A 113,247-nucleotide genomic window follows, 5' to 3' on the forward strand; every position below is an offset into this window, starting at 1 on the left:
TGTCTGGTAGTGCCGGTCGGGTCATTCGATCTCGAAAATGCCTTCGATTTCGACGGCCACGCCCAGCGGCAATGCGCCTGCCGACACGGCAGAGCGCGCGTGACGCCCCGCATCCCCCAGAGCCTCTACGAGGAAATCCGAGCACCCGTTCACAACCTTCGGCTGGTCGGCAAAATCCTTGGTCGAGTTCACGAAGCCGGTCAGCTTCACCACGCGCTTGAGCTTGTCGATGTCGCCGTCACAGGCCGCTTTCACCTGCGCAAGCAGTTGCAGGGCGCAGGTCTTGGCAGCCGCCGCACCTTCCTCGACGCTCATGTTGTCGCCCAGCACGCCGAGGATCAGACCATCATCGGTGCGCGAAATCTGTCCCGACACATAAAGCGTATTGCCCACCCGCACGAACGGCACATAGTTGGCTGCCGGGGCGGAGGCGTCGGGCAGCGTGATGCCCATATCGGAGAGACGTTTTGCGATGCTCATGGCAGCGTTCCTTCTGTTTCATTGATCGTTTGGCAGAGGCTACCCTTCCGCAGGCGAACGCGAAAGGGCCACGATCAACTTTCGCGCCAAGACCGTTTGAAATAATCCGCCATCGGTTTCACAAGATAGGCGAGCGGTGTCCGGTCGCCGGTCTTGATGAAGGCGTCCACAGGCATACCGGGCACAAGAACTGTCCCGTCCGGCAGCCGCTCCATCTGGCCCGCCTGAAGGATGATTTCGGCGCGGAAATAGCTCACGCCGGTCGCCTCGTCGTCAATGGCGTCCGCCGAAATCAGCGTCACGACACCGGTCAGTTCCGGCGTGGTGCGCTGGTCCAGCGAGGACAGCATAAGCTTCACTTCCTGACCGACAGAGATTTCATCGATGTTCGTCGGCATCACCCGCGCCGCGATCACCAGCGGCCTGTCCTGCGGCACCAGATACATGACCGGCTGCGCAGGCTGGATCACCGAGCGGGGCGTGGTGATCTGCATCGAATAAACGATGCCGGACACCGGCGCCCGAATATCAAGCCTTTCGATCTGGGCCTTCAGCGCGCGGCGCTGCTCAACGAGCGAGAGCTCGCGGTAGCGGATCTCGCGCAACTCCGAGATCGCCTCCTCGCGGGCGCGGGTGCCAAGCTTTAGCACTTCGATCTCGATCGTGGTGACCTGCCCTTCGGCCTGCGCACGGGTGGCGGCAAGCTCTCCGATCTCGCCGATCAGGCGCGCCTGTTCACGCTTGAGCCCCAGAACAGTCGCCGCCTGGCTGAGGCCCTGATCCAGCAGGGTCTGCTGGCTGGCCAACTGTTCCTGTATCAGGCTCAGCTGCGTGGCGAGGGATTCCTCCTGCGCGCCGATGCCGACGATCTGGTCCTCGATCTGGTTGCGCCGTTTGCCAAGCTGTTCGATCTCGCGCGCGATGCTTTCGCTGCGCGCCTCGAAGAGGTTTCGCTGCCCCTTCATCAACTCGGCTGCATCCGCGTTGACAGCGGCCATGGCGACAAGCTCCGGATCGAAATCGACCGTATCGCGTTCGTCGCGCTGTGCTTCCAGACGCCCGCGACGGGCCATCAATTCGAAAAGCTGCCCTTCGATCAGCGCCAGTTCGGATTCGTACTGCGTGGGGTCAAGACGGATCAGCTGCTCGCCCGCCGTGACAAGATCGCCTTCGCTGACAAATATTTCTGCCACCGTGCCGCCGGTATCGTGCTGGACGACCTGGCGGTTGCTCTCCACCTCGATGCGGCCAGAGGCGACGACAGCCCCCGCGATGTTCGACAGCACCGCCCATGATCCGAAACCGCCGAAAAGTACGAGAATGCCCAGAAACCCGATGACAAGGGGCTGCCATGCGGACCATTTGTTCTTCTCGGTCATACCACGCCCCCAGACCCGGCTGGTGCCTTCGACAGCTGCTTGTGGTTGGCCACCATCCCCTTGAGCACTTCATCCTTGGGGCCGAAGGCCATGCGCATCCCGCTGTCGAGAACCAGAAGCGTGTCGCATTCCTGAATGGCCGCCGGACGGTGCGCCATGATCAGAACCGAACGGCCCGAGTCCTTCAGTTCGCGGATCGCGCGGTTCAATGCCTGACTGCCCACATTGTCGAGGTTCGAATTCGGCTCGTCCAGAACAAGGATCACCGGCTCCCCGTACAAAGCGCGTGCAAGACCGATCCGCTGCATCTGCCCGCCGGACAGGCGGACCTGCCCCGCCTGCACCAGCGTGTCATATCCCTGCGGCAGCTCCAGGATCATCTCGTGCGCGGCAGCAAGCTTTGCCGCCTCGACCACCTTCGCGTCGTCCGGCACATCCGCAAGCCGCGCGATGTTCTGCGCGATCGTTCCGTCGAAAAGCGTCACGCGCTGCGGCAGATAGCCGATGTGCAGGCCCAGCGTTTCGGTGCCGTAGTGTTCAAGCGCCGCACCGTCGAGCCTCACAGAGCCACCCGCGGGACGCCAGACACCTGTCAGGGTCCGCGCCAATGTCGTCTTGCCAGCGCCCGACGGGCCGATCACGCCAACCGCCTGCCCCGGCTCCACGCTGAAGTTGATTGACTTGAGCGAGGCCTGCTTTTCGCCCGGCGGCACCACGGTCAGGTTCTTTGCGACCAGCTTGGCCTTGGGGCGCGGCAGCGCGGTGCGCGCACCTTCGGGCGGAACGGTGCCCAGCAGCACCGCGAGGTTGTTCCAGCCGGCAATGCCCCGCTGCACGACAGGCCACTGGTTCAGCCCCATCTCGACCGGCGCAAGCGCGCGGCCCAACAGGATGGAACCGGCGATCATCGCACCGGGGGTCAGCTCATTGCGCAGCACCAGATAGGCACCAAGACCCAGCATCGCGGATTGCAGGAACAGGCGCAGCGTTTTGGTCATCGAGGTGAATGTGCCACCGACATCCGTGGCGCGCACATGATCGCTCAACGCCTGGCTGCGGGCCTTTTGCCAGCGGGTGAAAGCGGCGTCACGCATGCCCATGGCCTGCACCATTTCCGCTTCGGTGCGGATCTGGTCGGCCATCGCGGTGGCCTGCTGGCCCGCAACGCCCGCGCGCGCCTGCGCACCGCGCGAGAGCAACTGGTTGGCGATGGTGATGGCGATCAGAATAGCCGCCCCCACCAAGGCAAGATAACCGAGGAAGGGATGGAACAGGAAAATCCCCGCAAAGAAGATCGGCGTCCACGGCAGATCGAACGCGGCGGTCAGCACCGGTGAGGTAATCAGCCGCTGCACCGCTTCGAGATCCCCGAGGCTGGCGCTGGTTTTCACATCGGGTGCGATAGCGGACTTGCGCACCACCGCATCGAACACCCTGCGGTCCAGATCGTCCTGAAACCGCGCCCCGACACGGGCCATGATCCGGCCCCGCGTATAGTCCAGAATCCCCATCACCGCATAGAGAAAGACCACCAGCAGCGACAGCGCGACAAGGGTTTCCTGACTGCCGGAGCCGAGCACCCTGTCGTAGACCTGAAGCATGTACATCGGGCCGGTCAGCATCAACAGGTTGGCAAAGGCCGAAAACAGCCCGACAGACCAGTATAGCCCCCGGCTGCGCTTGCGCACCTGGCGCAGTTCCTCGCGCCCGCGTTTGATCGTATCGCTCTGCATGCGTCCCTTCCAGAAACTACGGCGTATGCCGTCCCGATCAATTTCCGGGTGCGATCCGCCGTATCGGCCCAATACGGCCCGTAGGCCCACAGGTTAGACAGGCCACAGTATGTTTAACAAGAGCTTTCCGAAACCGTCAAAAACGCCGTGTCCGATTTGACTCAGGCCGCGCGGCGCTAGCGGTCGCCAGCCGAGGGGCTGGCGGCGCCGGAGCCGCCACCGCCACCGGAGCTGCCGAAAATATCCTGCAGGACCTGATCGATGACATTTGCAGGGCTCGGCGCGCGCTGGGTGTCGGCCGGGATCGGCGATGTCGCGTTTACCTCTCCTTCAAAGATCACCTGCGGCGGGCGGGGCTGCGCCATGGGCAGCGGGTTGACCGGCAGGCCCTCGTGCACGCGGCTCATGGTTTCGCGCCAGATTTCGGCCGGCAGACCGCCGCCGGTGACACCCTTCAGCGGTGTGTTGTCGTCATACCCCATCCAGACACCCGCAACATAGTCGGCGGAAAAACCGATGAACCACGCATCCTTGGCCGCCGAGGTCGTTCCGGTCTTGCCGGCAAGCTCGCGCCCCCCGAACTGCGCCCGTTGCCCGGTCCCTTCGGAAACGACTTTCTCCATCATATAGATCAGCTGGCGCGCGGCATCTTCCTGAATGACGCGCTCTCCGATGCCGCCACCGGTGCCCATCAAGGGCTCGCTGTCGCCACGCAGGCGCAGGTCGATCAGCCCGTAGGGTTCCACCGACGAGCCGCCATTGAGGATACCCGCGAACGCGCCGGTCATCTCGATCAGCGTGCTTTCGGACGCGCCCAGCGCCAGCGCCGGCCCCGCGGCGAGATCGCTGTCGATGCCGAACTGCTCGGCCACGGCGGTGACCGTCTCGCGGCCCACGGATTCCGAAATCTTGACCGCCGGAATGTTCAGCGACTGCGCCAGCGCATTCGTCATCGTCGTCTGGCCGACAAAGCGGTTGGTGTAGTTCTTGGGGCACCACTCACCCGATCCGGGGATGTTCAGGCAATAGGGACTATCGTCCACCAGATCGTTGGGCGAATAGCCCAGATCCAGCGCCGCCGCGTAGACGAAGGGCTTGAACGCCGATCCGGTCTGGCGCAGCGCCTGCGTGGCGCGGTTGAACGCACCCGAAACCTTGGTTTTGCGACCACCGACCATGGCGCGCACCGCGCCATCCGCGCTCATCACGACGATGGCCGCCTGCGCTTCGGATCCTTCGCTTACCTTGTTCTCGAACACCCAGTTCAGCCCGTCCACCGCCGCGCGCTGCATCCGCTGGTCAAGCGTGGTGCGGATGATCACGTCTTCGGTCGTCTTGCGGGTGAAGAATTCGGGGCCCGTGGACATCACCCAATCGGCGAAATAGCCCCCCGCCCGCGCCTCGGCGGCCTCGGACAGCTGTGCGGGGCTGGCCTGCGCGACGGCTGCCTGTTCGTCGCTCAGGTAGCCCTGTTCGTTCATCAGCCGGATCACGGTTGCCGCGCGGTTGCGGGACCTTTCGAGGTTCGATGTCGGCGACAAGGTGGACGGCGCGGTCAGAAGTCCGGCCAGCATCGCGGCCTCTGCGGGATCGACGGTCGCGGCACTCTTGCCGAAGAACCGCTGCGCCGCGGCCTCTGCCCCGTAGGCACCGCCGCCCATATAGGCGCGGTTGAGGTAGATCGACAGGATTTCATCCTTGGAATATTTCGCCTCCATGGCCAGCGCATAGACCGCTTCCTTGGCCTTGCGCTTGAGCGAGCCGCGACGGCAATCCGCCTCGTACTCGGCCTCTGTCATGCCCGACGCCGGATCATAGGGTTCGCCCAGGCAGAGCAGCTTGGCCGTCTGCTGGGTGATGGTGGAGCCCCCGTGCCCTTCGAGCGGCCCGCGCCCTTCGGACATGTTGATGCGGATGGCAGACGCGATCCCGCGCGGACTGAGACCGAAATGCTGGTAGAAGCGCTTGTCTTCGGTCGCGATCACCGCGTTCTTGAGGTGCGGTGAGACCGTGCTGGCCGTGACGACCCCGCCGAACTGGTCCCCCCGCCAGGCAAAGACCTCTCCCTCGTGGTCGAGCATTGTCACCGACCCGCGCGCACGGCCGTCCAGCAGGTCTTCGACCGGGGGGAGGGTGGTGTAGAAGTAGCCGACGATCAGCGCCAGTATCGTGATGCCGACAAGCGCCGTGCGCGAGAAGACGATCCAGATCAGCCGCATGATCCAGCGCGCGAGCCGCGAAAAGAAACCCAGAACGCCACCGCGTGACGGCTTTTGCGGCCTGCCCCTGCGACGTGCAGCGGCCTTCGGCTTTGCCTTGGCGCCGCTCGCCTCCTTGGAGGTCGCGGGCGCCTTGCGCTTGGACTTCGCGCCGTAGCGATTGTCCGCGATCAGCGGGCGCCCGCGCTTGGGTGAATCACTCATGAATATGGCCTGCTCGGCTGCTGTTTTGCGTCACACTACCTCCAAGAACGCGGATTGTTTAGCGAATGATCCCATTTGATCCCTCAAAAGATCGCCTAATTTTTAATCTCATTTACCAATATGCCTATTATTTGGGCAAATCTCCCGTGTTCGTTACCTTGAATACGTGCCCCTGTCTTCCCATCACGGCCCCCGGCCCTTTTGCTGCAACGGCATCGTGCAGGCACCGCCTGCGTATTCAAAGGGGACAATCAGGTGAAACTCATCATTGCCACGATCAAACCGTTCAAACTCGAAGAGGTCCGCGAAGCGCTGACCGAAGCGGGTGTGCGCGGATTGATGGTTACGGAAATCAAGGGGTTCGGCGCGCAGTCGGGTCATACGGAAATCTACCGCGGCGCGGAATACGTCGTGAACTTCGTACCGAAGGTGAAGCTGGAGCTTGTCGTCGCCGACGGCGTGGCAGACCAGATGGTCGAGGTGATCAGCAAAACCGCCCAAACCGGCAAGATCGGTGACGGCAAGATATTCGTGCTCGATGTCGAGCAGGCGGTGCGCGTGCGTACCGGTGAAACCGGCGAAGACGCTATCTAACTCAAGGACGAAATGATGAATAAGAAGCTTCTCATTCCACTTACAGCCGGTGCGGCACTGCTGCCGTCGCTCGCGCTGGCGCAGGATGCAGCCGCGGTCACCGCCGAAATGGTCTGGATCATGAACACACTGCTGTTCCTTATCGGCGGTTTCCTCGTGTTCTTCATGGCCGCTGGTTTTGCCATGCTCGAAGGCGGTCTGGTGCGTTCCAAGAACGTGACCATGCAGATGACCAAGAACGTCGCACTTTTCTCTCTGGCCACCATCGCCTACTGGGCGTTCGGCTATAACCTGATGTACCCGCTGGGCACATGGTCCATCGAGGGGGTCGTATCGGGCGTCTTCGGGCCCGGTGTACTCGAAGCGGTCGGCATCGACCTTGCAGGTGCCGATGACGGCGAATATGCCTCCACCGGTTCCGACTTCTTCTTCCAGCTGATGTTCTGTGCGGCGACGGCGTCGATCGTATCCGGCGCATTGGCCGAGCGGATCAAGCTGTGGCCCTTCCTGATCTTCGTGATCATCCTGACCGGCATCATCTATCCGCTTCAGGCCTCCTGGAAATGGGGCGGCGGCTTCCTTGACGAAATGGGCTTCCTCGACTTTGCGGGTTCGACCGTTGTGCACTCCGTGGGTGGCTGGGCCGCTCTGGCAGGTGCGCTGATCCTCGGGCCACGTATCGGCAAGTACAAGGACGGCAAGGTGAACCCGATGCCCGGCTCCAACCTCGCTCTTGCGACACTGGGTATGTTCATCCTGTGGCTCGGCTGGTTCGGCTTCAACGGCGGTTCGCAGCTTGCGATGGGTTCCGTGGGTGATATCGCCGACGTCAGCCGTATCTTCGCCAACACCAACGCAGCCGCCGCCGGTGGCGCCGTTGCCGCCCTCGTGCTGACACAGGTTCTGTTCAAGAAGGCCGACCTGACGATGATCCTGAACGGCGCACTTGCCGGTCTTGTCTCCATCACAGCCGAGCCGCTGACCCCGACACTGGGCGCAGCAACTCTGATCGGTGCCGTGGGTGGTGTGATCGTGGTCTTCGCCGTGCCGTTCCTCGACAAGCTGAAGATCGACGATGTTGTCGGTGCGATCCCTGTCCACCTGTTCGCAGGCATCTGGGGCACGATCGCCGTGGTCTTCACCAACGGTGACGCGTCTCTGGGCACGCAGCTCTACTCGATCCTCGTTGTGGGTATCTTCACCTTCGTCGTCTCCGGCGTGGTGTGGCTGATCCTCAAGGCCGTCGTCGGCATCCGCGTCAGCGAAGAAGCCGAGATCAACGGTCTCGATACAACCGAGCTGGGGATGGAAGCCTACCCCGAATTCTCCCGCGGATAACCCTTCGGACCTCCGACCTCCTCCCCGGGGGTCCGAAATCCACGGTAGAAACCGAAAGCCCCGCCCAAAAGGCGGGGCTTTTTCGTTGCCGGATCCCGCAGCTGGGCGACAAGTCCACGCGATCCGGAGCCCGCATAGAAGGCGCGCGCGCACGAAAAAGGCCGCCACGCGCAAAGCATGGCGGCCTGTACATGAAAAGCTGGCGTTCAGATGCCGGCGTCGACGATCGCCTTGGCGAGGATCGGCACGGTCTGGGCGTTCAATCCCGCGATGTTCATGCGGCTGTCCCCGACCATATAGATCCCGTGATCGGCCCGCAGTTTTTCAACCATCTCGGGCGTCGTTCCCAGGCGCGAGAACATGCCGCGGTGCTGGGCAAGAAACCCGAAGCGGTCAGAGCCCGACAGCTTCTGAAGCTCGGCGGCCAGTTGCTCGCGCAGACCGAGCATCGACAGGCGCACATCCTCAAGCTCGGCCTGCCAATCGGCGCGCAGCGCCTCGTCCGTCAGGATCATCGTCACCAGCCGCGCGCCGTGGTCGGGCGGAAAGCTGAAGTTCTGGCGGTTGAGAAAGGCCAGCGTATCCTGATGGAGCTTTCGCGTCTGCGGATCCTGCGCGACCATCATCAGAATGCCCGTCCGTTCGCGGTAGATGCCGAAGTTCTTCGAACAGCTGGCCGCGATCAGGCATTCGGGCAGCGCCCCTGCCACCTTGCGGGTCGCAGCGGCATCGGCGTCCAGCCCGTCGCCAAAGCCCTGATAGGCGATGTCGATCATCGGCACCGCACCCGTCTTTTGCAGGACCGCGATCACCGCGTCCCATTCCGCCGCGTTCAGGTTCGCGCCGGTCGGGTTGTGGCAACAACCGTGCAGGAGGACCACGTCGCCCTTCCGCGCAGTTTCGAGATCGGCAATCATCGCGTCGAAGGCCACGCCGCGTGTTTCGTCATCGAAGTAGCGGTAGGGTACAATCTCCATCCCGAGGTAATTCAGGATCGAGATGTGGTTCGGCCATGTCGGATCGGACACGAAAATCCGCGCATCCGGGCGGGCCATGCGGATCAGTTCGAACGCCTGACGCACCGCACCGGTGCCGCCGGGAGTGGCGGCGGCGGCCACGTGATCGCGAGGCACCGCATCGCCCAGCACGAGATCGACCATCGCATCCGCAAAGGCGGGATCGCCTGCCAGTCCGGTGTAGACCTTGCTGTCCTGCTGCTCCCACAGGGTGTGTTCGGCGGCTTTGACCGCACGCATCACCGGTGTCAGCCCCGATGCGTCCTTGTAGACACCGACACCGAGGTCGATCTTGGTATCGCGCGGGTCTTCGCGGTAGGCCTGCACCAGCGCAAGGATTTTATCGGCGGGTTGTGCCTTGAGCGTCTCGAACATCATGCGTCTCCGGTTGCGACGGGCACTGTGGGGAACATTCCCCATTCGGCCCATGATCCATCGTAAAGCGACCAGTCGGTATGGCCCTGACGCTCAAGCGCCAGCGCAAGCACCGCAGCGGTCACGCCCGACCCGCAGGAGGTAATCACCGGCTGGCTAAGATCGACGCCGGCGGCCTTAAATATCTCTGCGGTTTCCTGCGGCGATTTCATCGTCTTGTCGTCGTTCAGCAAGGTGGCATAGGGCACGTTGCGCGACTTCGGAATGTGACCGGCGCGCAGACCCTCGCGCGGCTCGGGCGCCTCGCCGCGGAACCGGTCGGCGGCGCGGGCATCGACGATCTGCGGGCTTCCCAGCTTTGACGCATGGCTGACCTGTGTCACGTCGCGCACAAGGCTGTTCTGGAACCGGACCGTCATGTGGCGGTCACGGGGGATGGGGGGCATGTCCTCGGTCGGGCGGCCCTCGGCGATCCATTTGGGAAAGCCACCGTCCAGCACCGCGACATTTTCCTGCCCCATCAGGCGGAACAGCCACCACACGCGCGGGGCCGACATGATCCCTGCCCCGTCGTAGACCACGACCTGATGGCCGTCACCGACGCCCATCGCGCGCATCCGCGACATGAACTTCTCGACCGGCGGTGCCATATGCGGAAGTTCGGACCGAGCGTCCGAAATCTCGTCTATGTCGAAGAAACGCGCGCCCGGAATATGGGCGGCATCGTATTCCGCCTTGGGGTCACGGCCTTCGGCAGGAAGGTACCACGAGGCATCGAGAATCCGCAGATCGGGATCTTTCAGGTGCTTCGCCAGCCAGTCGGTCGATACAAGGGTGTTGGGGTCGTCTGTCATGCCATTCCCTTTGAGATGTTTACGCAATCTTGCGTACCCGTGCGCGGGCGTGCTGGCAAGTGTGCAGGCCTTCAGCCCTTCCCGAACGGATCGGTTGCAACGAGTGACGGGCGAGCACACCTCCGCTGCCAGTATCGTGCCAGTGCGGGATAGTTCTGCACTGCCGCGTACCCTTCGGGCGCGGCGGTGAAACAGGCGAGCATCGGCAGTAGGTACATATCGGCAAGGGTCATCCGCCCCGTCAGCACCAGACCCTCTGCGGTGATGGCCTCCAAAACCTCCAGCACGGGGGCAGCCGCCGCGCATCCTTCGGCGATGCGCTGGGGATCGGATGCACGCCCCTCGAAGGCGGCAAAAACGGCGGCATCGAACACCTCGCGCACCATGGGCAGGTAGCCGGATGTATCCAGCAGGCCAATCACCTGATCCATCCGTGCCTGCGCGCGCGCACCGTCCGGGACCACCGGCGCACCGCTGATCCGCTGCAAATGGCGCAGGATCGCAGCGGTCTGCGTGAGTACAAACTCTCCGTCACGCAGAACCGGCACCTGCGCCATGGGATTAAGCGCAAGCAACCGCGGATCTGGCGGATCGGTGAAAGGGTCGACCTCGGCATAGGTGGCAGACAGCCCCATCTCGATCAGGGCGATGCGGACAATGCGGGTGTAGACCGAGTAGCGATAGCCCGTGAGCGTGAGCCGCTCAGCCATGATCCTTCAGCAGGCGCTGCTTTTGGCGGTTCCAGTCCCGCTTGGCAGCGGTTTCGCGTTTGTCGTGGTTCTTCTTGCCCTTGGCGACGCCGATCTTGATCTTCGCAATGCCACGGTGGTTGAAGTACATCACGAGCGGCACGAGCGTCATGCCCTTGCGCTGTGTGGCGTTCCACAAATCCGCCATTTGCTTGCGTGAGATCAGCAGCTTGCGGCGGCGGCGCTCTTCGTGGCCGAATGTCTTGGCCTGTTTGTAGGGCGCGATGTAGGAGTTCACGAGCCACAGCTCGCCATCCTCGACCGCGGCATAGCTTTCCGCGATGTTGCTGCCGCCCATGCGCAGGCTCTTTACCTCGGATCCTTCAAGGATGATTCCGCATTCGATATCTTCCTCGATCGCGTAATCGAACCGCGCGCGACGGTTTTCGGCGATCACCTTGTAATTCGGATCGGATTTGGAGGATGTCTTTACCTGAGCCATAGGGGTGGATGTAGAGCCTGCATCGCCGCCCCGCAAGGGGACGGCCCCATGTCATGGCTCAGGCCGCGCGAAAACCAGGCGTGTCCCCGTTGCTCAGCGCAGCCCGTTCTCAGCGATGTATTTCGTCACATCAAGCACCAGCTGGCCCCGCGCGCGGGCAATCGCAGCCGGTCCGCCCTTGGGGTCGTAGGGCACGCTGAGGTCGAACAGGCCCGAGCGTTCGCGCGCCTGGTACACCCCGACGAAATACTGCCCCGTTGCGCGGTAGATCCCGTCCGTTCCGGCCACCAGATCCGCAAACCGGATATCGAGCGATGCGGCGGCTTCTTCCTCGAAGGGCCAAGGCTCGGACGCGACGCGACGGCCGGTCAGGCGTGCCAGATTGCGGCTGATCTCGAGCCCGATTGCACGTTCCGGTGCATCCGCCCAAAGCACGTCCGAGGTGATCACGGTGCCATCCGGCGCCTGCTGGGCGATTTCGTCGGCAGCCGCGTAGCTGGGCAGCGAGACATCCCGCACCTCGACCGATGCAAACCCGATGCGGATCGTCTCTGCGATCGCGGGGCTCTGGACGGCGACACGGTCCGGTGTGCCGCAGGCCGCAAGGCCCGCCAGCGCCGTCACGAGAGCGAAGGTCTTGAAAAAGGTCATATCATCTTCCCAGCAGCAGAGAGTTCGGATTGCGTTCGATGGTGCGCGCCAGTTTGGTCAGCGCATCCGCCGCCTCCTGGATGTCGCGCAGGGTGGATTGTGCCTCGCGGCTCAGTTCGTCGCCGCGGTTGTAGCCTTCGATGGTACGGCCCGCGCGTGCGAAGAGGGCGTTCAGCCGCTCGATCACCTGCGGCAGATCCGCGGCAGAGGTCGAGATACTGTCGGCGGCATTGCGTGCCGAGGCCAGCGTCTGGTTGACGTTCTCGACCGCGCCACCGCGCCGCAGTTCAGCAAGGGTCGCATTGATTTCATCCAGCGCGCCCGCCAGCGCCGCCGGCAGTTCGGCAGTATCGGGGCTGCTGACCAGCGCATCGGCAGATCGCGTCAGGGTCGTCAGCTCGTCCAGCAGGGCGTTCAGCTCAAGAGAGTCCGCCTTGGCCGCCACGGCGCTGATCTGGTCCACCAGTTCCGGCACCCCGTCCACCGAAGAAATCACGCTGTTCGCCGCCTCGGAGGCGGAATCGAGCGTTGCTGACAGCTGCTGCACGATCTGTTGCTCTTCCAGTTCCGCAGCCAGCCCTTCGAAACGGCGCAGCGCCGCGTTGACCGCTGCCGGAATATCCTGCACCTCCTGCGAGGAGACGAGGCCCGACACGTCGTTCAGCAATGTCCGCAAATCCGCCAGCGCGGTCGTCAGCTCGGCGGGCAATTGCGCGGCTTCGGGTGTGCCAATCAGCGCCTCGGCAGATCGTGTGAGGGCTCTCACCTCGGCCAGCAGCCCGTCCAGATCAAGGGAATCCGCCTTCGCCGCGACGGCCTGGATATCGTCGATCAGCGCCGGAACATCCTCGACCGAGGTGGAAACCGCATTGGCGGCTTCCGAAGCGGCATTGAGCGTATCGGTCAGCGTCTGGGCGATCTGTTGTTCTTCCAGATCGCTGACCAGCGTCTCGATCCGTTGCAGTGTCGCGTTGAGCGAACGCGGAATGCCCTGAACATCTTCGGACGTGACCAGCCCAGAAAGATCGGTCAGCAATGTGCGTATGTCTTGCGGCGTTTCCTGCAAATCACGGTTTGAAATCAGCGCATCGGCAGAATTCATCACGTTGATCGCCGCGTTCAGCAGCTCTTCGATCGGCAGCTGGTTGATGCGGTTGAACACGCCCTCGACCGTGGCGGCCGTATCCGACACGCTGCTGTTCGTGGTGGGCATCACGGGCATGCCGAAGCCTGTTGTCACCAGCTGCGCCGGTTCTGGATCTTCCAGATCTACCAACTCGACCTTCATCCCGCCGGTCAGCAGGCTCGCAGAGGCCAGCCGCGCCCGAAGGCCGGTGCTGACCCGTTCGCTAAGGAAGGCAAGCGCCGCATCCGCAGTCACCTCGCCCGGCAGACCGAGGCGGGCAGGCTGTATCGAAAGGACCACGTTCAGCCGCACGCGGCTGTCGCCGAACTGGTTATAGTCGACAAGGCCGGACAGGCTGTCGACGACACCGATCTTCAGGCCGCTCAGCTCGACCGGCGCACCGACGGCAAGGCCGGATACGTTTTCCTCGAACAGGACGCTGATCTGGAGCGGATCGACCTCGGACGCGGAAAACAGGCTGTTACGCGCGGTTTCCCTGTCTGCATAGACCTCGAAAACCTCGCCATCCTGAACCGGCTCTCCACCGGACACGAAGGTGTCAAAGGTGATCCCGCCGCCCACCAGCGTGGCGAGCGAGGAAAAGTCGATCTCGGCCCCCGCCGCACCGATGGATACGCTGAAACCGGAGGTATCCCAGAAACGGGTCGAAGAATTGATCAGGCTGCGGTGCTCTTCGTAGATCAGCCCCTCGACGATGGCGAAGGCTCCGCCACGGGCGATCTGGGCACGACCCAGTTGACCGACCTCGATTCCGCGGAACATGATCGGGGCGTTATCCGTCAGATTCCCGTTCGATGTGGTGCGGAAGGCGATCTGCAACCCACGCTCGCCGGGCTTGATGAGCGGTGACTTGGTCGCGCCAGTGAATTCGGACTGCGGCTGCCCGATCTCGTCGTCCCACGATCCTTCGATGTAGACACCGCTCAGAACCGTCGACAGCCCGCTGACGCCCTGCGCGCTGACCTCGGGCTCGACGATCCAGAAGACCGAACTGGCATCGACGTAGGGCGCGATGTCCTTGTCCAGCCGGATCTCGGCAGCAACACTGGCGAGCCCGGCGCTGAAGCCGATGGACTCCACCCTGCCGACGGTAATTTGGCGGTACTTGAGCTCTGTCTCACCGGCAGAGATCCCTGCCCCGTCCTCGAACAGCACGGTGATCAGCGGCCCGCGCGAATTATAGGACTGCCATGCGACGCCCAGCGCGACGATCAGGGCGAGGATCGGAATGATCCACACGAAGGACGCGCCGGAAAACCTGCGCCGGCTGGCTGGCTTGATGGACATGCTAGGGGGGGTATCAGACATTTTCGGGAGCCTCGTCGTCGCTCGCCTGGGCATCCCAGATCATCCGGGGATCGAAAGCTTGCGCCGACAACATCGTGAAAATTACGGAAAGCGCAAAGAAAAATGCGGCCGGTCCAGGTGTGATCGTTGCCAGCCCCTTGAGTTGCACAAGGGCCGACAGGATAGCAACAACAAAGATGTCGACCATCGACCAGCGGCCAATGAACTCGACCACTTCGTAAATCCACATCTTGCGGTGTTTGGACGCACCCATGTGCCTGCGCCCGACGTGCACGGCCAGATAGGCGACGGCCCAGAACTTGCCCAACGGGATCAGGACCGAGGCGATCAGGATGATCGCCGCAATTCCCCACGACCCGTAGTGGGCCAACTCGACCGCGCCGCCGATGATCGTGCTTTCCTGCGTCTCGAACAGCTGCCGGGTGCGCAGCATGGGGTCGGTGTTTGCCGGAATGTAGCACATGAACCCGACGATCCAGAACGCCCAGACGCGTTGCAGGCTCTTTCTATCACGCGACACCAGCCGCTTGCCGCAGCGCCCGCAGGTCTGCGTGCCCAGCGGCCACGCACGCGAACACCGCGTACAGGCCACCAGCCCGACACTGCGAGCGGTCAGGACTTTTGGGGATGTTCCAGAGAGTTCCATACAGACCATTTACACATGATGCCGTCCTGCGCGATGACGAGGACGACAAGAATACCAAACATCCAGAACGCAGGACCGAAGGTCACCGTCGCCAGATCGGCGACCTTTACCAGCGCGACCGCGCATCCCAAAACAAAGATTTCCGCCATCGACCACGGGCGCATCGCCTCGGAAATGCGGAACGCGCCCATGGCGTGGCGCGCGGGCGGACGGTCGAGCACAACGGGCACGAGGACATAGAGGTTGAGCAGCATCCGCAGCAGCGGCACGAAAAAGATGAAGCCCGCTGTCAGCAGTGCGATCACCAAAAGCGGCCCTTCGGTGAACGACAGCGCCGCATCGAGAACGGAAACAGCGTTGCTCCGCCCCGCGACCGAGATCGACAGGAACGGAAAGACACTGGCCGCGACGATCAGGATAACGACGGCGATAGACACCGCGATGATATGCTTTCCTGCCTTGTGGCGCGGCGCGATCAGCACCTTGTGGCAGCGCCCGCAGACCGCCTTCTGATCGTTTTCCGGATGCTCAAGCACATAGGCGGCATCGCAGACCGGACAGACGATGATCTGGTCCAGCGGCACGCTGTCAAAAGGGGCGGAAACGGTGCTCATCGGGGGACCATAGTACGAAAAGACGCAAAGGTGTACACCCTTCGCACCGCCGATGACCGATGGTCGCAGGGGCCGACCCAAGGGAACAATTTCGGGCAGGAACGTGTTTTTCCGGTGAAGCGTCTAACGCACAAAGGAGAACACAATGACCAAGATTACCGAGAGCAAGATCCTTATCATCGCCGCCAACGGCTTCGAGCAATCCGAACTTGAGCATCCACGCGACGCATTGCGCGAGCGCGGCGCCACGGTGCATATCGCCTCGCCCGACGGCAAGGCCGTGAAAGGCTGGGACGAAGACGACTGGGGCCGCGAGGCGCAGGTCGATCTGAAGATCGCAGATGCCGACATCTCGGACTACGATGCGCTGGTCCTGCCAGGCGGCCAGATCAATCCGGATCTTTTGCGCGTCAACGACGACGCGGTGAACCTGATCCGGCATTTCGGCGAGCAGGCCAAGCCGATTGCCGCCATTTGCCACGCACCATGGTTGCTGATCGAAGCGGGTCTCGTGCGGGGGCGCAAGGCAACATCCTTCCACTCCATCCGCACGGATATGGAAAACGCCGGTGCCTTCTGGGAAGACAGCGCAGTCGTGGTGGACAAGGGCATCGTGACCAGCCGGTCGCCCGAAGATCTGGAAGTGTTCGTCAACGCACTTGTCGAAGAGATCGAGAACGGATCCTTCGGCCGCGCCGCTGCCTGATAGCTGCCAGACACTGTGAAATCGGCCCGCCCCGCTGGCGGGCCTTTTTCATGCGATGCTGCCGTTTTTGCGCAAATCGGCGATCCGCGCGTGGCCATAGCCCAGTTCGGCCAGCACAGCGTCGGTATCCGCCCCCGGCGCAGAGGGCGCGCGCGGCGTGTCCGCAGAAGTGCGGCTGAACCGTGGCGCCGGTGCTGCCTGCGCGACGCCGCCCGGCGCGATGAACGTGCCCCGCTGGGCCAGATGCGGGTGATCGGCGGCTTCGGAAAACCGCAAGACCGGCGCGACACAGGCGTCCGAGCCCGCGAAGATGTCCGACCACTCGTCGCGTGTGCGCTGCGCGAAGGCGGCCGCGTAGGCCGCGCGCCGTTCGGCCCACTGCGCAGTGTCGTTCTGATCGTCCTGATGATCGAGCGGCAGGCCCGCTTTTTCCAGCAACAGCGCGTGAAACTGCGGCTCGAGCGCACCTACGGAGACGAATCCGCCGCATTTGCACATGTAGCAGCGGTAGAACGGCGCACCGCCGTCCAGCCAGTTGGCCTGCCTGTCCTCGCTCCAGCTACCGCGGGCGAGCATGCTGTGGATCAAGCCCATCATCGCGCTGACACCGTCGACCATGGCGGCGTCCACAACCTGCCCTTTGCCCGACACACCACGTTCGATCAGTGCCGACAGGATGCCGAACAGCAGGAACATCGTCCCGCCGCCGTAATCCGCGACAAGGTTCAGGGGCGGCGCGGGCGGGCGGTCTGCGTCACCCATGGCAAAAAGCGCACCGGTCAGCCCCAGATAGTTGATGTCATGCCCCGCGACCTGCGCCCCGGGGCCGTCCTGCCCCCATCCCGTCATCCGCGCGTAAACAAGTGTGTCGGGGCAGTCCTCAGGCCCGAGGCCAAGCCGTTCCATCACGCCCGGACGGAACCCTTCGATCAGCACATCGGCGGAGGCGACCAGATCATGGGCCGCCGCAACGCCCTCCCCGGATTTGAGGTTCAGAACCACCGAGCGTTTTCCGCGGCGGTTGATATCGGTGGGATCGGCCTTGGCGGTTGCGCGATCCACGGCGATCACGGTCGCCCCCAGATCGGCCAGCAGCTGCCCCGCCAGCGGCGCGGGGCCGAGACCGGAAAATTCGATGATGCGCAGCGACGACAGCGGCCCCGCCATCATGCCGCCCCCGGCAACAGGACTTCGCGCGCGCCTTCGGCGAAATCCTTCAACGACAGGGGCCAGACAACGCCGGGCCAGCGCAGCTCCATCTCCTGTTTGCGGGGCCTGTAGACAGCGGTGTAAAGCGTGCCGAAGCCCTGATTGAATGCTGTGGAGTAAAGCGGCGGCTTCAGAAATGCCCCTATGAACTTTTCTTCCGGGTCACGGTGCAGTCGCAGCCGCTGGAGCAGGAAGCGCTCACGCTCGACCGTTGAGGTGAACCGCGCGTGGCTGATCCATTCGACGTTCTCCTGATGGTTTGTCGCCACAGCCGCGCGGGTCACGACCGCAGGGCGGTCCGGCGCCATCATCACCGTCAGGTAACTGCGATTCTTGTCCAGCACCGTGACGTTATAGCTCATATGCGTGGGCACGCGGGCCAGCACCTCGGCCGCCTCTTCGGAAGTTGTGCAGGTCTGCAATGCGTAGCGCAGGATCAGCGGCACGCCAAAACCTTCGCCCACGACCCGCCGCCCACCGAAGGTCAGCGAGATCGAAAGCCCCTTGTCATTCACCCCGTCGACAAGGCCCCAGAGCCCGTCTGACACGCCCATCACGCGCCGCCCCTGCCAGCGCGTGCGCAGCACGAGGCTGTCGAATGCCTTGGGGTTATAGTCGTAATTGCGGACCATGACGGGCTGCTTTCCGGCCCAGATCGCCTGGCTACAGGCCGCGAGATAGGCCGGTGGCGTGTAGAAACTGAGGAACCGCGCGGCGTGGTCCCCGCCCCCCGCAAGCTCGCACAGCTCTTCGTAGAGCGGCACGAGTTCGGGCATATGGGTCTGCATCTGCCGGAGGCCTTCGGCATAGGTCGGGCGCGACGTCTCGCCCTCCCGCAGCCACCAGGCGCGGTAGTCGGACCAGTATTCACGGAAAAGCCCGGCCCACTTTGGACCGGGCAGATCTTCGGATATCGCGCGCCAGTACATGGGCGGCCTTTCCCAGAACAGGGGTTACATGATCTTGAACGCCGGATCGGCGAGGTCGGGTGCCGCTTGTGCCACCGGCAGCGGCTTGCCGTCAACGGCGCGTTTGATCCCGTGGATCCATTTCTTCGCACGCTCGTTCAACTGGAAGCTTTTGGTCATCGACCGCCCCCGTGTCACGAGGATACCGATGTCGGCGCCTTCGTAGCGATAGTCGCCCGGTTGCAGGATCCGCAGGAAGAAGGCTTCGTTCTCGCTCTCTACCGCGCGGCGGTGATAATCGAAGCGGTCGAACACGACCGAACCGTCCTCTTTCATCTTGTAGATGCCGGTTTCGGGGGCCTGCGTGCAGATATCGACACTGTCCTGCGTGTGCTTGATGACCATCTGGCTCCAGCCGTCGATGTTGGCCGGATCGGCCCAGCGCGCATTCAGCTCGTCCACGTCGAGGTTGAATTTCTTTTTCGAGAATTCAAGCAGGTGGAAAAGGAATAGGGGCGCGTCCGCATGGGCAAACGCGGCGTGGTTGGTCATCGAAGACGCACCGGTGATGCGCGGGTTCAGCTCGCCCAGCCACAGATCGCCCGTCTTCTTGTCGATCAGGAAATCGAGCTCGAAATACCCGCGGTATCCTTCCTTGCGCAGCTGTTCACCGAACTTGAAAGTCATGTCGCGGGCCTGCTGGCGGACCTTCGGCGGGAAGGCGGTGGCAAGCATCTCGTTGCCGCACCAGCCGCCCCGGTAGGGCGTCAGCTCCTTGAAACCGACGAGCTCGGTCATCAGCGGACCGACGATCGTGCCTTCCTTGGTGGCGCAGGCCTCGATCGCCGCGCCGCGGCAGTTGATCCGCTTCATGATCTTGATCTCGCCCTCTCCGATGATCTCGGACTCGTGGCGACGGAAGTCTGCCTCGTTCTTGATGAAGAAGGTCGTGTGGCCACTGTCGCCAAAAGCAGATTGCAGCACCAGATCGTGACCGAGGTTCTCTTTCTCGCAGACCTCGCGCAACTGTTCGTAGGACGTGACCTCGGCCAGAGCGTTCGGCACGGAGGGCACGCCGGCCTTGTTGCCGATGCGGACGGTTTCGATCTTGTTGTCCATCGACTGGCGCAGCTTGGCCTTCGGGAACCAGACATCGGCGCCCAGTTCCTTGGACAGGCGTTCTGTTTCCTCGTCGAACATCAGGAAGACGAACTTGGGCTTGCCGCCACGCTTCTTGATGTAGTCGATGACTTCCTTGTGCTGGAGCAGGTAGTTGTTGATGTCCTCGATGGACTGGAACTCTGCGTGCGGCTGCTCGGACGGGACGAAGGTGTTCGGGTGCTTGCCGCTATAGCAATCGATATAGCAGATGTATTTGAAATTCTTACACCATTCGTCGAGGCCCAGCAGGTTGAAGTTTGTGGCCGAGATAAAATAGACGGGGTCTTCGTTGCGGTGAAAGAACCGGCGGATTTCCGAGATATTCTTTAGTACGGTCGCCATGGTGATACTCCTTGTCGGTATTCGTGGGCATTTGCCCTATTTATTCTGCGGCCTTGAGCTTGGGGCTGACCCCGTCCAATGCCTCTTTGGTGAAGACCCTGAGCCCTAGATCGGGCCGGTATCCGTGAATTTCGCTCACATCCAGCGCCCGCATAAAGCTGAGAATTTCCTTGCTGATGACCTGGCCGGGCACGAGGATTGGAAATCCGGGCGGATAGGGGATGATGAATGACGCCGATACGATCTCTTCGCCCCGCTCCATCGCCTCTTTCAGCGATCCGTCGAGTTCCAGATAGTCACAGTTGCGGTCGTCATAGGCGAGGAAGAACGCCGTGCGGATATCCCCTTCCCGGCTGTTGCCGTGGGACAGGAACGCGCGGTGGAAGCGGCTGAAATCGGGCAGCGGCGGGCAGTTTTCCAGCAGGTTGTGGACCCTGCGGTCGAAGGCCATCTTTTCCATCCCGCTCGCGTCGTCGTTCAGATCGTCCAGCGATTTGGCGATCTCGACCAGCACCTCGATCAGGTAGGCAACGGACGACCGTGTGGTGCCGATATTGGTCATGAACAACACGGTATTGCGCGACGTCTTGTTGATCTGGATGCCGTATTTATCCATCAACACCTTGTTCTTGAACGTATCCCCGTCCCAGCCGGTCCCACCGACCAGCAGCGTGACCCGAGAGGCATCGAGGACGAATTCGTCCCGCTCCCAGCACTCCCACAGATCGGTCCAGCCCTGTTCGGTATCGTAGTAGCTGGTCACGCCGCTCTCGCGGTGCTCTTCCGGGATCATATCGCCGGCGGTGAGAACCTTGAAATACTTGCGCAACAGCGGGTGGTCGCTGATCGCGCGGCGCATCGACATCGCCGCCTCGATCTGGCGCTGGACGAACTCGAACCCTTCCAGTTCGACCTGCCGGCGGCCCACATCAAGCGACGCGATGATCTGGTAGTTTGGCGAGGTCGACGTGTGGGTCATGTAGGCTTCGTGGAAGGATTGCTCCACCTCGCCTTTGAAGTCCTGATCGTTGACGTGGATCATCGACCCCTGCCGCAGGGACGTCAGCGTCTTGTGCGTGGATTGCGTCGAATAGGCCCTTACCCGTGCAGTCGGCGGCGGGATCAGACGGGTTTTGATAAGGGTCTCGTGGTCCGCATCCTTCAGCTTTTTCTGCTGCTTCTCGTAGGCCTTGGCATGTGCTTCCGACCGGAACCGGGTGCGCAGAGTGTTGGCCGCGTCCATCGCCGTGCGCTGGCGGTAGGTCGGGCTGAACCGGGCAAAGGCGAACCATGCCTCGTCCCACAGGAAGATCAGGTCCGGCTTGATCGCCAGACACTCCTCCATCACGCGCTGAACGTTATAGACCAGACCGTCAAAGGTGCAGTTTGTCAGCAGCAGCATCCGGACACGGTCCAGCTTGCCTTGGTCTTTCAGCTCCAGCAGGCGCTCTTTGATCTCGCTGAGCGGCACCGCGCCATACATCGAATATTTGCTGAGCGGATAGCTGTCGAGATAGCTGACCTGCGCGCCCGCCAGCACCATGCCGTAGTGGTGCGACTTGTGGCAGTCGCGATCGACCAGCACGATGTCGCCGGGTTTCAGCAGGGCCTGCACGACGATCTTGTTACAGGTCGACGTGCCATTGGTGGCAAAGAAGGTCTGCTTTGACCCGAAGGCACGCGCCGCAAGCTCCTGCGCCTCTTTGATGGGGCCGTGCGGCTCAAGCAAACTGTCCAGCCCGCCGGAGGTGGCCGATGTTTCGGCAAGGAAGATATTCGGCCCGTAAAACGCGCCCATATCCTGAATCCAGTGCGAGCGCGTGATGGATTTGCCGCGGCTGATCGGCATGGCGTGGAACACGCCCGTGGGCTGCTTGGAATACTCGACCAAGGCGGTGAAGAAGGGCGATTTGTTGCGCGCCTGCACACCGCGCAGGATGTTGAGGTGAAGCTCCATGAAGTCTTCGGAATTGTAGAAAACCCGCCGGCAAATCCCCAGATCGAGGCCCGCGATCTCTTCGACCGAACGCTCGGTCACAAGATAGGCGTCGAGTTCGGGACGCACTTTCGCGATCATTCGGCACAGCTCGGGGCCGTAGTTTTCCGGTTGCAGCGCGTCGATCTCGTCCTGCCCCCCTGCGCGAGCCAGATAGCGGGTCAGGATCTCTTCGACCTTTTCGGAATGCAGGGTCAGGCCCGGGCGGACGACAATCGCCTGGATGTTATGGTTGAACATCACCGCGATCAGCGCGTCCTCGATCGACGGCACCACGACCGCCTCGTAGACAAACGGATCTTCGGGGCGGCGCATCGAGGTCACGTTGGATTTCAGCCAACGCTCCTGATGCTCGTTCACACTGTCGACCACCAGCACTTCGAAATAGGGCTTCGACAGGGCGCGCATTTCGGGCGAGTGATGTGCCTCGTCGTCCTGCTCTTCCTGATCGACACTGTCGCGTTCCAGCGGAATGGACCGGCGGCGATAGGCACCCGTGGTCAGCGCGCGGGTGACGCGGTTAACGGCAAAGCTGACATCGTCGAGCTTGCCCTGATCGAAATGCCGCCGCATCTGGTTGAAGGACGAAACACCGGGAAACGCCCAGTAGTGCTCCATCATCGAAAGCGATTCGAAAAGATCGGTCACCGTGGAGCGCAGGTGCGCGCTTTCTGCGGCGCTGGGGTTGCGGGTCAGGGCGGCGGTCGCCTCGCGCAGCGCGCTCCACCGGTCGGAGCGCAGCTGGATCGCTGACGAATATTCTCTCATAGACTGCATCGGTCGTTCTCCGCGTGTTTTGCGGCTGGCCTGATGCACCTTGCGATTCGGGGGCAGCGAAACCGCGGCCCCCGATAGGTACGGCCTAGCCGCTTGATGTTGGCTCGTTATGCGCGGAGCCTGTCAGGACACCGGGCTTCACGGGTGGGTTTGGCGTTCCCGGGGTGGGAACAGCAGCTGTTTCTTGTGTGGCCGGTGCGGCGGTTCCTGCCGTCGGGTTCGGCAAGGGTTCGGGCGCGAAGGCAGGCGGCACCTTGTGGGCAAAGCCCGGCAGGCTGTCCTGTCCGGCAAAGGACGGTGCCTGCGGGACACGCATCGCCGGTTCGGAGGCGTCCAGCCCCGCCAATGTGCCCTGATGCGGCACTTCGAGCGGGCCAAGGGTGCGCAGATATTCATCTGTACCGCTGGTCCGGTCGTAGACCGAGAAATCGGTGGCGCGGTCGCGGAAGGATTTCAGAACCTGCCCGAGGCCCTTCATGCCGGTTTCACGCTGGCGGCGCACCAGATCGAGATCGACTTCGATCGGGAACATATCTTCCTGACCGGCGGACTGGTGCAGCACCATGGATGTCGGATCCACGACGCAGGATTTGCCCACGCCACCGGCACCGAGCCCGTTCACATCAATGACATAGCACTGGAACTGCGCCGCGGTTGCGCGGGCAATGGCCAGTTCGGCATCGCGGTCCGTGGTACCGGTCAGAACCGGGTGCAACAGCACCTCGACCCCCTGGCTGGTCAACTGGCGCGTGGTTTCGGGGAACCACATGTCATAGCAGATCGACAGTCCGAAACGGCCCACTTCGGGCACGTCGAAGACGCAGAAATCTGTCCCGGCGGCGATCCCGCTCTCGTAGGGGCGGAAGGGAAACATTTTCGCGTAGCGGCGAATGATCTCGCCCTCGGGGTTGATCACGAAAGACGTGTTGTAGATGCGGCCGTCTTCGGGATCGGTGATGAACATCGACCCGGGGATCAACCAGACACGGTGCTTGGCGGCCGCGGCCTGGAACTTCTCAAGCTCTTCGTTTTCGGGCGGCAGCGAATAGCGGTCCAGCGGGCCCAGCGGCGCCAGTTCCGAGAACAGCACCATCTGCGTCCACGGGAATCGTGCCATAAGGATATCCAGCCGCTGGATCATACCATCGACGTTCGATTGCAGCGCATTTACGTACATCTGTACGCCCGCGATTGCGAAAGGTGTCATAACTCTTCACTCCGTGAATCCGGGACAATCCCGTTTGGACCTGTCCATACGCCTTTTGGAGGGGCGATGAAACAGGCCAAGCGGGGAAGTGCCGTAACGAAGTTGCAGGTCAGGTATGTCATTTTGGCGCCGGTGATCCCTACGCCGTGGCCCGACGCCCGGCGGCGCGGCTGTTGCGGCCGCGCTGCAGCATCACAACAGCGGCCAGCAACAGAAGGGCCGGAATGAACATCAGGTACTTGCTGGGCTGCGATTGGGGCTGCAACACGCGCAGCACTTCCTGATCCCAGTCAAGCCCCGCGTTCTGTGCAGGCGAATTGAAGGCAACATCGTCAATGATCATGCTGTCCCCATCCTGACGGAAGACCAGCCCGGCCTCTTCCAGACGCTCTTCGCCGCTGCCTGCGGCCCCCATTTCCACAAGCGCCACGAATTCGATGGGATCACCGAAACTGTCGCGCCCCGCCACACGGATGCGCAACGGCTCACCCACGGGGGTCGCCTCGGCGGCGGCAGCGATCTCGGTCGGCTCCGCCTCGATATAGGGAGGCGATACCATATCCATCCAGAACCCGGGACGGAACAGCGTGAACGCGATCAGCAGCAGCGCGATCGTCTCGTAGAAACGGTTCTTGGCAAGGAACCAGCCCTGGGTGGCGGCGGCGAACAGCAGCATCGCCACCGTCGCGATGATGAAGACGAATATACCCTGCGCCCAGGTCACATCGATCAGAAGCAGTTCGGTATTGAAGATGAACAGGAACGGCAGCGCGGCTGTCCGCAGGCTGTAGAAGAAGGCGACAAAGCCCGTCTTGATCGGGTCGCCGCCGGACACGGCAGCGGCGGCAAAGCTTGCCAGTCCGACAGGCGGCGTCACATCGGCCATGATGCCGAAGTAGAACACGAAGAGGTGCACCGCGATCAGCGGCACGATAAGCCCGTTCTGCTGTCCCAGCGTCACGATCACGGGCGCAAGCAGCGCCGAAACGACGATATAGTTCGCCGTTGTCGGCAGCCCCATCCCGAGGATCAGCGACAGCACGGCGGTCAGCGCAAGGATCGCGAGGATATAGCCCCCCGACAGAACCTCGACCACATCGGCCAGTGCGGCACCCACGCCAGTCTGGCTGACCACACCCACGATGATGCCCGCGGTCGCTGTGGCAATGCCGATGCCGATCATGTTGCGCGCGCCCGTCACCAGACCGTCGATCAGGTCAAGAAAGCCGTTCTTGACATCGGTGGCGAACTGGCTTTCGCCGCGGAACATCGCCATCAGCGGACGCTGCGTCAGCAGGATGAAGACCATGTAAGCCGTCGCCCAGAAGGCCGACAGGCCGGGCGACAGACGGTCCACCATCAGCGCCCAGACCAGCACCACCACCGGCAGGATATAGTAGAGGCCCGAACGGATCGTGGGGCCGGGCAGCGGCAGTTTCGTGACCGGCGCATTGGGATCGTCCAGCTTCAGCGGCGGCTCTTTCGATGCGACGCGCAGAAGCAGCACATAGACGAGGGTCAGGAAGGCAAAGATGATATAGCCAGCGGTTTCGGGGAAGGCAGGGCGGATCCAGCCCATGCCATAGTAGACCGCAAAGCTCAGCGCGCAGATGACCGCGATGGTGAAGGCAAGCGACATCAGCCACGCGACCCACGGCTTGGGCTCAACCGGACGCGGCAGCCCTTCCATCCCCGCCTTCAGCGCTTCGAGGTGCACGATGTAGACCAGCGCGATGTACGAGATAACGGCGGGCAGGAAGGCGTGTTTGACCACGTCGAAATAGGCGATGCCGACGTATTCGACCATCAGGAAGGCGGCTGCACCCATCACCGGTGGCATGATCTGCCCGTTGACCGAGGACGCGACCTCGACCGCGCCGGCCTTTTCCGAGGAAAAGCCGACTTTTTTCATCAGCGGAATGGTGAACGTCCCCGTGGTGACCACGTTAGCGATGGAGGAGCCCGAGATCAGACCGGTCATCGCCGAGGAAACCACCGCGGCCTTCGCAGGGCCGCCCTTCATGTGGCCCATCAGGCTGAATGCGACCTGGATGAAGTAGTTACCCGCGCCAGCACGGTCCAGAAGCGATCCGAACAGGACGAAAAGAAAGACGAAGCTTGTCGAGACACCCAGCGCGATGCCGAAAACACCCTCGGTGGTGATCCACTGGTGGTTTACGATCTCGCTCAGGCTGTTGCCCTTGTGGGCGATGATGCTGGGCATCTGCGGGCCAAGGACGGTGTACATCAGAAAGACGCTCGCCACGATCATCAGCGCGGGACCAAGCGCGCGGCGGGTTGCTTCGAGCAGGATGATGATACCGACGACGGCAACCACGTAATCCTGTGTGATCGGCGCACCGACACGGCCCGCAATGTCGCGGTAGAACATGAACAGATAGAGCGCGGCACCGGCACCGGCGAGGGCAAGCACCCACTCCCAGATCGGCACGCGATCCTTCGGAGAGCCGAGGACCACTGTTGCCGCAACGGCCAGCGCGGGGATCGGAATCCACCATGTCGCGGTGCCGTCCTTGGCGCTGATCATGAACAGGGCCGCCAGCGCCAGCGGGACAATCACCCCAAGCGCAAGCTGGAATTTGGTACGCGCCGCCGGAAACACCATGATGCCAAGGAACACGGCAAACCCGAGGTGGATGGAGCGTGCGAGCGTGTCGTTGAAAAGCCCGAAGGGCGACGCGATGTAGAGCTGGAACAGCGACCAGGCGAGCGCGACGAGAAGCAGAAGGATGCCGACCGGTCCGGAAACGGAACGCCCACCGGTATCGGAAGAGGCAACCAGTTCGTCCAGTTCATCCTGGCTTAGGCCACCACGGCTGCCCGTCGCTTCGGTTTCGACCCTTGCAGCCTGCTGCTGGTACTTCTGGTTGTCGTTTTCCTGATCGGTCATCGCTTTTTCCCCTGCGTGAGCCAGGGACGCCTGATGCGCCCGGGCCCCTAGATGTGCCGCTTTGTGCGGTCACAGCCTGCGGCCGGCCCCCTGAGGGCCGCCCGCAGAATTCGCTTTGACAGGTAGCGGCTTATTCGATCCAGCCACGTTCTTTGTAGTACTGCGCGGCACCGTCATGCAGTGGTGCGGACAAACCGGCCGAGATCATGTCTTCTTCGGTCAGGTTCTCGAACGCAGGGTGCAGGCGCTTGAAGCGGTCGAAGTTGTCAAAAACCGCTTTCACGACTTCATAAACCACTTCATCCGCGACATCGGCGGAGGTGACGAAGGTCGCCTTCACACCGAAGGTGTTCACGTCGCTGTCGGTGCCTTTATACATGCCACCCGGAATTGTCGCGGCAGCATAGTAGGGGTTGTTGTCGATCAGGCCCTGAATCGCGTCACCCTCTACCGGGATCAGCTTGGCATCGATGGTCGATACGGCTTCCTGAATGGAACCGTTGGGGTGACCCACGGTGTAGATGATCGCGTCGACCTTGTTATCACCCAGTGCCGCAGCCTGCTCGGCCGGCTTCAGCTCGGATGCGAGGGCGAAATCGTCCAGCGTCCAGCCCTTGGCATCCATGACGACTTCCATCGTGGCGCGCTGGCCGGAACCGGGGTTGCCGATGTTGACACGCTTGCCCTTGAGGTCGTCAAAGCTTTCGATGCCGCTGTCGGCGCGGGCGATGACGTTGAACGGTTCACCATGGACGGAGAACACGGCGCGCAGCTTGTCGAACTTGTCACCCTCGAACTGCGAGGTGCCATTGTAGGCATGGTACTGCCAGTCGGACTGGGCCACGCCCATGTCCATGTCGCCGGCCTTGATCGCGTTGATGTTCGCAATCGATCCACCGGTCGAAGGCGCCGTGCATTTCAGACCGGATGTATCAGAGTTGCGGTTCACCAGACGGCAGATCGACTGACCGACGACGAAGTACACGCCGGTTTGCCCGCCGGTACCGATTGTAATGAACTTTTCCTGCGCTGTTGCGGCAGTACCGGCAACCATTGCGCCAGCAAATGCCAGTGTCTTGAGCATCTTCATAGATGTAACTCCCCTTTTTGTTCGGGTCCCGCGAGATTGCGTTTCCCGTTATGCGGAGAAAGAACCGCCACACCCTCCTTGCGGGAATTTACCGGCGACAGGTGGTCCTCTCCTTCCACCCGCAAGCCTGTTTTGTGGCTCGTGAAGTGAAATCTAAGAGAAAGCCTAGGCAGCTTTGCGCGGATGAGCAAGGACTCTCTTATTTTGATCAAAACCGCGAAAAAATCCAACGCCTGAAGGGACCTGGACGCGGCCCGGGCGGTCGGCGGACCTGCCGCGCAGCTGATCCAAAGCGGACGCAGGGTTGCCAAACGCCCGTCCGGTACGCTCTAGATTGGCCAATCATCCGAGCTTTCCAAAGAGGGGCGAAAATGCGCGATTTATCCAATCTCACCCGCTTCAGCACCTTTGCGGCGGTTGTCGCGCTCAGCGTGCTCAGCCTGCTGGCGGCGGCGATCTGGTCCGCGTGGTTCCTGCTGCCCTTCGCGATATTCTTTGCACTGTCGCTTCTGGGGCTGGTCGATATCAGGCAACCGCACCATTCGATCCTGCGGAACTATCCTGTTCTGGGGCACATGCGCTTCCTTTTTGAGGGGATCCGCCCGGAAATCAGGCAGTATCTGATCGAAAGCGATCAGGACGAGGAACCGTTCAGCCGCGATGCCCGCAGTCTGGTGTACCAGCGCGCCAAGGGACAGGAAGACGCCCGCCCCTTCGGCACCCGGATGCGGGTCTACGATGGCGGCTACAGCTGGGTCACCCATTCGGTGCAGCCCAAACACATCGAAAACACCGATTTTCGGATCACCATCGGCAACAGCGCGTGCAAGCAGCCCTATAATGCGTCGATCTACAATATCTCTGCGATGAGCTTTGGCTCTCTTTCCGCCAACGCCATCTCGGCGCTCAACCGCGGTGCGGCGGCGGGCGGCTTTGCCCATGACACGGGCGAAGGCGGCATCAGCCGCTACCACCGCGAAGGGGGCGGAGACCTGATCTATGAAATCGGGTCGGGCTATTTCGGCTGCCGCAAGGATGACGGCAGTTTCAGCCCCGAAAAATTCGCCGAACAGGCCGCGCGCGATCAGGTCAAGATGATCGAACTCAAGCTCAGCCAAGGCGCCAAGCCGGGCCATGGCGGGATGCTGCCCGCCGCCAAGATCACGCCGGAGATCGCGGAAGCGCGCGGTGTGCCGATGGGAAAGGATTGCATTTCACCGGCGTCCCATTCGGCGTTTTCCACCCCTGTCGAGATGATGGAGTTTCTGGGCGAACTGCGCAGGCTGTCCGGTGGCAAACCGGTCGGTTTCAAGCTGTGTATCGGCCACCAGCGGGAATTCATGTGCATGGTCAAGGCGATGCTCAAAACGGGGATTGTGCCGGATTTCATCGTTGTTGACGGGACCGAGGGCGGGACCGGCGCCGCACCGCTGGAGTTTGCCAATCACGTCGGCATGCCGATGGTCGAGGGGCTTACCTTTGTTCACAACACCCTGCGCGGTGCAGGCATCCGCAACCGGGTCAAGATCGGCGCGGCGGGCAAGATTGTGTCGGCCTTCGACATCGCGCGCGCGCTCGCGCTTGGCGCGGACTGGTGCAATTCCGCCCGCGGTTTCATGTTCGCGGTTGGCTGCATTCAGGCGCAGGCCTGCCACACCAACCATTGCCCTGTCGGCGTCGCAACGCAGGATCCGCTGCGTGCCCGCGCGCTTGATCCGGTTCACAAATCCGTCCGCGTGGCGCGGTTCCACCGCGAGACAATGATCGCACTGGGCGAGATGACCGGCGCTGCGGGCCTGTCGCAACCCTGCGAGTTTCTGCCCCACCACCTGATGATGCGGCAGTCAGATCGTTCGATGGTTCAGGGCAACCACGCCTATCCCTACCTGCCCGAAGGCTTTCTCGTCGATCCGGACGCAGCCGACCACATGGGATACAAGGAACGCTGGTCGCGCGCGAATGCGGAATCGTTTCAACCGCCCGAAACCGCCGCGGTCTGAGCACAGCCCAGCGCGCCGAACGCGGCGGTCAGGTCTTCTGGAGCGTCCATCGGCGGTGCGCGCAGTACCCTAGCGGCGCGGGCGCAGACCCGCAGAAGCGTACCTGCCTGCGGCATCTGCGCTTCGCGGTCGTAGCCCAGCACCGGGGTTCCGGACAGGGCCCATGTTTCGGACGCGACCGGCCCCGACGCGTAGCCCTCCCATATCTCGAGGTCCACAGGGCCACCGAAGATTCCCCGGCTCATCAGTTGCACGCGCAGCCCCTCGCCCGCCGGTGTGCCTGTGACCAGCCAGACGTCCGCACCCGTGTCATCGTCGGGCAGGGTCGCACCGATGATGGTACTGCCCCCGATAACCGGAAGTCCGGCTTCCCCAATGTCGGCGAAAACACCCGTGAGCATCGCGATGCCATTCGCATCAAGCGGGGTCAGACGTGTCGTGATGACCTTTCCGCCACTCCAGAGCCCGCTGAAGGCAGCCCATGTGCCATCGTCAACCCTGCCACTCGGGGGGATATGGACGCGCGTGCCCATCACCCGGGCCTCTTCCGTGCCGGTTTTCTCAACCGGTCCGGCCACGGCGAAAACCGCCAGTATCCGTTGCGCGTGCAGCAACCCGTTTTCGAGCGTTGCCCGGATCGCCAGCGTATCGCCCACGGCAATCCGGTGATCGGGGCCAAGCGGGCTGAGCGGCTTTACCGCTTCGGGATTGGCAATGGCCCGGCCCGCCACGACCAACGGATCGGTCCGTTCGACCACGCCAAATATCCCCACGGCGAGCGGCGTCTCGTCGGCCCTCGCACCTGAGCCGCCGATAAGAAGGACAACAAGGAGTGCTGCGCGTAGCATCATGGCAATATCCGCCGAACCCGCCCCCAGAAAAGAGAAAAGCGCGCGCAGGTCAGTCCCGCACGCGCTTTCCTCGATCGTATCGTCGCCGTCTATCTTACAGAACGCCGTCCGCGACTGCGGCTTTCAGCGCCTCTTCAAAGATCGCCAGACCTTCGTCGATGATCTCGTCCTCGGCGGTCAGCGGCACCATCACGCGCACTGCGTTGCTATGCATGCCGCAGCTCAGCAGCAGCAGACCACGCTCGAGCGCGTGCGCGATCAGCCGTTTGGTCAGCGCGGCATCGGGTGCGCCGCTTTCGAAATCCGTCACGAATTCGACCGCGACCATCGCGCCAATCCCGCGAATGTCCCACATCCGGAACGGAGCGGCGCGCGCGCCGATCTCGGCAAAGCGCGCTTTCAGCTTGTCACCCATCGCGGTGGAGCGTTCGAGAAGCTCTTCCTGCTCGAGCGCGTCGATGGCGGCCAGCGCCGCCGCACAGGCAACGGGGTTGCCGCCGTATGTGCCGCCCAGACCGCCGGGATCCATCGCATCCATCACTTCGGACCGGCCGATAACACCCGCCAGCGGGTATCCACCCGCCATGGATTTCGCCACGGTGATAAGGTCAGGCTCGACCCCTGTGTGTTCGATCGCGAACCAGGTGCCGGTCCGGCCAAAGCCCGCCTGCACCTCGTCGGCGATCAACAGGATACCGTGCTGGTCGCAAATCTCGCGCAGGGCGACCATCATCTCTGTCGGCACGGGGATGTAACCGCCTTCGCCCAGAACAGGTTCGATGATGATCGCGGCAACGCGATCCGGCTGTGCATCGGTCAGGAAGAGGTTCTTCAGACCTGTCAGCGCGTCCTCGACGGTGATGCCGTCACGCAGGGACGGGAACGGCGCGCGGAACACATCCGCAGGGAAAGGACCGACGTTCTTCTTGTAGGGGGTGACCTTGCCCGTCAGGCCCAGCGTCAGCAGGGTACGGCCATGGTAGCTGCCGGTGAAAGCGATCACGCCCGGCCGGCCCGTTGCCGCGCGCGCGATCTTGACCGCGTTCTCGACGGCTTCGGCGCCTGTGGTGACCAGAAGGGTCTTCTTGGGGCTGTCGCCGGGGGCCAGTGCGTTCAGACGCTCTGCCAGTTCGATGTAGGGAGCGTAGGGAACGACCTGAAAGGATGTGTGCGTAAACAGGTCTTCCTGCGCCTTCGCCGCTGCGATGACGGAGGCGTGACGGTGACCAGTGTTGAGAACCCCGATACCGCCGACGAAATCGATGTAGCGGTTCCCTTCGACATCCCAAAGCTCGGCGTTTTCGGCGCGCGCAGCATAGACACCGGGCGCAGCGGACGCGACACCGCGCGGCACGGCAGCGTCGCGGCGGGCCACAAGATCAGCGTTGGTATAGGTCTTTGGGGCCGCTGTTTCCACGATCGAGATATTCGGCTGTTTTTTCGCGCCTTTGCGGGTCGCACGCTTTGCAGTACTGGCCATTGCGGTATCCTAGAATCAAGAGAAATCGGACGCGGCACTTTGCGCGTTTAAAAAATCCTTCGCGCCGTTTAAATTAATTGTCAATCGGGAAGATCTGGCGTCTTGCGTTTTTCCGCCGGCAGTGGTGATCTCTGCAAAAGCGCGCCGCTTGAGGCGCTGTATTTCCGACGAAGGATGCCTCTCTTGGACATTGGTCAGCGACTTCGGGAAATCCGCATTCAGCGGGGTTTGTCCCAACGCGAGCTAGCTTCCCGCGCGGGTCTGACCAACGGGACGATCTCCTTGATCGAGACCGATAAAACCAGCCCGTCGGTCGCCTCTCTCAAGAGCCTTCTGGATGCGATACCGATCTCGATGGCCGAATTCTTCGGATCCATCGAGGATCCTGATCTGCCAAAGGTATTCTACAGGGCGAACGAGTTCACCGATCTTGCGCCCGACGGTCCGGGCCAGGTGTCCCTGCGTCAATTGGGCAACGCCCGGGAGCATCTTTTGCAGGTGCTCCACGAGACATACCCGCCCGGCGCCGACACCGGACCGGAATTCCTGTCGCATGACGGTGAAGAAGCGGGAATCGTGACGCGGGGCCAGATCGAAGTGACCGTGGGCGATGCGGTCGCGATCCTGGAAACGGGGGATGGCTATCTCTTCGACAGCCGCCTGCCGCACCGGTTTCGCAACGTCTCGACGTCTCCCTGCGAGATCGTCAGCGCCCTTACTCCGCCCGTATTCTGAACGCAGCGCACGAAAAATCCCACGGATTGCTCCGTGGGATTCAAATCGTTGGCAGTGACGTCAGCGTTTTGACTGGCTACGGGATCCACCGTTCGCGTTGGGGCTGTAGCTGTCGTCGAGCCGGCGATCCGTTGAGTTTCGCGTGTTGGTCATTGCGATCACAACACCGGCCACTAGCGTCAGGACCATGAGGCCGCCTAGGAACATTTCAGTCGTCATAGCATCCTCCTTTCCTGAACGTTCAAAGATACAACGAGCCGTTTCTGAGCTTGGTTCCACGAAACCCACAGAATTCGACGTGAATGTTGCGCGTTTGCAAAACTTGGCTCCGCACCTTCATACAACCCAAAGGTTAAGGTGCAGTAATTTCAAGGCGTTGAAGGGGTGCGGATTGCGCCTCCACACCTTTCACGGGAGTAAAAAAATCTTACTCCGCCGGGCAAAAAACCGGTGAAATTAATAGTCGTACACAATCTTATCCTTAAGCGGGACGGGGAAGTTCAATTCAAGCGTGTAGGTCTCACCCTCTTCAATGATTTCCAGCTCCCCGTTGAGCTGGCGGGCGAAGGCGTGGATCAGCCGCGACCCCAGTCCGGTGCCCCGATCGTCGACTGTGCCGCCGGTCGTATTGAGCACGCGAAGCTGCGCACGTTCGCTGGCGATGTATTTCAACCCGATCTCGATCCGGCAGTCGCCGGGGCGATCCTGCGGCGCGTATTTCAGTGCGTTCGTGACCGCTTCGGACACCAGTAGCGTGAGCGGCGCGGCGTCATCGGGACCGATCATGATGTTATCGTAATCCTGCACGACAGAGATCCCGGCAGAGCTGGACAGACCCACAGCCAGATTGCGGCTTACAATCTCGCGGATCAGGTGCCCGCCGTCGACGCGGGTCATCTCGTCGCCCTGATAGAGGTTCTTGTGCACGGTGGCGAGGCTGAGGATACGGTCCTGCAACCGCTGGAGGACAAAGCGGTTCTCGTCGGTCGGGGCCTGCCGGATCTGCATGTTCATGATCGAGGAGATCAGCTGAAGGTTGTTCTTCACGCGGTGGTGGACTTCCTTGAGCAGAATGTTCTTGGCGCGCAGGCTGTCCTCAAGCTTGGCCTCGTCCTGCAGAATGGAATTTGCCATGCCCAAAAAGGCGGACTCCATCGCAAAGATCTCGTGCGGAACGTTTTCGCCCAGTACCTTGCGCGGCAAGGTCCGGTTCAGGGCGAAGTGGCGCATTTGGCGGCCAAGCTTGCGGATGTGTTTGATGGCGAGCCGGTTGAGCGCCCAGAATGCCACGATCAGGCTGGATGCCCACATCGCGAAAGGCAGCAAAGCCGACAGGCGACCGGAGAAATCGGTCTGAAGCAGCGGTGTGTTGGGGGACCAGCTGCTCAGGGCAAAGACCGATCCCGAGACGAGCGGCACCACGGCATAGATGCGCTCTGCACCCGCCGTGCTTGTCCCGCTGAATACCTGGCGTTTGTTGGCGGTCAGCTGGGCAAGCTCGTAACCGGTGGGGAGCTCTTTTTTCGCAACCGTGCGATCCTGCTCGGACGTCAGGATATCGCCCCTTGCGTTGAACGTGATCAGCGAAAGCGGTCCGGCGGAAGCTATTTCGTCCACCGGTTGTTCCAGCTCGTTCCGGCTGAGCGAGATGGCGACAAGCCCGATCAACGTGCCGTCGTCGAACACCGGCACGTTCACCAGAACCACCGGAATGCCTGTCACCGCGCCCACCTCGACCGTCGAGATCGAGCGCTGGCCGCTCTCCAGAGCTTCTGCCAGAGTTTCACTTTCAGACAGATCCATCGGCTTGAACGTCGACGAGCATTCCATCATCCCGTTGACTTCGATAAATCCCACGAACCGGTACAGGCTGGATCCACCCTTGTAGGAGTTCAGGAATTTCGAACATTCCTCGGGATCATCGCGCACCAGCTTGATGATCGAGGCGAGCGCTTCCGCGGCCCCTACCGCTTCCTGCATCGCCGTCCGTTCGGTCGCGCTTGCCTGTTCCGTGACAGCAATGAGCGACAGTTCGGCCGCGTCGCGGCTGCGGTCCGCAATTTCGCGGTTCTGAAGCACGGCAATCAACCCCAAGGGAAGAAGCGCGAGCGACAGAAAAAGGAGGACCCGAAATGCGAGCCCTCCGAAGAAACCGGAATTCAGAAATCCGGATGTCATCTTAGAAGCTTGAGACTTTCGACGCCGAAATCACCGACATCGTTGCATCGTCGGTCATTTCCATCGCTTCATCCTCGCTCAGACCCATCAGCTGCGCGAGCTGCTGGCGGGCACGGTTGGTCCGGCTTTTGATTGTTCCGACAGCCACGCCGCACATCTCGGCTGCTTCTTCATAGGAAAAACCGGACGCACCGATCAACAGCAGCGCCTCGCGTTGCTCAACCTTCAGCTTGGCCAGCGCGGCGCGAAAGTCCTGCATCTGCAGGTGGCCGTCATGCGCGGGCTTTTCCGCAAGGTTTTCGGTAAACACACCGTCCACATCCGCGACTTCGCGATTGGATTTGCGGCGCGACGAATAGTAGGTGTTGCGCAAGATGGTGAAGAGCCACGCGCGCATGTTCGTGCCGACCTCGAATTTCTCGATGTTCGTCCACGCCTTCACGAGGGTATCCTGGACCATGTCATCCGCAAGCGATCCGTTGCGCGTCAGCGAAATCGCGAACGCGCGCATGGCGGGAAGGTGTTCCACCAGTTCGTCGCGTGGGTCGGGGGCACTCATCTAGAGGTTTCCTGCTGCTCGTCTTGTTTTTTCAATTGCTCCAGCAGATCCTTGAAGCGATCCGGGATACCTTCTTCTACAGTCTCGTCGAAGACGCGACGAAGGTTTTCGTCGATCACACCTTCCCTACGATCTTGCCGTCCTTGATTGGTCATATTGGCTTGGCCTGTCCAAAAGTTTCGGTTTTTGTCACGAACATCTGGAACGAAACGCCATGGGTCCGCGTTTGGTTCCAGAAATTGTAGCAAAAGGATTTGCGCGCATGAGCGACGAAGCAACCTCCCCCAGCGTAAGTGAACAACTGGGTCTCCACATTCCCTATCTTCGCCGTTACGCCCGTGCCCTTACCGGAAGCCAGTCCAGCGGAGACACTTTCGCGTCGGCGGCTCTCGAAGCCATTCTGGCGGATCGGTCTGTTCTGGATGGAACTGATGTGAAGACCGGTTTGTTCCGCGTTCTTTACGGTATCTGGGCCAGCGCCGGCGCACCGGTCGAAGAAGGCGAATCCGGCGCACGCGCCAAGGCGCAGAAGCATCTGTCGAAACTGACCAATCACAGCCGCGAGGCCTTGCTGCTGTATACGATCGAAGGTTTCAACTACGCCGAGATCTCGACCATCATCGGTGTCGAGCCGGGCGAAGCGGAAGAACTGGTCGATATCGCGCGTCAGGAAATGGCCGATAGCGTCAAGGGTTCCGTGATGATCATCGAGGACGAGGCCATCATCGCGATGGACATCGAATCCATCGTGGCAGACATGGGTCACCGCATCACCGGCATCGCACGGACGCGCGACGAGGCGGTCGAACTCGCCCGCGCCGATGCGCCCGACCTGATTCTTGCCGATATCCAGCTTCTCGATAACTCTTCCGGCATCGACGCCGTGAACGATATTCTTGCGGAGCTGGGCGTGCGGCCGGTCATCTTCATCACGGCCTTCCCCGAACGGCTGCTGACGGGCGACAAACCCGAACCGGCGTTCCTGATATCGAAACCCTACACGGAAGATCAGGTGATTTCGGCGGTCAGCCAGGCGATGTTCTTCTCTTCCACGGAAACGTTGCACGCCTGACGTTCCATCCTCTGTGACACAGATCAAATCCCGCCCCTCCGGCGGGATTTGGCATGCCATCTCCGCGGCCTTCTGGAACCATCGGTCCGCACCGGCGTTGAGAGGGTAAGAAAATCAATCAGGAGGGATCTCCATGTCCAAGACAAGCGCAACGACAACACCGCTCAACAGCCCGTCAAACAGCAACGTGTCGGTCGATGACCTCGCCGATCAGGTCAAGGGACTGAAGGCTGACATTGCCGAACTGACAAAGAGCCTTTCTGACTACGGCACCTCCAAAACCAGCGAAGCGGCACACGCTGCCCGCGCCAAAGCCGAAGAGTATGGCCGTGCCGGCCGCGACAAGGCGCTTGAAGCGCAAATGCAGGCCGAGGATTTCATCCACAAGCAGCCCGCGACCGCGCTCGGCATCGCCGCCGGCGTCGGCTTTCTGGTCGGCATGATCATGACATCGCGTCGATAACATGCTCGACAGATTGCTGGCACACGCCTCGCACCGCGCGTCCCACGCAGCCGGTTCCGCAGCCATCGGGCTCGGGGCCGGCATTTTGCTGTTCGTGGGTCTGGGATTCTGGACCGCAGCGGGCTGGATATTCCTGATCAGCGTGACAACAGCGCTGAACGCGGCATTGATCATGGGCAGCGTTTTCTTCGGCGCCGCACTGATCGGCTTCGCCATCGTGGCGATCCGCCGCCGGAATGAACGCATCCGCAATTCACACTCGTCAGCCAGGCAAAAGGCGATGAGCATTGAACAGATCATTCTGGCCTTCGTTACCGGGATGACTGCAGGGTCTCGCACGCGGTCCTCAAAGCGCTGACCAGATGTTCCGAGCTGAACGGCTTTGGAACGATCGTGACCGGCAGCGTGACATCGACATCATCGACCAGATGGTCGCTGATGAGCACCGCACCGGTCGGCGCCGTGATATCGAGGCTCTCGATATGTTCGAAGAACACCTTGGGCGCCTGCGACGCGATCACGATCCGCGGCCCGCGCGTGTATTCGAAAGCGCGTGCAATATCCTCGAGGCTCGCCACCACAAGGATCATCTGCCCGGGAAAATTGTTCAGGATGGTTTCCTGAATATCCATCCGAACAATCGGGTCGCGTTCGATGATAAGAAATGTTGCGTCAGTCTGAGCTTGCGTCATGATTGCTGATTAGAGGCAGGCAAGACCCACCGCTATTAACTTTGACATACGACTAGGCAGGTTTTTCGATGACGACACTTTGCAAGTACTGCCCCTTGAACCGCAAGGACAGCTTCCAGAAATTGTCGAAGGAAGCCATTGATTACATGCAGAAGTTCAAGGTCGGGGAGCTCGCCGTCGATCCGGGTACGCCGATCCTGATGCAGGGATCGAACGCACCGCAGTTGTTTACAGCGCTTTCGGGCATGGGCATTCGCGAAAGACATCTTGCGACCGGCGAAAAGCAGGTCATCAATTTTGTCTTTCCGGGCGATTTCATCGGACTTCAGGCCGGATTGCTGGGCGAGATGGGCCATTCCGTCGAGGCCCGCACGCAGATGCGCCTGTGTGTCTTCAACCGCTCGGAATTCTATACCTTTTTCAAAAACCACCCCGAGCGCGCATTTGACCTGACGTGGCTTGCGGCGATGGAGGAACATTTTCTCGGTGAAACCCTCGCCACGATCGGGCAGCGCTCGGCCTTGCAGGCGATTGCCTGGGCGATGGTAAAGATATTCCAGCGTGGTTCCGCGCTTGGCATGGTTCACAACAACACTATGGAACTGCCCTACACCCAGCGCGATGTGGCAGATGCGCTCGGCCTGTCGCTGGTCCATACAAATAAGACGCTTGGCAAGCTGAAGGACAGACAACTGGCGTCATGGTCCGACCGCTCCTTGCAGATCAACGATCTTCAGGCGCTTGCGGATGTCGCTGTGACCGAGTTGCGCCCTGCCCGCAAGCGGCCCTTTATCTGACCCTTACGGCAGCGCCGTTCCGGGAGTTTCGTCGGCGATCTCCTCCGGCGTCGGGGCGACTTCCTCGAACGGGGATACAGGGTCGGCCAGATTGACGCCGTAGACCACTTTCTCGACCTGTGCATTCACGACGGCGCCCAGCAGGACCAGGAAGCTGCTGATCCACATCCAGACCAGCATCGCGATGACGGCGCCGATCGATCCGTAGACCTGATTGTAATTGCCGAAATTCGCCACGTAATAGCTGAACCCGATAGACACGAAGGCCCAGCTGACCACGGCGGTCACGGCACCGGGGCGGGTTGACCTGCGCATGCCCCTGTCACGGTTGGGACCATACCGGTACAGCAACAACACCCCGATCAGCAGCACCACGATCGCGATGCTCCACCGCAGCAATTCGACCAGAAGGGTTCCAAGCCAGCCCAGCGGAAAAAAGGCAAGGATCACCGGTGCCACAACCAGCGTCAGCAGCGACACGATGGCGACCCCCATCAGTGCCAGCGTCAGCAGGATGGCACGGATGTAATGCGACGTCGTGGTACGGTTCTTTTCGCCGTGCACCGCGTTCAAACCCGTCATCATCGCCGCCACACCGGCGCGCGCCGACCAGAGCGCCACGAGGATCGAGATCGCACTCGCCACGCCCAGCGTGTCGGGGCTGGTTGTCACGAGGCTGACGATCTGCGCCTGAAAGATGTCATAGACGTCCGATGGCAGAAAGGTCCGCATTTCCTCGAGCTGCGTCATTACCACGGCCGGATCCGCGATCAAGCTCATGAGCGCGATCATTGCGGCCAGTGCCGGAAACAGTGACAGCATCGCGAAGAATCCCACCCCCGCCGACAATAGCGCAAGGTTCGTTTCACCGATCTGCGAGAACCCGCCCTTGAGTGCCGTCCAGAACAGACTCAGCGAAGATTGCTGTGTTTTGGCAGCCATAGGGGTATCCAGCCTTTCAGGTTTCCTCTTCCACGTCGTCTCGCACCTGTCCCCAGGCCACAAGGGTAAAGATGATCGTCCCGCCGATGATGTTGCCCGCCAGAACGGGGATGAAGAAGCCGAACATCGCATCGTAGAGACCCAGTTCGCCCTCGACCATCAGGACCGCCATTTCGACCGATCCTGCGACGATATGGGTGAAATCACCCGCCGCGATCATCCACGTAAACGTAAGGATGATGAAAAATCCGGCTTCGGCGGCCTGCGGCAGCATCCAGACGATCAGGGCGACGATCACGCCCGCGGGGATTGCCCGCCAGAAACTGTCGGATGCGCCCATTCCCGTGGCATGCTCGGACAGGCTGAACACGGCGACCATGATTTCGGCCGGGATCGCCGGTGTCCAGACGAACAGGATCGCGGCTGCGAAGGCCCCGATGACGTTTGCCCCCAGAACGATCCCCCAAAGACGCATCATACAGACGAAATCGAACCATTTGCGCGACCGCATGATCGGCAGCACGGTCGTGATCGTGTTCTCGGTGAAAAGCTGCATCCGCCCCATGATCACGGCAAGAAACCCGAGACTGTAGCCGAGGTTTTCGATCAGGTAGCTGTGCGGCTGATCCGGCAGATAGGTGCGGAATGCAGCCTCGCCCAGAACCGAGAGGCTGATGAGAATGCCCGCGGCGATCCCCGACCAGAAAAGCGAACGCTTCGTGCGTGCCAGTTCTTCTTCGCCTTCGCGGCGGATGACCTCGTAGATCAGCTTGGGCGACAGGGCCAACGCGTCCTGAACCGACTTCTGGTCGGCTTCTTCCTCTTCCTTCTGGTGAGGCGTATGGAGGGGTGTGTTCATGGGCTGCACTCTCTAATGACAGCTTTAAACAAGCGCATCGCGGACTAAAATCAAGGCGAGACTGAGGTTCGCGGCGCATTTGCCTAGGCATAGGACCCAGAACACGCAATATTGCCAATAATCCGAGAAGCGATTTGCCCGAAGGACCCGCCATGCCAACGAAGCTTTCCAATGCCATTCTTGCCAAGCGGGATGATCTGATCGCTCTGACACAGGATCTGATCCGTATTCCGACGCTGAACCCGCCGGGGCGCGATTACCGCGTCATCTGCGAATATCTGGACCGTCGCCTGTCCGATCACGGGTTCGAGACACAACTGATCCGCGCCACCGGCACTCCCGGCGACAGCGAGAAATATCCGCGCTGGAACATCATCGCGCGGCGCGAGGGGAAACGCGCCGGCGAATGCGTGCATTTCAACAGTCACACCGATGTGGTCGAGGCCGGCAAGGGCTGGACGACCGATCCCTTCGGCGGTGAACTGCGCGATGGCAAGATTTACGGGCGCGGTGCCTGCGACATGAAAGGCGGGCTCGCCGCATCTATCATCGCGGCCGAAGCTTTCATCGAAACCCACCCCGATTTCACCGGCGCGATCGAGATTTCCGGCACGGCGGACGAAGAATCCGGCGGCTATGGCGGTGTGGCCTATCTGGCCGAACACGGCCATTTCAATCCCGACCGCGTGCACCACGTGATCATCCCCGAACCTCTGAACAAGGATCGAATTTGTCTGGGGCACCGCGGCGGCTGGTGGGCGGAAATCGAAACCAAAGGCGAAATCGCCCATGGCTCGATGCCGTTTCTGGGCGACTGCGCCGTGCGCCACATGGGCGCGGTCCTGCAAGAGTTCGAAACCAAGCTGTTCCCGGCCATGGCCGCGCGCACAACGGACATGCCCGTTGTGCCGGAAGGCGCACGCAGCTCGACCATGAACATAAACTCGATCCACGGCGGCCAGCCCGAGAACGAAGAAGGGTTCGACGGCCTGCCCGCCCATTGTGTCCCCGACAGTTGCCGGATCACCATCGACCGCCGCTTTCTGGTGGAGGAACCGCTCGATCAGGTCCGGGGAGAGGTGACTGCCCTTCTGGAAGGGCTGAAGGGCACCCGCGCCGATTTCGAGTATGAGATTACCGAGCTGAACAGCGTGCTGCCGTCGATGACCGACCGCGAGGCACCGGTTGTGCGAACTGTCGCGGCGGCAATCGAGACCGTGATGGGTGTCATGCCGCAATACGTGGCCTCCCCCGGCACCTATGACCAGAAGCATATCGACCGGATCGGCAAGCTGAAGAATTGCATCGCTTACGGTCCCGGCGTGCTGGAACTGGCGCACAAGCCCGACGAATGGATCGGCGTTCAGGACATGCTGGAGAGCGCTTGCGTCATGGGTGCCGCACTGGAAACCCTGCTGCTGGGCGACGCCTGAGCCGCCGCCCGGATCGTTGATCCAGCATTCCGTCCGCATGTCGCAAACCGGCAGTTTGCGCAGCGCTGGACCATTTGCCGCACCCGAATCCGGCTTCTTGTTGGGAACAAGAAGCCCGCGCTCTACGTCTTCCTAGCAATATATCGCCGAGATCAGGCGGGACAGTCGGCCGCTCGTGCGCTGGCCCGAAACGATCGGGGTTGCACCACAAACCATGCGACCGCCTTTTAGAAGGGGATTAGGATGAAAGCGTTTTTCAAGGTTCTGGCAGGGTCTCTTGTCGTCGCATTCTTTGCGTTGGCCGGGCTTTTCGGCACTGAATACTTTCTGTCCTCACGCAGCGATGCCGCGCAGAACCGGCAGGGGCAGTCGCAGGCGGTCCGGGTCGGTCTGGCCACACCGCAGGAACGGCAGATCGCGGATGCGGTGCGTGGCGTGGGCACCTTGATGGCGATCCGCACGGTAGACATGGTTCCGTCCGCATCTGGGCGCGTCACGCAGGTGCCCGTTGTATCGGTGCAGGAGGTATCGGCGGGCGATCTGATCGTGCAGATGGACGACCGCGCCGAACGCGCCGCCCTGAACGATGCGAATGCGACCCTCGAAGAAGCGCGGCAGGACCTGCGCCGTTTCGAGGAACTGGCCGAAAGCAACACCACCGCCGAAGCCCGCCTTGAACAGGCGCGCGCGCGGTTCCAGCGCGCCGAAGCCGCCGTAATGCGGGCCGAAGCGGAGCTCGACGACCGCCGACTGGTGGCCCCCTTCGACGGCACGATCGGCTTGATCGATGTTGAACCGGGGGCGTTCCTGTCCGGCGATACGCCCGTGACGCGTCTGTCCGATCTGTCGGTGATGGAAGTCGAGGTGGGCCTGCCAGAACGCTATTACGATCAGGTCGCGCCGGGCCAGCCTGTCGAGATCACGACCCCCGCCTTCGCGTCGCGAACCTTCAGCGGGTCTGTCACCGCCCGCGCACCGCAGATCGATCTGAACACCCGCAGCTTCGTCGTGCGGGCCGAGATCGACAATAGCGATGGCAAGCTGGTCGGCGGAATGTTCGCCGATGCCCGCGTGATACTGGGTGAAAGCGAGGGGCTGGCCATACCGGACGACGCAATCATCAGCGAGGGTCTGACCAGCTATGTGTTCACCGTCGTCGACGGCACGGCGCGCCGAACCGAAATCACACCCGGCGTTTCGGTCGGGGAGCTGACCGCCGTAAGTGGCAGCCTTGCCAAGGACGACCGCGTGGTCGTCGCGGGATGGGACAACCTCAGCGACGGGGCGGCGGTCGAAATCGACGAGAGCTTTGATCAGGGGGCCGCGGAGTGACGCTTTCAGACCTTTCCGTCCGCCGCCCGGTCCTTGCGACTGTGATGTCGATCCTGATCGTGGTGATCGGCGTCGGCGCGCTGATGCGCATGCCCGTGCGCGAACTGCCGAACACCACCACGGCGCAGGTCACGGTATCGGTACCCTACATCGGGGCGGGGCCCGGCGTTGTGGACAGCGAACTCGCCTCGGTCATCGAGGGTGCAATCTCGACCGTGTCGGGCATTGACCGGATATCGACCGAATCCGAACTTGGCGGTCTGCGCACTGTTATCACCTTCCGGCAGGGTCGCGACATCGACCAGGCCGCGTCCGACATCCGCGCCGCTGTCCAGTCCGTCCGCGGCGAGCTTCCCGCCGAGGCGGAAGAGCCCCAGGTCGCCAAGAACGACAGTCAGGGCGACCCGATCCTGTGGATGACCATGACCTCTGACAACATGGCCGCACCGGAATTGACCGACTACGCCGACCGTTTCATCGTGGACCGCCTCGAGACGCTCGAAGGGGTGGCCGCCGTGCAGATCTACGGCGAAAGGCCCTATGCCATGCGCGTCTGGCTGGACCCGCCGGCGATGGCCGCGCGGGGGGTGACGGCAAATGAAATCGCCGCCGCCCTGCGCAACAATAATCTTGAACTGCCCGCCGGTCAGATCGAAAGCGCATCGCGCACCTATCTGCTGCGCACCGAAACACGGCTGTCCACCGTGGAAGAGTTCGAAGACCTTATCATTGCCAACGACGGGAACGGGCGCGTGACGCTGGGCGATGTCGCGCGCATCTCCATCGGGACCGAAACGGACAACAGCGCGTTCCGCTCGAATGGTCAGACGGCGATCGGGCTCGGCGTGCTACGCCAGTCCTCTGCCAATACCCTGTCGATTTCCAGCGCGGTCAACGCCGAAGTCGCGAACATCCAGTCCCAGCTGCCCGGCGGAACATCGCTTCAGGTTACCTCGGACGATGCGGATTTCATCAGTGCGTCGATCCGCGAGGTTCTCACGACGCTGCTGATTTCGGTGGGGATCGTCATCGCCGTGATCTACATCTTTCTGACGTCGATCCGCGCGACGATCATACCTGCCATCACCATCCCCATCGCGCTGATCGGGGCCTGCGCCGGGATCGCGATGGCGGGCTTTTCGATCAATATCCTCACGCTCTTCGCACTTATCCTCGCAATCGGGCTTGTGGTGGACGACGCGATTGTCGTGCTCGAAAACATCGAGCGCCGCGTGGAGAATGGCTGTGACCCGAAAGAGGCGGCCCGAAACGGTGCCAATCAGGTTTTCTTCGCTGTTGTATCAACCTCTGCCACCCTGATCGCCGTGTTCGTACCGCTGTCGTTTCTCGAAGGCGAGATCGGCAAGCTGTTCCGCGAATTCGGGATCACCCTTGCAATCGCGGTCGCGCTGTCGACCTTCGTTGCCCTGACGCTCTGCCCGGTTGTCGCGAGCTTCGTGCTGAAGAAAGACATGAACAACTCGCGCTTCGCCCGCGCGGTCAAGACGGTCACGGACAAGACCTCATCGGGCTACCGCAGCCTGCTGAAACGCGCCATCGCAGCGCCGGTGGTGGTGCTGGGTATCGCGGCTGCACTGACGGGCATGTCGTGGACGCTATACCAGAACCTGCCGTCCCAGTTGACCCCGAACGAGGACCGCGGGATCTTTTTCGTCTCGATCCAGTCCCCTGCGGGATCCGCGCTGGGTCTGACGGACCGCGCCGTGAGCGAGGTCGAAGACCTGATCGCGCCCTACCGCGAGGACGGCACGGTAGAGGATGTGATTTCGATCGTCGGCCAATACGGCGAGACCGGGCGCGCCTTTGTCGTGGCGATCCTGTCGGACTGGGACGCCCGCGACATGGGCTCCCGCGATGTCGTGAACGCCTTGCGACCTGAATTTGCCAAGATCACCCGCGCCAGCGTTCGCAGCTTTGCACCATCGGGTCTGGGCGCGGGCGGCAGCTCGGGGCTCGAGCTGATCGTCACGGCGCCCAGCTTCGAAGAAGCCGCCGAATTCTCTGCCGAAATGGAACGCCGGTTGCGCGAAACACCCGATATCGTCGGGGTCAGACGGGCCTATGAAATCAATACCCCCGGCTATGACATCGGGGTGAACCGCGATCTGGCCCGCGATATCGGCGTCGACACCCGGGCGATTTCGGATGCCGTGCGCACCTTCTTTGTCTCTGCCGAAGTCACCGAGTTTATCTCTCGCGACCGCCAGTACCCGGTGATCCTGCAAGCCCCCGACGAGCGGCGGATCAGCACCGAAAACCTGCGGGGCCTGAACGTGCGCACCAGCAGCGGCGAACTTGTGCCTCTCGACGGTCTGGTCACCGTGGAGCGGCGCGCATCGGTGCGGGCCTATAACCGCTTCAACCGCCAGCCGTCGGTCGAAATCAGCGCATCGCTGGCCGAAGGGGTCGATCTGGGATCGGCCATAGCAACGGTCGAGGCGATCGCGGACGAAATGCCGTCGCAGATGCAGATTGCCTACAGCGGTCAGGCCGAAAGCTTCCAGGAGACTTCGGGCGGGATCGTGACCACTTTCGCGCTGGCGCTTCTGGTGGTGTTTCTGGTGCTTGCCGCGCAGTTCGAAAGCTTCATTCAGCCGGTCGTGATCCTGCTGTCGGTTCCTCTTGCCGTGGCGGGTGCGCTGCTGACCCTGCTTGCCTTGGGCGAGGCGATAAACATCTACACGCAGGTGGGCATGGTCATGCTGATCGGGCTGATGGCGAAAAACGGGATCCTGATCGTCGAATTCGCCAACCAGCTGCGCGAAGAGGGCCACTCCGTGCGCGAGGCCATCATCGAAGCATCGACCGTCCGCCTGCGCCCGATCCTGATGACGGTGATGTCCACCGTTCTGGGTGCGGTTCCGCTGGTTCTGTCCAGCGGCGCGGGCGCGGCGAGCAGGTTCTCCATCGGTATCGTGATCATCGGCGGCTTCATGGCCGCGTCCATCCTGACACTGTTTCTGACGCCGGTTCTGTATGATCTGATGCAGCGCGATCCGCAGACCGACGCAAAAGATTCCGAAACGGCGGAGGGCGCCCAGACCGCCTAGGGCGATTCCGCGCTCCCTGTTGCGATCGCCAGCCCGTCGACGATCGCGGTCAGCGCCGCGCCGCGGTGAACCTGCGCTGCGGGCAGTACGCGCGATATTGCAGTCTGGACCGTTCCCATCAGGCTGGACCCTCCGACGAATATGACGTGGCCCACGGCATCCGGTGTCTTGCCTGCACCCGCCAGTGTTTCAAGCGCGGCCTCGCCGATCTGCGCCGTCAGCGCATCGAGCGTATCAGACACCATCGAGAAGGTGACCGGAACGGCCAGACCGCGTTCGACTTCGGCAAGATCGATCCGGCCTTCGCCCGCAGCGTTTGCCGCGATCTTTCCCGCCTCGACCGCAAAGGCGACATCGTGGCCCAGTTCATCCTCAAGCACGCCGAGAAGCCGGTCGAACCCCGCGCCCTCGGCCCCGTTCCGCGCCAGATCCTTTGCCAGTCGGCGGGTGTCCGGATTGTAAAGAAAGGGGATCTTGGCCCAGTTCGCCAGATCGTTGAAGATCGCCGCAGGCGCTATATGCGTCTTGTCTCCGAACGCGTGGCGCACCTGCCCGCCCCGACCCAGAAGCGGCATCACCAGATCGAGGCTCAGCGCGCGGTCGAAATCGGTGCCGCCCACGCGGATCCCGTGGCTGGCCAGGATGTCGATCCCGTCCCCCTCCGTTCTGAACAGCGTGAAATCGGACGTGCCGCCCCCGATATCAACCACGAGGCCCAGGGCATCCGCCGACAGCGACGCGCTGTTTGCCCAGGCGGCGGCTTCGGGTTCATACATGAAGGACACATCGCCAAAGCCCGCACGGCCATAGGCCTCCTGCAGGTCGGCAAGGGCCTGCGCATCACGGGCGGGGTCGGGATGGAACCCGACGGGCCGCCCCGACAGCACCGCGTCAAAGGACGTGCCCGCCGCAGCCTCCGACGCGGATTTCAACCGTTTGAGAAACCGCGCGACAATATCGATGAAATCCAGTCGTTCACCCAGCAGATTGCGCCGCTCGCGCATCAGCGGCGATCCCAGCAGGCTTTTGAGCGCACGCATATAGCGTCCCTCGTCCCCCGCAAGCAGCGCCTCGCCGGCCGGCGTGCCGATTAGCATCTGCTTGGCGGTGAAATCGAAGAAAACGGCCGTGGGCAGGGTATCGCCGCCGGGCTCCAGCGCAATCCTCTGGACCGCTCCATCGCGCCAGAATGCCGCCGCCGAGTTCGACGTTCCGAAATCAACTGCCAGTCGCTGCATCCTTCACCCTCCGCTCCGCGAAGCCGCGCAGCTACCTCAAGCTTGAAGGGGTCGCAAGGTTACATCTAGCCATGGGAGAGCCGCTCGCCTACGCTTTGAGCTATAACAAGACAGGGAGTCTCTCATGTTTCACCTTCGCAGCCTTCTCATGGGTGTCAGCACCACGGCGCTTCTGGCGACAGGCGCTGCCGCCAAGGACGATATCACCTTGGCGATGCAGCTTGAGCCGCCGCACCTCGATCCAACGAGCGCCGCCGCCGGTGCGATCGACTCGGTGCTTTATTCGAACGTGTTCGAAGGGCTCACACGCTTCACCTCGGATGGGGCGATTGTACCGGGGCTCGCCAAAAGCTGGGAGATCAGCGAAGACGGGCTGACCTATACCTTCACCCTGCAAGAGGGCGTCACGTTTCACGACGGCACCACGATGGATGCCGACGACGTGAAATTCACCCTCGACCGCATTCTCGCAGAAGACAGCGCGAACGCGCAGAAGGCGCTGTATGCGTCGATTGCTGAGGTCAATGTCATCGACCCCGCCACGGTCGAGGTGAAGCTCAGCGAACCCAACGGCATGATGTTGTTCAACCTTGCCTGGGGTGATGCCGTTATCGTTGCGCCCGAAAGCATCGAGAACATCAAGCAACAGCCCATCGGCACCGGCGCGTTCAAGTTCGACAGCTGGACACAGGGCGACAGCATCGAGATCAGCCGCTACGACGGCTACTGGGGCGAACCGGCCAAGCTGGCCTCGGCCACGTTCAAGTTCATCTCCGACCCCACTGCCGCGTTCTCGGCGATGATGGCGGAAGATATCGATGTCTTCTCGGGCTTTCCCGCACCCGAAAACCTGCCCCAGTTCGAGGCGGATCCGCGCTTTCAGGTGCTTGTCGGCTCGACCGAGGGCGAGACGATCCTGTCGACCAACAACAAGCAGGCGCCCTTCGATGACGTGCGCGTCCGGCAGGCGCTGGCCCATGCCATCGACCGTCAGGCAATCATCGACGGTGCGATGTTCGGCTACGGCACGCCCATCGGGACACATTTCGCGCCCCACAATCCCGCCTACGTGGATCTGACAGCACAAAGCGCCTATGACCCCGAGAAGGCGATCGCGCTTCTGGAAGAGGCGGGTCTGGGCGACGGGTTCGAGACAACCCTCTTCCTGCCGCCCCCGTCCTACGCCCGCCGCGGCGGAGAGATCATCGCGGCACAGCTTGCCGAAGTCGGGATCAAGGCCGAAATCACCAATGTCGAATGGGCGCAGTGGCTCGAGTCCGTATTCAACGGCAAGAACTTCGGCCTGACCATCGTCAGCCATACCGAGCCGATGGATATCGGCATCTACGCGAACCCCGATTACTACTTCCAGTACGATAATCCGGCGTTTCAGGAGCTGATGAACAAGCTCAACGCAACCACCGATCCTGACGCGCGGACCGAGATGCTGGGAGAAGCGCAGCGCATCATCGCGGATGACTATGTGAACGGCTACCTGTTCCAGCTTGCCGCGCTGTCGGTCGCCAAATCTGGATTGCAGGGCCTGTGGGCCAACGCGCCCACGCAGGCCAACGACCTGACAGGGGTCAGCTGGTCCGAATAAGTCACACCCAAAGCCCCGCCTTTTGGCGGGGCTTTTCGTTTGGGCCGCTGCCCGCCCCTAGCGGTCTACAAGATACTGCACGCGCTCGATGATCTCGTCGCGGATCGCGCCCTCGCGGGGCGGATCACGCAGCGTCGAGAACCAGTGTTCCGGCGGATTGCGGCCGCGCCTGTTGCCTTCGAAAGTCAGGGCGCGCAGCACCTGTTTCGCCTCCGGCGACAGCGGCGTCGCGGGATCGTATCCGTTCAGCACTGCCCAGACACCGGCCCACAGACGCCCCACCGTCCACGGGTTGTACCCGCCGCCGCCGAGAACCAGCAGCCGCGGCGCGCCCAGCGCCATCAAGCCGCGCAGGATATCCCAATGCGCGTTGTTGCTGAGCGACAGATGCGCCAGCGGGTCATCCTCGACCGCGTCCGCACCACACAGGAACACGATTGCATCGGGCGCAAAGGCCTCGACCTTCGGCAGGATGAGCGTTTCGCGGATATAGGCCATTTCGCTGTCATTGAGGCCGCGCGGCACGGGCAGGTTCACGGCCGAACCGCCCGCATCGTCGGTCAGCGGCCCGGTGCGGGGCCAGAGCCCCTCCTCGTGGACCGAGATCATCAGGCACTCGCCATCGCCCGCGAAGCCTTCGGCCACGCCGTCGCAGTGGTGCGCGTCGATGTCGATATAGGCAATCCGCCGGACCCCGTGGTGGCGCAGGGACAGCATCGCCAGCACCGGATCGTTCAGATAGCAAAAGCCGTTGGCCCGCGCTGGCATCCCGTGATGTGTGCCGCCCGCGGGATTGTAGATCGTCCCGCCCTGCCCCAGTAATTCACCAGCCAGGATCGATCCGCCTGCCGCAGTGGCAGGACGGCGGAAGATTTCCGGGAACACGGGGTTCGTGACAGTGCCGATGCCGAAGGCCTCGCGGTCTTGGGGGTGTGCCGTCTGCGTCGCCTCTACCCTTTGCAGGGCCGCGACATAGTCAGGGTCGTGCCATGCATGCAGTGCTTTCGGCTTGGCCCTCGGGGATGTGATGAACTGCGCGGGGTAAAGCCAGCCCATCGCCCGCGCCAGATCCATCACGGTCGACACACGCGGGACCCGCAAGGGATGCCACCCGCCGTAGCTTGAGTGGCGAAAAATCTCGTGACCTATGAAAAGCGGTTGCTGCACGCAGCGATATCTAGCCGTCCGCCAGCCAAAAGACAGGCCGCACATGAAAACGGACGCCCGAAGGCGCCCGCAGAACTCGTTACAGATCCGAAGATCGAAACTACACCGCCAGCGTCATAAAGCCGGCTCACGGACAGCTTGTGCTGCCTCTACGACCTAACGTTGCTGGAGGCCATTCGTTCCCCGAAACAAGAACGGGCACCCGAAGGTGCCCGTTTTGCTCAAAAGTCAACAAAGACTATTAGCGTGTGCCGCTTTGACCGGCTGCTGCTTCCAGCACCATCGCGTCCCAGTTGCGCGAGCATGTGCGGTTCAGTACGCGGATTTCTTCGGCGTAGCGGGTGATGTCATCACCGGCTGCAACGGTCGAGGTCGCGGTCGCTTCACCGTTGTTGTCGGCGCTGGTTGTGTTCTCACCGGCAGGGCTTTCTTCTTCCTTCACGGATTCGGCCGCGTCGGTCGCTGTCGGGACACCGTTGTTATCGGCGACTGTGCCGGGGGTCATGTCGGTTGTTTCTGCAATGGCCATCATCGCGACCTTGTCACGGTCCGCGCCGGACAATTCGTTGTACATCTCACAGGTCATGGAGTTCAGATCCATGTGCGCGGCTGCAAAGGCAGGTACGGCTGTGGACATTGCGATTGTTGCGGCGGCGGCTGTTTTGAAAAATGTATTCATGGTCATTTCCTCACTGATTACTATGCGCCAGAAAGGCGCGTCGATGTTGGTAATAGAACCGCAGAAAACCCGGTAATGTTCCCAAATTAATTATTAATTCTCGCAGGGAACCAGACAGTTACCTAAGCGTTTTGTGACTCGCGCCGCGTTAGCAACACTGGACCAGCCTGCCGTCTGCCAATACGGTCCATTGCAATGGTGCGCTACATTCTCAAAAGAACACTCTCCCTGATCCTTAGCCTTGCTGTGGCGTCTCTGGTGATCTTCGCAGCGATCGAAATCGCGCCGGGTGATCCGGCGTCCTTCATGCTGGGGATGAATGCACAGCCCGAAACGCTTGCGGCGCTGCGCAGCGAACTGGGCCTCGATACAACCAAGGTCGAACGCTACCTGACGTGGGTCTCGGGAATGCTGGTCGGGGATTTTGGCACCTCCTATACCTACCGGACACCGGTCGCCGATATGGTGGCGCAAAGGCTCTGGGTGTCGCTGCCGCTGGCACTCTACGCGCTGACGCTTTCGACGCTCATCGCGTTTCCCGCGGGCATCTATGCCGCCGCACGGCGCGGTCGCGCGGGCGACATGGGCGTGATGGCCGCGACGCAACTGGGCGTGGCGATCCCGAACTTCTGGTTCGCCATGATGCTGGTGCTGCTGTTTGCGATCAATCTGCGCTGGTTCTCGGCGGGCGGCTTTGCGGGGTGGGACGACGGCCTGCTGCCCGGCCTGAAATCGCTCACACTGCCTGCTGTGGCACTGGCGCTGCCTCAGGCCGCGATCCTTGCGCGGGTGATGCGATCCTCGCTGCTTGACGTGCTGGGAGAAGATTTCATGCGCACCGCCCGCGCCAAAGGTCTGACCGCGCGGCAGGCGCTCTGGCGACACGGGCTGCGCAACGCGCTGATCCCCGTGCTGACCATCATCGGGCTCCAGTTCTCTTTCCTGCTGGCCGGTGGCATCATCATCGAGCAGGTCTTCTACCTGCCGGGTCTCGGGCGCCTGATTTTCCAGTCAATCTCGGCGCGGGATCTTATCGTGGTGGAATCGGTGACGATGCTTCTGGTGTTTGCGGTGATCTTTGTGAACTTCGCGGTCGATCTGGCCTATGCGGCCGTCGATCCCCGGCTGAGGTCGCGCACATGAACCGCAACCTGGCAATCGGTGGCGCGCTGTCAGCGCTGTTCATCGTGGCGGCACTGGTTTCGTTCGTATGGACGCCGTTCAGCTATACCGGCATGGATATCCCCGCCCGCCTGCAACCGCCGGGCTGGACGCATCTGCTCGGCACAGATCACTTCGGGCGCGATATCCTGAGCCTGATCATGGTCGGCGCACGGACCTCCATCGCCGTAGCCCTGATCGCTGTCGGCATCGGGATGGGTCTGGGCGTGCCGCTGGGCCTCTGGGCCGCGTCCCGGCGCGGCACCCTTCTGGACGAGGTGATCATGCGGGGCAACGATCTGGTCTTTGCCTTTCCCAGCCTCGTGATCGCGATCCTGATCACAGCCGTATTCGGCGCCGGCGCGATCAACGCCATCATCGCCATCGGGATCTTCAACATTCCCGTCTTCGCCCGGATCACCCGCGGGGCAGCCCTATCGCTCTGGGAGAGGGAGTTCATCATGGCCGCACGGGTCGCGGGAAAATCCGCCGCACGCATTTCGGTCGAACATATCCTGCCCAATGTGGCCAACCTGCTGATCGTGCAGGGCACCATCCAGTTCTCTCTCGGCATCCTCGCCGAAGCGGGGCTGAGCTATGTCGGCCTCGGGGCGCAGCCTCCGACGCCGAGCTGGGGCCGGATGCTGGCGGACGCGCAGACTATGGTCTCCATTGCGCCGCATATGGCCCTGATGCCCGGCTTCGCGATCATCCTGACGGTACTGGGGTTGAACCTGATGGGCGACGGTCTGCGCGATCTGCTGGACCCGAGACTGAGGGTGGTGCGCACATGACGCTTCTGTCGATCCGCAACCTCGATCTGTCGATCCACAGCTACGAGATCCTGCGCGATGTATCGCTCGACATCGACGAGGGCGAGATCGTCGCGATCACCGGTGAAAGCGGATCGGGCAAGTCGATGACAGCGCTTGCCGCCATGCAACTGCTGCCGCAGGGAACCGTGACGCGCGGGTCGATCACACTGGCGGGCAACGATCTGACGACGCTGGGCGAGGCAGCACTCTGCGACATCCGCGGCAACGACATCGGCATGGTGTTTCAGGAACCGATGACCGCGCTCAACCCCGTCCGCAGCATCGGCGATCAGGTGGCCGAGACCATTCTGATCCATGGCGCCGCCCCCCGCGCCGAAGCAATGCGGCGCGCGGCAGAAACCCTTCAACGGGTGGGCCTGCCGCAGGATCGTTTCCCGCTGTCGCGTTTCCCGCACGAATTGTCCGGCGGCCAGCGCCAGCGTGTCGTGATCGCCATGGCGATCGCGCTGCGCCCGCGGCTGCTGATCGCGGATGAACCCACCACCGCGCTCGATGTGACCACGCAGGCGCAGATCCTCGATCTGCTGGCACGGCTGGCACGCGAGGATGGAATGGGTCTGATGATGATCACCCACGACCTTGCGGTCGTCGCGGGCATGGCCGACCGCATCGTCGTCATGCGCAGGGGCGAGATTGTCGAACAGGGGCGCACGCAGCACCTGCTGCAAAAGATGCAGCACCCCTATACCAAGATGCTTTTTGCCGCGTCAGCCCATGCGGTCACCCTGCCTGACGCGGGCGCGAATACGCCGTTGCTGGACGTGCGCGGCGTCTGCCGTGATTACAGCACCCCGCGCAAGACCCTGTTCGGCAAACCGGGACGGTTTCGGGCGGTGGACGACGTCAGCTTCACGCTCAACCGCGGAGAGCGTCTGGGACTGGTCGGTGAAAGCGGATGCGGAAAATCGACACTGACCCGGGCACTGCTCGGGCTGGAGCAGGTGCAAGCGGGTACGATCACGCTGGGCGGTGAGCCGGTGTTTACGGGCAACAAGCCCAATCTTGCGGTGCGCCGCCGGATGCAGGTGGTATTTCAGGACCCCTTCGGAAGCTTCAACCCCCGCCACCGTGTCGCGCGACAGATCACCGAACCGTTTCACCTGCTGCGCGATCCGCCCACCGGCGCGGCCCGCAAGCGCGCCATCGACGAGGCCTTGACCGCCGTTGGCCTGACCCCCGCGGACGCAGACAAGTACATCCACGAATTTTCGGGCGGCCAGCGCCAGCGGATCGCCATTGCCCGCGCCCTGATCATCAAGCCGGATCTGATCCTCTTTGACGAAGCGGTTAGCGCGCTCGACGTTTCCGTGCGGGCACAGATCCTCGATCTGCTGGTCACACTCTGCGAGGAATATTCACTGAGCTATCTGTTCATCTCCCATGACCTGTCGGTCGTGCGCACCATCACCGACCGTGCGCTGGTGATGCAGGCCGGAAAGATCGTCGAACAGGGGCCGACAGAACAGATATTCACCGCCCCCGCGCACCCCTACACCCGACAGCTTGTCAATGCGGCACCGACCCTGCCGCGCTTCGCAGAGCACCCGTCATGACGGTTGCCGCAGCACACCCTATCCGGAGAAAACCATGATCCCTGGTCCCACCAACAGCCTTTCGGACATTGCGGGGCTTCGTGTCGGTAACGCCGAAGACCATGCGCTGAAATCCGGCGTCACGGTGGTGACCGGCGATGCGCCCTTTACCACTTCGGTCGCCGTCATGGGCGGTGCGCCTGGCACCCGCGAGACCGATCTGCTGGCGCCCGACAAATCCGTCGCGGCGGTAGATGCGCTTGTGCTGGCGGGCGGGTCGGCCTACGGGCTTGATGCCTGTTCGGGGGTTGTCGACGGGTTGCGCGCCAAGGGGCGCGGGTTTCGCGTGGCCGATGCCGTGATCCCGCTGGTGCCCGGAGCGATCATTTTCGACCTGTTGAACGGGGGCCAGAAGGACTGGCTGGAAAACCCCTATCGCGCCCTCGGGCGGGCGGCCTTCGATGCCGCCGGAGACCGCTTCGAAATCGGAACAGCGGGCGCGGGCACAGGGGCGCTGACGGCAATGCTCAAAGGCGGACTGGGGTCTGCATCACTGGTGCTGCCCGACGGCAGTACCGTCGCCGCACTGGTGGCCGCCAACCCCGTCGGGGCGGTGACGACACCGGGCGACCGGCATTTCTATGCCGCCCCGTTCGAGATTGACGCGGAATTCGGCGGGCTGGGCCCCGATCCGGCCACGGGGCTGGGCCGGAGCATGGAAAGCCGCAAGGCCGGTGCGCGGGCGCCCCGCGCGAACACCACCATCGCCATCGTCGCCACAGATGCCACCCTGACCAAGTCACAGTGCCACCGAGTGGCGACCGCCGCGCACGACGGGATCGCGCGTGCCTGCGTGCCCGCCCACACGCCGCACGACGGTGATCTGGTCTTTGCCTTGTCGACGGATGCACGCGGTCCGGCGGATGTGACCCTGACAGGGCACGCCGCAGCCCTATGTCTTGCACGGGCAATCGCCCGCGCCGTTCATGCCGCGACCCCTATGAAAGGCGATCTGCTACCTTGCTGGAGTACCGCCAATGCCGACCCTTGAGCACGACCATATTGCCCTGCACTACGAAGTATCGGGGGACGGCCCGCCCCTGATGCTGATTGCCGGCATGATGAGCGACAGCGTGAGCTGGGCACCGCTGCTGCCCCTGCTGGAGCCACATTTCAGGGTCATCCGCCCCGACAACCGCACAACCGGTCGCACGACGCCCTGGAACGCCGAGGCGTCCATCGACAAGTTCGCACTGGACTGTGCGGCGCTGGTGGACCGGCTGAGCCTCGGGCGCGCGCATGTGCTGGGCCACTCGATGGGCGGAATGATCGGGATGCGCATGGCCAAAAGCTTTCCCGAAACCGTGCAGTCCCTGACGCTGGCCGCCGCCGCCCCCCTACGGCTTGAGCGTAACGTGCAGCTGTTCAAGACCCTGCTTGCCATCCGCCAGAGCAATGCCGCGCCGGCAACATGGCTGCACGCCCTCTACCCATGGCTTTTTGCGCCTGCCATCTACGAAACGAAGGGCGCCATTGCTCAGGCGACCGCAGCGGCGCTTGCCTATCCCTACGCGCAAAGCGCTGCCGCCATGGCCCATCAATTGGCCGCGCTGGATGGGTATAGGCCCGATGCGCTGTCGGATATTGCCTGCCCGATGCAGGCCCTTCTGGGCGCCGATGATCTGCTGGTCCCGGCAGAGCTTGCGCAAGGCACACTTGGCGATGTGACAACGCATGTGATCGAAGGGGCCGGCCATTCGGTTCACTGGGACCAGCCCGAGGCCGTGGCGGCACACCTCAAGACCTTCACCGATACCCTTTAGGAACTGCGCGATGCACGATCTCTATGGCCTGCCCGTGACCTGTGACAACACCGAGACCCTGAAAGGGATCGACGATTTCATTCACGGGTTTCTCTCGTACCAGCCGAAGGCCACAGGGATCATCACGGCGGCGGACGCCGATCCCGGATGTGCGCTGGCAAATGCCTACGCAGCGATGCTCTGGATGTTTCTGGAGGCACCCGTCGCCCCGCAAAAAGCGGCCCCCTACATCGCCCGCGCGCGAGCGGCGGCACGAGGGACGACAGCGCGCGAAGCCTTGATCATCGACGCCGTCGAGGCGTGGGTTCACGGCGATGTGCCCAGCCTGCTGGCACAGTGCGATGCCGTGCTGGCCGACCATCCCCGCGATATGGTCGCGCTGAAACTGGCGCAGTACCATCTCTTCAATATCGGGGATGCCGCCGCGATGCTCCGTGTGGCGCTCAAGGTCCTGCCCGAGGCGGAGGACATTCCCTACACCCACGGGATGATCGCCTTCGGCTACGAACAGTGCCACCTTCTGGACCGTGCCGAAGCCGCCGCGCGCCATGCCATGTCCCTGCGCCACGACGAGCCCTGGGCCCATCACGCGATTGCCCACGTCATGCTGACGCAGGGGCGGATCGCCGAAGGGGCCGCATTTCTGGAAAGCGTGGCGGACACCTGGGCCGACCTGAACAGCTTCATGCGCAGCCACAACTGGTGGCATCTGGCGCTGTTTTACATCAGCCTCGGTCGGCACGAGGATGTGCGGACGGCCTATGATACCCACGTCTGGGGTCTGGCAAAGGATTATTCGCAGGATCAGGTGGGGGCGGCATCGCTGCTGGCACGGATGGAATTCGCGGGCATCGACGTGGGCGACCGGTGGTCCGATGTGGCCGATCATGTGGCCCTGCGCGGCGCTGACACGGTGAGCCCGTTTCTGACGCTGCAATATCTCTACGCGCTCTGCCGGACGGACCGTGCGGAGGCAGGCCCCCTGTTGCAGGCAATCCGCGACAGTGCGTCGGATGACAGCCGGTTCGACCGTGTCGCGTGGCGTGACGTGGCATTGCCCGCCGCCGAAGGCATCGCCGCGCACGGCAGGGGTGACTGGCCCACTGCCATCGCCAAGCTGGCGCGCGCGCTGCCGCGCATGGCCGAATGCGGGGGCAGCCACGCCCAGCGCGACCTTTTCGAGCAGATACACCTCGATGCGCTGGTGCAGGACGGCCGCGCCTCGGCGGCCCAGCAGGTTCTGGAAATGCGCCGCACGTTCGACCCGGACGGCGTCCCGCTGAACCTGATGCTGGGCGATGTCTACGATCGCAGCGGCCTGCCAAACCTGGCCGAAGAGGCCCGCGCCCGCGCTGAAACGACACGAAAGGCGCAGGGCGTCTGATACCCGTTTACAGGGCCGGTCTTCTGCCGCTACGCTGCGATCAAAAGTGATTGCTCCGTTAGGATATTGGACCATGGCAAAAGACTGGTATTACGCTGTCGAAGGCAACTCTGTGGGCCCTGTTAGCCCCGAAGAATTCGACGCCCTGATCGATTCCGGCACCATCCGCAGCGATACGCTGGTCTGGCAGGAAGGCATGGAAGACTGGCTGCCGCTCGGGCGAACCGGTGCAACCACTTCCGCGAGCGCGATGCCGCCCCCGTCAATCGATCCCCATGCCGTGTCCGAAGATCCCGCCCGTGCCGACGCAAACACATTCTTGGGCGCTCTCAAGGATGCTTTTGCGCGCTACGTCGATTTCCGTACACGCTCGACCCGGTCGCAGTTCTGGTGGTTCGTGCTGTGGTCGATCATTCTGGGCATCGCCGCGTCCATTCTGGACGCTCTTTTGGGCATGGGCGAGATGGGTGCGATAAACGCTTTGGTGTCGCTTGTGCTTTTCCTGCCGACCATCGCGGTGGCAGTACGCCGCTTGCACGACACGGGCCGCAGCGGATGGTGGTACCTTCTGATCCTGATCCCGATTGTCGGCTGGATCATATTGATCGTCTTCTATTGCCAGCGCAGCGTCGAAGGGCCGAACAAATGGGGGCCCGAGCCCCGGCACTGACGCGTCACGCCGGGGTCATCCCCCGGCGAACGCATCCGCGCAGATCTCTCAGGCGCGTGGACCGATTGTCACTTCCAGCGTCCCGATCCCGTCTACACCACCGGTGATCACATCCCCCTCGACCACAGCGGCAACACCTGCCGGTGTTCCTGTCATGACAAGATCGCCGGGGGCGAGCGTGACCGCTTCGCTGAGGGTCGAGATATGTTCGGCCACCGACCAGATCAGATCAGCGATATTGGCGTCCTGACGCACTTCACCATTCACGGCGAGCCAGATGCGCGCGTCCGTCAGGCTGGGAATGTCGGCAATGGGCCGGATCGGGGCGCAGGGCGCGGAGTAGTCGAACGCCTTGCCCCAGTCCCACGGGCGGCGCGCGGCCTTGGCATCGGCCTGAAGATCGCGCCGCGTCAGATCGATCCCGACGGTGGCGCCCCAGATATGGTCCATCACCTGCTCTTGCGGGATGTTGGCCCCACCGGTCCCGATCGCGATGACCAGCTCGATCTCGTGGTGCAGGTCATTGGTCAGCGGCGGATAAGGCACCGTGCAGGGCGTAGCGACCGCCGCATCCGCAGGTTTCGTGAAGAAAAAGGGCGGCTCGCGGTCGGGATCGTTGCCCATCTCGCGCGCGTGCGCCTCGTAGTTCCGGCCCACGCAGAAAATCCGGCGGATCGGGAAAGCGGCATCTCCGGCCACGACGGGCAGACTGGCCTGAACCGGGGGAGTGAACACATAATCCATTGAAATACCTCGAAACTGCGCGTGATGATTGCGCCCAATAGAAAGTGGGCGCCTGGGAATGTCCAGCGGCGAGTGGCCCGCGCTTTCGGGTCCCGTCAGTCGCCCAGCTTTGCGTGGACCTCGTCGAGATCGATTTCGCCGATGGGCATCTTGTTCGCCGGATTTTCGAAATCGTATTTGAACAGATTGAAGTCGCGCTTGTAGATCTCGTAGACCAGATGCATCGACAGATCGTCGAAGTAATCCTCGACCGGATGCGCGCGCTTGGGGCCGTGGCCCTCGCTTTCGTTGAAACGCGGGATTGTGGACAGGTCGACCTGCCGGGGCGTTTCGATCGCGTCGAGCACCTGTTGCATGCCGTCATTGAAGCTTTCGGTCCAGAAAATCTTGTCGTAGGTGCCGCCGTTGACGATGAACGTGCTGACGTGACCGGACATGGCAGACCAGTGGATGTCCGGATCCATCGGGCGGCGCCAGCGGATCGTGTCGCGGACAAACAGCAAGAACCGCCGGAAACTGGCGATCTGGTCGAACTCTTCCTTGCCGTCTTCCCCACCGACTTCGATCCCGTATTTCTGGATCAAAAGCGGCACAAGATTACCGCGATAACGCTTTCCGTTGCGCTGGATGCCGCAAATCTTGTCAAAGAAACTCGACAGAATGCGGGTGTAGGGATTGCGCACGCAGGTAAAGGCGTAGGAAGTGTGCGATTGCACGTTCCGCGCGATCGGCTCCTGACTGCCCTCCAGCGCCCATTTGTGAAGCCCTGACTGTGCATCGTGAATGTCGCCGTCAAAGAATTCGCCGTGATCGGAGTAGAACATGATCTGGCCGATTGTCGAACAGGCACATTTCGGCACCACGCGGTACACGACACTCTCGCTTTCGGTCATCCAGGTGCCGGGAAAGCCCATGCCTTACGTCTCCTGCTCAAGGCTCTGTGCTGCCTCTTCGGGGCAGCTTTCGCGTTACAAAAGCAAATAAATGCTGTTTATTCAATCTGTGTTCACGATTATCTACGTAAACAATCGAGCAGCCTGACGGTGAATGGTTAAGAAATGGCAAAAATCGCCTACATTCTACTGTGCCACAAAGACCCGGACGCCATCATCAAGCAGGCGGAACGGCTGACGGCTGTCGGCGATTGCATGGCGATCCATTTCGATGCTTCGGCCAGTCCCGAACACTTCCACAAGATACAGACCGCGCTGGCCAACAACCCCAACGTGGTTTTCGCCGCCAAGCGGATCAAATGCGGCTGGGGAGAATGGTCGCTGGTGCAGGCGACGCTGCATGCCGTTGAAGCCGCTGTCAAAGCCTTTCCGCGCGCCACCCATTTCTACATGCTGTCGGGCGACTGCATGGCGATCAAATCGGCTGAATACACGCACCGGTTCCTCGACGACAACGACGCCGATTTCATCGAAAGCTTCGACTACTTCGAAAGTGACTGGATCAAGACTGGCTGGAAGGAAGAACGCCTGATCTATCGCCACTGGTTCAACGAGCGAACCCAGAAGAAGTGGTTCTACACCATGTTCGAGGCGCAAAAACGGCTGGGCCTCAAGCGGGACATCCCAAAGGACATTCAGGTGATGATCGGCAGCCAGTGGTGGTGCCTGCGACGCCAGACAATCGAATGGGTGCTGGAGTTCGCCGCCCGCCGCCGCGATGTCATGCGCTTTTTCCGCACCACGTGGATCCCGGACGAGACGTTTTTCCAGACCCTTGTCAGACATCTGGTGCCAGAAGCACAGATCCGCAGCCGGACGCTGACCTTCCTGATGTTCACCGATTACGGCATGCCGGTGACCTTCTACAACGATCACTACGATCTGCTGCTCAGTCAGGACTATCTGTTCGCCCGCAAGATCAGCCCCGAAGCCAGCGACCTCAAGCGTCGGCTCGGGCTTCTCTATGCCGCGCAGGGTGTGCAGTTCCAGATCAGCAACGAGGGCCAGAGCCTGTTCAGCTTTCTCACCGGACGCGGACGCATCGGGCGGCGGTTCTCGACCCGCTTCTGGGAGACCGAGAGCACGCTGGGCCGCGAACGCGAACTGCTGATCGTGGTGTGCAAGAAATGGCACGTCGCAAAGCGCGTGCTCGAACGGATCAGGCAGGTCACCAACGTCCCCGCGATCGAATATGTTTTCAACGAAGAGGACACGCCGCTGCCCGCGCTGGGCGGGATCGAGAAAACGCTAGAGAAACGCACCCGCCACCGGCGCGCGCTGATGCGGATGCTGTTCGACTACTTCGAGACGGACAAGCTGATCGTCTGCATGGATCCGGCCAATCTGGACCTGTTGAACGATTTCGCGTCGGACCGGTCCGTGACCCGTATTCTGGAGATCGAATGCTCCTTCACGGACGATTACCTCGTGGGGCACGCGATGCGCGTGGGTCTGGCGGGCGACCGCACCAGCGAGGAAACGCTGCAACGGCTGTTGCCGACGATCCGCAATGATATGGTCTTCGAATCCGATGCGATCCGCGATGCCAATTTCGAGAACCACAACCGCATGCGCGAATCCGCCGGAACCGACGACAACGCCGAAGCGATTGCGGACTTCCTCGGCATCGGGCAAGAAAAGGCACGGGAAATCGCACAGACCGATTACCTTTTTGCCGACTGAGGAGTAACCATGCCCTACAGCTATGACGACCAGAACATTTTCGCCAAGATCCTGCGCGGCGAGATCCCCAACGACACGGTCCTTGAGACCGATCACACGCTGGCCTTTCGCGATATCGAACCGCAGGCGCCCGTGCATGTGCTGGTCATCCCGAAGGGGCCTTATGTTTCCTACGACCATTTCGCAGCCGAAGCCTCGGACGCGGAAATCATCGACTATACCCGCGCGATCGCGAAAATCTGTGCGCAGGAAGGCATTAGTCTGGACGACAACCCCGGCTTTCGCATGATCTCGAATGCAGGCGCGCACGGTGTGCAGGAAGTCCCGCACCTTCACGTTCACCTGCTGGGGGGCCGCCGGATGGGCCGGATGGTACAGCCCGCCTAGCCGATGATCGCGGGTTGGCCGTTCGACGCGCTGACACCTCCGTCAACGGGCAGGATCACCCCGTTGACCATGGACGCATCCGCACCGCTGAGAAACCAGATCACGCTGGCAACTTCGGACGCTTCCGCCGGACGGCCAAGCGGCATGCGTTCGCGTATTTTCTCCAGCTTCTCTTCGTTCTTCATCAGGCCTTCGGACATCTCCGACCGTGTCACGCTGGGCGCCACCGCATTCACACGAATGCCGCGCTGCCCCAGATCCAGCGCCATTGACCGGGTCATATTGCTGACCGCCCCCTTCGACGCGTTATAGCCGAAGAAGCGCCAGTCGCCGCCCATACCGCTGACCGAGGATACATTGACGATGCTGCCGCGCGTCCGCTCGAGATGCGGCAACGCCTCTTCGACCATGTTGTAAATGCCGGTCACATTGATCGCGAGAAGCGCGTTCCAGTCCTCGCGCGAAAGCTCTCCGGGGCCACCGGCGCGGGCGATGCCGGCATTGTTCACCAGCGTGTCGATCCGCCCGAAGGTTTCCACGGTCTTGGCCACCACCGCCTTGACGTCATCGGGGTTCGATACATCCCCCTCGCAAATCAGCGTAGCATCGTGGGGCAGTTCGCGGGCGACTTTCTCGAGCTTGTCCCGCGTGCGCCCGTTCAGGACCACGTGCCAGCCTTCGTCCGAGAACCTGCGCGCTGTGGCGGCCCCGATGCCCGAACCCGCGCCCGTCACGATTACTGTTGGTCTTCTGGCCATGATACGTCCCTCCTGTTCCCGGCTAAACACATCAGCGGGCCAGCTGTTCCTTCACGTTGTCGATGAAATTGCCCGACTCCGTTCAGCCCCTGGGTTTGCTGGACCCGAACCAGCCGCGCACGGTTCTGCCGCGTTCGGCCAGATCATCCTCGATCGCCTCCATCGTGGGGTCCAGCCGCGACCGGCGGAAGCGGCGCCACCGCACCCAGATCGCCCAGATGATCGCCACGAAGAGGGTAAGAATGATGATGTTGGTCCACGGGATCCCCTTGGCAGCATCCGGTCCCGACACCGGTCTGACCGATATCGCATTGGGGAAAGTGGTCAGGAATTCATTGCGCCAGCCGTAGTGCTTGATCGCCACATACCGCGGATCGCTTTCGGTCGAGCGCAGATCGCTCGCCTCGGCCTGAAGGTTGGACGTGTCGAACTTGAAATAGGGCGGCCATCCCCACCCTGTGTCCTCGTTGCGGTACACCATGACATCGCCCTTGGCGCGGCGGGTCTGGATGAAGAACACATCGCGGTTGGCCAGAGTGCCGTCAGTGCCGACATCCGCCTGCGCCCAGAAGATCGAGTTTTCACCGGGATCGACACGCTTTTCGTAAGTGTCTGTAATCCGGACGATATCGACCTGCGGCAGGGTATAATGGAAGAACGCGACCACCAGCAGCCAGAAGGCAGTCCAGAATGTCCAACGTAGAACGGCCAGCATCGGGATCTCCTCAGGAAAAATTGGTCAGGTAGATTATCACTGACACAAGGATTACCGGAATAACATAGACCGACAGGATCAATTTGCGACGCAGAGACTGGTCATAATCCTCCAGCCCCTCCTCGAGATACTGTTCGAGTGGAACATCCTGCGGCCCCTCGTACCATTCCGCGCGCAGTTTGCCCTTTCGCACAGAGCGTGAATACAACGACAGGCACACGTAGATGACCGTCAGAACGATGAACCCCACGACAACGAGGCGGGCGAGTGCGAACATGGTCTACCTCCTTCGTTTGACCGCGCCCCACGGACCGACACTGGCGATCACGCGGTCCGGCACCGGCGCAGGCTTGGCCCGCCTTCGGGGCAGCGGTGGCGGCACCAGTGGCGCGTCATGCCCAAAGAGTGCGTCGCGCACACCTGCCTTGTCCACCTTGTATTCCCATTCGAGGAAGTCGACCACGAAAGCCTTCTTTGCCTCGGGCCAGCGGGCATAGGTTCTGTAGAACAGATCCTTGTGGCAGATGAACAGCTGGCGCACATCCTTGGGCGCCAATTCGGCCAGCAGCATGTTGACCAGCTCCGCATCCGGCGTATCGGCGGCCCGAAGTGTGTAGAAATAGACCGCATCGTCGCTGTCGATCTTCGGGAAGCGCCCGCCATGCTCGGCCCAGTTCACCAGTTGTGCGAGGCTGTGAAACTCGGGCGGCAGCCTGTCCGCGTGCTGGCGGGCAAGGCGGCGCAGATCGGCGCGGGTCAGGCCGGTCAGGTCCACCCCCTGCCCTGCCACCGCGTCGATCAGGATGAAATCCATCTTCTGGCGCAGGATCGCGGCGGAATTGATGCCGCGCGCCTCGACCACAGTCTCGACCAGCCCGTTGAGTTTCAGGAAATACGCGATGCGCCGCCGCTCGGAGCCGTCAAAGATGAACTCCACGGGCATGTCCGTCAGCGCCGTCTTGCCCGCAGGCGCGATCACTGCGGGATGTTCGACGTCCTGAAACAGGTACAGCCCGCCAAAATGCGTCGTCCAGAAATTGCGCTGCGCAAAAGACATCTGTTTGAGCGTGACGGGATTGCGCACCACATCCCCCGTGCGACCCGCCACTTCGATCATCTGCGCGATCAGGACGTCGTCGTACCAGCCATCGGGCGTATCGCGGAACCGGTCGACCATCGCGGCCAGCTTGTCCGCATCCTTGACCGTGCCTGCCGTTGTGTCCGCGTCGATGGTCACCGTGCGAATATCAAGAAGCCGCGCGGGCGTGGAGACATCGTAGACCGAATTGACCAGTTCGCCCGCGACGGCGTCACGCGCGGTCAGCGCGAAAAGCGCCGCCTCGTTTTCGGTGATGAACTGGCGCAGGATATCCCGCGAGGTCGAGAATTTGGCATTCAGCAGCGGCGCGGTGCGCTGGTCCACGCTGAGCAGGATGAACTGCCGGTTCACGCCCGCGTGGTTGAGATAGAGGTGATCGCCCAGCTCATCCCCCACCTCCGGCGAATAGCCGGAGATATCGATGTGGAAATCGGTCAGCGCCGTGCGCTTCCCGGTCAGATGCTCCAGCGCGCGATTGTACCGCTCGACCAGCGCGGGCGAGGACACGTGGAAAAGGTTGCCGAACATCAACCCGGCGCGGATCAGGCGTTCCATCGCGACCTCCCAAGAAAGGGGGTGAGTGCAGGCGTTTCAGCCGTCTTACCTTGGGCCCGCCGATGGCGGGCCAGGCAAGCGGATGTACGGCAGCGCCAGTGCATCCTCTCAACCCTCACTACAGATAACGGTCGCGGTCGTGGCCGGCCCGTTTGGTTCATGGGTTATCAACCCGGGCTTTATCGGGCATCCGGCGATCCGCCTGATCCCGATCACGTTGCGGACATAATAGGCCCCGTCCAGTCGGGCACGGTCGCGGCTGGTCGCACCGGTTGCCCGATAGGTCGGTGGATCTCTATCGATCTGGACAACGCGGACGTTGAAACCATTCACTTCCGTTTTCTCTGCGCGTGAAAAATCCGCTGAGCTGCAAGCACCCAAGCCGATGAGGATAGCACCGACGCATGCCGCCTTGGACACCGCACCGGCTCGGGCACGCTGGCCTTTCGGGCGCAGACCGTGTTGGGGCATTTTATCCGTCACGCGACGCTCCCAGATACCGCTTCTTCGCTTCTTCCATGCGTCCCATTTCGCGCACCGCGTTTTCGATCGCCACCTCGTCCGACTTGTCGGCATAGCGGAATTCGCTGTCAGCGTAGCGGTTCACTTCCTGTATCACCATCTCGACGGTGATCGGTTTGCGCATATCTTCGATCATCGCCTTCTTCTCGTCGTAGGGCCTAAACAGGAACAGGTCGGGCTCTTCCATCCATTCGTCGGGGAGTTCGAAATCCATCGCGCGGACCTTGACCGCGTCGGTGATGTTCTTGATCGCGCGGCCGGTAAAGCGGGGGTCTGCCTCCTGTATCCCTTTCAGATAGGTGCCGATCTTGTTGATCGTGTCCAGTTCCCCCACCCGCGCGCGGACCTCTTCGTAGACGCGCAGCAGCCCTTCCTCGTGCGGGCGGCTGTGGCTTTCGAAGGATGCGGCCACGGCGCGCTTGATCTCCTGCGCCTCGAACACCCTGTGATCGCCCAGCGGAATATCGTGGTTCCTGCCCATCAGCAGGTACAGGATATCGACGTAATCCTCCCGCGTCTGTGGGCCGTCCACCAGAAACCGTGCACCCGCTCGCTGGCGCAGGGCGTCATCCACATTCTCGGGATAGTTGGAGAACATGCCGAAGGTGCAATTGCCGCGCACGACCGTATTGGCCCCCGCAAAGCTTTCCATCAGCACGGCGGTGATTTCCAGCTGGCCCGCGCTCGATTGCCGGTCGCCACGCTTTCCGGCAAGCTGGTCGATGTCGTCGATTGTACCGAAACCGATCACCGCGGGGTCGATGATGGTGTTGATGAACGTCTTGGCGTTCTGGCCCGACTTGCCCTGATAGCTGTCGATATTGTCGGTGCTGAGGTTCTGATAGCGGAACGGATAGCCGGCCACCTTGCAATAGTCGTTGATCAGGCCGGCCATCATCTGGATCAGCGTCGTCTTGCCCGTGCCGGGCGCCCCGTCGCCCATGAAGGTAAAGATAAATCCGCCCAGTTCTGCAAAGGGATTGAGCCGCCGGTCGAAATCGTAGGCCATCAGCATCTTGGCCAGCTTCATCGCCTGATATTTCGCGATATGGTTGCCCACGACCTCGTTGGGCTTCTTGAACGTCATCGTCAGCGTGGTGGATTTCGCCTTTGAAGCGGGGGTGAAGCCGTTGACGGTGAAATCATCCGCCTCCACATGCCACGCCGCGCTCTGAAACGCCCCCAGCCGCGGGGCGTTCCGGGCGCGCAGGGCTGCCTTTTCCATCAGGGCTTCGGCAAAGGCGGCCACCGTGGCCACAAGACGCGCATCATCCGTGGCGTGGCTGGCAATATTGCGGTCCAATTCCCACAATGCGCCGTGCAGGGCGGTCTGGCCGTTGTCGGTCAGCACCTCGTCGACCTCTCCGACCTCGACCGTTGTTTCGGGCAGGTGCGAGGACAAAAGATAGGCGGTGGCATTCGCAAAGACATGCAGCGTTACCAGCGCTTCGGCAGCGAGCAGTTCGCCGAATTCCGACCGGCGCGCGGCTGGCAACGCGGCGTCGAGATTGGCGCGTTTGAGATCCCCCAGACCGGACTGTTCGGCCACGTTTTCAGCCACCGCAAGGGCAATGGCGATGGCGCGGCGCAAAGCGTGCAGTACCGTGGCCTGCATCGGTGTGGTCAGGGCATCCTCGCCGCCAGCACCTTCGATGCGCGCAATCAGCTGCACCGCACCGGTGGGCGTGCGCCGTTGCGTCACCAGCCCCGGTGTCGTGGACCGGAACCTGCGGCGCGTGCCGATCCCGCTGGAGCGTTCGGCCTGCGGAGCCTCTTCGGCCCGCGCGATGCGTGGCGCGTGATCGAACCCCTCGATCAGCGATTGTGCCATGGCGATATGCGCGTCTATATCCTTTTCGCGCAACTCCATCCGGTCCGATATCTCGCTCAATGCGCTTCCTCCTCGTCGCGTGGCGCCCGCGCCCTAACGGGGTTTATCCTTCGCCACTTCCGTTCAGTATTGCAGGACCCGACCACCGGGGCTGACCACATATTTCCGCACCATCGCCAATCCGGGCGGGTTCTTCTCGCGCAGGACCTGATAGGGACGCTGGGGCAGGATGATGCTGCGCGCGCTGCGCGTGGCCCCGAGATCGGGCAGCGCACCGCCCATCGGGTCGATGGCAAAGATTTCGCGTTCCACCGTCGAAAACCAGCCCGCGCGTTCTTCGATCACGCGGTCCGAAACGAGCTCCTCCTCGGTCCAGACCAAGGCCCAATCTTCGCCCTCGGGTGCCTCCGCTTCGGCCAGCACATCGCGCATGGGGCCGTTCTGAAGGGTGAACGCGTGGCTGTAGAGCGGGCCAAGGTGGAACCGCCGCAGACGCTTGGGGTGCAGATCCGGAAAATCCTCGTCAAAGCCGCGCGCGATGGTCAGAAGCTTCAGCCCGCCCAGCGCCTGTGCGCTCAGATGCGCCTGCACCTCGGGCCAGCGGCGTGCGTCACGCGGCAGCGGCGCACGGCCGGAATCCTCGACCTCCATCAGGTAGATCACCGGCAGGTTGACCTCGCTGTCATAGGTCGCCCAGTGGAGCCGGTAACGGCGGCGTCCGCCAGCGTCCTCCATTGCCGCGGCTTGCGGATCATTGCGCACCCAGAACAGATCGCCGCGCACCAACTCCTCGTAATAGAGCCGTTGGGACAGGGTGAACTGCAACTTGGTCGGGATTTGCAGATCCCCCAGTATGGTCTGGACCATCTGGTCCTTCAGGATCTCTACCGACGGCATGCCGCGCAGATGCGTTTCTGCCTGCTGGGCATCGTTGGCCATGGTCATCAGTTCGGCGGCGACGGGAAAGCCGCTGTCGCGCCGATCCATGGTCAGCGACCCGAAAAAGCGCCCTGTTTCACGGCCGACCAGAAGGTATTTCCAGCTGAGTGCGCGGAAGCTGTGGGACAGCATCACCGCATAGCGGGCAAGGATATCCGTCTCCGCGCGGTCAAGCTGGCCTTCCGCCTCCATCACGCCCGCCACCTGCAAGAGGTGTCGCAAGGTGCCTTCGAACTTGGCGAAATACCTGCGCGACGCGAAGGTATCGCGCAGATCGAAGTGATCCTTGGCCAGATCGGTCATGCCACAGTCGTCCGCAAGGGACCGCCGCAGCAAGATCCGCTGCCGGCCGCTGGATTATTCGCCGTAGGCATTGCTGTCGTGCTTTTCGATGATCCTGGCGAAGCGGCGGGCGAACCGTTCATCCGCCTTGGCCTTCTGCTCAAGCACCTCGCGCGCAAACACCATGTGGTCTTCGTGCTTTTCCATCATTTCCGCCATGCGGGCATTGGTCGCCGAACCGATACCGGCCATGGCCGACTGCGCCTCCTGATCGGTTTTCACGCCGATCTCGTTGATCCGGTGGGCAACGTCCTGCTGCTGTGCGGTTTTCAGCGATTTGGTCAGCGCGTCATAGAGCACGACACGCTGCTTCGTATCGGTCTGGAGCTTGTTGATCAGAACCATCTGGGTCGCGGCCTGGTTTTGCAGGCTGTCGACCCATGTCTTGCCCTTCTCGATATAGCGCTCCAGCGTCTGGCTTTTGGCCAGCTTGACCTGCTCTTCCTGCACCATCTCGTTGTAGCGCGTGTTCGCCGCCGCCAGTTTCGTCTCCAGCGCCGTGCGCTTGGCCGCATCCGTCTCGGACGCGATGGCGTTTTCCAGCTTGATGATCTCAGGATCCATCGCACCGATATCGGCGCGCAGGCTTTCCAGTTCCGCCACTGTCGCCTCGCGGTCGTTCAGCGTTTCGGTCAGGTTGACCTCGACTTTCGACTTCTGCTCTTCCAGCACGGCAAGCTGCCCTTCCAGAAGCTGAACGATGGTGTCGGATTTGGCGATCAGATCCTGCAACTTGTCGTCGATAGAGGCCGACCGGATCCGTTCCTGCCGCATGCTGTCGGATTTCGCGGCGGAAAAGACACCGACCACGCTTTCCCAGCCTGTCTTCGACCGCATTTCGTCGAAATCCTTGGAGAAGCCGGCGGTCACATCGTCGAGCCCCATGATAAGCTCGGCGATGTTCGCATTCATCACTTCCGTATGTGCGTGCACATCTTCAAGCGATGCGTTCTCGATATCCATTTCGGCGGCTTCACCGGCCTTCAGCTTGGCGCGCGCGATTTCGATCCTGCTGGTCAGTTCGGCGATCTTGCTCTGCGCTTCCGCCACTTGCGATTGGGATTCGCGCACCTGCGCATCAAGGTTGGCCATCGAAATCTCCATCTGGCATCTATGCTAAAGGTATATCTTCGGCGCGTTCATGCTGCGCCGTTCATATTATCGTTCAAACTGTACAAAACCGGCAGGTAAAAGAAAGCTTTCAGGACTATAAAAGGCGGATGCGCAGGCGCTCACCCGACGAGCGCGCTGACAATATCGCTTTGCGGGTCGGCAAGCGCATCAATCACGTCGAAGTGGTGTTTGCCTTCGGGCGTCACGCGCCGCGCACCCCACGTGCGCGCCAGCCGCTCGGCCTGTTCGATGAACGCGGGCCGCTCATCCGCGCCGACCCAGACCATCACCCGCACACCGTGCGGCGGCGGCATGTTCACCGGGCTTTCCGCTGCCGCCTCTGCCGCGTCGAGCTGCAGGACCTCGTTCATCGAAGTTTCAAGAAGGGGCATCAGGTCGGCCACGGGCGAGATCGGAACGATCGCTTCAATCCGGTCGCGCACCTCGACCGGCAGCACCAGCGGGTCGGTCATGCGGCAGACCAGTTGCCCCCCGGCGGAATGCCCCGCCAGTGCAAGTGGACCAACCGTCCGGTCGGCAATCCTGCCGATCGCGGTGGCAATCTGCGCCGTGATCTCGCTGATCCGCACATCCGGGCATAAGTCATAGCTTGGCATCGCCACAGCCCACCCGCGCGCCAGCGCACCCGCCGCAAGGTGCGACCATGAACTGGCGTCGAAGGCCTTCCAATAGCCGCCATGCACAAAGATCACCGTGCCGCGCGACACGCCTTCGGGCTCGAAAAAATCGAATGTTTGCCTGTCGCTTGGTCCGTAGGAGACACCCGTTTGCGCCCGCGCCCCGAGCCCTTCGCGAAAGGCGCGTGCCTGTGCTTCCCAGCGGGGCGGATATGCCTCCGCACCCTCGATATGGGCCGCGTTGGCATAGGCATCATCAAGCTTCATTCCCGCTTCCTTCGCAAATGTGAACTGGACAATCATACGCGGAGTTGGGATGCAGGCCAGAACGAATTTGATGGAGGGATTCCCGTGACTGCATCTACGACCGATCTGAAATCCATGTTGAACGACCCCAGCCTGCTCGAAACGCGCGCCTATATCGGCGGACAGTGGGTCGATGGCGACGATGGCACATTCGACGTTTTGAACCCCGCGCGCGGCGATGTCGTGGCCAAAGTGGCGGACCTGTCACGCGCTCAGGTCGGCGATGCCATCGCTCAGGCCGAGACCGCGCAAAAGGAATGGGCCCAGTGGACCGGCAAGGAACGCGCGGCGGTCCTGCGCAAATGGTTCGACCTGATGATGGCCAACCAAGAAGATCTGGGTCGCATCCTGACCGCCGAACAGGGCAAGCCGTTTGCCGAAGCCAAGGGTGAAATCGCCTATGGCGCGTCTTTCATCGAGTTTTTCGGCGAAGAGGCCAAGCGTGTCTACGGAGAGATGATCCCCGGCCACCAGCGTGACAAGCGCATCATGGTGCTCAAGCAGCCGATCGGCGTTGCAGCCTCGATCACGCCGTGGAACTTCCCCAATGCGATGATCACCCGCAAGGCAGCCCCGGCGCTGGCCGCCGGCTGTTCCTTTGTCGCGCGTCCCGCGAAGGAAACACCGCTTTCCGCGATCGTCATGGGTGTGCTGGCCGAACGGGCCGGTATTCCGGCAGGCGTGTTCAACGTGGTCACATCCTCGTCCTCGTCCGCCGTGGGCAAGGAGTTCTGCGAGAACCCGGCCGTGCGCAAGCTGACTTTCACAGGTTCCACCGAAGTGGGGCGTATCCTGCTGAAGCAGGCCGCCGATCAGGTGATGAAGTGCTCGATGGAACTGGGCGGCAACGCGCCGTTCATCGTCTTCGACGACGCCGATCTGGATGCCGCTGTCGAAGGAGCGATCCTGTGCAAATTCCGCAACAATGGCCAGACCTGCGTCTGCGCCAACCGCATCTATGTGCAGGCGGGCGTCTATGACGAGTTCGCCCAGAAGCTGAAGGACCGTGTCAGCCAGATGAAAGTCGGTGACGGCTTCGAAGACGGTGTGGACCTCGGGCCGCTGATCAACGGCGATGCCTCCGAAAAGGTCAAGGAACACGTCGAGGACGCCCTGTCCAAGGGCGCCGAGATCATCCTCGGCTCTGCAGAAGAAAAGATGGACGGCAATTTCCTCGCCCCCACCATCCTGACCGGCGTCACGCAAGAGATGGTCGTGGCGAAGGAAGAAACCTTCGGTCCGCTCGCGCCGCTGTTCAAGTTCGATGACGTGGATGATGTGATCGCCATGGCGAACGATACGATCTTTGGTCTGGCCAGCTATTTCTACGCCAAGGATCTCAGCCGCGTTTACAAGGTGGCCGAGGCGCTGGAATACGGTATCGTCGGCGTGAACACCGGCCTCATCTCGACCGAGGTGGCCCCGTTCGGCGGCGTCAAGCAATCCGGCCTTGGCCGCGAAGGCAGCCACCACGGGATCGAGGACTACCTCGAAATGAAATACGTCTGCATGAGCGTCTGACCGGACTGCCCCATGCGGCACAGAATGGCCCCGTGCGTTGCGCGGGGCCTTTTTCATGTTACGAAAGAAAATTGCCTCGTGTCCGAAAATCGCGCTACCTCTGGCGCGCGCCAGCAGAGGATCGCCATGACCGCCCGATTGACACAAGACCCCCACGCCCATAGCGACGCGCCACGCGAAAAGGTGCTCGAAGTCGCCATCGGGCGCGCGGTACGCGCCCACCGCAAGGCGCAAGAGATCACCGTGGCCGAACTGGCCCAGCGCACGGGCATATCGCTGGGGATGTTGTCGAAGATCGAGAACGGGAACACCTCCCCGTCGCTGACCACGCTGCAAACACTCGCCAACGCGCTGCGCGTCCCGATCACCGGCTTTTTCCGCGGGTTCGAGGAAAGCCGCGAAGCGGTGCACACGCCCTCGGGCCAAGGTGTGGAAACCGCACGTGCGGGCACCCGCGCGAACCACCAGTACCAGCTTCTCGGGCATCTCGGGGCCAATGCATCGGGCGTCATCGTCGAACCCTACCTGATAACGCTGACGGACGAATCCGACGTCTTCCCGACCTTTCAACACGGCGGGATCGAGACGATCTACATGCTGGAAGGGGCGGTCGACTATCGTCACGGCGATACGGTGCACCCGCTGCGCGCGGGCGACACGCTGTTCTTCGATGCCGACGCCCCGCACGGGCCGGAGCGCCTGGTCGATCTGCCCGCGCGCTATCTGGCCATCATCAGCTACCCGCAATCCACCTGACTGCCCGAAATTTGGGCAGCACGCGGCCCTCCTTTTCACCGAAGTGAATAATTATTTCCTGAAATATTGAGCAGCCAACCCTCCGGGTGATAGCTTCTGGCAAAAGTTCGAGTCAGGAGGGCGCGCCGATGTGCGGGATCGTGGGACTGTTTCTCAAGGATGAAAGCCTCGCGCCGCAGCTGGGCGAGATGCTGACCGATATGCTGGTCACGATGACGGACCGCGGGCCCGACAGTGCCGGCATCGCAATCTACGGCGACGAAACACCCGGCATGGCGAAGCTGACGGTACAGTCCCCGGATCCTGCGCGCGACTTCGCGGGCCTCGACACCGACCTCGGCGCGGCGATCGGGGCGGAGGTCACCATGTCTGTCCGCGACACCCACGCCGTCCTGACCCTGCCCGCACCCCTGCTGGACGAAGCCCGCAGCACCCTGCGCAGCCTGCGGCCCGACCTGCGCAGCATGAGCCGTGGATCGCGGATCGAGATCTACAAGGAGGTCGGCCTGCCCCGCGATGTCGCCGCGCGCTTCGACCTGCGCAGCATGGGCGGCAGCCACGGCATCGGGCACACGCGCATGGCAACGGAATCGGCGGTGACGACCATGGGGGCGCATCCGTTCAACACCGGTATGGATCAATGCCTCGTCCACAATGGATCGCTGTCCAATCACAACGCGCTGCGCCGCAAGCTGCGGCGTCTGGGCGTAGAGATCGAAACCGAAAACGATACCGAAGTCGGCGCCGCCTACCTGACCTGGCGGATGCAGCAGGGGGCCAGCCTTGGCGAGGCGCTGGAAAGCGCGCTGGCCGATCTGGATGGGTTCTATACCTTCGTGGTCGGCACCGAGGACGGTTTCGGCGTGCTGCGCGATCCCATCGCCTGCAAACCGGCCGTGATGGCAGAGACGGACCAATACGTTGCGTTCGGGTCGGAATACCGTGCGCTTGTGAACCTGCCAGGCCTCGATAACGCCCGCATCTGGGAGCCCGAGCCCGCGACGGTCTATTTCTGGACCCGCAACGGCATGCGCACGAGAGAGGCCGCCTGATGCAAACGATTGACCTTGAAGCAGATGGCCTGCGCCACCTGAACGCCACGCTTCAGTCGCAGGTGGCAGAGACGAACCAGACCGCTTGGGAAATCCTCAACCCGCGCGGGGCGCATGCCATCGCGGTAGGTCTGGACGCGCCGATCGAAGTCACCGTGAAAGGCTCGACCGGGTATTACTGCGGCGGCATGAACAGTCAGGCCACCGTCCACGTCGAAGGGTCTGTCGGCCCCGGCGTGGCGGAAAACATGATGTCGGGCACCGTGATAATCGACGGGGATGCGTCGCAATACGCAGGCGCGACGGGCCACGGCGGCACGTTGGTGATCAAGGGCAACGCCTCGTCGCGGTGCGGTATCTCGATGAAGGGGATCGACATCATCGTCCACGGAAACGTGGGCCACATGAGCGCCTTCATGGCCCAGTCGGGCAATCTGGTCGTCTGCGGGGATGCGGGCGAAGCCTTGGGCGACAGCATCTACGAGGCGCGCCTGTTTGTGCGCGGTTCGGTCAAATCGCTCGGGGCCGACTGCATCGAGAAAGAGATGCGCCCGGAACACCTGACGCTGCTGGCGGAGTTGCTGGAGCGGGGCGGATGCGACGCCAAGCCCGAAGAATTCCGACGCTACGGCTCGGCGCGGCAACTCTATCACTTCAACATCGACAATGCGTACTGAGGAGACGGTGATGAAAGACGATCCCACAGGCGCACCGCGCACCGCGCCGATCCAGTCGGCCACGTTCAGCGATCCCGTGAACGCGGAAATCAGGCGCGCCGCGGCCACGGGCATCTACGACATCCGCGGGGGCGGGGCGAAACGCAAGCTGCCGCATTTCGACGATCTGCTGTTTCTGGGCGCGTCCATGTCGCGCTACCCGCTCGAAGGCTACCGCGAGCGGTGCGATACCAATGTCACGCTTGGCACCCGTTTCGCGCAAAACCCTGTCGAGCTGGATATCCCCATCACCATCGCGGGCATGTCCTTCGGGGCGCTGTCGGGCAACGCCAAGGAAGCACTGGGGCGCGGGGCCACGCTTGCAGGTACGTCGACCACGACAGGCGATGGCGGCATGACCGAGGAAGAGCGCGGCCATTCCAAGAAGCTGGTGTACCAGTATCTGCCAAGCCGCTACGGCATGAACCCCGCCGATCTGCGCCGTGCCGACGCGATCGAGATCGTCGTGGGCCAGGGCGCGAAACCCGGTGGCGGCGGTATGCTTCTGGGCCAGAAGATCAGCGACCGCGTGGCCGAAATGCGCAACCTGCCAAAGGGGATCGACCAGCGGTCGGCCTGTCGCCACCCCGACTGGACGGGCCCAGACGATCTTGAAATCAAGATCCTTGAACTGCGCGAAATCACCGGTTGGCGCGTGCCGATCTACATCAAGGTAGGCGGCGCACGGCCCTATTTCGACACCACGCTGGCGGTCAAGGCGGGCGCGGATGTGGTCGTTCTGGACGGGATGCAGGGCGGTACGGCGGCCACGCAGGATGTGTTCATCGAAAACGTCGGCATGCCGACCCTCGCCTGCATTCGCGAGGCGGTGCGCGCCCTTCAGGATCTGGACCTGCACCGCGAGGTACAGCTGGTCGTCTCGGGCGGGATACGCACCGGCGCGGACGTGGCCAAGGCGATGGCGCTGGGCGCAGACGCCGTGGCCATCGGCACCGCGGCCCTGATCGCACTGGGCGACAACGATCCCAAGTGGGAAGCCGAGTATAACGCCTTGGGCACCACTGCCGGCGCCTACGATGACTGGCACGAAGGCCGCGACCCCGCCGGCATCACGACACAGGACCCGGTGCTTGCCGCGCGGCTCGACCCTGTCGAGGGAGGCAGACGGCTGAACAACTATCTGAAGGTGATGACACTTGAGGCCCAGACCATCGCCCGCGCCTGCGGCAAGAGCCATTTGCACAATCTCGAACCCGAAGACCTTTGTGCGCTGACGCTCGAAGCGGCAGCGATGACCAAGATCCCGCTGGCGGGCACGGACTGGTATCCGGGCAAACCGGGGTCGGGTTTCTAGGAGAGCATCGGGCCAGCCCCACCTGCGCGAGGGCAAAGGCCCTGCGGAGGATCTACGGCCAGAAGAGAAAGATACAGCCCGTGACACGGGCGGACACAGTGGAAGGACAGCGTATGACCAAGGATCTCGCCGCATTCGCCAAGAAGACCGGCGTCAAATACTTCATGATCTCTTTCACCGATCTCTTCGGCGGACAGCGGGCCAAGCTGGTGCCGGCGCAGGCAATCGCCGAAATGCAGGAAAACGGCGCGGGCTTTGCCGGATTTGCCACATGGCTCGACATGACGCCCGCAGACCCCGACATGCTGGCCGTGCCCGATCCCTCCTCTGTGATCCAGCTGCCCTGGAAACCCGAGGTGGCATGGGTCGCGGCGAATTGCGTGATGGAAGGCGAGGACGTCGCACAGGCACCGCGCAACGTGCTGCGCCGCCTGATCGAGGAAGCGGCGGACGAGGGGCTCCACGTCAAGACCGGGGTAGAGGCCGAATATTTCCTGCTGACGCCCGAAGGCGACCGGATCAGCGATCCCTACGATACGGCGGCCAAGCCATGCTATGACCAGCAAGCTGTCATGCGGCGCTACGACGTGGTCCGCGAAATCTGCGATTACATGCTGGACATGGGATGGGAGGCCTACCAGAACGACCACGAGGACGCGAACGGGCAGTTCGAAATGAACTGGGCTTTCGACGATGTTCTGAAAACCGCCGACAAGCATTCCTTCTTCAAATTCATGACCAAGAGCGTGGCGGAAAAGCACGGCTTCCGCGCGACCTTTATGCCCAAACCCATCGAGGGGCTGACCGGCAACGGCTGCCATGTGCATGTCTCGGTCTGGGACGCGCCGGGGCGTGCCGCGAAAACCAACGTGTTTGCGGGCGAAGGGTCGGGCCAGACCGGCGAGGTTGGGCTGAGCGCGCGGGGCGCGCATTTCCTCGGCGGGATCATGAAACACGCCAAGGCGCTGGCCGCGATCACCAACCCGACGGTCAACAGCTACAAACGCATCAATGCGCCGCGCACTGCATCCGGCGCCACGTGGGCTCCGAATACCGTGACATGGACAGGCAACAACCGCACGCACATGGTGCGCGTCCCGGCACCCGGCCGGTTCGAGCTTCGCCTGCCGGATGGCGCTGCAAACCCCTATCTGCTGCAGGCCGTGATCATTGCCGCGGGGCTCAGCGGGCTGCGGACCAAGGCCGATCCCGGCAAACGGCACGATATCGACATGTACGCCGAGGGGCACAAGGTCCGCGGCGCGCCGAAGCTGCCACTGAACCTGCTGGACGCCCTGCGAGAGTTCGACCGTGACAAGGCCCTGAAGGCGGCGATGGGGAATGCCTTTGCCGATTCCTATGTCAAGATGAAGACGCAGGAGTGGGAGGACTTCACCGCGCATTTCAGCCAGTGGGAGCGTGACAATACGCTCGACATCTAACGCTGTGCCTATCCCTTCGCCACGCGCTGTCCTAGGGTGGCCGGACGGAGGGCCGCCACATGCGCCAAGACAACGCACATCCAGTGATCGCAATCGGCGGCTCGGCCGGGGGCATCGGCGCCATGCAGGAACTGCTTGCCGCGATCCGCGCCCCTCTTGCCGCACCCGTTATCATCGCCGTGCATTCGGTCGCGCAATCGAAGCTGACCGAGGTTCTGCAACAGGGATCCTCCCTGACGATCCGGCGGATCGAAGACGGCACTGTTCCCGAACCGGGCGTCATCCACATCGTCCCCGGCGGGCGGCATGCCTATTTCAGATCCGGTAAACTGCGGCTCTCGGAGGATGTCACCGACAGCGGGTTCCGCCCTTCCATCGACATGCTGTTCATGACGCTGGCTGCGGAATACCAGTCGCGCGCCATCGCTGTGATCCTGTCGGGCATGTTGCAGGACGGGATGCGGGGCGCACAGGTGATCTATGATCTGGGCGGTCGCACCGTTGTTCAGAACCCCGATGACGCGGTCTATGAAAGCATGCCTGCGGCAGTGATACGTGCCGATCACCCCCGTGCGGTCCTGACCGCCACCGAGCTGGGCCAATGGCTGGTGGACGAGGTCGGATTTCTCGAAGATTGAACAAACGAAAAAGCCCGGCGCATCGCGCCGGGCTCTGACGTGAAGATCCTGTTTGGGATCAGTTCACTTTTTCGGCGTCGACCACGTCTTTTGCGATGGCGCGGCGGGTCGATTTGATCTCGATCTGGCGTGGTTTCAGGGCGTCGGGCACCTGACGTTCCAGTTCGATGTGCAGCATGCCGTTGGTGTGGCTCGCGCCGGTCACGATCACGTGGTCGGCCAGATGGAACCGGCGTTCGAACGCGCGGGTCGCAATGCCACGGTGCAGGTATGTGCGGTCTTCGGTATCTTCCGCCTTGCGCGCCGACACGATCAGCGCACGCTCACGCACTTCGACGGACAGGTCCGACTCGGCAAAGCCTGCGACGGCAATGGAGATGCGGTACGCGTCGTCTTCCAGCTTCTCGATATTATAGGGCGGATAGCTGGGCTGGCTGGTTTCGGCAGTCAGCACACGGTCCATCAGGTTTGCGATCTGGTCGAAACCGACAGTTGTTCGGTAGAGTGGTGCAAAGTCAAAATTGCGCATGGTCATCCTCATATCTTGAGCGATTGTTTGCGCGGGACTTCCCAAGGGACAGCCCCGCCTTTCAGCAGTGCCAGAACCCTTTCATAGGCGTTCCGGCAAGGCCGATGTGGGGATCACTGCGCGCGATTCAAGACCCGCCGGGGCGCAAAAATTTCGCACCGCCGGCACCGCGATTGCCCACGCCGATCCGCCGCACGGCAGGTGTGGGCCCGGCCCTGGCCGCCCTCATCGTTTCTTTCAGTTCCGCCACACGGTCGGGCAAAGCCATGCCAACCGTGCGCTCGGTTCCGTTGATATCGGCACCGCCCGACACGATCGAGACGATCCGGAACAGGGTACCGTCACGGCGGAACACCGGCGCGCCCGAGGACCCGAAAGTCGTATCGCAATCCATCGCCATGACGCCCTGGAACTGGTCAACAATCTGGCAAACCCGCTGTATCGAGGGGAGCGATTCACGCCCCCGACCGTAGGATACGACGCTGACCTCGCCATCGCGCGCAGGCAGCGGCTCGACGTTGAAGGGGGAGATCACGTGCGTCGCGATCGGCTCTGCGAGACGCAGCAGCGCCACGTCGTTGGAGATCCGCGTCATGTAATTCGCGTCGGCGGGATCGTAGGCCGCGGGGCGCGCGATCTGCACCACGTCACGCTCGGCCGCGGTGTGACCCGACCGGAAACCGGCGCGAAAGCGCAAGCTCGATGCGTCGCGCGGCCGGCCTTCGCCGTCCACAGTGCAATGCGCCGCGGTCAGCACAAGGTCGGGAGCGATCAACGTGCCAGTGCAAAAACCGGACGTTCCGATATCGAGCCTGCCGACCGCTCTCCACGGCGTGGCACCCTCAAGACGATCCAGACCGACAAGGGGGCTGTCGGCAACGGCAGGCGTCGCAAGGGCCGCCAACATTAGGATGATCGACCTAAGGTTTAACAAATTTCGCTCCTGTGTCGCGACGCTCCTCGCCCACGCGCACCCGTTGCTGTGCCGATGTTCCGCGCAGATACACGCCATTGCCCGCCACCAGTTCGGCCTGAAGCTCGGCGAGCGGCTGGCCCAGTGCGGTCCCCAGCGACACCTGTTTCCCCAACACCTCCGCCTTGGCAGAGACGACCGAGACGATCTGCGCCACGCCGTCCTCGACCACGAAGATCGGCGCGCCGCTCGACCCGAAATTGACCGAACAGGACGTCACGAGAACACCTTCCTGACGGGCAAGGACCTTGCAGACCTCTTGCAGAGAGGGTGCTTCAGACCGGTCCATGGCGTAGCTCACCACGCCGACGCTGTCGCCTTCGCGCGGACGCGAGGCGGTCTTGAACGGCACAATCGATGTGTTGCGGATCGGCTGTGACAGTTCCAGCAGCGCCAGATCGTTGCGTACCCGGGTCGACGACAGCTTGTCGTTATAGACATAGTCGGGGTGCACCACGGCGCGGACCACGTTGCGATAGGCACCGGCCCTGCCGTTGCGCCATCCCGCCAGAAATTCCACATGGGCTTCGTTCAGGCGTTCACCGGTTTCGCGATCGAACAGACAATGCGCCGCTGTCAGGACAAGTTTCGGCGCGATCAGTGCGCCGGTGCAAAAACCGGACCCGTTGATGTCGAGCCTGCCAACCGCCTCCCACGCTTTCGCGTCGTCACCGTTATCGAGCCGCTTGAGACGCGCGTCATCCGCCACCGCCCCGGAGGTAAGGGTCAGCCAGAGAAATAGCAGTGTCATCAGCCGCCGCACGCGCAATCCCCCATGAATACCGTTCGCATAAATCCGGCTTAGCCACAGGTTGCGGCAAAAATGAGGCAGATTGTTATCGCAGACGGGGAATTGCCGGATCCTGACGCGGGGTCGCCTCCAGCGCGGGCGGCTTTGGCCCGCCCCACGCCCAATCCAGAAGCTCGACGGAGTGTACCACCGGCACCCGCGCGGCCGACCCGATCTGCATCATGCAGCCGATATTGCCCGCCGCGATGATATCGGGGTTTTTCGCCTCCAGCGTCCTGACCTTGCGCGCCTTGAGCTGTCCCGAAATCTCGGGCTGCATCAGGTTGTAGGTGCCTGCCGATCCGCAGCAGAGGTGGGAATCCGCAGGTTCGACAATGACGAATCCCGCTTTCTTCAAAAGCGCCTTCGGCTGCGTCTTGATCTGCTGACCGTGCTGAAGCGAACACGCGGCATGATAGGCCACGACGGTGCCTTCCTCGGGGCGCTCGGCGCGGCTTCGCGCGTCGGTTCCGGCGATCCATTCCTTGGCTGGCTGCCATGGCGCACCCTGCGCGTCGGTTTCGGTAAGATCGGTCAGAACCTCGCTGACGTCCTTGGCAATCGCGGCCACCCGTGCAGCATCTTCCGCCAGCGGATGATTGCGGAACATATGCCCGTAATCCTTCACCGTTGTGCCACATCCCGAGGTATTGATCACAATCGCGTCCAGCCCGCCTGCGTGCATCTCGCGGACCCATGCGCGGATGTTGCGCGCAGCGGTGGCGTGGCTCTCGTCGGTCTTGCCCATATGGTGGGTCAACGCCCCGCAACAGCCCGCCCCCTCTGCCACGACCACTTCGGCGCCGAGGCGTGTAAGCAGGCGGATCGTCGCATCGTTGATATCGGTGTTCAGCGCCTTCTGCGCGCAGCCCGTCATCAACGCGACGCGCATCCGTTTCGGTGCCAGCGGCGCAAAGCTTTGGGGATCATCGTTTCTGCTGACCGGCGGAATGGTTTTCGGAGCCATCTCCAGCATGGCGCGCAGCCTTGCGTCCGGCATCAGCCGCGCGAAGGGGCGCCCCAGCTTCGCGCCCAGCAGCGCCACACGAAAGCGCATCGGGTAGGGCAGGATGCGCGCGAGAATCCAGCGCAGCGCACGGTCCCCGAGGGGGCGTTTGTAGCGCTGTTCGATATAGTCGCGCGCGTGATCGACCAGATGCATGTAATGCACGCCCGACGGGCAGGTCGTCATACAGGCAAGGCAGCTCAGACAGCGGTCGATATGCTTGACCGTCTTGGCATCCGGCACCCTTTCGTTCTCGAGCATGTCCTTGATCAGGTAGATACGCCCCCGGGGACTGTCGAGCTCGTCGCCCAGAACCTGATAGGTCGGGCATGTGGCCGTGCAAAAACCGCAATGCACACAGGCGCGCAATATCTCGTTGCTGCGCGCGATGGCCGGATCTTCAAGCTGCGCCTTGGTGAATGTCGTCTGCATATGCCGCCCCTAAACTGTCATCAGACTGGCGCTCGCCAGTCCGAACCAGGGCACGGTTGTGCCCAGTGATCCCATCACGGCAGTCCAGCGGCGCATCGGAACGCTTCGGTCCGCACGCCGCAACGCCTGGGCGCCATAGGCCAGCACACCGACCCACCCGCCCCAGATGAAGACCATCGCCGCGCCTGTCACGAGGATATTCACACCCCAGACCGGCGCAAAGGCGTAGCGCAGGACGAGGCCAGTCGCCGCACAGATTGCGGTGAAGAGGGCAAGCCTACGGAACGCCCGTGGCGAGGGCCCCGCCGCGGTCAATGCACGGAACGCGAGCGGCCCGCCGATGAAAACCAATACGAAGACGATGATGTAACTCATCCCATCAAACCCTTGTTCAATATCCCGCGCGGATCGAAACGTGCGCGAATGCCAGCGGTCAACCTTGCCACGCCTTCCGGTTCCGGCTGGAAGCGCGGCTGCCCGCTGCCCCGCACGAGGGTCGCATGGCCACCGAAATCGCCCAGCGCAGACCGCAGATCATACCCTGCCTCTGTATGCAGCCAGACAAGACCGCCGGCCCAGTCGTAGAAAACACCCTGCGCGCCCGACCGCTGCGCCAGCATGGGCCCCTCTGACGGCTTGCACGAGATCCGCCATATATCCCCCTGCGCCTTTGCAAATGTTTCGACGTCGCGTACGGCTGTCCAGCGCGCGGCGCTCTCCTGCGCGCCTTCGACATCGATATCATCTATTCGCAAATGATCCCTCAACGCCTGACAACGATAGGATACAGACGGTGCGAAGCCTTCCAGACGCAGCATGGTTTCGCCCTGCGCCGGATCATGGGCGGCGCCGGAGACCTCGAAGGGGCTGCTCAGCGCGCGGGCCAGAACCGCGACCGCATCGCCGTCCGACAAGCCGCGAAGGACCAGCGTCGCCTCAGTCTCGGGAAGCGGCTGCGTCTTGAAGGAAACCTCGCTTAGGACACCCAAGGTGCCATGTGCGCCGGACAACAGCTTTACCAAGTCGTAGCCGGTGACATTCTTCATCACGCGGCCACCGTTCTTGATGATCTGCCCCGTCCCGTCCACGAACCGCACACCCAGAAGGAAATCGCGCGCGGCGCCCACGGAAATGCGACGCGGCCCCGACACATTGGCCGACATCACACCGCCGATTGTCGGCGTACCGGAGGTGCCCAGAAGCGGCCGGTGATCCATCGGCTCGAATGCGAGCCGCTGGTTTTCCGCGGCAAGCGCCTCTTCGATCCGGGCGACCGGCGTGCCCGGTTGGGCAACCATCGTCATCGCACCGGGTTCATAGAGCACGATACCGTCCATCGCACTGGTGCTGAGCGGATCGCCTTCTGCCTCCACCCCGCGCGTTCCGCCGCCCCGCAGGCTCAGCGGCGCATTCGCCGCTCTGACAATCTCGGCGAGGGCCGCTTCGTCTTGTGGAAGGTGCATGTCTGTTCTGGCCTCATATGCTCCGGGAGATACGGGGGCTGGCCCCGCACCCCGATCTATTCCGCTGCGACCCTGACCGTCCGGCGCGCTCCGGAGGCGTCCAGCGGAAACACTTTTGCCGGGTTCAGCAGCCAGTCGGGATCGAAAACATCCTTGACCGCCATCTGCGCTTCAAGGTCGGCAGGCGCAAACTGCACATGCATCAGGTCGCGCTTTTCGATCCCGACGCCGTGCTCACCGGTCAGGCAACCACCGACCTCGACGCAAAGCTTGAGAATATCCGCGCCGAAAGCCTCGCACAGCTCGAGATCGCCGGGTTTGTTGGCATCAAACAGGATCAGCGGATGCATGTTGCCGTCACCGGCGTGAAAGACGTTGCCCACCTTCAGGCCGTAGCTCTCGCTCATCTCGCCGATGCGGCGCAGGACATGCGGCAAGGACGACACGGGAATGGTTCCGTCGAGACACATGTAGTCGTTGATCTGCCCCATCGCGCCGAAGGCGCTTTTGCGGCCAAGCCAGATGGCGGCGGATTCCTCGGCCGAGCGGCTCTCGCGCAGCTCCACAGGATTGTGGCGGCGCGCGATTTCCGTGATCAGACCCAGCTGGTGGTCGATCTCGGCATCGGATCCTTCGACCTCGACGATCAGCAGCGCTTCGCACATCGGATAACCGGCTTTGGCAAAGGCTTCCGTGGCCTCGATGCAGGGGCGGTCCATGAATTCGATCGCGACGGGCAGAACGCCTGCGCGGATGATATCGCTCACGCATTCCCCGGCGACGGCGTTGTCATCGAAGCCCATCAGCACCGGCCGCGCGCCTTCCGGCTTGTGCAGAATACGCAGGGTCGCTTCGGTCACGACGCCAAGCTGCCCTTCCGAGCCGCACACAAGACCCAGAAGATCCAGTCCGCCCGCATCCAGATGGGCGCCCCCGATCTCGACGATTTCGCCATCCATCAGGACCATCCTGACGCCCAGAAGGTTGTTCGTCGTCACCCCGTACTTCAGACAGTGCGCACCGCCCGAATTCATCGCAATGTTGCCCGCGATCGCGCAGGCAAGCTGGCTCGACGGGTCCGGCGCGTAGAAAAATCCCTCTTCCTCGACAGCACCGGTCACGCTGAGGTTCGTGCGGCCGGTCTGTACCCGGATGAAGCGGTTGTCATAATCCGTCTCCAGAACGTCATTCATCCGCGCCACACCGAGAATCACGCAATCGGCTGTCGGCAGCGCACCGCCTGCCAGCGACGTCCCGGATCCACGCGGCACCACCGGCACGCCCTCTTCGTGGCAAATACGAAGGACGTCAGAGACCTCTTCGGTGGTGGAGGGCAGGACAGCAACCATCGGCGGACAGCGGTACGCGGTCAGCGCATCGCATTCATAGGCGCGCGTCTCGGCAACATCGTCGATCACCGCGTCATCGGGAAGCACCTTGCGAAGACGGGCGACAACCCTGTCCTTTATCCGCAGAATTTCCGGATTGGGATCTGGCATTTCCATGGCACATTCCTTGCATCGTCTGCTGATCGCACCGATCACTGGTAAAATAATATTACCAATTCACGTTCAAAGCAACAGATTTGCAGAAAAGCTGCCGTCAGTGGCTGCGATACTTGATCCGCCGGTCATAGAAATCGGGCAAAACCTGCGGTTGCAGCCTGCCAGCGGGACTTGAGAATTTGAGAAACCGTTTGATCAATTCGAGCCGGAACCGCAGCTCGTGGGCATTGTTGAGCACCGATTTAGACATCGGATCAAGCCGGTCGTCCGGTATTTGGCGCCCCTCGTGCGTGGCGCAGATATCAAGAAGCGGCAGGCCCACATCGCACAGCATCGCGAGGGCCAAATTATCGGTCAAGCCCGCCATCGGATCGGTCAGGCCAAGCCTCGGATGGTAAATTCGCTGTAGCAGTCCGACAAAGGTGCGGAACCGGAAGATGAACGCCCGCTCGCCGGTTTCAAGCTGGCGCACCATCAGATGCACACCGACAAGAATCAGCCCTTCAACCTCGATCAGTAATTCGGGAAGCGAGAGGATGCCTTGACCGCCTTCCAGGCGTTCAAGGCAATCGCGAAGCCCCTGCGCAACGCGGTTTTCGAATACGTCCTCTATCGCGCTGTTTTCCCCGAACGACGTCCGTTGGCGCATGTTGGGGCCGACAATTTCGCAAGACCTGACAAAGGGCTGTGATTTGGGTGATGCCAGCATGTTGATCACGAACTTCTGCTGATCGGACGATCCCGAAACGGGGCTGGCAACTGCGGTCATTTCCATTTGAATACCTGTAAATTCGCTCCGTGTTTTTTCATGGTTAGGCAAAAGGTCTTGATACAAGGTAAACACCGGAGATGAAATTTAGGGCACTCTAATCTCTTGCTTTTTCTAAAAAAATTACCGTAGATTGAAGAAATATCTGAATTTGGGCCAAGCACTTTAGGGGTCTGCGTGACACAAGCCACCGAAGACGATCTTACCATCATCGCCATCGGATCCTCCGCCGGAGGCCTTGAAGCGATCCGCGATCTCGTATCGACACTGCCGGCGGACCTTCCCGTCAGCTACGTCGTCGTGCAGCATATGTCGCCGCATCACAAAAGCCTGATGACAGAGCTGATCGCGCGCCAGACCGATCTGACCGTGCGCGATGTGGTGGACGGAACCGCGCCCATGCGCAATGTGATCCATGTCACCCCGCCCCGCACGGATGTGATTTTCGAAGACGGCAAGCTGCGGCTCGTCGAGCCCAGCCCCGAGATCGCCTCTCCGAAACCATCGGTGGACCGTTTCCTGACCAGCCTTGCGGACGAGCATGGTGAAAAGACCGTTGCGATTATCCTGTCAGGCACCGGCAGCGACGGATCATACGGGGTCCAGGCCGTTCGCGAGGCGGGCGGCATTACCATCGCGCAGGACAATGAAAGCGCGAAATACGACGGTATGCCCCACAACGCTGTGCAGACCGGATGTATCGACCTGATCCTGCCGCCCGGCGATATCGGCACGCATCTTCAGAAAATCCTGTCTTCGCCGCGTGACTTTGGCGAATTCCGCCGCGGCGAGCTATCCGAAAGCCCGCTGTCGGACCTGTTGCAGATCCTGCTGGCGCGCACACGGGTAGATTTCCGCGACTACAAGCAGGCGACCATAAACCGCCGGATCGAACGGCGGATGGTGGCACTGGGGATTCGCACACAGGAGGAATACACGCAATTCTGCCGTGCCAACCCGACCGCACTGGACGCGTTGTTCAAGGATCTGCTGATTTCGGTCACGCGGTTCTTCCGGGACAAGGATGAATTCGAAGAACTTGCAGGGCTTTTGCCGCAACTTGTCGACGCGCGCGAGGGTGGCCCCCTGCGTGTCTGGATCGCAGGGTGCGCCACCGGAGAGGAGGCCTATTCCATCGCGATGCTGCTGTCCGAAGCGATGGGCGGACAGAACGTCAATCTGAAAACCCGCGTCCAGATTTTCGCGACCGACATCGACAAGGACGCGCTGCAGGTGGCGCGACGCGGTGTCTATTCCGTGTCGTCGCTGAACGAGATCCCGAAGGCGCTGGCCGACAAATACCTGATTCGCCAGACCGACGGCGTGCGCGTTGTCGACAGCCTGCGCAACGCGATCCTGTTTTCGGATCATAATGTCTGCCAAGATCCGCCTTTCCAGAAAATAGACCTGCTTTGTTGCCGCAACCTTCTGATATATTTCGGTAATTCACTTCAACACAGGGTGATGTCGCGGTTTCACTATTCCCTCGCCAGCGATGGATTGCTGTTTCTCGGCACGGCTGAGTCGGTGGCCGGCGCCGATGACATGTTCACACCCGAAAGGCAGGCGGCGCATATCTTCCGCAAGCGCACCCTGCGCGGTCAGAGCCGTACAAATTTTTCGGGCAAGCAAAAGAATACCATCTCGGCCCCCCGAGCGATCGAGACGGACAGAACCGCAAAATCCACCGATCGCCATCTTTTTGAGGCGCTTGCCTCCTCGCTGGGCGAAGATTCGATCCTTGTGACCGAGGATTTCGCGATCGCACGGGTTTACGGCAATATCAGCCAATACATCGAAATCAAGGCATCGAGTTCGCTGAAAATGCACCTCGACCTGTTGCGCAGTCCCCTTCGTGAAGAGGCCCGCAGCCTCGTGACGATCGCGATGCGAAACAACGCCCACCGGTCAGGCGTGCGCCACCTTCTGAGCGAGGGTGACGTCTCTGAAACGCGCATAGACGTCTATCCTATCGTGGCGCGCGAAATCAGCGAAAAAGCGGCCCTCGTGGTGTTCAACAAGGTCGCGATAGACGAGGCGAGGATTACGCGCCGCGAACGCACGCCGCCCGACCCGGTCGAAAATTCAGAGCGCATCCAAGAACTGGAAAGCGAAATCGCGACCACCCGCGAGGCGCTTCAGCAGACCATCGAGGAGCTTGAGACCTCAAACGAAGAACTGCAATCGCTCAACGAAGAGCTGCAATCCACGAACGAGGAACTTCAGGCCACCAACGAAGAGCTTGAAACGTCGAACGAAGAGCTGCAATCGACCAACGAAGAGCTGATTACCGTCAACGAGGAACTGCAGGTCACCGCAGCCGAACTTTCGGGTCGCACCGGCGAGCTGACCAGTGTGATCGAAAGCACGCCCCTTGCGATCATCGTGATGGATAATGCCCTTCAGATCAGTCAGGCGACCAACGCCGCCGCGAATCGCTTCAACATCCGCAGGCCGATTTCGAACCCGCATATCAGCCAGTGCGTCCTGCCCGAAGGGTATCCCAGCCTTGCGCCGATCTGTTCAGAAGCCCTGAAAGTCGGCGAAACCGTATCGGCTGAATTCAACTCGAACGACACGCGCGTCCTGCTGACCTGTTCGCCCTATTTCAACGTACATGGCCAGATCCTTGGCGTGACGATGGTTGTCACCGAATTCCCCGGCCTCGCGCGGGAGATGGAGCTTCTGCTCAACAACTCCAAGGTCTACGTCTGTCATCACACGCTCGATGGCACGATCCTGCGCGCATCGGAGAACGTCGCGCAAATGCTCGGCTACCGGCGCGAGACGGTGATCGGCCGCAACCTGTTCAAACTGGTCAGCAAGGATACGGCAAAGCACATGCGCGCTACCGATCGCGAGCTGATCGACAGCGGCGAAGATACAATACGCACAACCTACAAGATCAACGATGCGAACGGGAATGACATCTGGCTGAGCGAGGACAAGATCGTCTACGCCCACCCGGGCGAGCAAAAGGCAACGATATACGCGGTCGGTGTCGACGTGACCGAACTGGTCAAAACCAAGGAAGAGGCAGAGGACCGTCTTGGCCAGCTGCGCATGCTTCAGGATATTGCAGGTTTCGGCTATTGGTCTGTCGACCTCGCTGACAAGACCGTCCACTGGTCTCAGGAAGTCTTTCGCATCCACGGCGTCGATCCGTCCGAACCGGCTCCCGCGCTGGAGGATGCGATCAATTTCTACCACGAGGACGACAGGTCCGATGTCGCAGCCGCGGTCGAGCAGGCGATCGAAAAAGGCGGCGAATTCCAATTCGAGAAGCGCATCGTGCGACGCGACGGCACCGTCGTGAATGTCGAAAGCAACGGACTAGCGATCGAGAACGAGGAAGGGCTGGTTGAGCGGCTCATCGGCGTATTCCACCTTCTGGAATAGCGCGCGATCCTGTATGACCCTCAGGAGATGACACCCTTAGATTTCCTTCCCTATCTCGATGCCCTTGATCTCTCGGCGGTGGCCGTGTTGATCCTGTGCTGGGCCATTGTCGGTTGGCGGATCGAAAACCCGTCACCGGACAAGCCGTCCGTGTCGATCATCATGGCCGATTATCGCCGCGAGTGGATGCAACGCATGATCGGTCGCGAGGTCCGGATATTCGACGCCCAGACCGTCGGCACATTGCGTCAGGGGACTGCGTTTTTCGCCTCCACCAGCGTGATCGCGATCGGCGGCACCATCGCGCTGATCGGCAACGCCGACCGGATCGCCGGTCTGGCCGAAGATTTCACAGATACCGCAGCGCCCGCGGTGATCTGGGAGATGAAGTTGCTCATCGTTGTCGCCTTCCTGACCAATGCTTTTCTCAAATTCGTGTGGTCGAACCGGCTGTTCGGATATTGCTCGGTGCTGATGGGCGCGGTGCCGAATGACCCGAATGACCCCGCATCCCCGTCCTACGCGTACAAGGCTGGCGAATTGAACATCGCCGCCGCGCGCAGTTTCAACAGGGGATTGCGGTCTGTGTATTTCGCTCTGGCGTCCCTGGGATGGCTCGCCGGTCCGATCCCGCTGGTTGCGACATCGATTGTTACAGTTGCCATCGTCTGGCGGCGGGAATTCGCCTCCAGATCGCGGGCGGTCCTCTTGGAACAACCCTGAGGGAGCCCTATATAACGAGGGTAACTTTGGACATTGAAAATGCGTAAAATCTTTACCCTTCTCGCGGCATTGACGGCCGCGCCCCTAGCTGCCGATCCTGCGACAATCAACAATATCGCGTTCTCCAAAGTCGGCGGCACATTCACTTTCAACGTGACGATCGCGCACCCCGACTCGGGGTGGGAGCACTATGTCGATGCATGGCGTGTGAAGGATCTGGACGGAAACGTGCTCGGTACGCGGCAACTGGCCCATCCGCATGTGGAAGAACAGCCGTTCACGCGGTCCCTGTCGAATGTCGAGATTCCTGCGGATGTGGATACGGTCCTGATCGAGGTCCATGACAATACCTCGGGTTGGGGTCCGGATATCGCCACGGTAAAGATCCGCTAGGGCACCTAAACGCGGTGGTAGGGCCCACCCGACAGGATTGATGCGGCGCGATACAACTGTTCCGCCAGCATGACCCTCACCAGCATATGCGGCCAGACCATCTGACCGAAAGAAAGCAGGTGGTCGGCCTCGTCGCGCAGCGATGGATCCACACCGTCCGCGCCGCCGATCACGAATGCCAGATCCTGCCGCCCCGCATCCCGCCAGCCTTCGAGCCGCCGCGCGAAACGTGGCGATGTCTCGACCTTGCCGCGTTCGTCCAGCACGCACATCACGGCACCTTCTGGCACCGCGCGGCGCAGCAACGCGGCCTCGCCCTGCATGCCCCCGCCCTTGCGGTCATCCACCTCAACGACAGAAGCCGGTCCGAGAGATAGCCCCCGACCGGTTCGGTCAAATCGTTTCAGATAGTCGTCGATAAGCGTCTTTTCCGGTCCGGCACGAAGCCGACCGACGGCACAGATCTGTACCTTCATCGCGGGCTCAGGACGTGGCGTCGCCTTGGGGCAACCACATCTTTTCGAGCTGGTAGAATTCGCGCACTTCGGGGCGGAACACATGGACGATCACGTCGCCCGTGTCGATCAGCACCCAGTCGCCCGAGTCCTTGCCTTCGGTACGGACGGTGAAGCCGTACTCGTCCTTGACCCGCTGGGCCAGTTTTTCGGAAATCGCGGTCACCTGACGCGTGGAACGGCCCGAGCAGATGACCATGTGGTCGCCGATCTCGGTCTTTCCGCGCAGATCGATCTGCACGATATCCTCGGCCTTGTCGTCTTGAAGAGACGCCAGAACGGTTGCCAGAATGGCATCGCTCGAAGCCTGTTTGTGGCCAGCCGGGATCGGCGCGCCAGTTTCCGCAGTATGAGCGGCGTTGCTTTGCATGGTCAGGACAATGTCCTCCTGTTTAACGCGCCGACGGGCCCCCGGCGCCGGGGATACATCCGAGTCTAAACACCGACCGGTTGCATTTCAATGACGGGGGCCCGAGATCGGCCGTTACCAGCCTTCTTCGGTGACAATCTTGTCCTTTTTCGCCCCGAGTTCGAGCAGCGCGTCCCGTACATCGTCGACGAATCCCTGGGGGCCGCAGATGTAGAACGTCCTGTCGAAGTCAGCCAGATGCTTCTCAAGGAAGGATTTGTCCACCTTTTCCTCTTCGACGCTGGTATTTTCTTCGTCCGTGACGGTGAAAAACGTCTTCAGGCCCGCCATCTTCTCCCACTTGCGACGCAGGATGATGTCGTTCTCGGTCTCGTTGGTGAAGATGAGCGTACAATCCATATCGCCCATCGCATCGTGTTTTTCGAGAATCGGGATAAACGGCGTGATACCCGCACCCGCCGCGATGAAGACGCCCGCGCCGTGATCTGTGATCGCGCCGAACGGCTCCTCGATCTCCACCGTATCGCCCGGTACCAGACCCGCCAGCTGTTCCGTAACGCCGTCGTGGTCGAAATAGCTCTTGATGACAAACGTGAGGTGGTCATCGTCGGGCAAGGACGTGAACGTGAACGGCCGTCCCTCGTCTTTCCACCCCTCCTTGAGAATGGTCAGTTCGGTTGCCTGACCGGGCTTGAACGACAACCCTTCGGGCTTGTCGAAAACGTACTGGTGGACGTCCGGTGTCAGCTGCTTTTTCGACTGAAGTGTCAGTGTGTAACTCATGTTGATCTCCTTTGCGGGATCAACACCGGAACACGCTAGCCGTTCCCGCTGTCGAGCATCCTGACTTCTCTCTGCGGGAAGGGGATCGAGATTCCGGCCTCCTGGAACGCATCCCAAAGCGCGAGGTACACATTGCCCCTGATATTCGTCAGGCCGCCCGTGGGATCCCTGATCCAGAACCTCAGGATATAATCCACGCTACTGTCGCCAAAGCCTACGATATGACACACGGGCGGCTTGTTGGTCAGCACGCGGGGCACCTTGCTGGCCGCCTCGATGGCGAGCTTGCGCACCTTGTGCGGGTCGTCCTGATAGGCGGTGCCGAAATAGATATCGAGGCGCACGAATTCGTTGGAGTGCGACCAATTGACCACCTGCCCCGTAATCAGGTCCTCGTTGGGGATCAGGTACTCTTTTCCGTCCCGCGTCACCACCGACGCATAGCGCGCGCCCAGTGTCTGGATCCAGCCGAATGTCTCTCCAAGGCTGATGACGTCGCCGGGTTTGATCGACTTGTCGAGAAGGATGATCACACCGGACACAAGGTTCGATACGACCTTTTGCAGGCCGAAGCCCAGACCGACACCGATGGCCCCGGACAGAACGGCCAGACCGGTCAGATCGATGCCGACCGCGTTGATGCCGATGTAGAATGCAAACCCGTACATGAAGAGCTGGACACCCTTCACCGCAAGCACCTGCATCGAGGGGCTGATGTCTTCGTTGCGGCGGATCGTGCTGGCCGTGGCCTGACTGGCGACACGGGCGAGCGTGACCAGAATGCCGATCACCACCACGGCGGTAATCAGCGTCAGGATGGAGAGCCTGAAGTCGCCCAGTTCCAGCGCCACACGGTCGAGGAAGGCCGCGACATCGTCAGCAACGTTCAGGAAATAAAGCGTCGCGTAGATCCACAGTGCCCAGGTGACGATGCGCCGAAGCGGCCTGTTGCGCACCAGCTGCGCTGCAAAGGCGATACCGACCCAGACCAGCGAAAGCGACGCGGCGATCCCGATCAGATAGGACCGCGAAGGCCATGTGAGGTTCTGCATCGCAAGATACACACCCCACGCCAGAAGCGAAAACCACATCAATCCAAGACGGCGTTTGATCTGGACGATGATCCGCAGTTGCCACTTGGCCCATCCCTCGCGGCTGCGCACCCAGCTTTGCAGCGCGTTGCCGCTGCCGCGGTGCAGGACCCACGCGGCCCCGACCAGAACCAGCACGATGATGACCTGGTTCTGGCGCCAGCCCGGTTCGATCACGCCCGACAGAAACGCAAGGGCGTTGGACCAAAGCGCCTGAAGGGTCACAAGAAATTCGGCGAAAGGGTCGACGGATTCTTCCATGTAGGCTCCTTTTCGCGGAATCGTGGCACGATGCGCAATGCCCCGCAAGCGCCATTGCCCCAGCGCGCGCAACACTGTATCTTGCGCGCATGACGAAGGTTTTCGATCAGACAGATCGCGCGCGCCTGCGCGAACGCTTTTTCGGCGCCACGCACACCGTGCTGGCCCGACTAAAGGGCTGAGCCGCGCATTCCGCGCGACACCAACCCTTTGCCACCACACATCACATCCAAGGGAGAGGACCGACATGTCCCCCAAGACGCTCTACGACAAGATCTGGGATGCCCATCTCGCGCATGAGGCCGACGACGGTACATGCCTTCTTTATATCGACCGCCATCTCGTTCACGAGGTGACCAGCCCGCAGGCTTTCGAGGGTCTGCGCATGGCAGGCCGGACCGTGCGCGCGCCAGACAAGACGATCGCCGTACCGGATCACAACGTCCCCACGACCCCGGGCCGTGACGACCCCAAGAACATGACCGAGGACAGCGCGATCCAGGTCGCAGCGCTCGATACGAACGCCAAGGAGTTCGGGATCCACTACTATCCCGTTTCGGATGTGCGTCAGGGGATCGTGCATATCGTCGGACCCGAGCAGGGCTGGACCCTTCCCGGCATGACGGTGGTCTGCGGCGACAGCCACACCGCGACCCACGGCGCCTTCGGCGCGCTGGCACACGGGATCGGCACGTCCGAGGTCGAGCATGTGCTCGCCACCCAGACGCTGATCCAGAAGAAATCAAAGAACATGAAGGTCGAGATCACGGGCAAGCTTGCGCCCGGCGTGACCGCCAAGGATATCGTTCTGACGATCATCGGCGAAACCGGCACCGCGGGCGGCACCGGCTACGTCATCGAATACTGCGGCGAAGCGATCCGCGACCTGTCGATGGAAGGCCGGATGACGATCTGCAACATGGCGATCGAGGGCGGCGCGCGCGCGGGTCTGATTGCGCCCGACGAGAAAACCTTCGAGTACTGCAAGGGCCGCCCCCATGCGCCCAAAGGCGCACAGTGGGAAGCTGCCCTCGACTGGTGGAAGACGCTCTATTCCGACGACGATGCCGCATGGGACAAGGTCCTGACAATCCGCGGCGAAGACATCGCGCCGACCGTCACCTGGGGCACCTCGCCCGAGGACGTCCTGCCGATCACCGCTTCGGTTCCATCCGCCGAGAGTTTTGCGGGCGGCAAGGTCGGTGCTGCGCAACGCGCGCTCGACTACATGGGGCTGAAGGCGGGCACGCCGCTGCGGGATGTCGAGATCGATACGGTGTTCATCGGTTCCTGCACCAACGGCCGCATCGAGGACCTGCGCGCCGCTGCCGCGATCCTCAAAGGCCGGAAGATCAAGGAAGGCATGCGCGCCATGGTCGTCCCCGGATCGGGTCTGGTGCGGGCACAGGCAGAAGAAGAAGGCCTTGCCGACATCTTCAAGGAGGCCGGTTTCGAATGGCGCCTTGCGGGCTGTTCGATGTGCCTTGCCATGAACCCCGACCAGTTGTCGCCCGGCGAACGCTGTGCGGCCACGTCGAACCGTAATTTCGAGGGCCGTCAGGGCCGGGGCGGACGCACCCACCTGATGAGCCCCGCGATGGCGGCGGCAGCGGCGGTCACCGGCAAGCTGACGGATGTGCGCGAGTTGATGTAAGCGGAAGCTCCTCGCTACGCTGCGCGCGCTCCTCGCGAGGAGCGGCCGCAGGCCAGCGAGGAGCCCCGCGTCAAACGCCGTATCCTCCAGCGATGCGGCGAACCCCAGACAGGAGTTCATTAGATGGACAAGTTCACCACTCTCAGCGGCATCGCCGCCCCCATGCCCCTGATCAACATCGACACGGACATGATAATTCCCAAGCAGTTTCTGAAGACCATCAAGCGATCTGGTCTCGGCGTGAACCTCTTCGACGAGATGCGTTACGACGACGATGGCAATGAAATCCCCGATTTCGTCCTGAACCAGCCGGCCTATCGCGACGCGCAGGTCCTGATCGCCGGGGACAATTTCGGCTGCGGCTCTTCGCGTGAGCACGCCCCGTGGGCCATCGCAGATTTCGGCATCCGTTGCATCATTGCGCCCAGCTTTGCCGACATCTTCTACAGCAACTGCTTCAAGAACGGCATCCTGCCAATCGTGCTTCCTCCCGAACAGGTGGATGCCTTGATGAAAGACGCCGAAAAAGGCGCCAACGCGCGGATCGAGATCGATCTCGAAAAGCAGGAGGTCACCTCCTCGGATGGCGAAGTCTACAGCTTCGAGGTGGACGCCTTCAAAAAGCACTGCCTGCTGAACGGCCTCGATGACATCGGCCTGACGATGGAAAAAGCCGCCTCGATCGACACCTTCGAAGCTGCCGCCGCACAGGCGCGCCCCTGGGTATAACGCCCGTCAGAGCCGCACCAGAGCCCGGGGTCACACCCGGGCTTTTTACTTTTACGGGCAGGTTTGGGGCGGCTGCACAGTGGCGCCCATAGGCATCACACCCCACATCAATCGGTTGACGACGCAACTTGAAGCCTGCGCGTTAGTGCGCACGCAAACTTTGCACACAACATCTTGGGCAATATCGGGTTCGCCCAACTTTTGCCCCCGTAATGATGCAACTTCGCACCACCTTCACCCTCAAATGGCCCCGCATTGCGTGTCACGAAACGTATCAGGCTTGAGAACCGGGAGAAAAGAAGGCAGCATTATGACAATAATGAGGCAGGCCTTCCAGATCCGGGGGCATCAAGTTGGAACAAGTGCGCGGCATTGTATCGCGGCTGGCCGATTTGAAGGGATATAGTTTTGATTGCACGCATGACAGCCGCGATTCTTCGCGGTCTTTTGGTCGCTTTGTTGATCGTGACCCCAGCACTGATGTTGCCGGGGATCGCGAACGACTCGACCCAGATCGTGATCCTTGTGGCCCTGCTGGCCGCAGTGTTGACCTTCGTGGAATACAACTCCGTCTTTCCCAGCATTGTCGAGTTCCGGGATGCCTCACCGTTCAACCGCCTGCGGTTCGGCGCGCTGTTCTTCACCGTCTTCCTCATCAGCGCGATCCTGAAAGGGATGGACCAGCCGACCAACCTGACGCTCATGCTGACCAATTTCGGCACGTTGATCGGCAACACGATCGACTTCCCGTATTCGCCTGTCCGCATGATGGTCCTGATGCTGCCCGAAGACGCGCCTGAACAGACCGTCCAGTTCGTGCGAACGGCGTCCGGGCTGGCCTATGTGATCTCGCTCGTGGCGATGACGCTGTTCCTGATCCTCGTGCGCATCCTCAATTGGCCCGCACGGTCGGGCGCCTTCAATGTCTGGGTGAACCTTCCGCTCTTTGATCCCACCGCCGGCGGGGATGTGCTGGAGCGTCTCCAGCGCGACGCCCGCGTCAACATCTCGCTCGGGTTCCTGCTGCCGTTCCTCGTGCCTGCCGTGGTCAAGATGGCGGCGGATCTGCTAGAACCGATCACACTGGCGAACCCGCAAACCCTTATCTGGACAATTGCAGCATGGGCGTTCCTACCGGCAAGCATCATCATGCGCGGCATTGCCATGGGCAAGATCGCGGACATGATCGAGGAGAAGCGCAAACGCGCCTACGCAAGCGTGGACGAGGACGTGTTGCAGCCCGCCTGAGTGCCGCCCTCCTGATCACGCTTGGGTTCGGCCCTGCGACGGCCGAGCCCCTGCGGATCGCAACCTACAACAGCGAACTTGGACGTGACGGCCCCGGCCTTTTGCTGCGCGATATCCTGAGAGGCTCGGATCCGCAGATCGACGCGACGATCGCCATGCTGATCGCTGTAGAAGCCGACATCATTGCCCTGCAGGGATTCGACCACGATCTGCGCAACACGGCGCTGTCGGCCTTTGCCGACCTGTTGGCCGCGCAAGGGGTCAGGTACGATCACCTTTTCGCGCTTCCCAGCAATGCCGGGAGGGACAGCGGCCTCGATCTCAACGGCAACGGGCGCCTGGGCGACCCCGATGATGCCCACGGCTACGGACGATTCCACGGGGCCGGTGCCATGGCGATCCTGTCGCGCTATCCGGTAGACCGCGAAACCGTGGAGGATTTCACGTCCATGCTCTGGCGCGATCTGCCGGGCAACATCTATCCGCAGCAGGACGGTCGCGCCTTCGGCGGGACAGAGGTCTTCCATGCGCACCGGCTATCGTCGAAAGGGCACTGGATCGTCCCCATCGAGACGCCGCAGGGAAAGGTGTCTGTCTGGACCTTTCACGCGTCCCCGCCTGTGTTTGACGGCCCCGAGGACCGGAACGGTCGGCGCAACCACGACGAGACCGCCTTCTGGCTCTGGCGATTGCAGACGGACCAAACGGCATCCTTCGTCCTGCTGGGCACTGCGAATGTCGACCCCGACCGCGGCGACGGTCGACCGGAGGCGATAGAAAAGCTGCTGTCGCATCCACGCCTGCAGAATCCCTTTCCCGAAACGCCAACCGCGGATTTCACCGATCCGGTGCCCGGCGACCTGCGGGTCGATTACCTGCTTCCCGCAGCTGGCTGGCGGGTTCTGGACCATGGCACTGCGACCGATCCCGCGGCCAGCCGGCACAGCCTTCTCTGGGTGGACATCGAAGCGACCTCTCCTTGACGGTATGGCGCGGTCAGGCTACGCCGAACGCGATTGTTTTCAGGAGAAACCCGCATGGCAAACCCCACACTGTTGATCCTTCCCGGTGACGGCATCGGCCCCGAAGTCATGGCGCAGGTCACCCGCGTCATCGACTGGTTCGGCGCAAAGCGCGACATGCCCTTCGATGTGGAGCATGACCTTGTCGGTGGTGCGGCGTACGACAAGCACGGAACCCCGCTGCACGACGATACGATGGCCAAGGCACTTGCGGCGGACGCCGTGCTGCTGGGCGCTGTGGGCGGGCCGAAATACGACAACCTCGATTTTTCAGTCAAACCCGAACGCGGCCTGCTGCGGCTGCGCAAGGAAATGGACCTGTTTTCCAACCTGCGCCCAGCCCAGTGTTTTGACGCGCTCGCGGATTTCTCGTCGCTGAAGAAAGACGTGGTCGCCGGTCTGGATATCATGATCGTGCGCGAACTCACCTCTGGCGTCTATTTCGGAGAGCCTCGCGGCATTTTCGAAGAAGGCAACGAACGTGTGGGCATCAACACCCAGCGCTATACCGAAAGCGAGATCGAGCGTGTCGCGCGGTCGGCGTTCGAACTGGCGCGCCGTCGTGGGAACAAGGTCTGTTCGATGGAAAAGGCCAACGTCATGGAATCCGGCGTCCTGTGGCGCGAGGTCGTCCAGCGGATCGGCGATTCCGAATACCCGGATGTAGAGCTGAGCCATATGTATGCCGACAACGGTGCCATGCAGCTGGTTCGCGCGCCCAAACAGTTCGATGTGATCGTCACCGACAACCTGTTCGGCGACATCCTCAGCGATTGTGCCGCGATGCTCACAGGCTCTCTGGGGATGCTGCCTTCCGCGTCTCTCGGGGCACCGAATGCGGACGGGCGGCCCAAAGCGCTCTACGAGCCGGTACACGGATCTGCCCCCGACATCGCCGGACAGGGTAAGGCGAACCCGATTGCCTGTATCCTCAGCTTCGCGATGGCGCTGCGCTATTCCTTCGACGCAGGCGATGAAGCGACCCGCCTGGAGCAGGCGATCGAAAAGGTTCTGGCCGATGGCGCACGCACCGCAGACCTGATGGGCGAAGAAGGCGGCACGCCGATCTCGACCGTGGAAATGGGTGACCGGATTCTCGCCGCGCTCGACGCAAGCCTGTAAGAAAAATCGGGCACGAATGCGCGGGTCTGCCTTTTGTCGAGGCAGGCCCGTCTTTTATTGGGCCGCAGCCTGTGCCGGCGTCTTTCTTTATGGGCAGAAGGGGCTAACAAGGCAGCATGACAGATTCCGCCTCACCCGCCCGCGCCACACCGCTTCGCGGCCTTGCCCTCGGGCTCGGGGCGTTCGCGGTCTATGCAACACACGATGTGGCGATCAAGACGCTCGGCGGCGTCTACGCCCCCTTCCAGATCATGTTTTTCGTGGTGCTGTTCAGCTTTCCTTTTGTGTCGCTGATGCTGCTGCGCAGTGATGTACAGGACAATCTGCGACCACGCATGCCGCTTTGGACCGCCGTGCGCACCGCGACAGTTGTTCTGGGCGGCATCTGCGCATTCTACGCCTTCTCGGTGCTGCCGCTGACGGAAACCTACGCAATCCTGTTCACCACGCCCCTGATGATTACGCTGCTGTCCATCCCGATGCTGGGCGAGAAAGTGCGCCTGCACCGTTGGATCGCCGTGCTCATGGGGCTTGCCGGAGTCCTCGTGGTCCTGCGCCCCGGCACGGCCGAGATGGGGCCGGGCCATCTGGCAGGGCTCGTCGCGGCCTTCAGTTCGGCGCTCAGCGGGGTTGTGATGCGCAAGATCGGCGCCGTGGAGCGGCGGGAGGTTCTGTTGCTCTACCCGCTTCTGGCGAACTTCGGCATCATGCTGATCATCCTGCCCTTCGTCTACGTCCCGATGCCGCTGCGCGATCTCGGCCTTGTCCTTCTGATCGCGGTTCTTGCCGTTCTTGCCATGTCCCTGATGATCCGCGCCTATTCACTCGCCGATGCCGCCATCGTGGCGCCCATGCAATACAGCCAGATCATATGGGCTGCACTTTTCGGCTGGATGTTTTTTGGCGAAACATCGGGCATGACCACCTTCATCGGCGCGGGTATCATCATCGCCAGCGGGGTCTACATCGTGCTGCGGGAAACGACCGGCGGCTCGCAGCACCAGCCTGTCCTGAAAACGATGCACCGCCGACCCGAAATGGGCGGTGCCCCACGGGTCGGGCTGGTCCTTCCCGCCCCGCAAGACCCCGTGGGGCGCAATCGGGAATAGCGCCACCATCGCGGCCGAGACTTCACCCACCGCCCGGCATCCGGGAGCCGGCTGGCGAAAAGAAGCGTCTATGTGATTCCAATCGAAGATGGTGACCCCGGCAGGATTCGAACCTGCAACCTGCCCCTTAGGAGGGGGCTGCTCTATCCAGTTGAGCCACGGGGCCACGGTCAGTTCTTTAGCTTGAAAAATATCCGTTGGCCATGCGCAAGAAGGAATCGAAATTCTGGGGCCGGATGGCGAAATGTGGGCGCCTTGCGGCGAGGGCAAAGGGGTACACCGCGCCGAGGGGCGCTCCCCCTCCCGCGTGGCACGCAACATCGTGTCATGCGCATCCGCTTGCGCTTCTCGTGGGCCATGCGGTAGCGTGAAACGAAAGCCCCGGAAGGAAAAAGCCTTTGTCGATCCCCCCAAAGCGGCCCCTCACGCTGCGCGATGTTTCGGAAGCCTGTGGCGTTTCCGAAATGACTGTCAGCCGTGTCCTGCGCAAAAGCGGCGATGTCTCCGAAGCAACGCGCGAAAGGGTTCTCGCGGCCGCGAAAGAACTGGGATACGTGCCGAACCAGATTGCGGGATCGCTTGCCTCGCAGCGCGTTAACCTCGTCGCTGTCATCATTCCGAGCCTTGGAAACATGGTCTTCCCCGAGGTTCTGGCCGGGATCAACGCGGCTTTCGATGACACACCGCTTCAGCCGGTCGTGGGCGTTACCGACTATCTTCCCGAAAAGGAAGAACAGGTATTGTACGAGATGCTGTCGTGGCGCCCCTCCGGCGTGATAATCGCGGGGCTGGAGCATTCCGAACCGACACGCGCGATGCTGACGAATGCCGGCATACCGGTGGTCGAGATCATGGACACCGACGGCAATCCGATTGACGCGATGGTGGGTATTTCGCACCGTCAGGCAGGGCGCGACATGGCCCGCGCGATCCTGCGCGAAGGATACGAGCGGATCGGTTTTCTGGGCACCAAGATGCCGCTCGACCACCGTGCACGCAAACGGTTTGAGGGTTTCACCGAAGCGCTGGCGAAGGAAGGGATCGAGATCGAGGATCGCGATTTCTACCAGGGGGGCTCGGCGCTGCTGAAGGGGCGCGAGATGACCCAGGCGATGCTCGAACGGTCACCTGAGCTCGACTTTCTCTATTATTCCAACGACATGATCGGCGCTGGCGGGCTTTTGCATCTGCTGGATCAGGGCATAGATATTCCCGGCAAGATCGGGCTGGCAGGGTTCAACGGGGTGGAACTGTTGCAGGGGTTGCCGCGTCAGCTGGCCACGACAGACGCCTGCCGCCGCGAAATCGGGGAAGCGGCGGCACGCATCATCATTGCGGCCTCCGGGCCTTCGCCTGATCCGAATATGGAAAAGATCATCACGATGAAGCCCACGCTCAGCCCCGGAGATACATTGCGCCGCCGCACCCACGGATGACCGGCCCTGCGCTGGAAAACACCAAGGCGCGGCGCGTGTTTCTCGACCGCCATGCCCTGCTGGAGCCCGCACAGGGACCGGCGCAGGGCGACGATCTTCTGGACCTGATCGCGCGTCTGGGGTTCGTGCAGATCGACAGCATCAATACGGTCGCACGTGCCCATGATCTGATCCTGTTCGCGCGGCGCCCACGGTTCCGCAGCGACGATCTCACACGGCTTTACGCGCGCGGCGACACGCTGTTCGAACATTGGACCCACGATGCCGCGGTGATCCCGCAGGCGTTCTATCCGCTGTGGCAGATGCGCCGCCGGCGTGATGCGGCGCGTCTGCGCAAGCAATGGCGCAGTTGGCGCAGGGACGGGTTCGAGGACCAGATGCAAGCCGTGCTGGACCATATCCGCACCGAAGGGGCGTGCGGATCATCCGATGTGGGCCGCGACGAAAAACGCGGCTCGGGCGGATGGTGGGACTGGCATCCGTCAAAGACCGCGCTCGAATATCTTTGGCGCAGCGGCGCGTTGCACGTGGTGGGCCGCGAAGGATTCCAGAAACGCTATGACCTGACCGAACGTGTGCTGGATCCGCAGCTTTGGGCACCCGGCACGGCCCCGACGGAAGCCGAGACAATCGACTGGTGCTGCGCGAACGCGCTCGACAGGCTGGGGTTCGCGACCTCCGGCGAAATCGCGGCGTTCTGGGCTCACGTCAGCGCGGCGGAAGCCAAAGCGTGGTGCGCGAAGGCGCTGGAGCGGGGCCAGATCGAGGCGCTGGATATCGAAGGCGCGGATGGAACGCTGCGCCGCCTCTTCGCGCGCCCCGGTCTGGCGGAGGATCCGGCCACGCAGACGCAGGCAACGGACCGGTTGCGGGTGCTCAGCCCCTTCGATCCCGCCCTGCGCGACCGCAAGCGGGCGAAATGGCTGTTCGGGTTCGATTACCGGATCGAGGTTTTCGTGCCGGAAGCCAAGCGCGCCTACGGCTACTATGTCTTCCCATTGCTACAGGGCGAACGGATCGTCGGGCGGATCGACATGAAAGCCTTTCGCGCCGATGACACCCTGAGGGTCCGCGCGCTCTGGCCCGAGCCGGGTGTGCGCTGGGGCAAGCTCCGCCACAGAGCTCTTGAGGCGGAGCTGAGCCGGATCGTCAAACTTGCCGGTGTGTCGAAGATCGCGTTCGACGACGGCTGGCTGCGGGAGGCCGCGAGCCATCGTTTCTGATCCGTGCCATGCGATCTGAACGGTTCTGTCACCATCGGAACCGGACATTTGATAGGTTTCTGGCAGTTCTTTCCGCCGAACCACTGGCGCAACCGGTGATCTTTATCGCATGCTGGCACCTGTCGATGCATCCAACTGCTGTCCTGCCTCCGCTTCCGACCCGAAAGGTTTTCGCCGATGTCCCAGTTCCCGCGCATTCGTTCCGTCGGCATGGCCGGTTTGCTGGTGCAGTTCGCGGACGCGATGTCCGAACCCGCAAACCGTGCCGCTCTCGCCTTTCGCGCGGCGGTCGACTCACAGGGATGGCCGGAGGTCCGCGAGACATCGACATCCCTTGTTTCGGCTTTCGTCAGCGTCGATCTCGGGGCAACGCCGGTCGAGGCGCTGACCGAAAAGCTGTCGGATCTGCTGGCCTCACGCGATTGGCTTGACGCGCCCTTGCCCGAAGGCCGCACCCTTTGGCGGGTGCCGACGCTTTACGGAACCGATGCGGCCCCGCAACTGGCCGAGGCCGCCGAAGCCGCAGGCCTGTCGCCCGAAGAGGCAGTTGCCGAACTGTCTCAGGCCCGCGTGCGGGTGCTGACCATCGGTTTCGCGCCCGGCCAGCCCTACACCGGCGAACTTGCAGAGCATTGGAACATTCCCCGACAGCAGGCCCTGAGCAAAGCGGTGCCGCAAGGCGCGCTGGTCGTGGCGATCCGCCAGTTGATCGTTTTCACCAATACGACACCGACAGGCTGGCGCCACATCGGGCAGACCGCTTTCCGCACCTTCCGTCCCGACAGCGAGCGGCCCTTCGCCCTCTCGCCGGGGGACGAGATGATTTTCCACAATATCACAGCCACCGAGTTGTCGCGCATCCAGAGCACGGACGCGGACGGTGACGGCGGCGCCCAGCGAGAGGAAATCGCATGAGCCGGACCGTCACACTCGCATCCGCCGGACCGGCGCTGAGCGTACAGGACATGGGGCGGCCGGGGTTTCTGGCACAGGGCCTGACGCGCGGCGGCGCGATGGACACGCTCGCGCTGGCCGAAGGGGCGGCGCTTCTTGGTCAGGATCCCGGTCTCGCCGCGATTGAACTGGGCGGGATGGGCGGCACCTTCACCTTCGGCGAAGACACCCGTATCGCGCTGACAGGCGCGCCGATGCCCGCAAGCTGCGACGGCGAAACACTGGCCTGGTACGCGAGCCACCTGATACCCGCCGGTGCAAAGCTGGTGATCGGCGTCGCGCAGACCGGCAACTACGGCTATCTGCACGTCGGTGGCGGCATCGACGTGGCAGAGCGTATGGGCGCGCGCGCAACCCATCTCAGCGCGGGTCTGGGTGCCTTGCTGGCCGCCGGAGACGAATTGCCCGTCGGGCCCGACAAGGGAACGTCAACCGGCATGACCCTGACGCCGGAGGCGCGGTTCGACGGCGGAACCGTGCGGATCGTGGCGTCGATGCAAACCGATCTCTTCGACGCGCAAACACAGGACCAGTTCACTGCGACAGCGTTCAAACGCGATGCCCGGGCGAACCGGATGGGCGTCCGGCTGGATCACGATGGTCCGGCCATCGCCGCGGCGGGGCAGCTGAATATCCTGTCGGATGTGATCGTGCAGGGCGACATTCAGGTCACCGGTGACGGCGCGCCCTTCGTGCTGATGGCCGATTGCCAGACGACCGGCGGCTACCCCCGTATCGCAACGGTCATCCCCGCCGATCTGCCGCGCATGGCGCAGGCGCCCGCCGGTGCAACGCTCAGGTTCAGCTTTGTCGACATGTCCGAGGCCCGCGCAATTCAGGAACGCGATACCGCTGCCCGTGCCAAGCTGAAGTCCACCCTGCGGCCCTTGCTGCGCGATCCGTCGACGATCCGCGATCTGCTGAGCTACACGTTGATCAGCGGTGTCGTCTCTGCCACCCATGACCCGTACCAATAAGGAGACCTGAGATGCGTGTGGATCTGAATGCCGACATGGGCGAAAGCTTTGGCGCGTGGAAAATGGGCGACGATGCATCGCTGCTGAAAACAGTCACCTCGGCGAATATCGCCTGCGGCGGCCATGCCGGAGACCCTGATGTGATGGCCGCGACGATGCGCATGGCCTCACAGAACGGTGTCGGCATTGGCGCGCATCCCGGCTTCATGGATATCGCGGGCTTCGGGCGAAACCGCATGTCGGTTCCCCGCGCCACGCTCCAGAACCAGATCCGCTATCAGGTGGCGGCAAGCATCGGCATGGCGCGCAGCGTCGGCGCCGAAGTGCGGCACCTGAAACTGCACGGCGCGATTGCCAATATGGCCTCTGAAGACGAGGATCTTGCGCAGGATCTGTTTGAGGCGGCGCTGTCGGTCGCACCCGACCTGATTGTCATGGTTCTGTCGGCCACCGCCCAGCAGCGCGCGGCAGAAAGCCTCGGCTGCACCTGGGCGGGCGAGATTTTCGCCGACCGCGCCTATAACGAAAATGCAACTCTCGTCGATCGCAGTATAGAGGGTGCCGTTATCCACGATCCGGAAATCGCCGGCAAACGCATGGTCGAGATGGTCAAGGCCGGCGCGATCATCACCGACAGCGGCAAACACATCCCCACCGCCGTCGACACGATCTGCCTGCACGGGGACACGCCCACCGCCGTCCAGATCGCGCAACAGGTCCGCAAGGCGCTGGAGGCCGCTGGCATCACCCTGCAAACCTTCAAGGGGCGGACATCCGTCTGACCGCAAACCCCGACTGCAAAGCGGATCAACAGACGAGGATTGCGTTATGAAAACCCGCTCTGCCCCTTCCACGCCCGACAGCGCACCGCCCGCAAAAACACTGGCGGACGGTGAGTGGGTCGAACGCTTTCCGGGCCTGTCCCGGCTGAACGCCGAGATCAAGGCGCAGCTGATCGGGCGCAGCCGCATCATCACCGTGGCAGAGGGTGAAATGGTGTTCGGGCCGGGAAATTCGCCGGAAAACATGCTGTTCCTTTTGTCCGGAACAGTCCGGGTCCAGCAGGTGTCGGACACCGGCCACGAAATTGTCCTCTACCGGATCAATGCGGGCGAAAGCTGTGTGCTGACCACCGCGTGCCTGCTGGCCTATGACGACTACAGCGCCGAAGGCATCGCCGAGACGGATATCGAAGCCGCCGCCGTGCCGCGGGATGTCTTCGACGATCTTGTGGCGCAGTCAAAACCGTTCCGGGATTTCGTGTTTGCGGCCTTCTCCAAGCGTATCACCGATCTGTTCCTGATCATCGACGAAGTGGCGTTCCAGCGGCTGGACGTCCGGCTGGCGGACAAACTGGTCACGCTTTCGGACGACACGGGCCACCTTGCGGCGACACACCAGAAACTATCGGTCGAACTGGGCACCGCGCGCGAAGTGATCTCGCGCCAGTTGCAGGAGTTCCAACGGCGCGGATGGATCGAACAATCGCGCGGAAAGATCCGGCTGCTGGACCGCGTCCAGCTGGAAGCGCTGGCGCGGCAGCACGGCTGATCCCGGAATTGGTGACAATGTCACCGTCAGGCGGGCCGTAGCTGCGCTATACCTCGGCGGAACAGACCGCAATACCCGACCGAGGAGTCGCATCCAGCCATGATCGAAACTGCTTTTACCCCCTTTCAATCGCTCGGCGGTGGCGTGCTGATCGGCCTTTCCGCCGTTCTTCTGATGGCCACGCTGGGCCGGATCATGGGCGCCACCGGCGTTCTGGCGGGCGTCCTGCATCCGAACGGCTGGTCAGACTGGTCATGGCGCACCGCGACCCTGCTGGGCATGGTAAGCGGTCCTCTGGCGATCTATCTCCTTAGCGGCGGAATGCCCGAAATCTCGGTTCCCGTATCGACGCCGATGCTGCTTGTCGGTGGCTTTCTCGTCGGGATCGGCGTGACCTTCGGCGCGGGATGCACCTCGGGCCACGGGGTCTGCGGCATGGCGCGGCTGTCACCGCGATCGATCGCGGCAACGCTGACCTTCATGCTGACAACCGTCATCACCGTCTACCTTGTCCGCCACGTGTTCGGAGCCTGACCCATGCGCATCCTCGTCTCTTACATCATCGGCCTGATCTTCGGCATCGGCATCTCGATCTCGGGAATGGCCAATCCTGCGAAGGTGCTGAACTTCTTCGACATTGCGGGCAGCTGGGACCCCAGCCTTGCCTTCGTCATGGGCGGCGCGCTCGTGACGACTTTCATCGGCTACCGCTTCGTTCTCAAGGGATCCGGCCCGCTGATCGGTGGCGTATTCCACCTGCCCACGCGGCGCGAGCTTGACCTGCCCCTGCTGGGTGGCGCCGCCGTTTTCGGCGTGGGCTGGGGCATAGCGGGGTTCTGCCCGGGCGGTGCGCTGCCCGCGCTCGGCACCGGACGATCCGAAGTTCTGATATTTGTCGTTGCACTGATCGGTGGTATCCTATGCGCAAAATTGCTGCAGGCCACGACAGACAGGCGCAAAACCGCGACCACCTGACCGGTAGGAGGATGCAATGGACTATCCCGTCAACTTGAACGTCAAACCCGAGGTCACAGGCTTCTTCGACGAAGCGACGAACACGATCACCTATCTTGTTGTCGATCCACAGACCAATCACTGTGCGATCATCGACAGCGTGATGGACATCGACTACGCGGCAGGCCGCATCACCTATGACCACGCCGACGCCCTGATCGCCGAGATCGAGGCGCGCGATCTGACGCTGGACTGGATCATTGAAACCCACGTCCACGCCGACCATCTGAGCGCCGCGCCCTACATCCAACAGCGGCTGGGCGGCAAGATCGGCGTAGGCGAGAAGATCATGGTCGTTCAGGAGACTTTCGGCAAAATCTTCAACGAGGGGACCGAATTCGAACGGGACGGCAGCCAGTTCGACGCGCTGTTCAAGGACGGCGACACCTACAAGGTCGGCAGCATGGAAGGTTTCGCCATGTACACCCCCGGCCACACGCCCGCCTGCATGGTCCACGTGATCGGCGATGCCGCCTTCGCAGGTGACACGCTGTTCATGCCCGACGGAGGATCGGCGCGTGCGGATTTTCCCGGCGGTGACGCGGGCGAGCTCTACGACAGTATCCAGAAGGTATTGTCCCTGCCGGACGACATGCGGCTTTTCATGTGCCACGACTACGGCCCCAACGGGCGCGTGATCCAGTGGGAAACCACGGTGGCCGAGCAGAAGGCAAAGAACATCCACGTCGGCGGCGGCAAGACCCGCGAGGAATTCATACGGTTCCGCACCGAGCGTGACGCACAGCTTGCGATGCCCAAGCTGATCATCCCGTCGCTACAGGTGAACATGCGCGCAGGCCGTCTGCCCACCGACAAGGACGGAAACCCGATGCTGAAAGTGCCGGTCAACGGGATCTGAGCGCCTGAAGGTCTGCCCGATTATTAGGCAATGACCGCAGAGCGCTCAATTTCCGGCAGGTTTCATTGCCTCTTCCGCTGGTTTGGCACAAGCTCGATACATGATCGAGTCTCCCAAATTTTTCGACGAAATGCTGACCGGCAACGGGCCGCGCGGCCCCTATGCCTCCTACCACGAGTGGTTCGCCCGTCAGGACAACAAACGTCTTGCCCAGAAGGCCAGCGAGGCGGAGGCCTTCTTCCGGCGGACCGGCATCACCTTCAATGTCTACGGACAGGAAGCCGCCGAGGAGCGGCTGATCCCCTTCGACCTGGTGCCGCGGATCGTGGCCCATCAGGAATGGGCCAAACTCTCGCGCGGGATCGAGCAGCGCGTCAGCGCGATCAATGCTTTCCTGCACGATATCTATAACCGGCAGGAGATCCTGCGCGCGGGGGTCGTGCCGAAACACCTGATTGCCCGGAACGAGGCCTTCTTGCCGCAGATGCTCGATTTCACCCCGCCGGGTGGTGTCTATACCCACATCGTCGGCACAGATATCGTGCGCACCGGCGAAGACGATTTCTACGTTCTCGAAGACAATGCCCGCACGCCTTCGGGCGTCAGCTACATGCTCGAAAACCGCGAGACGATGCTGCAAATGTTCCCGGAACTGTTCAGCACGATCCGTGTGCAGCAGGTTGGCGATTATCCCAAGAACCTGCGCCGGGCTCTGGCGGCTTCGGCACCGGCCTCGGCGGGCAACAGGCCCTGCGTCGCGGTTCTGACACCGGGCATGTATAACTCGGCCTATTACGAACACAGCTTCCTCGCCGATCAGATGGGCGTGGAACTGGTCGAAGGGCACGACCTGCGCGTCGTCGACGGCCATATCGCCATGCGCACGACGCGCGGCTACCGACAGATCGACGTGCTTTACCGGCGCGTGGATGACGAATACCTTGATCCGCTCACCTTCAATCCGTCGTCGATGCTGGGTGTGCCGGGGATCATGGATGTCTACCGCGCGGGCAATATCACCATCGCGAACGCACCGGGCACCGGGATTGCGGACGACAAGGCGATCTACAGCTACATGCCCGAGATCGTCGAATTCTACACCGGCGAACGTGCGATCCTGAAGAACGTAGAGACCCACCGCTGCTCGGACCCCGAAAGCCTGAAATACACTCTCGATAACCTTGCGGATCTGGTGGTCAAGGAAGTGCACGGTTCAGGGGGCTACGGCATGCTGGTCGGCCCCGCCGCCAGCAAGAAGGAGCTCGCGGATTTCGCGGACAAGCTGAAGGCGAAGCCGGGCAATTATATCTCGCAACCCACGCTCTCGCTGTCGACGGTCCCGATCTTTACCGAAAGCGGGCTTGCGCCCCGTCACGTCGACCTGCGCCCCTTCGCGCTGGTATCGCCACAGGGCGTCAATATCACGCCCGGCGGGCTGACGCGGGTCGCGCTGTCCGAGGGATCGCTGGTCGTGAATTCGTCGCAGGGCGGCGGGACAAAAGACACATGGGTACTGGAGGCCTGAATGCTGGGAAAAACCGCAGGCGGCCTGTACTGGATGTTTCGCTATCTCGAGCGGGCCGAAAGCACCGCGCGCCTGGTCGAGGCCGGATTTCGTATTGCGCTGACACGATCGAACGACGCGGAGGCGGAATGGAAGTCGGTGATCGTCACCTCGTCGAGCCAGTCCGCCTATGAGGCGGTTCACGATGGATATGACAGTGCACGCGTCATCGACTACCTGCTGAGGGATCAGAACAATCCCAACTCTGTCCTGTCAGTGATCAAGGCCGCGCGGGACAACGCGCGACTGGTCCGCACCGCCCTGACGACCGAGGTCTGGTTTGCGGTCAACGACACGTGGATGATGCTGCGCGATCTGCTCAAGGAGCCGGTGCCGGAGACGGAATTGCCCGCGATCCTTGCCAACATCCGGCAGCAATCGGCGCTGGTGCGCGGTGCCCTGCACGGCACGATGCTGCGCAATGACATCTACGAATTCTGCAAGCTTGGGATGATGATCGAACGGCTCGACAGCACCGCGCGGATCATCGACGTGAAATACTATTCGCTTTTGCCCTCGCCCGCCTTCGTGGGCAGCCGCATGGACAATGTTCAATGGGAAACCCTGCTGCGCTCGGTGTCGGCGCACAGATCGTTCCGCTGGGCGGTGGAAGAGGAATTTGCCGCCCCCGCCATCGCGGAATTCCTGATCCTCGACAAACGTATGCCGCGTTCGATCATGTTCTGCGCGGGCGAGATCACCGATGGCTTGCGGCGTATCGCCGAGGGCTACGGCATCCGTTCCGACTCGCAGCAACAGGCCGAGAGCATGTACCAGCGTCTGGCCAGCCGCGACATTGCCTCGATCTTCGACGACGGGCTGCACGATGTAATTAACGAGATCATCTCCAACAACGCAAACCTTGCCCACCGGATCGAGCAGGACTACAGGTTCATTGCATAGATGGAACTCAAGATCTCGCACCAGACACACTATCGCTACAGCGCACCGGTATCCTATGCGCTGCAAAAACTGCGTCTGCGCCCGTTACCGAATGTGCTTCAGACGGTGCCGGACTGGTCCATCGACATAGACGGCGGCCAGATCGAGGCCTCTTACAAGGATCACTACGGCAACCACGTCGATCTGGTCAGCGTCACACCGGGCGCGACCGAAGTCTCCGTGCGCGCCAGCGGGACAGTGGTGACAGAGCCGGGCACAGGCGTGCTGGGCAAAGTCTACGGACGCGCGCCCTTGTGGCACTTTCTGGAACCCACCGGGCCTACGACGCCGGGCGATACGGTCCGCGATCTGGCCCGGACAGTCAGCGACAGCGACGACACACTGGATGGGCTGCACAGCCTCTCGGCAGAAGTGCTGAAGGCCGTTCCCTACACGCTGGGGGTTACCAACAGCCAGACCACCGCCGAAGAAGCGTTGAAGACAGGCGGCGGCGTTTGTCAGGATCACGCCCAGATCTTTGCTGCGGCGGCGCGGGTTGCCGGTGTGCCGGCGCGTTACGTCAGCGGTTATCTGATGATGAACGACCGTATCGACCAGGATGCCTCCCACGCGTGGGTAGAAGCCTATCTGGATACGCTCGGCTGGGTCGGTTTCGATGTCTCGAACGGATATTCACCCGACGAGCGCTATGTGCGGATTGCCACCGGACGCGACGCGCGCGATGCTTCGCCGATCGAGGGTATTCGCGTGGGCGCAGCGGATGAAACACTCGTTGTGTCCTTGCAGGTTCAACAGTAAATAGCGCGGATCACACGTCGTGATTGGAAGCCGGAAATGACATATTGCGTTGGCATGAAGCTGGATCAGGGCCTCGTGTTCATGTCGGATACCCGTACAAATGCGGGTGTCGACAATTTTGCCGTGGCGAAAAAGATGTTCAGCTGGACAGTCCCGGGCGAACGGTCCATCACGATCATGACTGCGGGCAACCTTGCCACGACGCAATCCCTCGTCAGCCTGCTGGAAGAGCGTTCGAAATCCCCCGAAGAGCGCAATCCGAACATATTGCACGAGAAGACGATGTTTCAGGTGGCCCGCCTTGTCGGCGCCACGCTGAAAGAGGTGATCGCAGAAAGCACCCCTGAGGGTCAGGCATCGGCTGACCAGTTCAGCGCGTCCGTTATCGTGGGCGGGCAGATCATGGGCGGCCAGCCTACGGTATTCCTCGTCTATCCGGCGGGCAACTTTATCGAGATTACCGATGACACCCCTTTCTTCCAGATCGGCGAGACCAAATACGGCAAACCGATCCTCGTGCGGGCCTATGAGCCAAGCATGAGTTTTGAAGACGCGATCAAACTGTTGCTTGTCTCTTTCGACTCGACGGTCAAATCGAACCTTTCCGTCGGACTGCCCTTCGATTTGCAGGTCTACGAGGTGGACAGTTTCGACAACAGCCGCTCGAAGCGGATCGAACAGGACGATCCTGTGTACCAGACGATCTCGAACGGCTGGGGTGACGCGCTGCGCGATGCGTTCCGGCAGCTGCCCAACTACACCTTCTAGAACACCACCTGAATTGAAGGGCTGCGACGGCGCTTCCGGGCCGGAGGCGGCGGCGCCATCGGCCTGCCCCCTGCGTGTTCAATCATCCTCGATCTTCTGCCCCTAGGACTGCCTGTAGCGCCGCCCAGAAGGGGCGGTCACAGAGCGAGGGGACACCTTGAACCAATCGCTATACCAGTTCTTCCGGCGGCCGGATGCCTGCAATCTTGATACCTGCGCGCAGGAGCAGATCCATCTGTCAGGCATGATCCAGAACATGGCCGCCATGGTGATCATCGAATTCGACACCCATTTGATCGTTGGCGTATCGGACAATTTGGATACCGTCCTCGGCATTGCACCTGCGGCCTGTATCGGGATGCCGCTGGGCGATCTGCATGACGGGATTGCCCGCGAAATCGCCCCGATGACAGGCGCGCGGATCACGAGGCGCTTCACCGACATCCCCTGTTCGCGCGGCTGGTCGCACCCCAACTGAGCGAGCAGGAACTCCGGGCAGCGCTGTCCGCCCAGTTCAACGCCCTTTCCGCAGTCGAAGAGAATCGCCTCGCATCGGGTCTCTGGCAGGTGTTGTCGCTCGGCCCCCAGATTGCGGCCTTGCAAGACGATCTGCCTGGTCAGGGCGCGCGCCCCGCCGGCTTGGCGCTCAACACCCCCGCGACGCTGCTGGGTGCTC

The 113,247-nt window shown here is 62.1% G+C and carries 106 protein-coding genes and 1 tRNA gene (1 of these 107 cut by a window edge); 52 read left to right on the forward strand and 55 right to left on the reverse strand.

The features are described from left to right. The 5 genes from ABMC89_RS10240 to ABMC89_RS10260 all read right to left on the reverse strand — a co-directional run. Positions 1-25, reverse strand: the start of a protein-coding gene (locus ABMC89_RS10240; RefSeq protein WP_349567812.1) for a glycerophosphodiester phosphodiesterase family protein. 746 nt of this gene lie to the left of the window's left edge; 25 of the gene's 771 nt are visible here — the first part of the coding sequence; it begins with the start codon at positions 23-25; its stop codon lies off the left edge, out of view. Next, a complete protein-coding gene (locus ABMC89_RS10245; RefSeq protein ID WP_349567814.1) occupies positions 22-480 on the reverse strand; it encodes a RidA family protein in 459 nt (152 codons plus the stop codon). The genes ABMC89_RS10240 and ABMC89_RS10245 overlap by 4 nt, the downstream gene beginning before the upstream one ends. A gap of 74 nt (positions 481-554) precedes the next feature. Then, the gene (locus ABMC89_RS10250; RefSeq protein WP_349567816.1) at positions 555-1,859 is read right to left on the reverse strand and encodes an HlyD family type I secretion periplasmic adaptor subunit; all 1,305 of its coding nucleotides are present in this window, start codon (positions 1,857-1,859) and stop codon (positions 555-557) included. Next, complete coding sequence (locus ABMC89_RS10255) at positions 1,856-3,592, reverse strand: type I secretion system permease/ATPase (RefSeq protein ID WP_349567818.1); 1,737 nt, start codon at positions 3,590-3,592, stop codon at positions 1,856-1,858. The genes ABMC89_RS10250 and ABMC89_RS10255 overlap by 4 nt, the downstream gene beginning before the upstream one ends. A gap of 176 nt (positions 3,593-3,768) precedes the next feature. Further along, positions 3,769-6,015 (reverse strand): transglycosylase domain-containing protein, encoded by a 2,247-nt coding sequence (locus ABMC89_RS10260; protein WP_349567820.1) that lies wholly within the window; start codon positions 6,013-6,015, stop codon positions 3,769-3,771. Between the two features lie 255 nt (positions 6,016-6,270). Between ABMC89_RS10260 and ABMC89_RS10265 the strand changes: the two genes are divergently transcribed. Together ABMC89_RS10265 and ABMC89_RS10270 are read left to right on the forward strand one after the other, a co-directional pair. Continuing rightward, on the forward strand, positions 6,271-6,609 hold the full coding sequence (locus tag ABMC89_RS10265) for a P-II family nitrogen regulator (RefSeq protein ID WP_349567822.1): 339 nt from the start codon (positions 6,271-6,273) through the stop codon (positions 6,607-6,609). Positions 6,610-6,624: 15 nt separating this feature from the next. Continuing rightward, complete coding sequence (locus tag ABMC89_RS10270) at positions 6,625-7,947, forward strand: ammonium transporter (protein WP_349567824.1); 1,323 nt, start codon at positions 6,625-6,627, stop codon at positions 7,945-7,947. A 206-nt stretch (positions 7,948-8,153) separates the two neighbouring features. On the opposite strand, the gene ABMC89_RS10275 is transcribed toward ABMC89_RS10270, so the two are convergent. The 8 genes from ABMC89_RS10275 to ABMC89_RS10310 form a co-directional block, all read right to left on the reverse strand. Beyond that, positions 8,154-9,338, reverse strand: a complete 1,185-nt coding sequence (locus ABMC89_RS10275) for an amino acid aminotransferase (RefSeq protein ID WP_349567826.1) — start codon at positions 9,336-9,338, stop codon at positions 8,154-8,156. Then, positions 9,338-10,192 (reverse strand): 3-mercaptopyruvate sulfurtransferase, encoded by an 855-nt coding sequence (gene sseA, locus ABMC89_RS10280; RefSeq protein ID WP_349567828.1) that lies wholly within the window; start codon positions 10,190-10,192, stop codon positions 9,338-9,340. Before sseA ends, ABMC89_RS10275 begins: the two co-directional genes overlap by 1 nt. 71 nt (positions 10,193-10,263) lie before the next feature. Continuing rightward, entirely contained in the window at positions 10,264-10,902 is a 639-nt protein-coding gene (locus tag ABMC89_RS10285; protein ID WP_349567830.1) for a glutathione S-transferase family protein, read from the reverse strand. Further along, a complete protein-coding gene (smpB, locus tag ABMC89_RS10290) occupies positions 10,895-11,383 on the reverse strand; it encodes an SsrA-binding protein SmpB (RefSeq protein ID WP_349567832.1) in 489 nt (162 codons plus the stop codon). The genes ABMC89_RS10285 and smpB overlap by 8 nt, the downstream gene beginning before the upstream one ends. Before the next feature lie 93 nt (positions 11,384-11,476). Continuing rightward, positions 11,477-12,034 carry a PqiC family protein gene (locus tag ABMC89_RS10295; RefSeq protein ID WP_349567834.1) on the reverse strand — a complete coding sequence of 186 codons (558 nt, stop codon included), beginning with the start codon at positions 12,032-12,034 and terminating at the stop codon, positions 11,477-11,479. A 1-nt stretch (position 12,035) separates the two neighbouring features. Beyond that, the gene (locus ABMC89_RS10300) at positions 12,036-14,468 is read right to left on the reverse strand and encodes an MlaD family protein (RefSeq protein WP_349567836.1); all 2,433 of its coding nucleotides are present in this window, start codon (positions 14,466-14,468) and stop codon (positions 12,036-12,038) included. A 13-nt stretch (positions 14,469-14,481) separates the two neighbouring features. Continuing rightward, a complete protein-coding gene (locus ABMC89_RS10305; RefSeq protein WP_349567838.1) occupies positions 14,482-15,144 on the reverse strand; it encodes a paraquat-inducible protein A in 663 nt (220 codons plus the stop codon). Beyond that, positions 15,102-15,749: a paraquat-inducible protein A gene (locus ABMC89_RS10310; RefSeq protein WP_349567840.1), complete on the reverse strand. Its 648-nt coding sequence runs from the start codon at positions 15,747-15,749 to the stop codon at positions 15,102-15,104. Before ABMC89_RS10310 ends, ABMC89_RS10305 begins: the two co-directional genes overlap by 43 nt. 145 nt (positions 15,750-15,894) lie before the next feature. Here ABMC89_RS10310 and ABMC89_RS10315 point away from each other — a divergent pair, with 145 nt between their 5' ends. Continuing rightward, positions 15,895-16,455 carry a type 1 glutamine amidotransferase domain-containing protein gene (locus tag ABMC89_RS10315; RefSeq protein ID WP_349567842.1) on the forward strand — a complete coding sequence of 187 codons (561 nt, stop codon included), beginning with the start codon at positions 15,895-15,897 and terminating at the stop codon, positions 16,453-16,455. A 48-nt stretch (positions 16,456-16,503) separates the two neighbouring features. Here ABMC89_RS10315 and ABMC89_RS10320 read toward each other — a convergent pair whose 3' ends face one another. The 7 genes from ABMC89_RS10320 to ABMC89_RS10350 form a co-directional block, all read right to left on the reverse strand. After that, positions 16,504-17,622 (reverse strand): CaiB/BaiF CoA transferase family protein, encoded by a 1,119-nt coding sequence (locus ABMC89_RS10320; protein WP_349567844.1) that lies wholly within the window; start codon positions 17,620-17,622, stop codon positions 16,504-16,506. Then, positions 17,622-18,593, reverse strand: coding sequence for a C45 family autoproteolytic acyltransferase/hydrolase (locus ABMC89_RS10325; protein WP_349567845.1), 972 nt, complete (start codon positions 18,591-18,593; stop codon positions 17,622-17,624). Before ABMC89_RS10325 ends, ABMC89_RS10320 begins: the two co-directional genes overlap by 1 nt. A 24-nt stretch (positions 18,594-18,617) precedes the next feature. After that, complete coding sequence (locus ABMC89_RS10330; RefSeq protein WP_349567846.1) at positions 18,618-20,075, reverse strand: biotin carboxylase; 1,458 nt, start codon at positions 20,073-20,075, stop codon at positions 18,618-18,620. A 40-nt stretch (positions 20,076-20,115) separates the two neighbouring features. Next, positions 20,116-22,848 (reverse strand): aminotransferase class I/II-fold pyridoxal phosphate-dependent enzyme, encoded by a 2,733-nt coding sequence (locus tag ABMC89_RS10335; protein ID WP_349567847.1) that lies wholly within the window; start codon positions 22,846-22,848, stop codon positions 20,116-20,118. A gap of 85 nt (positions 22,849-22,933) precedes the next feature. Then, positions 22,934-24,055, reverse strand: a complete 1,122-nt coding sequence (locus ABMC89_RS10340) for a carbon-nitrogen hydrolase family protein (RefSeq protein WP_349567848.1) — start codon at positions 24,053-24,055, stop codon at positions 22,934-22,936. A 139-nt stretch (positions 24,056-24,194) separates the two neighbouring features. Then, positions 24,195-26,966 (reverse strand): TRAP transporter permease, encoded by a 2,772-nt coding sequence (locus ABMC89_RS10345; RefSeq protein ID WP_349567849.1) that lies wholly within the window; start codon positions 26,964-26,966, stop codon positions 24,195-24,197. 130 nt (positions 26,967-27,096) lie between these two features. Continuing rightward, positions 27,097-28,056 carry a TAXI family TRAP transporter solute-binding subunit gene (locus tag ABMC89_RS10350; RefSeq protein WP_349567850.1) on the reverse strand — a complete coding sequence of 320 codons (960 nt, stop codon included), beginning with the start codon at positions 28,054-28,056 and terminating at the stop codon, positions 27,097-27,099. A gap of 371 nt (positions 28,057-28,427) precedes the next feature. Here ABMC89_RS10350 and ABMC89_RS10355 point away from each other — a divergent pair, with 371 nt between their 5' ends. Further along, complete coding sequence (locus ABMC89_RS10355; RefSeq protein ID WP_349567851.1) at positions 28,428-30,056, forward strand: FMN-binding glutamate synthase family protein; 1,629 nt, start codon at positions 28,428-28,430, stop codon at positions 30,054-30,056. Here the strand turns inward: ABMC89_RS10355 and ABMC89_RS10360 are convergent. Continuing rightward, positions 30,029-30,907: a hypothetical protein gene (locus tag ABMC89_RS10360; protein WP_349567852.1), complete on the reverse strand. Its 879-nt coding sequence runs from the start codon at positions 30,905-30,907 to the stop codon at positions 30,029-30,031. The two genes, ABMC89_RS10355 and ABMC89_RS10360, sit on opposite strands and share 28 nt — an antisense overlap. A 94-nt stretch (positions 30,908-31,001) precedes the next feature. Continuing rightward, on the reverse strand, positions 31,002-32,387 hold the full coding sequence (gene gabT, locus ABMC89_RS10365) for a 4-aminobutyrate--2-oxoglutarate transaminase (RefSeq protein WP_349567853.1): 1,386 nt from the start codon (positions 32,385-32,387) through the stop codon (positions 31,002-31,004). A gap of 174 nt (positions 32,388-32,561) precedes the next feature. On the opposite strand from gabT, the gene ABMC89_RS10370 reads away from it, so the two are divergent. Then, complete coding sequence (locus tag ABMC89_RS10370; RefSeq protein ID WP_349567854.1) at positions 32,562-33,122, forward strand: cupin domain-containing protein; 561 nt, start codon at positions 32,562-32,564, stop codon at positions 33,120-33,122. Between the two features lie 60 nt (positions 33,123-33,182). On the opposite strand, the gene ABMC89_RS10375 is transcribed toward ABMC89_RS10370, so the two are convergent. The 4 genes from ABMC89_RS10375 to ABMC89_RS10390 all read right to left on the reverse strand — a co-directional run bounded on the left by ABMC89_RS10375 (position 33,183) and on the right by ABMC89_RS10390 (position 36,014). Continuing rightward, positions 33,183-33,341, reverse strand: a complete 159-nt coding sequence (locus ABMC89_RS10375) for a hypothetical protein (RefSeq protein WP_349567855.1) — start codon at positions 33,339-33,341, stop codon at positions 33,183-33,185. 237 nt (positions 33,342-33,578) lie between these two features. Continuing rightward, the gene (locus tag ABMC89_RS10380) at positions 33,579-35,201 is read right to left on the reverse strand and encodes a histidine kinase dimerization/phosphoacceptor domain -containing protein (RefSeq protein WP_349567856.1); all 1,623 of its coding nucleotides are present in this window, start codon (positions 35,199-35,201) and stop codon (positions 33,579-33,581) included. A 100-nt stretch (positions 35,202-35,301) separates the two neighbouring features. Continuing rightward, positions 35,302-35,859: an RNA polymerase sigma factor gene (locus ABMC89_RS10385; protein ID WP_349567857.1), complete on the reverse strand. Its 558-nt coding sequence runs from the start codon at positions 35,857-35,859 to the stop codon at positions 35,302-35,304. Further along, positions 35,856-36,014, reverse strand: coding sequence for a NepR family anti-sigma factor (locus ABMC89_RS10390; protein ID WP_349567858.1), 159 nt, complete (start codon positions 36,012-36,014; stop codon positions 35,856-35,858). The genes ABMC89_RS10385 and ABMC89_RS10390 overlap by 4 nt, the downstream gene beginning before the upstream one ends. A 107-nt stretch (positions 36,015-36,121) precedes the next feature. Between ABMC89_RS10390 and ABMC89_RS10395 the strand changes: the two genes are divergently transcribed. The 3 genes from ABMC89_RS10395 to ABMC89_RS10405 all read left to right on the forward strand — a co-directional run bounded on the left by ABMC89_RS10395 (position 36,122) and on the right by ABMC89_RS10405 (position 37,752). Then, a complete protein-coding gene (locus ABMC89_RS10395; RefSeq protein ID WP_349567859.1) occupies positions 36,122-36,931 on the forward strand; it encodes a response regulator in 810 nt (269 codons plus the stop codon). 133 nt (positions 36,932-37,064) lie between these two features. After that, entirely contained in the window at positions 37,065-37,394 is a 330-nt protein-coding gene (locus ABMC89_RS10400) for an ElaB/YgaM/YqjD family protein (RefSeq protein WP_349567860.1), read from the forward strand. A 1-nt stretch (position 37,395) separates the two neighbouring features. Then, the gene (locus ABMC89_RS10405; protein WP_349567861.1) at positions 37,396-37,752 is read left to right on the forward strand and encodes a hypothetical protein; all 357 of its coding nucleotides are present in this window, start codon (positions 37,396-37,398) and stop codon (positions 37,750-37,752) included. Here ABMC89_RS10405 and ABMC89_RS10410 read toward each other — a convergent pair. Then, complete coding sequence (locus ABMC89_RS10410) at positions 37,706-38,086, reverse strand: hypothetical protein (RefSeq protein WP_349567862.1); 381 nt, start codon at positions 38,084-38,086, stop codon at positions 37,706-37,708. The genes ABMC89_RS10405 and ABMC89_RS10410 overlap by 47 nt on opposite strands. A 68-nt stretch (positions 38,087-38,154) precedes the next feature. Here ABMC89_RS10410 and ABMC89_RS10415 point away from each other — a divergent pair, with 68 nt between their 5' ends. Continuing rightward, positions 38,155-38,883 (forward strand): Crp/Fnr family transcriptional regulator, encoded by a 729-nt coding sequence (locus ABMC89_RS10415; protein WP_349567863.1) that lies wholly within the window; start codon positions 38,155-38,157, stop codon positions 38,881-38,883. A gap of 3 nt (positions 38,884-38,886) precedes the next feature. Here the strand turns inward: ABMC89_RS10415 and ABMC89_RS10420 are convergent, their stop codons facing one another. Together ABMC89_RS10420 and ABMC89_RS10425 are read right to left on the reverse strand one after the other, a co-directional pair. Continuing rightward, positions 38,887-39,825: a YihY/virulence factor BrkB family protein gene (locus ABMC89_RS10420; protein ID WP_349567864.1), complete on the reverse strand. Its 939-nt coding sequence runs from the start codon at positions 39,823-39,825 to the stop codon at positions 38,887-38,889. Positions 39,826-39,841: 16 nt separating this feature from the next. After that, entirely contained in the window at positions 39,842-40,684 is an 843-nt protein-coding gene (locus ABMC89_RS10425) for a formate/nitrite transporter family protein (protein ID WP_349567865.1), read from the reverse strand. A gap of 152 nt (positions 40,685-40,836) precedes the next feature. Here ABMC89_RS10425 and ABMC89_RS10430 point away from each other — a divergent pair, with 152 nt between their 5' ends. The 3 genes from ABMC89_RS10430 to ABMC89_RS10440 all read left to right on the forward strand — a co-directional run bounded on the left by ABMC89_RS10430 (position 40,837) and on the right by ABMC89_RS10440 (position 46,520). Continuing rightward, complete coding sequence (locus ABMC89_RS10430) at positions 40,837-42,117, forward strand: acetylornithine deacetylase/succinyl-diaminopimelate desuccinylase family protein (protein WP_349567866.1); 1,281 nt, start codon at positions 40,837-40,839, stop codon at positions 42,115-42,117. Between the two features lie 243 nt (positions 42,118-42,360). After that, complete coding sequence (locus ABMC89_RS10435; RefSeq protein ID WP_349567867.1) at positions 42,361-43,449, forward strand: efflux RND transporter periplasmic adaptor subunit; 1,089 nt, start codon at positions 42,361-42,363, stop codon at positions 43,447-43,449. Further along, a complete protein-coding gene (locus ABMC89_RS10440) occupies positions 43,446-46,520 on the forward strand; it encodes an efflux RND transporter permease subunit (protein ID WP_349567868.1) in 3,075 nt (1,024 codons plus the stop codon). The genes ABMC89_RS10435 and ABMC89_RS10440 overlap by 4 nt, the downstream gene beginning before the upstream one ends. Here the strand turns inward: ABMC89_RS10440 and ABMC89_RS10445 are convergent. After that, a complete protein-coding gene (locus ABMC89_RS10445; protein WP_349567869.1) occupies positions 46,517-47,758 on the reverse strand; it encodes an Hsp70 family protein in 1,242 nt (413 codons plus the stop codon). The two genes, ABMC89_RS10440 and ABMC89_RS10445, sit on opposite strands and share 4 nt — an antisense overlap. A gap of 124 nt (positions 47,759-47,882) precedes the next feature. On the opposite strand from ABMC89_RS10445, the gene ABMC89_RS10450 reads away from it, so the two are divergent. Next, a complete protein-coding gene (locus ABMC89_RS10450; RefSeq protein ID WP_349567870.1) occupies positions 47,883-49,361 on the forward strand; it encodes an ABC transporter substrate-binding protein in 1,479 nt (492 codons plus the stop codon). Positions 49,362-49,418: 57 nt separating this feature from the next. On the opposite strand, the gene ABMC89_RS10455 is transcribed toward ABMC89_RS10450, so the two are convergent. Next, the gene (locus tag ABMC89_RS10455; protein WP_349567871.1) at positions 49,419-50,573 is read right to left on the reverse strand and encodes an acetoin utilization protein AcuC; all 1,155 of its coding nucleotides are present in this window, start codon (positions 50,571-50,573) and stop codon (positions 49,419-49,421) included. 196 nt (positions 50,574-50,769) lie between these two features. Continuing rightward, the gene (locus ABMC89_RS10460) at positions 50,770-51,207 is read right to left on the reverse strand and encodes an HdeA/HdeB family chaperone (RefSeq protein ID WP_349567872.1); all 438 of its coding nucleotides are present in this window, start codon (positions 51,205-51,207) and stop codon (positions 50,770-50,772) included. Between the two features lie 195 nt (positions 51,208-51,402). Between ABMC89_RS10460 and ABMC89_RS10465 the strand changes: the two genes are divergently transcribed. From ABMC89_RS10465 to ABMC89_RS10495, 7 genes are all read left to right on the forward strand, one after another. After that, positions 51,403-52,350, forward strand: coding sequence for an ABC transporter permease (locus ABMC89_RS10465; protein WP_349567873.1), 948 nt, complete (start codon positions 51,403-51,405; stop codon positions 52,348-52,350). Continuing rightward, positions 52,347-53,162, forward strand: a complete 816-nt coding sequence (locus ABMC89_RS10470) for an ABC transporter permease (protein ID WP_349567874.1) — start codon at positions 52,347-52,349, stop codon at positions 53,160-53,162. Before ABMC89_RS10465 ends, ABMC89_RS10470 begins: the two co-directional genes overlap by 4 nt. After that, positions 53,159-54,757 carry an ABC transporter ATP-binding protein gene (locus tag ABMC89_RS10475; protein ID WP_349567875.1) on the forward strand — a complete coding sequence of 533 codons (1,599 nt, stop codon included), beginning with the start codon at positions 53,159-53,161 and terminating at the stop codon, positions 54,755-54,757. Before ABMC89_RS10470 ends, ABMC89_RS10475 begins: the two co-directional genes overlap by 4 nt. 34 nt (positions 54,758-54,791) lie before the next feature. Beyond that, the gene (locus ABMC89_RS10480; protein WP_349567876.1) at positions 54,792-55,787 is read left to right on the forward strand and encodes a P1 family peptidase; all 996 of its coding nucleotides are present in this window, start codon (positions 54,792-54,794) and stop codon (positions 55,785-55,787) included. Beyond that, positions 55,774-56,559, forward strand: coding sequence for an alpha/beta fold hydrolase (locus ABMC89_RS10485; protein WP_349567877.1), 786 nt, complete (start codon positions 55,774-55,776; stop codon positions 56,557-56,559). The genes ABMC89_RS10480 and ABMC89_RS10485 overlap by 14 nt, the downstream gene beginning before the upstream one ends. A gap of 10 nt (positions 56,560-56,569) precedes the next feature. Then, positions 56,570-57,943, forward strand: coding sequence for a tetratricopeptide repeat protein (locus ABMC89_RS10490; protein WP_349567878.1), 1,374 nt, complete (start codon positions 56,570-56,572; stop codon positions 57,941-57,943). Between the two features lie 73 nt (positions 57,944-58,016). Further along, positions 58,017-58,613: a DUF805 domain-containing protein gene (locus ABMC89_RS10495; RefSeq protein WP_349567879.1), complete on the forward strand. Its 597-nt coding sequence runs from the start codon at positions 58,017-58,019 to the stop codon at positions 58,611-58,613. 48 nt (positions 58,614-58,661) lie between these two features. Here the strand turns inward: ABMC89_RS10495 and ABMC89_RS10500 are convergent, their stop codons facing one another. Continuing rightward, the gene (locus ABMC89_RS10500) at positions 58,662-59,357 is read right to left on the reverse strand and encodes a fumarylacetoacetate hydrolase family protein (RefSeq protein WP_349567880.1); all 696 of its coding nucleotides are present in this window, start codon (positions 59,355-59,357) and stop codon (positions 58,662-58,664) included. Positions 59,358-59,452: 95 nt separating this feature from the next. Then, a complete protein-coding gene (locus tag ABMC89_RS10505; RefSeq protein WP_349567881.1) occupies positions 59,453-60,271 on the reverse strand; it encodes a sulfotransferase family protein in 819 nt (272 codons plus the stop codon). 144 nt (positions 60,272-60,415) lie between these two features. Here ABMC89_RS10505 and ABMC89_RS10510 point away from each other — a divergent pair, with 144 nt between their 5' ends. Together ABMC89_RS10510 and ABMC89_RS10515 are read left to right on the forward strand one after the other, a co-directional pair. Next, positions 60,416-61,993, forward strand: coding sequence for a DUF5928 domain-containing protein (locus tag ABMC89_RS10510; protein WP_349567882.1), 1,578 nt, complete (start codon positions 60,416-60,418; stop codon positions 61,991-61,993). Between the two features lie 9 nt (positions 61,994-62,002). Beyond that, positions 62,003-62,380 carry a histidine triad nucleotide-binding protein gene (locus ABMC89_RS10515; protein ID WP_349567883.1) on the forward strand — a complete coding sequence of 126 codons (378 nt, stop codon included), beginning with the start codon at positions 62,003-62,005 and terminating at the stop codon, positions 62,378-62,380. On the opposite strand, the gene budC is transcribed toward ABMC89_RS10515, so the two are convergent. The 8 genes from budC to ABMC89_RS10555 form a co-directional block, all read right to left on the reverse strand. Continuing rightward, complete coding sequence (budC, locus tag ABMC89_RS10520) at positions 62,377-63,138, reverse strand: meso-2,3-butanediol dehydrogenase (protein WP_349567884.1); 762 nt, start codon at positions 63,136-63,138, stop codon at positions 62,377-62,379. The genes ABMC89_RS10515 and budC overlap by 4 nt on opposite strands. Before the next feature lie 82 nt (positions 63,139-63,220). Next, positions 63,221-63,850: a DUF1523 family protein gene (locus ABMC89_RS10525; protein ID WP_349568594.1), complete on the reverse strand. Its 630-nt coding sequence runs from the start codon at positions 63,848-63,850 to the stop codon at positions 63,221-63,223. Positions 63,851-63,863: 13 nt separating this feature from the next. After that, entirely contained in the window at positions 63,864-64,130 is a 267-nt protein-coding gene (locus ABMC89_RS10530; RefSeq protein WP_349567885.1) for a hypothetical protein, read from the reverse strand. A 3-nt stretch (positions 64,131-64,133) separates the two neighbouring features. Further along, positions 64,134-65,507: a DUF6638 family protein gene (locus tag ABMC89_RS10535; RefSeq protein ID WP_349567886.1), complete on the reverse strand. Its 1,374-nt coding sequence runs from the start codon at positions 65,505-65,507 to the stop codon at positions 64,134-64,136. 472 nt (positions 65,508-65,979) lie between these two features. Continuing rightward, positions 65,980-67,899, reverse strand: coding sequence for an AAA family ATPase (locus tag ABMC89_RS10540; protein WP_439655661.1), 1,920 nt, complete (start codon positions 67,897-67,899; stop codon positions 65,980-65,982). An 84-nt stretch (positions 67,900-67,983) separates the two neighbouring features. After that, positions 67,984-69,102 carry a hypothetical protein gene (locus ABMC89_RS10545; protein WP_349567888.1) on the reverse strand — a complete coding sequence of 373 codons (1,119 nt, stop codon included), beginning with the start codon at positions 69,100-69,102 and terminating at the stop codon, positions 67,984-67,986. A gap of 54 nt (positions 69,103-69,156) precedes the next feature. After that, positions 69,157-70,233, reverse strand: a complete 1,077-nt coding sequence (locus tag ABMC89_RS10550) for a coiled-coil domain-containing protein (protein ID WP_349567889.1) — start codon at positions 70,231-70,233, stop codon at positions 69,157-69,159. A 140-nt stretch (positions 70,234-70,373) separates the two neighbouring features. Continuing rightward, a complete protein-coding gene (locus tag ABMC89_RS10555; RefSeq protein ID WP_349567890.1) occupies positions 70,374-71,159 on the reverse strand; it encodes a hormone-sensitive lipase in 786 nt (261 codons plus the stop codon). 114 nt (positions 71,160-71,273) lie between these two features. Here ABMC89_RS10555 and ABMC89_RS10560 point away from each other — a divergent pair, with 114 nt between their 5' ends. The 7 genes from ABMC89_RS10560 to ABMC89_RS10590 all read left to right on the forward strand — a co-directional run bounded on the left by ABMC89_RS10560 (position 71,274) and on the right by ABMC89_RS10590 (position 78,638). Then, entirely contained in the window at positions 71,274-72,719 is a 1,446-nt protein-coding gene (locus ABMC89_RS10560; protein ID WP_439655662.1) for an NAD-dependent succinate-semialdehyde dehydrogenase, read from the forward strand. A gap of 126 nt (positions 72,720-72,845) precedes the next feature. Continuing rightward, positions 72,846-73,475 carry a helix-turn-helix domain-containing protein gene (locus ABMC89_RS10565; RefSeq protein WP_349567892.1) on the forward strand — a complete coding sequence of 210 codons (630 nt, stop codon included), beginning with the start codon at positions 72,846-72,848 and terminating at the stop codon, positions 73,473-73,475. 128 nt (positions 73,476-73,603) lie between these two features. Then, positions 73,604-74,527 (forward strand): class II glutamine amidotransferase, encoded by a 924-nt coding sequence (locus ABMC89_RS10570; protein ID WP_349567893.1) that lies wholly within the window; start codon positions 73,604-73,606, stop codon positions 74,525-74,527. Continuing rightward, the gene (locus tag ABMC89_RS10575; RefSeq protein ID WP_349567894.1) at positions 74,527-75,204 is read left to right on the forward strand and encodes a GXGXG domain-containing protein; all 678 of its coding nucleotides are present in this window, start codon (positions 74,527-74,529) and stop codon (positions 75,202-75,204) included. Before ABMC89_RS10570 ends, ABMC89_RS10575 begins: the two co-directional genes overlap by 1 nt. Positions 75,205-75,214: 10 nt before the next feature. After that, positions 75,215-76,558, forward strand: coding sequence for an FMN-binding glutamate synthase family protein (locus ABMC89_RS10580; RefSeq protein ID WP_349567895.1), 1,344 nt, complete (start codon positions 75,215-75,217; stop codon positions 76,556-76,558). Positions 76,559-76,671: 113 nt separating this feature from the next. Then, a complete protein-coding gene (glnT, locus tag ABMC89_RS10585) occupies positions 76,672-78,000 on the forward strand; it encodes a type III glutamate--ammonia ligase (RefSeq protein WP_349567896.1) in 1,329 nt (442 codons plus the stop codon). A 59-nt stretch (positions 78,001-78,059) separates the two neighbouring features. Further along, the gene (locus ABMC89_RS10590; protein ID WP_349567897.1) at positions 78,060-78,638 is read left to right on the forward strand and encodes a chemotaxis protein CheB; all 579 of its coding nucleotides are present in this window, start codon (positions 78,060-78,062) and stop codon (positions 78,636-78,638) included. Between the two features lie 58 nt (positions 78,639-78,696). Here ABMC89_RS10590 and ABMC89_RS10595 read toward each other — a convergent pair whose 3' ends face one another. The 8 genes from ABMC89_RS10595 to ABMC89_RS10630 form a co-directional block, all read right to left on the reverse strand. After that, the gene (locus ABMC89_RS10595) at positions 78,697-79,167 is read right to left on the reverse strand and encodes an Hsp20 family protein (RefSeq protein ID WP_349567898.1); all 471 of its coding nucleotides are present in this window, start codon (positions 79,165-79,167) and stop codon (positions 78,697-78,699) included. Between the two features lie 127 nt (positions 79,168-79,294). Next, positions 79,295-80,074, reverse strand: coding sequence for a trypsin-like serine peptidase (locus ABMC89_RS10600; RefSeq protein WP_349567899.1), 780 nt, complete (start codon positions 80,072-80,074; stop codon positions 79,295-79,297). Positions 80,075-80,087: 13 nt separating this feature from the next. Further along, a complete protein-coding gene (locus ABMC89_RS10605) occupies positions 80,088-80,891 on the reverse strand; it encodes a trypsin-like serine peptidase (RefSeq protein ID WP_349567900.1) in 804 nt (267 codons plus the stop codon). An 85-nt stretch (positions 80,892-80,976) separates the two neighbouring features. Beyond that, complete coding sequence (glcF, locus tag ABMC89_RS10610; RefSeq protein ID WP_349567901.1) at positions 80,977-82,368, reverse strand: glycolate oxidase subunit GlcF; 1,392 nt, start codon at positions 82,366-82,368, stop codon at positions 80,977-80,979. A 9-nt stretch (positions 82,369-82,377) separates the two neighbouring features. After that, a complete protein-coding gene (locus tag ABMC89_RS10615; RefSeq protein WP_349567902.1) occupies positions 82,378-82,743 on the reverse strand; it encodes a hypothetical protein in 366 nt (121 codons plus the stop codon). Next, the gene (locus tag ABMC89_RS10620; protein ID WP_349567903.1) at positions 82,740-83,831 is read right to left on the reverse strand and encodes an FAD-binding protein; all 1,092 of its coding nucleotides are present in this window, start codon (positions 83,829-83,831) and stop codon (positions 82,740-82,742) included. The genes ABMC89_RS10615 and ABMC89_RS10620 overlap by 4 nt, the downstream gene beginning before the upstream one ends. A gap of 56 nt (positions 83,832-83,887) precedes the next feature. Continuing rightward, a complete protein-coding gene (locus ABMC89_RS10625; RefSeq protein WP_349567904.1) occupies positions 83,888-85,336 on the reverse strand; it encodes an FAD-linked oxidase C-terminal domain-containing protein in 1,449 nt (482 codons plus the stop codon). A 97-nt stretch (positions 85,337-85,433) separates the two neighbouring features. Next, positions 85,434-86,171, reverse strand: coding sequence for a hypothetical protein (locus tag ABMC89_RS10630; RefSeq protein WP_349567905.1), 738 nt, complete (start codon positions 86,169-86,171; stop codon positions 85,434-85,436). Between the two features lie 111 nt (positions 86,172-86,282). Here ABMC89_RS10630 and ABMC89_RS10635 point away from each other — a divergent pair, with 111 nt between their 5' ends. From ABMC89_RS10635 to ABMC89_RS10645, 3 genes are all read left to right on the forward strand, one after another. Next, the gene (locus ABMC89_RS10635) at positions 86,283-89,504 is read left to right on the forward strand and encodes a chemotaxis protein CheB (RefSeq protein WP_349567906.1); all 3,222 of its coding nucleotides are present in this window, start codon (positions 86,283-86,285) and stop codon (positions 89,502-89,504) included. 27 nt (positions 89,505-89,531) lie between these two features. Then, positions 89,532-90,227 (forward strand): DUF599 domain-containing protein, encoded by a 696-nt coding sequence (locus tag ABMC89_RS10640; protein WP_349567907.1) that lies wholly within the window; start codon positions 89,532-89,534, stop codon positions 90,225-90,227. Positions 90,228-90,296: 69 nt separating this feature from the next. After that, on the forward strand, positions 90,297-90,620 hold the full coding sequence (locus ABMC89_RS10645; RefSeq protein ID WP_349567908.1) for a hypothetical protein: 324 nt from the start codon (positions 90,297-90,299) through the stop codon (positions 90,618-90,620). A gap of 5 nt (positions 90,621-90,625) precedes the next feature. Here the strand turns inward: ABMC89_RS10645 and rlmH are convergent, their stop codons facing one another. The 4 genes from rlmH to ABMC89_RS10665 form a co-directional block, all read right to left on the reverse strand. Beyond that, on the reverse strand, positions 90,626-91,096 hold the full coding sequence (rlmH, locus tag ABMC89_RS10650; RefSeq protein ID WP_349567909.1) for a 23S rRNA (pseudouridine(1915)-N(3))-methyltransferase RlmH: 471 nt from the start codon (positions 91,094-91,096) through the stop codon (positions 90,626-90,628). A 7-nt stretch (positions 91,097-91,103) separates the two neighbouring features. Then, positions 91,104-91,505 (reverse strand): ribosome silencing factor, encoded by a 402-nt coding sequence (gene rsfS / locus ABMC89_RS10655; protein ID WP_349567910.1) that lies wholly within the window; start codon positions 91,503-91,505, stop codon positions 91,104-91,106. 114 nt (positions 91,506-91,619) lie between these two features. Continuing rightward, positions 91,620-92,288, reverse strand: a complete 669-nt coding sequence (locus ABMC89_RS10660; RefSeq protein ID WP_349567911.1) for an FAD-binding oxidoreductase — start codon at positions 92,286-92,288, stop codon at positions 91,620-91,622. Between the two features lie 35 nt (positions 92,289-92,323). Continuing rightward, positions 92,324-93,640: a mechanosensitive ion channel family protein gene (locus ABMC89_RS10665; RefSeq protein WP_349567912.1), complete on the reverse strand. Its 1,317-nt coding sequence runs from the start codon at positions 93,638-93,640 to the stop codon at positions 92,324-92,326. Positions 93,641-93,887: 247 nt separating this feature from the next. On the opposite strand from ABMC89_RS10665, the gene leuC reads away from it, so the two are divergent. The 6 genes from leuC (at position 93,888) to ABMC89_RS10695 (ending at position 100,524) form a co-directional block, all read left to right on the forward strand. Then, positions 93,888-95,294, forward strand: a complete 1,407-nt coding sequence (leuC, locus tag ABMC89_RS10670) for a 3-isopropylmalate dehydratase large subunit (RefSeq protein ID WP_349567913.1) — start codon at positions 93,888-93,890, stop codon at positions 95,292-95,294. 123 nt (positions 95,295-95,417) lie between these two features. Then, positions 95,418-96,023: a 3-isopropylmalate dehydratase small subunit gene (gene leuD, locus ABMC89_RS10675; protein WP_349567914.1), complete on the forward strand. Its 606-nt coding sequence runs from the start codon at positions 95,418-95,420 to the stop codon at positions 96,021-96,023. Between the two features lie 420 nt (positions 96,024-96,443). Further along, the gene (locus ABMC89_RS10680; RefSeq protein ID WP_349567915.1) at positions 96,444-97,271 is read left to right on the forward strand and encodes an ATP synthase subunit B family protein; all 828 of its coding nucleotides are present in this window, start codon (positions 96,444-96,446) and stop codon (positions 97,269-97,271) included. A 56-nt stretch (positions 97,272-97,327) separates the two neighbouring features. Continuing rightward, entirely contained in the window at positions 97,328-98,254 is a 927-nt protein-coding gene (locus ABMC89_RS10685; RefSeq protein WP_349568596.1) for an endonuclease/exonuclease/phosphatase family protein, read from the forward strand. 54 nt (positions 98,255-98,308) lie between these two features. Beyond that, positions 98,309-99,415 carry a 3-isopropylmalate dehydrogenase gene (gene leuB / locus ABMC89_RS10690; protein WP_349567916.1) on the forward strand — a complete coding sequence of 369 codons (1,107 nt, stop codon included), beginning with the start codon at positions 98,309-98,311 and terminating at the stop codon, positions 99,413-99,415. Between the two features lie 116 nt (positions 99,416-99,531). Further along, entirely contained in the window at positions 99,532-100,524 is a 993-nt protein-coding gene (locus ABMC89_RS10695) for a DMT family transporter (protein WP_349567917.1), read from the forward strand. 89 nt (positions 100,525-100,613) lie between these two features. Here ABMC89_RS10695 and ABMC89_RS10700 read toward each other — a convergent pair. Beyond that, positions 100,614-100,690 (reverse strand) — tRNA-Arg (locus ABMC89_RS10700). A gap of 298 nt (positions 100,691-100,988) precedes the next feature. Here ABMC89_RS10700 and ABMC89_RS10705 point away from each other — a divergent pair. The 14 genes from ABMC89_RS10705 (at position 100,989) to ABMC89_RS10770 (ending at position 113,049) form a co-directional block, all read left to right on the forward strand. Further along, on the forward strand, positions 100,989-101,960 hold the full coding sequence (locus tag ABMC89_RS10705) for a LacI family DNA-binding transcriptional regulator (RefSeq protein ID WP_439655663.1): 972 nt from the start codon (positions 100,989-100,991) through the stop codon (positions 101,958-101,960). Next, positions 101,957-103,183 carry a winged helix-turn-helix domain-containing protein gene (locus tag ABMC89_RS10710; RefSeq protein ID WP_349567919.1) on the forward strand — a complete coding sequence of 409 codons (1,227 nt, stop codon included), beginning with the start codon at positions 101,957-101,959 and terminating at the stop codon, positions 103,181-103,183. The genes ABMC89_RS10705 and ABMC89_RS10710 overlap by 4 nt, the downstream gene beginning before the upstream one ends. A 177-nt stretch (positions 103,184-103,360) precedes the next feature. Next, positions 103,361-104,098 carry a 5-oxoprolinase subunit B family protein gene (locus tag ABMC89_RS10715; protein WP_349567920.1) on the forward strand — a complete coding sequence of 246 codons (738 nt, stop codon included), beginning with the start codon at positions 103,361-103,363 and terminating at the stop codon, positions 104,096-104,098. Beyond that, positions 104,095-105,114, forward strand: a complete 1,020-nt coding sequence (locus tag ABMC89_RS10720) for a 5-oxoprolinase subunit C family protein (protein WP_349567921.1) — start codon at positions 104,095-104,097, stop codon at positions 105,112-105,114. The genes ABMC89_RS10715 and ABMC89_RS10720 overlap by 4 nt, the downstream gene beginning before the upstream one ends. A gap of 11 nt (positions 105,115-105,125) precedes the next feature. Further along, on the forward strand, positions 105,126-105,896 hold the full coding sequence (locus tag ABMC89_RS10725; protein WP_349567922.1) for a LamB/YcsF family protein: 771 nt from the start codon (positions 105,126-105,128) through the stop codon (positions 105,894-105,896). Positions 105,897-105,942: 46 nt separating this feature from the next. Continuing rightward, positions 105,943-106,665, forward strand: a complete 723-nt coding sequence (locus tag ABMC89_RS10730; RefSeq protein WP_349567923.1) for a Crp/Fnr family transcriptional regulator — start codon at positions 105,943-105,945, stop codon at positions 106,663-106,665. 99 nt (positions 106,666-106,764) lie between these two features. Then, entirely contained in the window at positions 106,765-107,199 is a 435-nt protein-coding gene (locus tag ABMC89_RS10735; RefSeq protein WP_349567924.1) for a YeeE/YedE family protein, read from the forward strand. Between the two features lie 3 nt (positions 107,200-107,202). Further along, positions 107,203-107,640 (forward strand): DUF6691 family protein, encoded by a 438-nt coding sequence (locus ABMC89_RS10740; RefSeq protein WP_349567925.1) that lies wholly within the window; start codon positions 107,203-107,205, stop codon positions 107,638-107,640. Positions 107,641-107,656: 16 nt separating this feature from the next. Then, positions 107,657-108,538 carry an MBL fold metallo-hydrolase gene (locus ABMC89_RS10745; protein ID WP_349567926.1) on the forward strand — a complete coding sequence of 294 codons (882 nt, stop codon included), beginning with the start codon at positions 107,657-107,659 and terminating at the stop codon, positions 108,536-108,538. Between the two features lie 100 nt (positions 108,539-108,638). Further along, positions 108,639-110,063: a circularly permuted type 2 ATP-grasp protein gene (locus ABMC89_RS10750; protein WP_349567927.1), complete on the forward strand. Its 1,425-nt coding sequence runs from the start codon at positions 108,639-108,641 to the stop codon at positions 110,061-110,063. After that, positions 110,064-111,005 (forward strand): alpha-E domain-containing protein, encoded by a 942-nt coding sequence (locus ABMC89_RS10755; protein ID WP_349567928.1) that lies wholly within the window; start codon positions 110,064-110,066, stop codon positions 111,003-111,005. Then, positions 111,006-111,803 carry a transglutaminase family protein gene (locus ABMC89_RS10760; protein WP_349567929.1) on the forward strand — a complete coding sequence of 266 codons (798 nt, stop codon included), beginning with the start codon at positions 111,006-111,008 and terminating at the stop codon, positions 111,801-111,803. A 36-nt stretch (positions 111,804-111,839) separates the two neighbouring features. After that, complete coding sequence (locus ABMC89_RS10765; protein ID WP_349567930.1) at positions 111,840-112,571, forward strand: proteasome-type protease; 732 nt, start codon at positions 111,840-111,842, stop codon at positions 112,569-112,571. Between the two features lie 157 nt (positions 112,572-112,728). Continuing rightward, positions 112,729-113,049, forward strand: a complete 321-nt coding sequence (locus ABMC89_RS10770) for a hypothetical protein (RefSeq protein ID WP_349567931.1) — start codon at positions 112,729-112,731, stop codon at positions 113,047-113,049. Positions 113,050-113,247: the final 198 nt, after the last annotated feature.

This window comes from Sulfitobacter sp. HNIBRBA3233, assembly GCF_040149665.1.
Taxonomy (GTDB): Bacteria; Pseudomonadota; Alphaproteobacteria; order Rhodobacterales; family Rhodobacteraceae; genus Sulfitobacter; species Sulfitobacter marinivivus.

What these genes read in the sequence shown, in the direction of transcription:
- ABMC89_RS10405 (WP_349567861.1), top strand. Translation starts at nt 37,396, where the DNA reads ATGCTCGACAGATTGCTGGCACACGCCTCGCACCGCGCGTCCCACGCA.
- ABMC89_RS10505 (WP_349567881.1), bottom strand. Translation starts at nt 60,271, where the DNA reads ATGGGCTTTCCCGGCACCTGGATGACCGAAAGCGAGAGTGTCGTGTAC.
- ABMC89_RS10640 (WP_349567907.1), top strand. Translation starts at nt 89,532, where the DNA reads ATGACACCCTTAGATTTCCTTCCCTATCTCGATGCCCTTGATCTCTCG.
- sseA (WP_349567828.1), bottom strand. Translation starts at nt 10,192, where the DNA reads ATGACAGACGACCCCAACACCCTTGTATCGACCGACTGGCTGGCGAAG.
- ABMC89_RS10400 (WP_349567860.1), top strand. Translation starts at nt 37,065, where the DNA reads ATGTCCAAGACAAGCGCAACGACAACACCGCTCAACAGCCCGTCAAAC.
- ABMC89_RS10425 (WP_349567865.1), bottom strand. Translation starts at nt 40,684, where the DNA reads ATGAACACACCCCTCCATACGCCTCACCAGAAGGAAGAGGAAGAAGCC.
- ABMC89_RS10270 (WP_349567824.1), top strand. Translation starts at nt 6,625, where the DNA reads ATGAATAAGAAGCTTCTCATTCCACTTACAGCCGGTGCGGCACTGCTG.
- smpB (WP_349567832.1), bottom strand. Translation starts at nt 11,383, where the DNA reads ATGGCTCAGGTAAAGACATCCTCCAAATCCGATCCGAATTACAAGGTG.
- ABMC89_RS10600 (WP_349567899.1), bottom strand. Translation starts at nt 80,074, where the DNA reads ATGTTGGCGGCCCTTGCGACGCCTGCCGTTGCCGACAGCCCCCTTGTC.
- ABMC89_RS10530 (WP_349567885.1), bottom strand. Translation starts at nt 64,130, where the DNA reads ATGTTCGCACTCGCCCGCCTCGTTGTCGTGGGGTTCATCGTTCTGACG.
- ABMC89_RS10625 (WP_349567904.1), bottom strand. Translation starts at nt 85,336, where the DNA reads ATGGAAATGCCAGATCCCAATCCGGAAATTCTGCGGATAAAGGACAGG.
- ABMC89_RS10310 (WP_349567840.1), bottom strand. Translation starts at nt 15,749, where the DNA reads ATGAGCACCGTTTCCGCCCCTTTTGACAGCGTGCCGCTGGACCAGATC.
- ABMC89_RS10500 (WP_349567880.1), bottom strand. Translation starts at nt 59,357, where the DNA reads ATGGATTATGTGTTCACTCCCCCGGTTCAGGCCAGTCTGCCCGTCGTG.
- ABMC89_RS10580 (WP_349567895.1), top strand. Translation starts at nt 75,215, where the DNA reads ATGAAAGACGATCCCACAGGCGCACCGCGCACCGCGCCGATCCAGTCG.
- ABMC89_RS10545 (WP_349567888.1), bottom strand. Translation starts at nt 69,102, where the DNA reads ATGACCGATCTGGCCAAGGATCACTTCGATCTGCGCGATACCTTCGCG.
- ABMC89_RS10305 (WP_349567838.1), bottom strand. Translation starts at nt 15,144, where the DNA reads ATGGTCTGTATGGAACTCTCTGGAACATCCCCAAAAGTCCTGACCGCT.
- ABMC89_RS10325 (WP_349567845.1), bottom strand. Translation starts at nt 18,593, where the DNA reads ATGTACTGGCGCGCGATATCCGAAGATCTGCCCGGTCCAAAGTGGGCC.
- ABMC89_RS10695 (WP_349567917.1), top strand. Translation starts at nt 99,532, where the DNA reads ATGACAGATTCCGCCTCACCCGCCCGCGCCACACCGCTTCGCGGCCTT.
- ABMC89_RS10555 (WP_349567890.1), bottom strand. Translation starts at nt 71,159, where the DNA reads ATGAAGCTTGATGATGCCTATGCCAACGCGGCCCATATCGAGGGTGCG.
- budC (WP_349567884.1), bottom strand. Translation starts at nt 63,138, where the DNA reads ATGGCCAGAAGACCAACAGTAATCGTGACGGGCGCGGGTTCGGGCATC.
- ABMC89_RS10575 (WP_349567894.1), top strand. Translation starts at nt 74,527, where the DNA reads ATGCAAACGATTGACCTTGAAGCAGATGGCCTGCGCCACCTGAACGCC.
- ABMC89_RS10495 (WP_349567879.1), top strand. Translation starts at nt 58,017, where the DNA reads ATGGCAAAAGACTGGTATTACGCTGTCGAAGGCAACTCTGTGGGCCCT.
- ABMC89_RS10715 (WP_349567920.1), top strand. Translation starts at nt 103,361, where the DNA reads ATGTCCCAGTTCCCGCGCATTCGTTCCGTCGGCATGGCCGGTTTGCTG.
- gabT (WP_349567853.1), bottom strand. Translation starts at nt 32,387, where the DNA reads ATGGCCAGTACTGCAAAGCGTGCGACCCGCAAAGGCGCGAAAAAACAG.
- ABMC89_RS10435 (WP_349567867.1), top strand. Translation starts at nt 42,361, where the DNA reads ATGAAAGCGTTTTTCAAGGTTCTGGCAGGGTCTCTTGTCGTCGCATTC.
- ABMC89_RS10705 (WP_439655663.1), top strand. Translation starts at nt 100,989, where the DNA reads ATGACTGTCAGCCGTGTCCTGCGCAAAAGCGGCGATGTCTCCGAAGCA.
- ABMC89_RS10540 (WP_439655661.1), bottom strand. Translation starts at nt 67,899, where the DNA reads ATGGAGTTGCGCGAAAAGGATATAGACGCGCATATCGCCATGGCACAA.
- ABMC89_RS10460 (WP_349567872.1), bottom strand. Translation starts at nt 51,207, where the DNA reads ATGAATACATTTTTCAAAACAGCCGCCGCCGCAACAATCGCAATGTCC.
- ABMC89_RS10260 (WP_349567820.1), bottom strand. Translation starts at nt 6,015, where the DNA reads ATGAGTGATTCACCCAAGCGCGGGCGCCCGCTGATCGCGGACAATCGC.
- ABMC89_RS10595 (WP_349567898.1), bottom strand. Translation starts at nt 79,167, where the DNA reads ATGCGCAATTTTGACTTTGCACCACTCTACCGAACAACTGTCGGTTTC.
- rsfS (WP_349567910.1), bottom strand. Translation starts at nt 91,505, where the DNA reads ATGCAAAGCAACGCCGCTCATACTGCGGAAACTGGCGCGCCGATCCCG.
- ABMC89_RS10375 (WP_349567855.1), bottom strand. Translation starts at nt 33,341, where the DNA reads ATGACGACTGAAATGTTCCTAGGCGGCCTCATGGTCCTGACGCTAGTG.
- ABMC89_RS10485 (WP_349567877.1), top strand. Translation starts at nt 55,774, where the DNA reads ATGCCGACCCTTGAGCACGACCATATTGCCCTGCACTACGAAGTATCG.
- ABMC89_RS10340 (WP_349567848.1), bottom strand. Translation starts at nt 24,055, where the DNA reads ATGACACCTTTCGCAATCGCGGGCGTACAGATGTACGTAAATGCGCTG.
- ABMC89_RS10750 (WP_349567927.1), top strand. Translation starts at nt 108,639, where the DNA reads ATGATCGAGTCTCCCAAATTTTTCGACGAAATGCTGACCGGCAACGGG.
- ABMC89_RS10615 (WP_349567902.1), bottom strand. Translation starts at nt 82,743, where the DNA reads ATGAGTTACATCATCGTCTTCGTATTGGTTTTCATCGGCGGGCCGCTC.
- ABMC89_RS10720 (WP_349567921.1), top strand. Translation starts at nt 104,095, where the DNA reads ATGAGCCGGACCGTCACACTCGCATCCGCCGGACCGGCGCTGAGCGTA.
- ABMC89_RS10355 (WP_349567851.1), top strand. Translation starts at nt 28,428, where the DNA reads ATGCGCGATTTATCCAATCTCACCCGCTTCAGCACCTTTGCGGCGGTT.
- ABMC89_RS10660 (WP_349567911.1), bottom strand. Translation starts at nt 92,288, where the DNA reads ATGAGTTACACACTGACACTTCAGTCGAAAAAGCAGCTGACACCGGAC.
- ABMC89_RS10395 (WP_349567859.1), top strand. Translation starts at nt 36,122, where the DNA reads ATGAGCGACGAAGCAACCTCCCCCAGCGTAAGTGAACAACTGGGTCTC.
- ABMC89_RS10490 (WP_349567878.1), top strand. Translation starts at nt 56,570, where the DNA reads ATGCACGATCTCTATGGCCTGCCCGTGACCTGTGACAACACCGAGACC.
- ABMC89_RS10255 (WP_349567818.1), bottom strand. Translation starts at nt 3,592, where the DNA reads ATGCAGAGCGATACGATCAAACGCGGGCGCGAGGAACTGCGCCAGGTG.
- ABMC89_RS10760 (WP_349567929.1), top strand. Translation starts at nt 111,006, where the DNA reads ATGGAACTCAAGATCTCGCACCAGACACACTATCGCTACAGCGCACCG.
- ABMC89_RS10745 (WP_349567926.1), top strand. Translation starts at nt 107,657, where the DNA reads ATGGACTATCCCGTCAACTTGAACGTCAAACCCGAGGTCACAGGCTTC.
- ABMC89_RS10475 (WP_349567875.1), top strand. Translation starts at nt 53,159, where the DNA reads ATGACGCTTCTGTCGATCCGCAACCTCGATCTGTCGATCCACAGCTAC.
- rlmH (WP_349567909.1), bottom strand. Translation starts at nt 91,096, where the DNA reads ATGAAGGTACAGATCTGTGCCGTCGGTCGGCTTCGTGCCGGACCGGAA.
- ABMC89_RS10480 (WP_349567876.1), top strand. Translation starts at nt 54,792, where the DNA reads ATGATCCCTGGTCCCACCAACAGCCTTTCGGACATTGCGGGGCTTCGT.
- ABMC89_RS10385 (WP_349567857.1), bottom strand. Translation starts at nt 35,859, where the DNA reads ATGAGTGCCCCCGACCCACGCGACGAACTGGTGGAACACCTTCCCGCC.
- ABMC89_RS10765 (WP_349567930.1), top strand. Translation starts at nt 111,840, where the DNA reads ATGACATATTGCGTTGGCATGAAGCTGGATCAGGGCCTCGTGTTCATG.
- ABMC89_RS10285 (WP_349567830.1), bottom strand. Translation starts at nt 10,902, where the DNA reads ATGGCTGAGCGGCTCACGCTCACGGGCTATCGCTACTCGGTCTACACC.
- ABMC89_RS10345 (WP_349567849.1), bottom strand. Translation starts at nt 26,966, where the DNA reads ATGACCGATCAGGAAAACGACAACCAGAAGTACCAGCAGCAGGCTGCA.
- ABMC89_RS10350 (WP_349567850.1), bottom strand. Translation starts at nt 28,056, where the DNA reads ATGAAGATGCTCAAGACACTGGCATTTGCTGGCGCAATGGTTGCCGGT.
- ABMC89_RS10550 (WP_349567889.1), bottom strand. Translation starts at nt 70,233, where the DNA reads ATGGCCAACCTTGATGCGCAGGTGCGCGAATCCCAATCGCAAGTGGCG.
- ABMC89_RS10730 (WP_349567923.1), top strand. Translation starts at nt 105,943, where the DNA reads ATGAAAACCCGCTCTGCCCCTTCCACGCCCGACAGCGCACCGCCCGCA.
- ABMC89_RS10250 (WP_349567816.1), bottom strand. Translation starts at nt 1,859, where the DNA reads ATGACCGAGAAGAACAAATGGTCCGCATGGCAGCCCCTTGTCATCGGG.
- ABMC89_RS10510 (WP_349567882.1), top strand. Translation starts at nt 60,416, where the DNA reads ATGGCAAAAATCGCCTACATTCTACTGTGCCACAAAGACCCGGACGCC.
- glcF (WP_349567901.1), bottom strand. Translation starts at nt 82,368, where the DNA reads ATGCAGACGACATTCACCAAGGCGCAGCTTGAAGATCCGGCCATCGCG.
- ABMC89_RS10420 (WP_349567864.1), bottom strand. Translation starts at nt 39,825, where the DNA reads ATGGCTGCCAAAACACAGCAATCTTCGCTGAGTCTGTTCTGGACGGCA.
- leuB (WP_349567916.1), top strand. Translation starts at nt 98,309, where the DNA reads ATGGCAAACCCCACACTGTTGATCCTTCCCGGTGACGGCATCGGCCCC.
- ABMC89_RS10300 (WP_349567836.1), bottom strand. Translation starts at nt 14,468, where the DNA reads ATGTCCATCAAGCCAGCCAGCCGGCGCAGGTTTTCCGGCGCGTCCTTC.
- ABMC89_RS10245 (WP_349567814.1), bottom strand. Translation starts at nt 480, where the DNA reads ATGAGCATCGCAAAACGTCTCTCCGATATGGGCATCACGCTGCCCGAC.
- ABMC89_RS10620 (WP_349567903.1), bottom strand. Translation starts at nt 83,831, where the DNA reads ATGCACCTTCCACAAGACGAAGCGGCCCTCGCCGAGATTGTCAGAGCG.
- ABMC89_RS10275 (WP_349567826.1), bottom strand. Translation starts at nt 9,338, where the DNA reads ATGTTCGAGACGCTCAAGGCACAACCCGCCGATAAAATCCTTGCGCTG.
- ABMC89_RS10415 (WP_349567863.1), top strand. Translation starts at nt 38,155, where the DNA reads ATGACGACACTTTGCAAGTACTGCCCCTTGAACCGCAAGGACAGCTTC.
- ABMC89_RS10295 (WP_349567834.1), bottom strand. Translation starts at nt 12,034, where the DNA reads ATGACCTTTTTCAAGACCTTCGCTCTCGTGACGGCGCTGGCGGGCCTT.
- ABMC89_RS10315 (WP_349567842.1), top strand. Translation starts at nt 15,895, where the DNA reads ATGACCAAGATTACCGAGAGCAAGATCCTTATCATCGCCGCCAACGGC.
- ABMC89_RS10360 (WP_349567852.1), bottom strand. Translation starts at nt 30,907, where the DNA reads ATGATGCTACGCGCAGCACTCCTTGTTGTCCTTCTTATCGGCGGCTCA.
- ABMC89_RS10560 (WP_439655662.1), top strand. Translation starts at nt 71,274, where the DNA reads ATGTTGAACGACCCCAGCCTGCTCGAAACGCGCGCCTATATCGGCGGA.
- ABMC89_RS10370 (WP_349567854.1), top strand. Translation starts at nt 32,562, where the DNA reads ATGCCTCTCTTGGACATTGGTCAGCGACTTCGGGAAATCCGCATTCAG.
- ABMC89_RS10320 (WP_349567844.1), bottom strand. Translation starts at nt 17,622, where the DNA reads ATGGCGGGGCCGCTGTCGTCGCTGCGCATCATCGAATTTTCCGGTCTC.
- ABMC89_RS10465 (WP_349567873.1), top strand. Translation starts at nt 51,403, where the DNA reads ATGGTGCGCTACATTCTCAAAAGAACACTCTCCCTGATCCTTAGCCTT.
- ABMC89_RS10390 (WP_349567858.1), bottom strand. Translation starts at nt 36,014, where the DNA reads ATGACCAATCAAGGACGGCAAGATCGTAGGGAAGGTGTGATCGACGAA.
- ABMC89_RS10570 (WP_349567893.1), top strand. Translation starts at nt 73,604, where the DNA reads ATGTGCGGGATCGTGGGACTGTTTCTCAAGGATGAAAGCCTCGCGCCG.
- ABMC89_RS10330 (WP_349567846.1), bottom strand. Translation starts at nt 20,075, where the DNA reads ATGGCGACCGTACTAAAGAATATCTCGGAAATCCGCCGGTTCTTTCAC.
- ABMC89_RS10410 (WP_349567862.1), bottom strand. Translation starts at nt 38,086, where the DNA reads ATGACGCAAGCTCAGACTGACGCAACATTTCTTATCATCGAACGCGAC.
- ABMC89_RS10445 (WP_349567869.1), bottom strand. Translation starts at nt 47,758, where the DNA reads ATGCAGCGACTGGCAGTTGATTTCGGAACGTCGAACTCGGCGGCGGCA.
- ABMC89_RS10605 (WP_349567900.1), bottom strand. Translation starts at nt 80,891, where the DNA reads ATGACACTGCTATTTCTCTGGCTGACCCTTACCTCCGGGGCGGTGGCG.
- ABMC89_RS10515 (WP_349567883.1), top strand. Translation starts at nt 62,003, where the DNA reads ATGCCCTACAGCTATGACGACCAGAACATTTTCGCCAAGATCCTGCGC.
- leuC (WP_349567913.1), top strand. Translation starts at nt 93,888, where the DNA reads ATGTCCCCCAAGACGCTCTACGACAAGATCTGGGATGCCCATCTCGCG.
- ABMC89_RS10430 (WP_349567866.1), top strand. Translation starts at nt 40,837, where the DNA reads ATGCCAACGAAGCTTTCCAATGCCATTCTTGCCAAGCGGGATGATCTG.
- ABMC89_RS10335 (WP_349567847.1), bottom strand. Translation starts at nt 22,848, where the DNA reads ATGCAGTCTATGAGAGAATATTCGTCAGCGATCCAGCTGCGCTCCGAC.
- ABMC89_RS10710 (WP_349567919.1), top strand. Translation starts at nt 101,957, where the DNA reads ATGACCGGCCCTGCGCTGGAAAACACCAAGGCGCGGCGCGTGTTTCTC.
- ABMC89_RS10680 (WP_349567915.1), top strand. Translation starts at nt 96,444, where the DNA reads ATGACAGCCGCGATTCTTCGCGGTCTTTTGGTCGCTTTGTTGATCGTG.
- ABMC89_RS10590 (WP_349567897.1), top strand. Translation starts at nt 78,060, where the DNA reads ATGCGCCAAGACAACGCACATCCAGTGATCGCAATCGGCGGCTCGGCC.
- ABMC89_RS10735 (WP_349567924.1), top strand. Translation starts at nt 106,765, where the DNA reads ATGATCGAAACTGCTTTTACCCCCTTTCAATCGCTCGGCGGTGGCGTG.
- ABMC89_RS10565 (WP_349567892.1), top strand. Translation starts at nt 72,846, where the DNA reads ATGACCGCCCGATTGACACAAGACCCCCACGCCCATAGCGACGCGCCA.
- ABMC89_RS10450 (WP_349567870.1), top strand. Translation starts at nt 47,883, where the DNA reads ATGTTTCACCTTCGCAGCCTTCTCATGGGTGTCAGCACCACGGCGCTT.
- glnT (WP_349567896.1), top strand. Translation starts at nt 76,672, where the DNA reads ATGACCAAGGATCTCGCCGCATTCGCCAAGAAGACCGGCGTCAAATAC.
- ABMC89_RS10740 (WP_349567925.1), top strand. Translation starts at nt 107,203, where the DNA reads ATGCGCATCCTCGTCTCTTACATCATCGGCCTGATCTTCGGCATCGGC.
- leuD (WP_349567914.1), top strand. Translation starts at nt 95,418, where the DNA reads ATGGACAAGTTCACCACTCTCAGCGGCATCGCCGCCCCCATGCCCCTG.
- ABMC89_RS10470 (WP_349567874.1), top strand. Translation starts at nt 52,347, where the DNA reads ATGAACCGCAACCTGGCAATCGGTGGCGCGCTGTCAGCGCTGTTCATC.
- ABMC89_RS10755 (WP_349567928.1), top strand. Translation starts at nt 110,064, where the DNA reads ATGCTGGGAAAAACCGCAGGCGGCCTGTACTGGATGTTTCGCTATCTC.
- ABMC89_RS10535 (WP_349567886.1), bottom strand. Translation starts at nt 65,507, where the DNA reads ATGGAACGCCTGATCCGCGCCGGGTTGATGTTCGGCAACCTTTTCCAC.
- ABMC89_RS10455 (WP_349567871.1), bottom strand. Translation starts at nt 50,573, where the DNA reads ATGTGCGGCCTGTCTTTTGGCTGGCGGACGGCTAGATATCGCTGCGTG.
- ABMC89_RS10725 (WP_349567922.1), top strand. Translation starts at nt 105,126, where the DNA reads ATGCGTGTGGATCTGAATGCCGACATGGGCGAAAGCTTTGGCGCGTGG.
- ABMC89_RS10665 (WP_349567912.1), bottom strand. Translation starts at nt 93,640, where the DNA reads ATGGAAGAATCCGTCGACCCTTTCGCCGAATTTCTTGTGACCCTTCAG.